This is a genomic window from Enterobacter cloacae complex sp. P2B, from assembly GCF_014895985.1.
Classification (GTDB): Bacteria; Pseudomonadota; Gammaproteobacteria; order Enterobacterales; family Enterobacteriaceae; genus Enterobacter; species Enterobacter bugandensis.
In genome coordinates this window covers 1-112,063 of sequence record NZ_JADBQQ010000008.1, presented here as the reverse complement: position 1 = coordinate 112,063, position 112,063 = coordinate 1, and the positions used below count along the sequence as shown (strand labels likewise).

The following is a 112,063-nucleotide window of genomic DNA, read 5'->3' as shown; positions in this document are numbered from 1 at the left end:
ATTATCTACTCAATAAATAATGCTTAATAAAAACATAAATACTTATTATGGTTAATGCCTGGCTGAGAAAGCGGCAGTAAAACGAATTTTTCTGTCTGACGATAACGCTGTTGTCGTTTTTAGTGTTTTCTCCCTCTCCCTGTGGGAGAGGGCCGGGGTGAGGGCACCAGACCGCAGAGGACCCAATCACTCCCCAAGCGTCGCCACCATCACCGCCTTAATCGTATGCATCCGGTTTTCAGCCTGATCGAACACGATGCTCGCCGCCGACTCAAACACCTCGTCCGTCACCTCCATCCCGCCGTGCAGGTCGAACTCCTTCGCCATCTGCTTGCCGAGCGTGGTCTGGTCGTCATGGAACGCGGGCAGACAGTGCAGGAACTTCACGTTCGGATTGCCGGTCAGCGCCATCATTTGCGCGTTCACCTGATACCCTCGCAGCAGCGCAATCCGCTCCGCCCACTTCTCTTTGGCTTCGCCCATCGACACCCAGACGTCGGTATAGATAAAGTCCGCGCCCTTCACGCCCGCCGCCACGTCTTCCGTCAGGGTGATTTTGCCGCCGTGCTTCTCCGCCAGCGCGCTGCACTCCGCCACCAGGCTCTCTTCCGGCCAGCAGGCTTTCGGGGCCACCAGGCGCAGATCCAACCCGGTCAGCGCCGCCGCTTCCAGCATCGAGTTGCCCATGTTGTTGCGCGCGTCGCCCGCGTAGACCAGCGTCATCTCGTTAAACGCCTTGCCCGGCAGGTGCTCCTGCATGGTTAGCAGGTCCGCCAGCAGCTGGGTCGGGTGGAACTCGTTGGTCAGCCCGTTCCACACCGGCACGCCCGCATACTGCGCCAGCGTTTCGACGACTTCCTGGCCGTGACCGCGATACTGAATGCCGTCGTACATCCGCCCGAGAACGCGCGCGGTGTCCTTAATTGATTCTTTATGCCCAATCTGGCTGCCGCTCGGCCCTAAATAGGTGACGCGTGCGCCCTGGTCAAATGCGGCAACTTCGAAAGAGCAACGTGTACGGGTCGAGTCTTTTTCGAAGATGAGCGCGATGTTCTTACCGGTAAGCTTCTGTACTTCCTTGCCATTTTTCTTATCGGCCTTGAGCTGTGCGGCAAGGGTCAGCAGAGAAGTGAACTGTGCAGGGGTAAAGTCGAGCAATTTCAGAAAGTGTTTCTTGTACAGATCAGACATTTTATCCTCACATGGCGAGCGCCACTTATTGAATTAAAATTCACTTTATATGTGTAATTATTCATTTGCAACCCCGTTTCACAAATCTTTCCAACAAAGGTGGAGGCAAACCCATCCGTGTGTGAAAATAGAAGTATCTGCCGCACTTTAAAGAGGATTGAGCCATGGCAAACCCGGAATTACTGGAAGAGCAACGCGAAGAGACGCGTCTGATTATTGAAGAGCTGTTGGAAGACGGTAGCGATCCGGACGCGCTGTACACCATCGAACACCATTTCTCTGCGGACGACTTTGAAGCGCTGGAAAAAATGGCCGTGGAAGCCTTCAAGCTGGGTTACGAAGTGACCGAGCCGGAAGAGCTGGAAGTGGAAGAGGGCGACACCGTCATCTGCTGCGACATCCTGAGCGAAGGCGCGCTGAAGGCGGAGCTGATCGACGCGCAGGTAGAACAGCTGATGAACCTGGCCGAGAAGTTTGAAGTGGAATACGACGGCTGGGGAACCTACTTCGAAGATCCGAACGGTGAAGACGGCGAAGAAGGCGACGACGAAGATTACGTCGACGAAGACGACGACGGCGTGCGTCACTAAGTGATTCAGGCGGTGGCGCGCGTCACCGCTTTTTTCAAGGCAGAACCATGGATTACCCGCAGATACTCGCCCCCGTACTCAACTTCCTCCAGTGCCCGACCCCGCAAGCATGGATAGATAAAGCCCGCGACCCGGCGAACCTGCCGCTGCTGCTCACCGACCACATGGTGTGCGAGCTCAAGGCCGCCCAGACCGCGCTATTACTCGTGCGCAAATACGTCGCCGACGAAAGCGGTGCCGACGCGCTGCTCGAATGGCTCAAACCCTACGAACAGTTCACCTTTCGCGACGGTCCGGAGCCGGACTTCATCGCCCTCCACAGGCAGATTGGCAAAAGCGTAATGCCCAAAACCGACGACCCCTGGGGCCAGGCGCTCATCGACAGCATGGTGCTGCTGATCAAAGAGGAGCTGCACCACTTCTGGCAGGTGCGCGAGGCGATGCTGGCCCGCGACATTCCGTACGTTAAAATCACCGCCAGCCGCTACGCCAAAGGGATGCTGAAGGAAGTGCGCACTCACGAACCGCTGACGCTGATCGACAAGCTCATCTGCGGCGCCTACATCGAAGCCCGCTCCTGCGAACGCTTCGCCGCGCTGGCCCCGTTCCTCGACGATGATTTGCAGAAGTTCTATCTCTCGCTGCTGCGCTCGGAAGCGCGCCACTACCAGGACTACCTGACGCTGGCCCAGCAGGTAAGCAACGACGATATCTCACCGCGCATACAGCTTTTTGGCGAAATTGAAGCCACACTTATCTCGACACCGGACCACGAGTTTCGCTTCCACAGCGGCGTGCCGGTGTAAACCGGCATAACGCAAGGATAAGGATGCGAGATGAAAAAAACGTGGATCAGTACGGTCATTGTTGTTGTCGCGGCTGCCGCCGTGGCGTTCTGGGTCTTCTTCGACAGGCAGCGCGCTCCGGAAGCGCAAATTGATACCGCTCTTAACGCGATGCCCGCCTGGCAGGTGATCAAGGAGCAGGAGCCTGTGCTGCATCAGCGCATCCTCGACCAGATGGCCGCCCTGCAAAAGGCCGGCGAGCCGGAGCAGCACATTATCGACACCATCCAGCCGCAGATCCTGCATTTGCAGATGACGCGCCTGCAAAATGCCCCGGATGCCAACGTGGTGAACTACATGACCATCAACATGGAGCAGACCGCCGCCATCCAGAAGGTGAGCGACGACGCCTGTTTCCGCTTCCTCTACCCGATGGTGAAGGGCGGCGTGAACCCGATGCGCATGCTGGATAAAGACCTGATGACGCGGCGCATGCAGGCCGATGCCGACATGATGCGCGCGGCCTACGGCAAAAATCGCCACACCGTGACGCAGGCCGAACGCGAGGCGGCTGTCGAGGATGTGCGACCGATTATGAAGGAACTCGCTGATAAGTACGGCGAGGACATCCAGCTGTTGCAGATGCCGGAGAAGGCGGCGGGCAAAGAGAAGCTCTCCTGCGATATGGTGCAGGAGATGTGGGCGAAGGTGCTGGCGCTGCCGGAGCAGAAGGCGGCAGGGGTGATTCGGCTGGCGGTGTCTGAGCTGGAGTGACAAAGGGCGCTGGTTTTTTGGGCACTTAGCGCGGGTTTAGCGCGTCGTCGCTTGCATGGCGGCGCGCGACGGGTATAATCCACAACGTTTCCGCATCCCCTTCAGTGCCGAAGTGGCGAAATCGGTAGACGCAGTTGATTCAAAATCAACCGTAGAAATACGTGCCGGTTCGAGTCCGGCCTTCGGCACCATCGGAACATCAACAGACGTCAACGGACGTCTTTTTTTGTGCCTGAAATCCGCGCCAAACAAGGCTTTCCGCGATTTTCCTTTCAACAGAAGTCAATCTGAGTCAACCCACATCAAGTCGCTTGTGAGTATAGAACCGAGTATATATGCTGGTTCGATAATAATTGTATACTCACAGCGGCACATGGAAGGAGAACTTTTATGGCTCTGACAGATATCAAAGTGCGTTCTGCAAAATCGCAGGAAAAGGAGTACACCCTTGTCGATGGGGATGGCATGTTTTTGCTGATTCACCCTAACGGCTCAAAATACTGGCGGTTCCGTTTTCGCTTTGATGGTAAGCAGCACCTGATGGCGTTTGGTGTTTATCCTGAAACGTCATTAGCTGATGCTCGTCAAAAGAGGGAAGAGGCCAGAAGGCTTGTTGCTGCTGGAATCGATCCTCGCGAGCATAAGCGTGCTGTAAAAGAGGAGCAGGCAAAGGAGGCCATTACCTTTGAGTCTGTTGCCAGAGAGTGGCATGCAACTAACAAGAAATGGTCAGAGGAACACAGTCGACGGGTGCTGAAGAGCCTAGAAGATAATCTGTTTCTAGCTATTGGTAAGAGTAGCATTGAAGAGTTGAAGACTCGTGACCTGCTTGCACCTATTAAAGTTGTAGAGGCAACTGGTCGCTTTGAAGTCGCTTCTCGCCTTCAGCAGCGAACCACAGCAATCATGCGCTATGCGGTGCAAAGTGGCTTGATTGATTACAATCCAGCCCAGGAAATGGCGGGCGCAGTAGCTTCAAGTAATCGTGTCCATCGCCCTGCACTTGAATTGAAACGCCTACCTGAACTACTCCACCGAATTGACGTTTACACGGGACGACCTATGACTCGTCTGGCCGTTGAGCTCACTTTGTTAATCTTCATTCGTTCCAGTGAATTACGCTTTGCGCGTTGGTCTGAAATCGATTTTGAAACGGCAATGTGGACGATACCGGCTGAGCGAGAAGCTATTGAAGGAGTGAAGCATTCACAGCGAGGCTCCAAAATGCGTACACCTCATTTGGTGCCCTTATCTCGGCAGGCACTGGACATCCTTAGACAGGTCCATAAGTTCAGTGGTAATCGTGATTTTGTTTTCGTTGGAGATCACAACCCTCGTAAACCGATGAGTGAAAATACGGTGAACAAGGCGCTGCGTGTCATGGGTTATGACACAAAGGTCGATGTTTGTGGACATGGTTTCAGGACTATGGCATGTAGCTCGTTGATTGAATCGGGGTTGTGGTCCAGGGATGCGGTAGAGCGGCAGATGAGCCATATGGAACGTAGCTCAGTTCGTGCGGCTTACATTCATAAGGCTGAGCATTTGGATGAGCGTAGGTTGATGCTGCAGTGGTGGGCTGATTATCTGGATGCGAATAGAGAGAAGGGAGTTAGTCCGTTTGATTTTGCAAAGCAAAGAGTAAGATAAATCCTTTTGAGTATTATAACTCATTGAAAATACGAAACTTTAAAGCGTTATTTGGCGCTTGAGATGGATAGTTTTCTGTGTAATTTTGAAAAATTACACAGAAAAGAATTGACAGCAACACAACCTCGTTGTTTAATGGCCTCAGTTTCAGATTAGGTAATTTTTAAAAATTACCTATTTGAACGTGAGTGGGTGAGTTCTTGGCGGAACACCCACAAATCTAAAATATGAAAGCGAGGGTTGAAACATGGTGACAATTAAACAATGGGCCGAGATTGAGGCCAATTACGATGATACTTTACTTTTGGGGAATGGTGCAAGTATCGCAGTTAATAGCGATTTTGCCTATCGTAGCTTATGTCAGAAGTTGACCGAGCTCAGTTCAGATGGGCAACTGACAGCCTTGTTCGAACTATTTGATACGCAAGATTTTGAGTTGATTCTGCATCGTCTGTGGATTGCAACTCAAGTAAATCAACAGCTCGGTGTGCCTGAGAATGCAACGACTGAGAGGTATAAGTTACTTAGAAATCTGTTGATTCAATGTGTGAGCCAAAATCATCCTGAGCATCATGAGATATCGGATGTGCTAGTTAAAATTCGTTCTTTTATAGGCAGATTCAAGACGGTTTTATCCCTGAATTATGATCTTATTGTGTACTGGGCATCTTTGCTTGAGGATACAACTACCGGAAAATTAAAGGATTGCTTCATTAACCGTTTGTTTAATGAACAGTTTGACTGGAGTGAATTTAGAGACTTACATTGGAAGGATCGTGTAAGAGGTTACAAGACGATAGGCTTAGTCTTCTACCCACATGGTTCCTTGATTTTGGCCCAAGACTTCAGTGGTCAAGAGTCCAAATTACATACTAATCCTCATGGTGACGGAACTTATCTTCAGCAAATTTCTCAGCAATGGAGCTCTGCAGCAGTTACACCAGTTTTTGTTTCTGAAGGGACAAGTAAGCAAAAACTAAATGCGATTGCTCGTAGTCGTTATCTTGACACTGTTTACCGTGAAGTACTGCCAGAGAAAAAGGAAAGTATCGTGATCTATGGATGGAGTATGGGGGAAAATGACAGCCATATACTTGATGCACTGAAAAAAAGTCGTCCATCAAGGGTGGCGGTATCAGTGTATGGCACTGATACCTCTGGCTGTGATGCAATTGAAGGGAAATTAAAAGCGGTGTTTGGTGAAGGTTTGCTTGTCGAGTTTTTCGACAGTGAAAGCGCCAACTGCTGGTGCCATTAACTAAGCGAAAGGGGGCGTAGCCCCCGATTTTACGAGGATAAAAATGGGAAAAATCGTTTATAGCGACATTGCAAATTTTATCCCCGGAGTAAACCTGTCACGCATAGAGTCGGAAAAATCAGGTAAAGAGTATCGCTTCTATACAGCACAGTTGCATCAGATCGATGACTGGCAACCTGAAGTGATAGTTTCTGATAAAGAACAGGTGGTTAAGAGTACGACGTTACTAAAAGTGACAAGAGAAAATGATGTCATTATTAACTTAGCGAATGCTAAAGCTGTTCTTGTTAAGCAGGAGCATACAGGGCGAATATTGGGCAATAACTTTGTTAAGGTCGAGTTGGATGTTAGCAGAGTTTCTCCATTATTTTGGATTTGGCATTTCAATGAGAGCAAAGCTATAGCCCAACAAAAATCATTTGTTCTGCAGGGGTCAACTGTACCCAAGTTAACTCTGCAAATGGTTCGTCAATTTGAACTCGATTTACCTGGACTAAAAAAGCAACAAGCGATAGGTGAGCTGTATCTTCATCTCAAGATGAAAGATTACTACGAGTACAACTTGATAAAATTAAAACAACAATATTATTTTGCCAAAATAGAAAATTTATCAAAATAATCAATGAGTAAGGTTTATTATGTCTCCCCAGATTGAAGCGCAAAATTTAAGTGAACTGCAAGGCCGCCTGTGGAATATCGCCGATACTCTGCGCGGTAAGATGAATGCCGATGAATTCCGCGACTACTGCTTAGGTTTTATTTTCTATAAATATCTTTCTGAAAAATTCGTTGCTTACGCTAACAAAATTTTGGCGGAAGATGGCATTCAGTACAACGAGCTGACTCCTGAACATCCAGCGTATCAGGACATTGTTGACGCAGTAAAAGAGGATAGTATACCGTCCTTAGGCTACTTTTTGCCGCCAACCGATCTGTTCCACACCATGGCAGAACGTGTGGCTAAAGATCCCAAAGGTGCAGGCACCGGCTTTATTCTGGAAGACCTCGCCACTACCCTACGCAGCATTGAACAAAGCACGTTGGGCACCGACTCCGCGGATGACTTCAGCAACTTGTTTGAAGATCTTGATTTAGGCTCTAGCAAGCTTGGCAGTACAGCAAAAGCGAAAAATGAGCTGATTGGTAAAGTGATTACTGAACTCGACAAGTTGAGCTTTAATCTGAGTGAAGCCAGCTCCGATATTCTGGGCGACGCCTACGAATATCTGATCGGCCAGTTCGCCTCAGGCGCAGGTAAGAAAGCCGGTGAGTTCTATACTCCGCAGCCAGTTTCCACCCTGCTGGCTAAAATCGTCACCACTCACAAGCTCAAGCTGAAAAACGTGTATGACCCAACCTGTGGCTCTGGTTCTTTGTTATTGCGCGTAAAACGCGAAGCCTCGTCGGTGGGTAAAATCTATGGTCAGGAGATGAACCGTACCACATATAACTTGGCGCGTATGAACATGATTCTGCACGGGGTTCATTATGCAGACTTTGAGATCATTCAGGAAGATACGCTGGAGCACCCGCAGCATACGCATCTGAAATTTGACGCCATCGTTGCTAACCCACCGTTCTCCGCTAAGTGGAGTGCCAGCCCGCTGTTTATGAACGATGACCGCTTCGCCCAGTACGGTAAACTGGCACCGTCGAGCAAAGCAGACATGGCGTTTGTACAGCATATGTTCCATCACCTGGAAGATGACGGCACCATGGCGGTGGTTCTACCACATGGCGTGCTGTTCCGGGGAGCCGCCGAAGGTCATATCCGTCGGTTTATGATTGAGAAGCTGAACTGCATTGATGCGGTGATCGGTCTGCCAGCCAATATCTTCTATGGCACCAGCATTCCGACCTGTGTGTTGGTACTGCGCAAGTGTCGCAAGCACAACGACAGTATTCTATTTATCGATGCCAGCAATGACTTTGAAAAGGTGAAAACTCAGAATCGCCTGCTACCGGAACATATCGATAAAATCGCCGATACCTATAACGACTGGAAAACTGTTGAGAAGTACAGTCATATCGCTAACTTGGAAGAGATCCGTGATAACGATTACAACCTCAATATCCCGCGCTATGTTGATACTTTTGAAGCTGAAGAGGAGATTGATCTCAACGCGGTGGCGCAGGAAATTCGAGAGCTAGAAGGGAAAGTGGCGGAGATTGATAAGACTATTGCTGGATTCTGTGAGGAACTAGGGATTGATGTGCCGTTTGCGCTGGTTGCAGGAGGTAAGTGATGGTACCGAAACTTCGTTTCAGCAAATTCTCTAAAGAATGGACTAAAATTCGCTTAGGTGATTATCTACAGAATTACCAAAAAAAGGTGTCTTCTGATACTGACATACCTGTTTATTCTTCTTCTCGACAAGGGTTGAAACCCCAGGCGGAGTATTTTGCTGATCGTGAGCTTCAGAATGATGGTGAGTATGGTGTAGTTCCATTTGGATATATTACTTATCGACACATGAGTGATGATAACACATTCCACTTTAATCTTAATAATAAACTGCCTGAAATAGCTGTAAGTAAAGAATACCCTGTCTTTACAGGAAAAGGTTTAAATAATTACTTTCTTCTTTCGAAATTGAATCATACTGATGAGTTCAAACTATTTGCTATTCAACAAAAAGCAGGAGGTACTAGAACTAGACTTTATTTTAAAAACTTATGTGAGTGGCGTGCTACATTTCCTGAGCTCGAAGAGCAAATCCAAATTTCCGATTTTCTCTCTTCTGTTGACGAAAGAATTAAGTTACTGAGCAAGCAGTACGACCTGCTGTGCAGGTACAAAAAAGGCATGATGCAGAAGATTTTTAGTCAGGAAGTGCGGTTTAAGGATAACCATGGAAGGACTTTTCCAAAATGGACTATGAGGAAATTCTCCGACTTCTTCACTATTGGATCTAGTAAACGAGTTTTACAGGATGATTGGGTAAATGAAGGAGTTCCATTTTATAGAACAAGAGAACTCGTAAGCTTATCTAAGAAAGAAAAGTTTAAAAGTGAAATATTCATAACCGAAGATAATTATACTTACTTAAAAGATAAGTATGGGGTTCCTGCTGTCGGTGATTTTCTAGTTAGTGGGGTTGGAACATTAGGCATAATTCATCAAGTTAGAAATGATAACCCATTCTATTTTAAAGATGGAAATGTCTTATGGTTCAAGAAAAATAATGAAATAAATTCGGATTTTTTCTACCATGTGTTTAATAGCCCAAAAGTTCTCACACAGATCGTTAATCATGCTGCAATTACAACGGTTGGGACTTATACCATTGAGAATGCGAAGAAAACAAAATTTATGTATCCTTCCTTGGAAGAGCAAACAAAAATTGCCAACTTCCTCTCTTCTCTCGACGATAAAATTGCCGTCAAAAAAGCAGAGCTGGACAAGCTAAAAACCTGGAAGCAGGGCCTGCTCCAGCAAATGTTTATATAATAATCATCCGGTCCGACCAACTCCGGGACTGCAAAATAAAAAAAGGCACTACACACTGATGGCAACGCAAAGCGAATACGAGTTAGAAGCGCAACTGGTGGAACAACTGGTTGGCATGCACTACGAACGGGTAAATGTCACCGATGAAACCAGTATGAAAGCCAACCTGCGAAAGCAGATTGAAATCCATAACCGACTGGAATCTGCCCCACTAACGGACAGCGAATTTAACCGTATTTTCTTGCACCTGACAAAAGGTAATGAAGTCATCGATCGCGCCAAAATTCTGCGCGATCGCTACCAGTTATTGCGTGATGACGGCACCGAGAAGTGGCTCAGCTTTATCAATAAAGAGGAGTGGTGCCAGAACGAATTTCAGGTGACGAGCCAGGTGAAGCAGTTCAACGCAGAGCAAAACACGCGTAAAACCCGCTTCGACGTCACACTGCTGATCAACGGCCTGCCGCTGGTGCAGATCGAGCTGAAGCGTCGCGGCCTGGGGCTGAAAGAGGCCTTTAACCAGATCGATCGTTACCATCGGGATGCCTTCTGGGTCGGCAGCGGCCTGTTCCAGTATGTGCAGATCTTTATTATCAGCAACGGCGTGGATACTAAATATTACGCCAACAATCGTGCCAACCATTTCGAACAGACCTTCTTCTGGACCGATGAAAAGAATAACCCGCTAAAAGCGTTGGAGAAATTCACAGACGCATTTTTGAAAGTGTGCCACATCGCCAAAATGATCACCCACTACACGGTGCTAAACGAAACCCGTAAGTGCCTGATGGTGATGCGTCCCTATCAGTTTTACGCCTGTGAGGCGATGATCCGTCATGTGAAGGAAAATCTCCACAAGCAGGGACGGCCGGAGAACGGCTATATCTGGCATACCACTGGCTCCGGTAAAACGCTGACCTCGTTTAAAGCCAGCCAGGTGATCATGGAGATGCCGGAAGTGGATCGGGTTATTTTTGTGGTCGATCGCCGAGATCTGGATTATCAGACGGCGAAAGAGTTCAACGGCTTTGCGAAAGACAGCGTGGACACCACCAACAACACCGGTACGCTGATAAAACATCTCAAGCAAAGCAGCACCAAACTGACCCTGACCACCATTCAGAAGCTGAATAACGCCATCACCCATGAAGGGTATAAAGCGCAGCTCGCACACCTGCGCAAAGAGCGCATTGTATTTATCTTTGATGAATGCCACCGCAGTCAGTTCGGTGATACACATAAAGCGATCGTGAATTTCTTCGAGAATGCCCAGCTGTTTGGTTTTACCGGGACGCCAATCTTTGCCGATAACGTCAATATCACCAATGGGGTCAAACAGACCACCGAGCTGTTGTTCGATAAATGCCTGCATAAATACGTGATTGTCGACGCCATCCGCGATGAAAACGTTCTGCGCTTTGCCGTGGAATATGTCGGCACTTACAAACGCAAAGAGAGCAGCAATGAGATCGATATCGATGTGGAAGATATCGACACCAAAGAGGTGATGGAAAGCGACATCCGGTTGGGCAAAATCACCGACTATATCCTTGCCCATCATAACGCCAAGACTCGCAATCGCGAGTTCACCGCGATGTTCTGCGTCGGGTCAGTCGATATGCTGATCACCTACTACAAACTCTTTAAAGAAAAGCAGGCCGTACTGCAGGCGGCGGATGCCAACTACAAGCCATTAAAAATTGCCACCATCTTCACTTATGCCGCCAATGAAGCGGACAAAGGTGATAAAGAGGCGGTAAACGGTCTGCTGGATGAAGAGGATATTAGCCTGCCGCAGGGCTCGAAAGTTGATACCTCGAGTCGCGATCATCTGGATAGTTTTATCAAGGATTATAACGAGCTGTATGGCACCAGCTACTCAGCCAATGATTCAAAGAGCTTCTACGACTACTACAAAAATATTGCTCAGCGTACCAAAGAGAAAGGCATCGATATTCTTCTGGTGGTGAATATGTTCCTCACCGGCTTCGACAGCCCGGCGCTAAACACACTGTACGTTGATAAAAACCTGCGTTTTCACGGCCTAGTGCAGGCGTTTTCCCGCACTAACCGCATTCTCAACGAGAAGAAAAGCCACGGGAATATCGTCTGCTTCCGTAATCTGAAGAAAGCCACCGACGATGCGATTGCCCTGTTCTCGAACAAAGATGCCTCTTCTACGGTGCTGGTGAAACCCTTTGATGAGTACTTCGGGGATTATCAGGACGCTGTCGATCGCTTGTTAACGCTGACGCCAACGGTGGAAAGCGTGGACGATTTACCGGATGAAGAAGCACAACTGGCGTTTGTAACGGCGTTCCGTGATGTAATGCGTTTGAAAAATATCCTCGAAAGCTTTGCCGATTTTGACGATGCGGCGAAACCGCTCTCGGACCAGACGCTGGCCGATTTCACCAGTAAATACCTCGATATCCACGACAAGGTGAAAAAGCATTCCAGCAAAGAGAAAGTCTCGATTCTTGAAGACGTGGATTTTGAAGTCTCGCTGATTCATCGCGACGAAATTAACGTCGGCTACATTTTGCGTCTATTGGCTGGCATTCAGGCTATGCCGCCAAAAGAACAGCAGGAGCAGAAGAAAAAGATCATGGATATTGTCGATAGCGACGTCACGCTGCGCAGTAAACGTGAGCTTATCGATAACTTTATTGAAAAAAGCCTGCTGCATGCCTCGCATGACGAAGATATCACTCAGGTGTTTGAAGCCTATGTCGAACAGGAAAAAAGCAAGGCACTGGCTATTCTATGCAGCGAAGAGCGACTCGATTCCATTAAGCTGAATGGCCTACTGGAAAACTACCTCTTTACCGACGTGATGCCGCGAGAGGATGAGGTAGCGGAAACGCTGACCTGGACGCCAAAGATTCTGGAACGCAAAAGCGTGCGAGCTCGGGTCTATGACCGTGTGCGCGATGTGATTGAAACGTTCATCAATGGGATGCGCGGATTTTAATATGCAAGGGCCAACTCACCTATGGCCCTTTAGTTCACGTTTTCTATATAAAAAATCATTGTGTTCATGGCTATGTTCGTCATTGATCTCGGATCAATGAGGGTCATGTTAACTTGATGGAAATCGGACAATTAATCACTGCGTAAGCGTATTGATAACGTGATCCTGCATGAGCTGTGTCATATTACCGAGCATAACCATAGCGAGCGTTTTTACCGGCTGATGGGACAAGCTATGCCGGAGTGGGGAGTAGCAAAAATGCGGTTGGATGAGATGGCAGGGGTGTTATTTTTTGATTTATGATGTTGAGATGAAATTTTATCTTGGTCAGTAAAATCAATGAGGTATATGTTCATCTCCTCACCAGTTGGAAGTACACTCAGTTGCTAAGTAACTTACCAGACTCCAGCTGATTGGTTTGACTCAACCGTCTAATAAAAACCTTAGCAGGAATGTTTATATGGCTGTTCCTACATACGATAAATTTATAGAGCCAGTACTCCGTTTTCTGGCAGGTAAACCTGAGGGCGTACCTGCTCGCGATGCGCATGAAGCTGCGGCAGATGCACTTAATCTTGATGATAATCAGCGAGCAGAAGTGATAGCCAGTGGTCAGTTGGTTTATAAAAACCGGGCAGGCTGGGCACATGACCGTCTGAAGCGAGCTGGATTATCGCAAAGTTTATCCAGAGGAAAATGGTGCTTAACGCCCGACGGGGTTAAATGGGTACAGGCCCATCCCCAGCCACTCGCCGAAGAGGAAGTGAACCACCTGGCCTTTGATTTCATGAATGTGAAGTTAAAACAGCAGCCAGATGCTGTCGATCTTGATCCAAGACCAGCGGCACCGAACCAGGAAGAGCTGGCAAAAAGCAGCCCTGACGATCGTCTTGATCAAGCGTTAAAAGAGCTACGGGATGCTGTTGCTGATGAGTTACTGGAAAACTTGTTGCAGGTATCCCCAGCGCGTTTTGAGGTTATCGTCCTGGATGTTCTTCATCGTCTGGGATATGGCGGACATCGGGATGATCTTCAGCGCGTAGGTGGTACTGGAGATGGTGGTATCGACGGAATTATTTCACTTGATAAATTGGGGCTGGAAAAAGTTTACGTGCAGGCTAAGCGCTGGCAGAACACTGTTGGTCGCCCTGAACTTCAGGCGTTCTATGGTGCGCTGGCCGGACAGAAGGCCAAACGAGGAGTATTTATTACTACTTCCGGCTTTACTTCTCAGGCGCGAGATTTTGCCCATTCCGTTGAGGGAATGGTACTGGTTGATGGTGAACGTTTAGTTCATTTGATGATTGAAAACGAGGTTGGCGTTTCCTCTCGTTTGGTTAAAGTGCCCAAACTGGACATGGATTACTTTGAGTAACGTATTAATCCGAGCCGGAGCGACAGCTCCGGTGATTTGTTCGAAGTGTTTTCTCTCTGAGGGCTGGTTTTTGTGTTTCTGAATTATCAGTGGCATACATTCCGCTGTGTACTGTCTTTTCATCGCAGACAGCTCCCCCGTGAATCCTCAATGCGTTGCTGCATCCAGCTCTCCACTTCGCTTTTAAACCAACGTGAGCTACGTCCCAGCTTGATGGGTTTTGGGAAAACTCCGTCCTGAATAAGTTTATAAAACCACTTGTCGGTCATGCCGGTATATGTAGTGATAAAAGTCATGTCTATAAGCGGGTCTTCAGCACTAAGAATGGGGTTATTGATAGTAGCCATGGAATCTCTCCCTCTGAAAATTAATGATGGGAGGAGTCCGGCGTGGTTGAGTTCTATTGCACGCCAGTACTCCTTCAGAAGATAGGGATTGCCAGTAAAAAAATACCTGAGCGCCTTATCGGCCTCGATAGGCAGGGGCGAATCTTGACGGGAAAATCAGCGTTGGCTGCATCCAAAATTACGTTCGCCATCACCGGTAATTTTGGTATGGTCTTTTGCAAGATATGAAGCCCGTACTAATGCCTCCTGTAGTTGCTCTTTATTCCCGCGGTCAATCCAGTACACAGGGCTTTCCGGAAAGTGTGCCAGCGTTGCATACTCCTGAGTACCCACCCGTAAGGCGCTACACCACGCCTGTTTGATTAAACCTGCTAGTGAAGCCGGATCGTTATAGTTGCCTGCGGAACACCAGACTTCGCGATTAAGCAACAACACCATGTGATAGTGCTTTTTACCGTTGCGTTCTCCATATTCCTTTGCCCAGATATAACGCAGGTCGGTCATGCGTTTTCGGTTGCCCTCGCGGTGTTTACGAAGCAGGTACATTGCAATCTTTACTTTCAGAGAGTCTATGAATCGGGAGATGACAGCAGCATCTGTAGCTGCTGGAACATTGGGTAGTCGTAGATCAACCCTCAGCATTAATACTCGCGGATAAGCCTTAAGGGCGTTCAGTAAGGTGTCGGTAATACGTTGTTGCCAGAAAGGATTAAAGGTTTTGTTCATTGTTGAAATCTCCAGTGGTTTATTTTTTCACATCAATGACTGGAGCTGTAAAAAAATACTCTTAAAAATAATGTGTCAGGTAATTAAAACTGAGATTTGATGTTTCAACCTATCTTGATTAAATCATTTCTGATTACTGAAGGGTTATGAAGATAACCCATAGCTTTAAGCGTAACAGAGAGAAAGGATGTATCAGGTATATATTACCAATCCGACAGTTTGTGCTATGTAAAGTGTGTACATTCGGTGGCCATGCACCATCAACCTGCTCCTGGCTGGTCCTTCAGTCACTCTGGAGTTAACGTTGTATGGGGAAGTTGATTGACTATGCTATTAAAGTGCCATCAGTCCCAGTATTTAAAGGAATTTCGTGCTATGAATGGAACGTTTTTTCCTTGTTTTTTCCTCTATCAGGCATCATTTTTAACATGAAAAATCTTCATTATCACCTTGGCTTAAGTTATCCTAAAAGGAGGCTTGAGAGAAGGAACTTGACATGAGTGATGAGCGTATAAAAAGGATGAGAATCAAATCTGCTCAGGGATTGGCAGGAGATGAACCAATGCTGATAAGGGAATATCTTTCAACCTTTCCATTGTCTATGCTCGGGCGCATATTAATTTCGCTAAATATAACGATAGCAAACTCAAATTTCCCTCAGATAGCCAATAATGCCCCGGCATTAATAGATTTTATTTGTTCGGGTGTTGCTTCTGACAAAATAAAATCTCCTTTTGATAAGATAAATAAACTTGTAAAAGATGTAGAAAGTGACGCTTTCTCCGATGGTTATATTGTATGGCTTAAAAATGATATCGAGGCATGCCACTATTTCTGGTGGAATCTGATGCAGCTCGAATGGAAAGGTGTGTTTAAACTGCTCAGAGCGGATAATATACATCTCTACAGTGATGTGGGGGGTAAGCAGCAAGCTCAATGCGTTTCTGATACATTTTGTCTGCCCAGAGTCGTAGGCGGACATAAAGAACGCTATAAATCCATTTTTACCTTATTAAGTTTGTTTCCATTCAAAAATACTGAAATAAATCTTCTTATTTCACATTTATCCTGTAACTACAAGAGAGATAAAGAGATATGCAGGCGTGAGGTCAATGTCACTTCTTTGATGAAAAGCAAAGAGTCGGTTTCTTTTTCAGTTTGTTACTTAAAGAAAAAAAATATGTCCCTGGCTGATTTAGAACCTCTCACGGAGAGTGATAGTAAATACGCATTAATCACACAGCTTTATCTACTTACAAGAGAAGACAATTTTAAAGAGTTAGTCACCTCGTTGACTAAAGCTTGGTCACAAAAGAAGGTACGTGAAAAAAGAAAAGAGACGGATAAAAAACAGACTGCAGGACTTCTCGGCTTGAGCAAAGAAAGCATCAGGATGCTTAAGGAATTATCAAAAAAACACAGTATGGGCCACTCAGAACTGATGGATCTGGCTATACAGTCTTTGTTCGAACAAATGCAGTAATTCATTATAAAATCAGAAATATATCATCATAATGGATGGCGGCAGCTTCCGATCTCAGTGTGTATGTTTTAGCCGTAGTTGTCACGGGACTATGACACTCAGTGTCGCATTCAACTCCATCCGCGTAAAAAATCACCATTTCAGAAGACATATCCGTGCCACAGCCCCCCTTAAAGTGTGAACTCTCACCACACTGACTGAGGAAGATTAATGGCTGTCTACCGTAACGACCCCGATTTAAACCTGCTGGGCCAGTGCAGCAATGAAGAGCTGCAACTACTGGTTTCTATTCTGACCACTGACCCTCGTGACGGCGACATCCGCTGGACAGAGAGCCTGACCAGCACCCCGGAATACCGTCTGCTGGCACCGGAACACCGCCGCTACTGGCAACTGATCGCGGCTGAACTTCAGCGTTACGGGGCCAATACGCTGGTAAGTTTGATTAGGCTGGGGCAGGGCGTGACCTATCGAGAAATCCTCGGTGATGTTTGCGACAAACTTGATGTGAACTTCAACCTGAAAAGCACCACCGAGACCATTGAGTTGTGCCTGCTGATGAAGGTGCTGGAGAAAAGCCTGGACCAGATGACACCCGAAGAACTGGCTACCTTTTCCCGCAATATGCAACTCGACCTAACCAACCCCACCCCTCAGCTCATTTTGATGGCAGTACAGGCAGCCATACGTACCTCCTCGCTGGCTGCACTGGAGCTTGCCACCGTACTGTCTGCAAGCGTCATTACCTCACTAGGAGGCGTCGCCACTTGGGGCACGGTGGTGGTGGCATCCAGAGCACTGTCCGTTATTGCTGGTCCCGTCGCCATTGCGCTCAGTTCGGCGTGGATGATTTCCGACATTGCGGGTCCGGCTTATCGGGTCACCATACCGGCCTGCATCATAGTAGCCTGGCTCCGGCAGCAACGTCTTTCCCGCTAATCCATTTTTCACTGCCAGCAGATGACTGGTACCAATATTTTCTGCTGGGAGCATATAACATGTCTGAACAGGGACACCGCTATGATCGGTTGGCCAGCCGTCTCGCCATCCTGGTCAGTCGCCTCTTTATGGGCGAATCACTCAGCGTCAGACAATTGGCTCAGGAGTTTGGCGTTTCTGAGCGCACCGTTCAGCGCGACTTGCGTGAGCGTCTGCGTTATCTCGACATCGAATATTCCCGTGGAAGCTTCCGGCTCCTGGACGCCCGGGGTCCCTTTCGCACCAACAGCGACATTCTCCGCTTTGCCCGGATAACCAGCGTGGCGCATTACTTTCCTACTCTGGATCCCAGGCTGCTGTCGGTGTTGCTCGACAGTGGTCAGGATTCCCCTTGCATTATCTGGAATGCCCCGCCACGTCAGGCACCTGCGTTGTTTGGTGGTTTCCAGGCTATCGTTCAGGCCATCATCCGTAATCGCCGTGTTCACTTTCTGCATCAGGGTCATCAGCAGTCTGCAGTGGCCCCTTACCGGCTTATCTGTCTGGACGGGGAGTGGTACTTGGTGGCCGTATCGAAAGATCGCATTCAGGTGTTCACCCTTTCAGCCATCACTGATGTGGTGATGACCCTCAGCGGTTTTGTGCGAAACAGCCATATCACTCGCATTTTTCAGGACCCGAGATTCATTCAGGCTCTGCCGCATTATCAGTATATCTGCGGGCTCATCAGGGAATGAGCCTGCATTCCCGTCCGTCAGGACAATTTGCTTTACTCACAAAAGGATACATTCATGAACAATTCATCTCTCAGCGCGTTGGTGCTGGTCTGTGGCCTGGTTCCGGTCATGGCGCAGGCTTTCGGAAATAAGGACACTTGGTCCAGCGGTTGGGGCCAAGGCGTATCAGAGTTTGTTATCAAGGGGAAAGGTCAATCGCAGTTATATCTGTCCTGTGAGGATTACGGCTCACAGCCAGCCACGGTCATATTTACGGACGCTAACGGGCATGAAGTCAGTATGGATGAGGATGGAAACCTCCAGGTCAGCATTGACGGTGGGGAGTCCATTGATATCAGTGAGTCTGAAAGTCGTGTCGGCAGCAATAACCTGGTACTGGCCTGGACACAGTTGCGTAACGGCAAACAAGTCTTGGTATCCGGCGAAGGTGTTAAGCCAGCTACCTTCACACTAGTTGGGGCGGCGAAGGTGCTGCCCGAGTTTGGCACACACGGCTGTGTGGCAAAGGCATCACTCTGATTTGTAAATGTTTTTACCGTTTATCGCTGGTAATGAATGATGATATTCATGTCCCGGCGATACGTTTCTCTTAAAAGGAATACGCTGTGAAAATCAAACAATGGTTGATATCTGCACTGTTTTTACTGTCTGCTTCGGCGCTGGCCGAGCCAACGTCTCCAATAAAAGTGGAGACCAGTGATTATGTTCATCCTGCCGGAACACGCTACGCCACTGTAGTGGTCACCTCGCTGGATGACAGTGTGAAAGTTGAAAACATTGACGTTAATCGGGGCAACTGCCGCATCGACAACAAAAAGTTTATGTCCTCCGTTAACAAGGAAACCATTCTGCCGATCACTCTGCGCTACGGGCAGTCCGTCAAAGTAAATTTTTACAATGAGTGCGTGGCTTCGGAAGTGGTAGTCACCACCGACAAAGGGGCGTGGCGCTACACCTATAACTGAGTATTCTCTCTGTTTCATCTCCCTCCATAAAAGACGTCACATCACCAACGGACTGCCGTCAGGCAGTCCGGAGCAAACCCTATGATTTTTCTGAAAATGCTGGTGACCGCTTTGGGTCAGGTTCTGACCTGGTACGGCGGTCAGCAAGCCCGACAATTTATTGAAATCCGCTTTCGTCAGGCCGGTCGCGATGACGACAGCATAGATGCAGCCAGAGAAGCAGCCACGCTGCTGGTGACCGCGCTGATAACTGCCCTGATGGCGCAGATATTACGGATCTTGGACAACTTCTGAGCCGCCTTCTGCTGCAACGATCACTGAACCTGCATATCGCCCCTGCCTCCTTACGGAGCAGGGGCTTTTGTTTTTATGCCCCAAAACCTAAGGAAATTATCATGAAATTAGCCAGCCGCTTTGGTGCGGTCAACCTGGTTCGCCGCGACCGTCCTCTAACCCATGATGAACTGGCGCATTACGTACCGAGTGTCTTTAGTGAAGAAAAGCATGAATCACGTAGTGACCGATACACCTACATCCCGACCATAACCATTCTCGATAACCTGCAGCGAGAAGGCTTCCAGCCGTTCTTCGCCTGCCAGACTCGTGTGCGGGATCAGAGCAAGCGTGAACACACTAAACATATGCTGCGCCTGCGCCGCGAAGGCCAAATCACTGGCAAGCAAGTGCCGGAAATTATTCTGCTTAATAGCCATGACGGTTCCAGCTCATACCAGATGCTGCCGGGGCTATTTAGATCGGTTTGCCAAAATGGGCTGATTTGCGGTGAGAGTTTTGGTGAAGTGCGTGTTCCCCATAAGGGTAACGTGGTGGAGAAAGTCATTGAAGGGGCTTACGAGGTACTGGGGATATTTGACCGGGTGGAGGAGAAGCGCAATGCAATGCAGTCGCTTTTGTTACCGCCACTAGCACAACAGGCGATGGCGAAAGCAGCATTAACCTATCGCTTTGGTGAAGAGCATCAGCCGGTGACGGAATCGCAAATCCTATCCCCACGCCGCTGGCAGGATGAAAGTAACGACCTGTGGACCACTTATCAGCGCATTCAGGAAAACCTGATTAAAGGCGGTCTGTCTGGACGAACCACTAAAGGTAAACGCGCCCATACACGCGCTGTTAAAGGTATCGACGGTGATGTAAAGCTCAACCGTGCTCTGTGGGTGATGGCTGAGAATATGCTGCAGCTTGTTTCATGAACCTTTTTATTATCCCTTTCGCTAGGCCTTGCCAATAAACCGGCGAGGCTTTTTGTTTTAAGGAGCAAATATGTCTGTATTCAATTTATCCCCGATATTTCCTGCAAACGAGCAACGCATCATTCGTCGGGCGTTACGACTGCTGGAGAAATATCAGCGTCAACCGAGTGAGTCATTTACTTCCACCAGATTCACTAAAACCTGGCTGCAATTACAGATGGCTCATCAGGAGCGTGAAGTTTTTATGGTGTTGTATCTCGACAATCAGCACTGCCTGCTGAGATGCGAAACACTGTTTACCGGCACACTCAGCCAAACCGAAGTTCATCCCCGCGAAGTGGTTAAATTGGCACTGAAGCACAATGCTGCTGCAGTCATACTGGCTCATAACCATCCGTCAGGTACGACAGAAATCAGTCAGCAGGATAAACACATCACTCAGCTGATAGTGAAAGCGTTAGCACTGGTAGAAGTGCGTGTGTTGGATCATTTGGTTGTTGGGAATGAAGTGGTTTCTTTTGCTGAGCAGGGGTTGCTTTAAACGGAGGTTTTCATGCCATTCACACTATCCCATGAATGGGGGCTACAAAGCGATATCACCCCACGATTTGGCGCAAGATTAGTTCAGGAAGGCAACCGGCTGCATTACCTGGCTGACAGGGCTGGTTTGACGGGAAGCTTTAGCCCAGAGCAGCTACAAGGCCTGGAAAATGCTTTCCCACTGTTTATAGAGCAGTTAGAAAATATGTTGCGCTCCGGTGAGCTAAATCCACAGCAGCAACATCAGATGACCATTCAGCTTACAGGTCTAACTTGTATAGCTGATACCCTTAGTAGCTGGGGCTACGTTTACCTCACTGTTTATCCCGCCCAATAACGTCTTCTCTCTTCTTTTATCAGGACCCAAATTATGCACATTTCAACTGTACCGACCACGGTGCCGGTTTCGTCACGCCTGTCGCCCGTACAGGTCTGGCAGCAACTGTTAACGTATCTGCTGGAACACCATTACGGCCTGACACTTAACGACACGCCATTTCACGACGACGAGGCCATCCAAGAGCATATTGAAGCTGGTATTACGCTTGCTGATGCAGTGAATTTCCTGGTGGAACGCTATGAACTGGTACGCACTGACCGTAAGGGATTCACTTGGCAAGATCAAACACCATTCCTGACCGCCACCGATATTCTCAGAGCCAGGCGAGCTACCGGATTAATAAATACTTGATTTCTTCGAGCCCCATTCCTGATTTTTACATCTGAACTTCCCACCTTTTTTATTCATCGCATAATGCGCCTGCCACTCCCGGCAGGCGTGTTTGCTTTTATGGACAATTAACGATGCAAACAGAACCAGAAGTATTGACGGAACACAATGAGCTCATTCTTTCGACCAGTATCGAACGTGTAGTCACTGGACGCGATTCCGCACTAAAACAGATAGAACAACTCATTGAACAGCTTGATGCCATTTCACGGTTAACCTCAGAAATTGGCGGTGGTACAGCGCAAGACTGGGCGATGAAGCCAGGGCACCGCTACGATAGTTGGCTAACTGAGAAGGCAGATAAAGCGATGCCTGCCGTCACCCGCAATATCGACAGTAGTATCTGGCGCGATTTGATGCTGAAATCCGGCATGATGGCCTTAATGGATGCACAGGCTCGCGACCAGTGGCACAAAAACCTGGAGGAGGGCGATCTTCCTACTATCAGTGAGGCGAACATTCTCAGTACTTTTGAACAGTTACATCTGAACAAAACGGAAGTATTTGAGCGCGGGATCATTAACGTCTTCAAAGGCCTGTCGTGGGATTATAAAACCAATAGCCCCTGCAGCTTTGGTAAGAAGATAATCATTAACAATTTGGTAACTCATAACCGCTGGGGCTTTAGCCTTAACTGGGGTTGGCGGAGGGATCAGTTGGCTGACCTTGAGCGGATGCTGTTTTTACTTGATGGCAAACCAATACCTGACAACCGTGGTGATATATCTATCCGATTGGTGGAACATATTCGGGATAACCCGGCTAAGAATGCTTACGAGGATGAATACTTCAGCATCCGCTACTTTCAGAAGGGAACAGCCCATCTCACATTCAAGCGTTTGGAGCTGATAGAAATGATGAATGACATTATTGCGAAACACTATCCTGGGGTATTAGCTAAGACCAACTGAAGTAGAGAGTTTCAGTTTGTCTCTGCTAAAGAAATTTTCTAAAAATGGGATTACATGCATTTTTTTAACTCATTGGTTTTGAATGATTGCTAACTAAAATTGATTGAGTATACAAGTGAGTATATAGACTAAGGTTTGGTGTTTTTATATTTAATTAATTCAGTTGATTAGTTTGATTTGGCGAGTCCGGCCTTCGCACTCATCCTCTAAACACCTCCCTCCAATGCCACTCCACAAACCCCTCCCTTGGATAATTCCCTTTGACCATCGGCAACGCAATCTGCTTCCCGGCAAAATCCCAGAACAGCCGCCCAACAATCCCGCCCCCATTCACCGCCTCGGAAACCAGCACCCGCATACTCTCATCCAGCCCAATCGATCCCTTATCAAACGCCTTATGATGAATCGCACACAGTGCCAGTCCGTTCTGGATCTCACACGGTCCGCCAAACTGCTTCCACTTGATATGCGCGGCTTCAAGTCCAACAGAGGCGTTATCATGCCGCATGTTAAACCCGCAGATTGCGCACTCATAGTTATAAGCACGCAGCACCTGCTGGCGGAACAGCGGATCGCGAACCTTACGGATCTGCTGAATATCAAAACCCATCTCATCCGCGATCTCTTCCTGAATGCTTTCGGGAAAATGCGCTTCAAGGATCTGCTGCGCCAGCGAGCCTATCAGGTTTTTGTTCTTATTCAGCAGCGCAAAGTGTTCTTCATCAAACCCGCCTGCGACGTTATGTTCCACAAGTTCGCTAACGGGCGGTTGCTTACTGCCAGTGGTCGAACAGAACTCAGTATTCTGAAGATCCCAAAACCCGTCCCCCTTGAGCCGCCAGAAGGGCATATTCGGATAATGCGCCTTCCGCTGTGGGCCAAAGCGTTCTAACAGGCTAAGCAGCTGCTCATGGACCTCGGTTCCATAATCAAACAGTCGCGCATGCCCCTGCTGATAGTTCGCCAGCACGTACAGAAGCAATAAAGGCTTATGCGGCGCACGCTGTTCGCCTTTGCGCCAGATGGTGATATCGGCAATTGCCTGTTCGAGAGTTTTGCTGGAAGCCATCGCGTTACGGAAGAGAGTAAATAATTGCGATGATGCTCGCAAAACCCAGACCAATCAACCCACAATCAGCAAAAACATGAACTTACCGCACAGATCTCTATTTCCTGAATCCCCCTCGCAAATTTTAAATTTACCCCGCACCAAACCGCTGTATTTATATTCAGCCCTGTATAATGAGCACCAGAAATTACGCCGAACGGCAAAGGAAGTATCAAAGAAAATTTAAAGAAGAATTCGCGATATGAAGGTGCTGCAACACCCCCATACCGCTAACCACAAACAACTGAAAAGGAGTTGAAAATGGCTGCGACGAATTTTAAGCCAGAGTTTACTGTTTGCAAAACAGAATCAGACGCTTTCACCGGTATGATTGAAAACCGCGAGCTGGTACGCAAAAACAGCGCCCGCCGTCTTCACGGCAACCCGCCTAATGCGGCGCCCGTCCATCCCCGCGCGGAAACGCCGCAGGACAGTGCCGCCTGCTGCGAACTCTATGCACGCATAGACATGAAATATCTTCTTCTGGGCGGCGAGTGGTTAACCCGTGCTGGCTTTATTAATGGCATGCCGGTAAAAATCCGCGCCATGAAAGACTGCATTGTCATTACGCCCCAGCATACAAGAGAATTATGGGGATGCCTTGAAGGTATGAGCGTGGTGAATATCAATAAACAAAAAGTGGCGCAGTGGCTGAAAACCTTTCCGGGAGCGCTGAATGATACCGGTGATATACCGGCTGTTAAACGTGGAATAGGGAAGGCGATGCCTGAGTAGTTTCTGGCTTCCTACCTAATGTATCCTTGGAGCAATAAAACGATACGGGCATGTTATCCCATGCCCGTAATCTTCAGAAATCACTCGTGCTTTACCTGCTCTTTCACAGCCTTAACCAGCACAGCGTGAAGTTCGCCAACGGTTAAATCGCGTATCACAGGTTCGGGTATGCCACGTACCCAGCGGATAAATCGACAGATGCCAAAAAAGTCTATACCTTCACCTGTAAACAGATACTCATTTTCTGCGAGAGAGAACGTTTTCATATAGCCATCTTCTTCCGTGGCAAGCTGAACGCCAAAAGCTTCTTCGCAGTCTTCCAGTAGGTCTTCGCCATCCATACCGCAAATATGCAAATCGGCCTCAATCCAGGTGTTGCTATCAATAGGTTTACGATGTATCCCAGATGACTCACGTACGACCTCAATAACTTGTGCGAGAGTAGGTTCCATTTACAAAATATCCCGTATTCGTTAGTTTCAATTGGCTTTCCGGAACTTAACAGTCACCCGCTATTAGATAAGGTGTGAAGTAGAGTACTGCTCCAGCAAGCGTGATTATCTATGCTATGGTTTGAAACCGGGTTTACCATTTGCCCTACGCCACTCCTTTACTTCCTGGACTACGCCTTCGGGGCTGTCTTCTCTATCTTTTCGTGGATAGTAAATAAGATCGGAACCATCAGGGTGCTGCGTTAATCGTTTGAATTCGAAGATGTTTTTTATATCTTCAGCTTCAGTGGTATCAGATACATCAAAAATTTTTCTTACAAATTCCAAAAATTGCTCTTCTGTGTAATCTTCAATTTTATCCATTTTTTTCATTTTAGATGAGATCTTTTAGTAGGCCCGATACCTTTATCGGGCAATGCCTCTCACCAATTATCCCTATAATCGAAAGAAACCTGATAGTCATAAATAGTGGGAATTATTTTATGTAAGAAGTGGGGTTGAAGAACAGGTATCCATTCTGCTTCAACATCAAAAAAACCATTATTCACATTGTTCTTAGTTGGAATATGAAGATCTTTGGTCATGATATCCGCAGTATCGCCGAAATCGTTCGAAAATTCTGTACCTTCACCTAGTCCAGTCCTCATATCATACCATTGCAATCTAATCTTTAAACCCATGGTAGCCCTCTTTTTTAAATTATTGATTCTAAAGTTAGGTTAAATTTCCCCTCCAGAAAGCTGAAAGGTTAAATCATCAGAATAAAATGTTTTTCCAAGAAGGCTTTCTAAAAGATGTGCCTGATGCTCATTGATATTATAGACGCCGATACCATGCAAAAAATCTTTTCTATCTTCTGCATTCATTCCCATAATCATACATAGATCATTGAGGTATTGATGAGGTATTTCGATTTCGAAAAGCAAACTTTCATCTGTTTTGCTGTATGCATCAATTGTGTAAACGATCATTATTTTTCTACCTTTCTAGTTGGGTCTGCTGGTTTAGTTTGCTTACCCGTAGTGGGATCAAACTCACCGAGGTGACTGCGTCCTGAACGATCATATACCTCAACTGTACCGTGCTGAGAGTCCCATTCGTAAATTTTACCTTTTGAATCCTTCCAACGGGTACGCAGTTTTCCTCCCCCTTTAACTGGTGTTTTCGCTTGAACCTTCTTAGCATCAGGAAATGCAGATAAAGGAGGATTCCCTTTAGGAGGTGAATGGTATTTGTGATCTGAATTAATATAAACATAAATCGGCGGCACCCCGCCCACCGGCAGAATCAGAATATAATCCGCAAACGTCTTCTCTTCCGGTGTCGGGCTGGTCGTTGCACCAATCCCCGTATCCTCCGGCAGCGGATCAACCACAACCGGGGTCGGTATCCGTACCGGGTTGTGATTGCCCGTATCCCACGGCTTACTCTCTCCGGTGCGGTCCGGTGTCCAGATGAGGGTGATGCCAGGGTCTTCTTCGGTAGTAAAGGTGTACGCCTGGCGTCGGCTATCCCACTCCATCCTGCGAACGCGCACGCTGTCTTTGCCGGGCGGCGTATGCCAGCCTCGCGGTGTTGGGTTGCCGCTGGCGTCGTTCTCCCAGGTGAAGCGAACGCGGGTAGGGGCTTCCCGCATCTGTTCGGCGCGCATCCTGTCGATAAAATCCTGTTCGCCGTCGTTCAGCTTGCCGGGGTACATTCCTATCAGCAGCCCTGCGACAGGGGCACCAAGGCCTCCCGTGGCTATCTCGCCAAATGCAGCGCCGCGCACGGCCCAGGTGCCAGGAGTGATTGTGCTCCCGCCAACCAGAACAAGTTCGCTGGCATCGGCGATCGCGGTCCGTGCAATCCAGGCCCTTTCTTCGTCCGCAACGGCAGCCTGATAGTCCATCTCCTCGTGATGCCCATTCCACCAAAGATAAAGCGCGCTGCGTTGCTTCGGCTTTGGGATCGCCTTACGCTTTGCCGCCTGAGCGTGTTGCGGGGCGTCGTTAGGCATGGCCTGGTAAAATGCCATCTCGGCGAAGTTGGTGTGCGGCTCGCTTCCGGTACCCGCATCGTTACATCCTTCACCACGCAGGCAGGATTTCGCAAAGACCCGATTGCGATCGCGTTCTTCTGTTCGCCGCAGCGCTTCGGCCTCTTGCTCTTTTTGGCGCGCTGCGAGCATGGCCTGATGCTTTTCCTGTGCGATCTGTTCAGGAGAGGGACCGAAGCCGAGCCACTCTCCCGATGGGGCAATCACGCGGTTGGTTCCGTGCGGGCAGCCACAAATAACGACAGAACCATCGACGGCTGAGGCTTGCCCCATCCAGTTAACGCGAGGTTCACCGTCTGCAACAACGCCCTGCTTGCCGCATTTAAGGCATGCAGTGGTTTTATCGCCGACGCGGATAACGCCGCGACCGTGCTCGGTGCAGTTGGGCAAGGTACTACAGCATATTGCGCCGGTGGTCGTTCTGTCGCCGTGCAGCGCCTGTCCGCGGCCGTAGTTCGTTGAACGGTAGCCCATGGCCTATTCTCCGGGCCAGGTTAAGAAATCCTCTTGAGGTGGAATCCCTTCGCGGGTTACCAGATAAGTACTGCCGAGCGGTGTGCTGATAATCTCGTCATCGTTATCAAGCAGGCTACCAACCAGGGCAACGCCGTGTCCTTTCCACGTAAACGCGGTTCCTGATGAGGTCATAATCGTGGCGAGCGTTCCATCCGGATAGGCCACACAGTCTCCTTCGACAATCGGGCTGGTGTAACTACCATCGTCCATGAGCATTGTGGCTTCACGATCGACGGGAAGTACCATGCCGCCCATTCGGGTCTGGCTGCCAGCCGTGGCAATCCGCCAGATGGCGGTGACGGGATGTAGTCGATGAAAGGCTTCCTGTTCGGCAATAATGGCGCGCGCGTCCTCAGGCATGGCGGCCAGTTGTTCATCGGAAAAAGGCGAACGATCTATTTCCGCTTTTAACTCAGCGGTAAATTCATTGGTATAAAGCTGCATGACAATTCCTTGTAGGGGTAGAAGAGTAAATGCAGCAATGCTAGGTTTTAGACTGTATGGCGAATATACATAAAGTGGTTAATAAACCGGGCTAAAATCCGAAATAAATATCCAGATTGATGTCGGTCATGTTCCAAGCAGGGGTTGTAATGGTTCCTGTTAATTAAAAATGTAATACTCTCTGAGTTGCCGATAAATAATATTATGCAGCGCATGTAATATTTGAATGCATACGCTGCATGACGTTATTTCAAAACACCGGCACCCCCAACCCAACCTTCACCTCCCTCAACGTCTCCTGCGTCACCCCCTGCGCCCGCTCCGTCCCGCGCTTCAGCATCGCCATCAGCTCCCCCTTGTCCTGCATATACATCGCCCTCCGCTCCCGCATCGGCGCAATCAGCTCCTGCAAACACGCCTCCAGTTCGTTCTTACATACCCGGTCACCCAGCCCGCCCGCCTGATAGTGCGCCTTCATCGCCGCCACTTTGGCCTTGTCCGGATGAAATGCATCGAGATACGTAAACACCACGTTCCCCTCAATCTGCCCCGGGTCGCTCACCTTCAGGTGGTTCGGGTCGGTGTACATGGCGCTGACCGCACGGTGAATGGTCTCTTCACTGGCCGAAAGGTGCAGCGTGTTGCCCAGCGATTTCGACATCTTGGCGCTGCCGTCGATGCCGGGCAGGCGGCTGGTGTCGCTCAGCATCGCCTTGCAGTGGCGCAGCACCAGAGCGGGCAGCAGGCTGTTCATCTTGTGCACAATCTCGTTGGTCTGCTCAATCATCGGCAGCTGGTCGTCGCCGACGGGCACGCACTCGGCCTTAAATGCGGTGATGTCCGCCGCCTGGCTGATGGGGTAGGCCATAAACCCGACCGGCAGCGAGCGGGCGAAGCCCTTCTGCGCAATCTCGTTTTTCACCGTCGGGTTACGCTCCACGCGGGCGACGGTGACGATGTTCATATACAGCATCGTCAGCTCGGCGAGGGCGGGCAGGGCGGATTGCAGGCAGATGGTGGTCAGGTTCGGGTCGATGCCGGCAGCGAGGTAGTCGGCCAGCACTTCGGGGATGTTGTCACGAATTTTTTGCGGGTTGCTGCCGTTGTCGGTCAGCCCCTGCAGGTCGGCAATCAGCACAAACTGGTTGTGCGTCTGCTGAAGCGCCACGCGCTGGCGCAGCGATCCGACGAAGTGGCCGAGGTGCAGCGGGCCGGTTGGGCGATCGCCGGTGAGGATGGTGGGTGCGTTCATAAAGACTCCTTAACGTTGTAATGCCGAAAGGGGTCTTAGAAAAGTGAAAGCCGCCTTTCGGCGGCTATCTGAAAATGGGGAAAACTACTCCGTGCCGCCTTTAAGAAGGCAGCCACCAGCGGTTTACGGTGAGGACGGCGTGGTTTATGTTCATCTCTTTACCGTACCACGTCCGGCGCGAAAAACAAAAGGGCACGTCATGCTGCAATCACTCAACCACCTGACCCTCGCGGTCAGCGACCTGCAAAAAAGCGTCACCTTCTGGCACGAACTGCTTGGTCTGACGCTGCACGCCCGCTGGAATACCGGGGCCTATCTCACCTGCGGCGATCTGTGGGTCTGCCTGTCGTACGACGAGGCGCGCCAGTACGTGCCGCCGCAGGAGAGCGACTATACCCACTACGCGTTTACCGTGGCGGAAGCGGATTTTGAACCGTTCTCGCAAAGGCTTGAGCAGGCGGGCGTCACCGTCTGGAAGCAGAACAAAAGCGAGGGGGCGTCGTTCTATTTTCTCGACCCGGACGGGCACAAGCTTGAGCTGCACGTAGGCAGCCTCGCCGCGCGGCTGGCGGCGTGTCGCGAGAAGCCCTACTCTGGCATGGTGTTTACCTCAGACGAGGCTTGAGGCGCGCACCTTCAGCCTGCCCGCCAGCGTCACGTGCGTGGCGGCATCTTCCTGATTGCACAGGTACTCCACCGCCAGCCGTCCCAGCTCGCTGTAGGGCAGCTGGATACTGGTCAGCGGCGGGGTGAGCTGCTCGGAAATCTTCTGGTCGTCGTAGCCCGCCAGCAGCATGTCCTGCGGAATGCGCACGCCGTTCACCGCCAGCGCCTGATAGCAACCAATCGCCAGCCAGTCGCTGGCGCAGAAGATGGCGTCCGGGCGCTCGGCCAGTTCCAGCAGGGCCGTGGTGGCGGTAAAGGACTCGCTGAACTGCCAGTTGGTCTGACGCACCAGGCCGTCGTCGCACGCGAGTCCGGCCTGCTGTAGCGCCGCCCGGTAGCCCGCCAGACGCTGGCGGGAGGCTTCCATCCAGCTCTCGCCGGTGATGTGGGCGATGCGCGTGGCCCCGCAGGCGATGAGGTGTTTAGTGACCTGGAAGGCGTTGGCGTAGTCGTCCGGGATAAACGACGGCAGCAGCGGCGAGCCGGGGTCGCGCTGGTTGAGTAGCACCAGCGGGATGCGGGTACAGTCGTGAAACGCCGTCATGTCCACCAGAGTGGTGACCGGAGAGGCGAGAATAATCCCGATGCAGTTGCGCTTCTCCAGCTGGCGGATAATGTTCAGCGCCAGCTCCACGTCGTCGCCGTAGTCGTAGACGGTAAGCAGGGTCTCGTTGCGCCACGCCGCTTCCCGCGCCTGGCTGATGGCGTCGATAAACGGGTCAAAGCTCTGCAGCGAGCTGACCAGCAGGGCGATCTCTTCCTGGTTGCGTGGGGCGTGAACGGCGGGGAGGCGGTCGTAACCGAGCTCGGTGGCGACGCTAATCACCCGATGGCGGGTCTCGTCGCTGAGCTTGATGTTGCGGGACTGGTTAAGCACCAGCGATACCGTTGCCTGCGACACCCCTGCCGCCCGCGCAATATCGTTCATCGTCACTTTTGTTTTTCGCTTCATCCGTCCTCTCCCTTTCGCGACTTCGCATCATACCCTAACCGCACGCTTTAGCGCCGTCGATCACGTTTCTCATTCATCGAAGCGTGAACTTTGTGAGGGGCGTCGCTTTTCTAAACGCCGTGATTTGCGCATTTATCCCGCAACTAATATTTATTAGCTAAACATTATCAGTAAGAGGATGCGTAATGAAAGAGCAGTGGAGCAGGGAGCAGGCAAAGGCGTGGTATGAGCAAAAAGGCTGGCTGTGCGGGTTTAACTATCTGCCGTCGACGGCGGTGAACTGGACCGATATCTGGCAGGCAGAGACCTTCGACGCCGCAACCATTGACCGCGAGCTGGGCTGGGCGGCGGAGGCGGGCTATAACACCCTGCGCATTAATCTGCCGTTTATCGTCTGGGAGCATGACCGCGACGGGCTGATGACGCGAATCGACCGCTTTTTGACGATTGCCGACGGTCACGGGTTCAGCACCATGCTGACCCTGATGGACGACTGCGGCTTCTCCGGGGACGAGCCGTACCTTGGCCCGCAAAAGCCGCCCGTGCCGGGCAAGCACAACAGCCAGGCGGCGGCGAGCCCCGGTCGCGATAAGGTGTGCGATCCCGACTGCTGGGCAGACATTGAACGCTATATCCGCGACGTTGTGCGCCAGTTCCGCGACGACAGGCGCGTGTTGCTTTGGGATCTGTATAACGAGCCGGGCAACCGCGGCATTTTCGCGACCGGCACGCAGGAGGTGCAGTACGACGCGAAGCTGGAGACCTGCGCCCACGCGCTGATGAAGCTGGCGTTCCAGTGGGTGCGTGAAGAAGACCCGACCCAGCCGCTCACCGTCTGCGCGTGGCGCGTCCCGCCGGAAGAGGAGGGCGAGACGTTCTTCCAGCACCCGCTGGACCAGACCGCGCTGGCGCTCTCGGACGTGGTGAGCTTCCACGCCTACACCCACACGGGGCGCATGACGGCGATGATTCAGCAGCTGCAAAAGCTCGGTCGCCCGCTGTTCTGCACCGAATGGCTGGCGCGCCACGTGGGCAGCACGATTGAAGAGCAGCTTCCGCTGATGTACATGGCGAAGGTTGCGCCGTATCAGTGGGGGCTGGTGCGCGGCAAAACCCAGACGTGGCTGCCGTGGCCGGTGGTGATGAAAGAGTCCACGGACTACTGTCGCCTCTGGTTCCACGACGTGTTTGAGGAGAACGGCATTCCGTTCTCACGCGCTGAAATTACGCTGATGCAGAAGCTGCGCAAAATCGCCCCGAATCCGCAGGGCTAATAATAACGACCCGGCGCGCTGTCGCCGGGCAAACAGGTACGCACTATGGCAACGACAATGAAAATACCGTCTCGCGAGTTGTGGTCTTATTTTGGCTATGGTTTAGGTCAGTGTTTTAGCTTTGGTTTAGTGGGTTCGTTTATTAACTATTTTTACACCGACGTGCTGGGGATCTCGGCGCTGGCGGCGAGCACCATCTTCCTGATTGCCCGCGCGTGGGACGCGGTTCACGATCCGCTGTTTGCCAGCATAATGGACACCATTAACAGCCGGTTCGGCAAGTTTCGCCACTTTTTGCTGATTGCGCCTTTGCTGATCACCGGCGTCACGCTGCTGTCGTTCTATAAAATCGAAGCGGACATGACCACCAAAATCCTCTACGCCGGGGTGACGTATATCCTGTGGGGGACGCTGTACGCCATCTCCGATATCCCGTTCTGGTCGATGTCGTCGGTGATGACCAACGACTCCGCCCAGCGCACCCGCGCGGTGACGGCGGCGATGCTCGGGGTGAACGCCGGGATTGCCTGCGCCAATATCTTCTTCCCGAAGCTGGCGGCGTTCTTCGCCCAGTACAGCAACGATAAAGGCTACTTTATGGCGGCGCTGGTGATGATGCTGGTGGGCCTGCCGCTGATGCTTAACGGCTTTATGCAGATCAAAGAGCGGGTGCCGCCGAGCCCGGAAAAGGTGACCATCCGCGACACCTTCCACAACCTGCGCCAGAACAAGCCGCTGTTTATCGTCCTGCTATCGTTCTTTTTCTGCGTGTTCCACAACGTAGCGGGCGGGCTGTATATCTACTTCTTTATCAACAACCTGGGTGACGGCAGCATGCAGATGGCGATTGGCGTGATGGGCATTGTGGCGGCGGTGCTGTGCCTGGTCGCCCCGATGCTGACGCGCCGGATGCAGAAGCGGAAGCTGTTTATGATCCTCTGCGGGCTGGACGTGGCGGTGCGCGTGGTGATGTGGTTTGTCGGCTATCAACAGGTGACGATGCTGTTTATTCTGCTCGGCCTGAGCACGCTGTTCGTGATGATGACCAACATCCTCACCTCGTCGATGATTGCCGACACCATCGAGTACGCGGAGTACCACACTAACAAGCGCTGCGCGGCGATCACCTTCTCCGGGCAGACCTTTACCGGCAAGATGTCGGTGGCGGTGGGCGGCGGGCTTATTGGCGTGTTCCTGACGATGATCGGCTACGTGCCGCAGGCGCAGATCCAGAGCGAAGGCGTACTGTCGGGGCTGTTCTTTGGGATTTGCCTGCTGCCGGCGATTGGGTCGCTGATCCGCATGGGCTTTATGTCGCGCTTTACCTTTACCGAGGAGAAGCATGCGGAGGTTTGTCGGTTGCTGGCGGAGCGCGAGCACGGCGTTGTGCAACGCGGTGAGCCTGGGCAGAAGCATGAGCCTCCGCTTACTGTGAATTGATTAAGTAGCGCCCGCGCTGCGGGCGTTTCTTAAAAGCTACTTGATATCATGAAGCAACTTTAATAAAAGGCTATCACCGTTAGATTTAATTTTCTGAAAATAAACAGGCTCAGCTATAGGCGAATCCCATTGGTGTATCTCATCCTTCTTAAACGGGATACATTTCATAGCGGTGTTTTTTAACCTTTTTATGCGAAGGTCATATTCGTCAAAGTTGTCTGGCGTAGTTTTCAGGCTCAGCGATCTGGCATGATTGATTTGCGTAGGGCAAATAAGCTGAATGTTTCCAAGCGAGAAAATGTTTACGCCGGTGATAAAGAATCTCGAAGGGATATCTTTATAGTAACGTGTGTTCCATGTTAAACCATCAAACATCGCTGGCGGGTGAGTGTGAGTATCTATGTAATATTGATGTGTGCGCCAGTCGCTAATGCCGGAAAGGTTCATGGTCATGTTAATGATCATATTGGGGGTGGGGCGGAAAATCATTGTCAGGACAAGCATGCTGAGAGGAATAATAATTAGTGTATAAGTGATTATTTGCAATAAACTTTTATTTTTCTTTTCGTTTATCAGGATCATTCCTGGGAAAATACCCACAATAATCATCGCGACCGAGAGTGCAAGGAAAATGATAACCTGTAAGAACGTATTACTTCCTTCGCTAAAATCTAGTTGACCCGCGATAAAAATGAGCGGGAAGATTTGTGTAAATGCAGGGGCAATCAATAACAGAGGCAGCCAGTTTCTGACGGCGTTTTTCTGCAAATATTTTACATCACGCGTATCATCAACATCCTTATATGACTGAACGTTGAACATAAGCCAGTAGGATAAGCAATACGATGCGGCCAGTATTATGGCTATCGCTAAGGCAAGAACGATAAAACCATTTATATCAAGAAAAAATTGTAAGCAGAACGCTCCGATAAGCACAACGCACATCACAACGCTATTACCAAAACAGATTGAGGTAAAGCTATGTGTCAAACCTTCGTATTTAACAAACTCTTTCTCATGTGCGGTGTAAATTAAGTAAGCAAGGACAGATGAGATAAAAATGACAAGGCTGAAACCAAGTAGTGAGACAAGGGTAAACCCAAATATTATTCCTACTGCGCTACTCACGCTCAACGCATCATATAAAATATCAAGCCGGTCAATATTCGCAAGATAGAACCATATAACGCTAAATGTACAGGCTGTGACAAATGAAGAGGATGTTAAAATAGCGATGATAAACTTTCGGGTTAGCCGCTTAAGAAACTGGATATTCATCTTATGTAGTCTCCCTTTGAAATGAAGGAATACTAGTCACAAGGGAGAGGGAGTTCTACGCTCAAATTTAGTATGCCGGGAAGTGCATATTCAGGCTGACGCCTGCTGGCGTCAGCCCCGGGACCTTACAGCGACTTCACAAACGCCAGCAGATCTTCGTTGAGCTGATCCTGGTGGGTCAGCGCGAAGCCGTGCGGCGCGTTGTCGTACACCTTCAGCGTGGCGTTTTTGATCATCTCCGCCGCCAGCTTGCCGGTGCTTTCAAACGGCACGATCTGGTCGTTGCTGCCGTGGATCACCAGCGTCGGCACGTCGATTTTCGCCATATCCGGGCGGAAGTCGGTTTCGCCAAACGCGGTCACGCAGTCGATGGTGCCCTTCAGGGATGCCAGCAGGGCGATGTTCAGCGTCTGGGTCAGGGCACCGGCAGAGACGGTCTGCCCGGCGTTGGTGCCGTAGAACGGCGTCGCGAAGTCGCTGATGAACTGGGCGCGATCTTTACGCAGTCCGTCGCGAATGCCGTCGAACACGCTCTGATCCACACCCTGCGGGAAGGAGTCGGATTTACCGAAGATCGGCGTGACCGCGCCCAGCAGCGCCAGACCGGCCACGCGCGAACTGCCGTAGTTGTTGATGTAGCGGGACACGTCGCCGCCGCCCATGGAGAAGCCCACCAGCGTCACGTCCTGGAGGTCCAGGGTGGTGATCAGGTCGTTAATGTCGGACGCAAAGGTATCGTAGTCGTAGCCGTTCCACGGCTGATCCGAGCGGCCAAAGCCGCGACGGTCAAAGGCGATGGCGCGGAAGCCGCGTTCGGCCAGGTAGTTCAGCTGGCTGTCCCACATGTCGCCGTCCAGCGGCCAGCCGTGGCTGAAGAGAACCGGTTTGCCCGCGCCGCAGTCTTTGTAGTAAATCTGCGTGCCGTCTTTTGCCTTAAACGTTGCCATAGTGTGTTCCTGTACAGGTGATGGTTATGGTTATACCGGCGCGACCAGATAGCGAATTGCCGGTGATGTTGTGCCCTGATGAAAAGCCAGAACGCGGCTCTGCAGCAGGAGGTCATTCATGGTGTGGCGTTCCTGCTGGCGCAAATGCTCGATCCAGGAGCCCATCAGGAAGGTCTCGATAAACAGACCGGGGCGCTCAATATCCTCGTACACCGCCCAGCTCATCGCGCCGGCGCGGCGTCGCACCCGGCGCAGCTCGTGTACCGCCTCCAGGAAGGCTTTCGCGTTCTGCGGGTCGATGATGTACTCGTGCGACACCAGCACCGGGCCGCGCTCGTTCGGCAGCTCAATCTCCACGCCGTCCAGCGGCTGGCCGCTCAGGTCGAGGTTTAAATCAGGATCTTTCTCCAGCTTCCAGCGGAACACCGTTGCGCTTGCCAGCACCATCCCCAGCGTGGCGACAACCAGCGAGGTCGGGGTGCCAAACTGCGAGGCGATCTGCCCCCAGATGGCGCTGCCCGTGGTCATCGAACCGAAGAACACCGTCAGGTAGACCGCCAGCGCGCGGGCCTTCACCCAGCGGGCGGCGCTGCGCTGCGCGCCGAGGTTGAGGGTGGAGAGCACCGCAATCCACGCGAAGCCGGTGAAGAACTCAAACAGGTTCAGCAGCCAGACGTGGCGCACGAACGCCAGCGCCAGCATGGTGAGGGCAAAAACCAGGCTCGCGGCCACCATCAGCCGATCGGCGTTTAGCCGCTGGCGCAGGCGCGGCAGCAGGATCGCCCCGGCAATCGCCCCCAGGCCAATGCACGCCAGCATCACGCCGTAGCCCGCCGGGCCCAAGCCCAGCTCGCGGCGCGCCACCAGCGGCAGCAGCGCCCAGCCCGCGCTGCCGAAAACGAAGAAGGCCACGGTGCGCACCAGCACGTTGCGCAGCACCGGCGCGGCGTGCACGTAGCGAATGCCGGAGCGCACCGCGGAGAAGAAGTGTTCCGGCGGCAGGCGCTGCACGGACGGGGCCGGACGCCAGCGCCACAGCACCCACGCCACGCCCACCACGGACAGCGCGTTCAGGGCAAACACCATCCACGGCCCGGCGAGCGAAAGCAGAAAACCGCCCAGCGCGGGACCAATCGCCCGGCTGATGTTCACCCCGAGCGAGTTCAGCGCCACGGCGGCACCCAGCTCCGGCTTGCTCACCAGATCGGGCACCACGGCCTGGAACGGCGGCGAGCTCATCGCCGCGCCCACGCTCAGCAGGAACGTCGCCACCAGCAGAACGGTAGGGGTGACGTGTCCGGTGAAGGAGAGCACCGTCAGCCCGGCGGCGGCGATGAACACCCACAGCTGGGAGAAGAGCAGGTATTTACGCCGGTCAACGATGTCCGCCATTACCCCGGACGGCAGGGCGAAGAGGAACATCGGCAGGCTGCTGGCGGCCTGCACCAGCGCGATATCCAGCGGGTCGGCGCTGAGCGTGAGCATGCTCCAGTTGATGCCGACGTCGCTCATCCATGAGCCGACGTTAGAGACCACCGTGGCGATCCACAGCATGCGGAACACCGGCTGGCTCAGCGGCTGCCAGGGCGAAACCGCCCGCGTGGGCGTCGTCTCAACGTGTGCGTCGCGAACGTCGTTAACCTGGGTCATGCGAACCCCTCCGTCGCCTTACGCTGCAGCCGCCACTGGCCCGGCCCGGTGAGGGCGAGAGTGGTGAAGATAATCAGCAGCAGCCAGCCAAACTGCCCTTCGGCAATCGACCAGTCCGGGTGTACCGCCAGCATCGCCACCAGCAGCACGGCGATAATCGGCAGGCACGCCAGGCGGGTGTAGACGCCCGCAATGATCAACAGCGGGCAGATGACTTCGGCGACGATCGCCGGGATCAGGCTCGCGTAAGGCCCGAAGCCAAACGGATCTTCAATGCGCGTCAGCTCTTCGCTGAAGTGCAGCACCTTCGGCAGGCCGTGCACGTAGAGCAGCAGCAGGCTGCCGGTGAGGCGCAGGAAGAACAGCCCCAGGTCGACCCGAGGAGGCATAGTAGTGTTTTTCATCAGAATGCAAAGCAGCTGCAGCCCAGCGCCCCCCAGAAAGCGTTATCGTCGGACACCGGCATCTCTGACGTGCGGGCGAAATCATGCTGGTGGCTGTGAACCCCGCACGGGCCGCTGCAGTGGTGAGCCACACTCAAGCCGACGCGTGCGGCCTGCGGCGGCGCGCTGCGGTAGTGGCCCGGCACTTTCACCACCGGGGACCACTCGGGCAGAACCGGAATGGCGGGCGGCGCGAGCGGGCCAAAGCTGCCTGCGGCGTAGACGATGTCGCCGTTGACCACCGTCAGGACGGACTCGATGCCCTTGATCTCCTCTTCCGGCACGCGGAAGTAGTCTTTGCTCAGCACTGCCAGGTCGGCGAGCTGGCCAACTTTAATCTGTCCCTTCTGGTTCTGCTCGCTGGAGAACCACGCGCTGCCCTGGGTCCAGAGCATCAGGGCGGTATCGCGGTCCAGACGGGCGCTGTGGTCGTACATCTGCATCCCGCCGACGGTGCGGCCGGAGACCAGCCAGTAGAGCGCGGTCCACGGGTTGTAGCTCGCCACGCGGGTGGCGTCCGTCCCTAAGCCCACCGGTACGCCGGTCTCGAGCATTTTTGCCACCGGCGGCGTGTGGCGGGTAGCTTCGATGCCATAGCGCTCGGCAAAGTACTCCCCCTGGAAGGCCATGCGGTGCTGGACGGCAATGCCGCCGCCCAGCGCTTTGATGCGATCGATATTCGCCTGGGTAACGGTTTCCGCATGGTCGAAGAACCAGTGCAGGCCGTTGAACGGAATGTCGCGGTTCACCTTCTCGAACACGTCCAGCATGCGGCTGATGGATTCGTTGTAGGTGGCGTGCAGGCGGAACGGCCAGCGGTGCTCCACCAGATGGCGCACCACGCGCTCCAGCTCGTCCTCCATGCCCGGCGCGAGGTCCGGGCGCGGCTCGAGGAAGTCTTCAAAATCGGCGGCGGAGAAGACCAGCATCTCGCCCGCGCCGTTGTGGCGGAAGAAGTCGCTGCCCTGGCCCGGCGTGAGCATGTCGGTCCATTTTTCAAAGTCTTCCAGCTCGTGGCCCGGACGCTGGGTAAACAGGTTGTAAGCGATGCGGATGGTCATCTGCTTTTTCTCGTGCAGCTCGGCAATCACCTCGTAATCTTCCGGGTAGTTCTGGAAGCCGCCGCCCGCGTCGATGGCGCTGGTCAGCCCCAGACGGTTCAGCTCGCGCATGAACTGGCGCGTGGAGTTGACCTGCTGCTCCAGCGGCAGCTTCGGCCCTTTCGCCAGCGTGGCGTAGAGGATCATGGCGTTCGGACGGGCAATCAGCATTCCGGTCGGGTTGCCGTTGGCGTCGCGCTGGATCTCGCCGCCCGGCGGGTTCGGCGTCTCTTTGGTGTAGCCGACCACCTTCAGCGCGGCGCGGTTGAGCAGGGCGCGGTCGTACAGGTGCAGGATGAAGACCGGGGTGTCCGGCGCGGCGTCGTTGATCTCGTCCAGCGTCGGCATGCGGCGCTCGGCAAACTGGAACTCGCTCCAGCCGCCCACCACGCGCACCCACTGGGGCGACGGCGTGCGCAGGGCCTGCTCTTTCAGCATCCGCAGGGCATCAGCCAGGGACGGTACGCCTTCCCAGCGCAGCTCGAGGTTGTAGTTCAGCCCGCCGCGAATGAGGTGCAGGTGCGAGTCGTTCAGGCCGGGGATCGCGGTGTGGCCTTTCAAATCCACCACCTTAGTGCCGTCGCAGTGGTGCTGCATCACCTCGGCGACGGTACCCACTTCCAGAAATTTTCCATCGCGCACGGCAACGGCTTCCGCGACAGGATTCTCGCGATCGACGGTGTGAAACTGGCCGTTAACCAGAATAAGATCGGCTTTACCGAGGGTAACCATAACTGCTCCTGACTGAGAGGGGGAATGGTCAGGATTATGGGAACCGGTTTCGGCAAAGATCCAGTTATACAATAGGATAGGTATACCAAAGTATAACTATACCTAAGGTTAACTATACGAAGAGATAATTACGCGCGGCGACGGAAAACCGCAGGATGAGGGTGACTTTATCGTCGCGGCGCTCGCGGCGATTTCTACCCTTAACCACTGGAAAATGCTATGACCTCTTCAAAGCTCGAAGTGTTAACCCCTGCGAACTGTCAGATCATCTTTATCGATCACCAGCCACAGATGGCGTTTGGCGTGCAGTCTATTGACCGCCAGGTGCTGAAAAACAACACCGTGGCGTTGGCAAAAGCGGCCAAAGTGTTCAACATCCCGACCATCATCACCACCGTAGAGACCGAAAGCTTCTCCGGTAACACCTATCCGGAGCTGCTGGACGTGTTCCCGGGCCAGGACATTCTGGAGCGTACCTCCATGAACTCCTGGGACGACCAGAAAGTGCGTGACGCGCTGAAGGCCAACGGCAAGAAGAAGGTGGTGGTTGCCGGCCTGTGGACCGAAGTGTGCAACAACAGCTTTGCCCTGTGCGCGATGCTGGAAGGCGACTACGAAATTTATATGGTGGCGGACGCGTCCGGCGGCACCTCCAAAGAAGCCCACGACTTCGCGATGCAGCGCATGATCCAGGCAGGCGTGATCCCGGTGACCTGGCAGCAGGTGATGCTGGAGTGGCAGCGCGACTGGGCGCGTAAAGAGACCTACACCGCGGTGATGGATATCGTGCGCGAACACTCCGGCGCGTACGGCATGGGCGTGGATTACGCCTACACCATGGTGCACAAAGCACCGTCTCGCCAGAAGAGCGAGCACCGCACCTTAGCGCCGGTCCCGGCTCGCTAAGTTCCGCTGGCGGGCTGGTCCCTCATCCGGCTCGCCGCTGCCTCTTTCTCTGGAGTTCACAATGAGTACTGGGCTGATATCCCTTGCCGCAGGCGTGTTGATTGGCCTGATGTATGCCGTGCTGAAGGTGCGCTCCCCCGCGCCGCCCGCGCTGGCGCTGATTGGCCTGCTGGGGATGCTGGCGGGTGAACAGGCGACGCGCCATCTGTTATCCCGCGACGGCGCGCCGCCTCCTCAGGTAACGGTTCCGCAGGTGAAATCGCAGACGGGAGCGACGTCATGAGAGCATGGATAATTTCGCTGGTGTGCGGCGTGGTTGCTGGGGTAATTTACGCCCTGCTCGACGTTCATTCCCCGGCACCGCCGGTTGTCGCCCTGCTTGGCCTGTTTGGCATGCTGGTGGGTGAACAGCTCATCCCGGTGGGACGGCGTTTACTGAGTCGCGAACCGTTTACCCTCGCCTGGTTTCGTCACGAATGCGTGCCGAAAATCAGCGGCACGGCGCCCCCCGCGCCCGCGAAGGACGATCGCGACGTTTAATGATTTTTTTGAGGAAAGACAGCATGACGCTGCCGTGGCGCATTGCCATCATTGATGACGAACGTTCCGTCCGCAGCGGGCTGAGTAATCTCCTGGAGTCGGAAGGGTATGCCGCCGATACGTTTGATTCGGCAGAGGTGTTTCTGAGCCATCCGCTCGCCCTGTCCGGCGCGGCGCTGGTGATCGCCGATATCAAGCTGCGGGGCATGAGCGGCCTGGAGCTGTTTGACAAGCTGCGGCTGCTGGCCGTCCCCCCGCCGCCCGTGATCTTTATCTCCGGTCATGCTGATGAAAATATGCAGCGGTACGCTCTTAGCCTGGGCGCCGCTGCATTTTTGCGTAAACCCATTAACATCGATATTCTGCTGGATCATATACAGCGGGAGCTGGCCCGCCGACGATAAGGATCGCGGATGAACGAACACGAGCAGCCTGCATTCTGGCCCGCCCAGGGGAATCTTCACCAGGGGCGGGTTTTTGTCCTTAAAGAGGATGTGATTTTTACCGTGCTGGCGCAGGAGGGCGGTATCGCCTGGATGCACGCGCGCCATCCCCATTCCGGCGGCTCGTTCATCATTGCCACCGCGGTGAGCGACGAAGAGGAAGAGCGGGCCACGCGGCTGCTAAAAAATGAATTTGCGCTGCGTGACGTGCTGCAGGACAGCTGGGCCATCCGTGCCGTAGCCTCCACCCAGTACCGGGGACGTTTCGCGCTGGTGTATGCGCCGTTTGCGTTTGAGCTGCTGGCGCGGCGCGCGGGCAGGGCGATCTCGGGGATCTCGCGCTTTATTGAGATGGCGATCCAGATCTGCGTTCCCCTGCGCCAGATGCACCTGCAAAACCTGATCCACGGCGATATCAAGCCCGGCGCGATTTTTGTTCATCACGATGCCACCTGCCGTCTGGGCAGCTTTGGCCTCTCCTGTAGCCTCTCCGGGGCCTTCTCCCAGACCCGGCTTGCCGTTTCAGGCGGTACGCCCGCGTATATGTCGCCGGAGCACACCACCCGCACCCGGCGTCCCGTTGACGGCCGCAGCGATCTCTACAGCCTCGGCATGGTGCTGTATGAACTCCTGACCGGACGCCTGCCGTTTGAGTTGGGGGAGGACGATCAAACCAACTGGGCGCACTACCATATTGCCTCGGAGCCGCTGGCCCCGGACGTGATTCGCCCGGACGTGCCGGGAATGCTGTCGACCATCATCCTCAAGCTGCTGGAGAAGCACCCCGATAACCGCTACCAGACGGTCGACGGGCTGATTGCCGACCTCCGCCGCTGCCAGGCGACGCTGACCTGCGAGGGCGAGATCGTCGCCTTTACGCCCGGCCAGCAGGACCGCACTCCCGCGATCCATCTGGCGGACTCCCTGTTCGCGACGCATCCGCAGGCGAATGACGTCATTGCCGCGTTTGAGCGGGTGGGCCAGAATCTGGTGCCGGAGCTGGTGACGATCGGCGGGCCGTCGGGGATTGGCAAATCGTCCATCATCGCGACGGCGCTCAAAACGCTGCAGCAGCGTCAGGTTTTGCTGGCGGTGGGGAAAGTCGATCAGTTCTCGCCGTCTTTGCCCTACGGCGTATTAAGCTCCGCGTTCCGCACCCTGACGCTGCACCTGCTGGGGCTGCCCGCGGAAGATGTAGCGAAGTGGAAAATCCGCCTGTCGCGCGCCCTGGAGGGGTACGAAGCGCTGGCCGTCAGCCTGGTGCCCGAGCTGGGGCTGCTCCTTGAGAGCAAGCCGCGCTACTCGGCGGATACCTTTTCCATTGATGCCCGGGCGCGCTTCAGCCATATGGTGCTGGCGCTGGTAAAAACCTTTGCTTCTCAGGGCTGCCCGCTGGTGCTGGTGCTCGACGATCTCCAGTGGAGTGACGCGGCCAGCCTGCATACGCTGAAACATCTGCTGGTGACCTGCGGCGCTATCCCGCTGCTGCTGGTGGTCGCCCACCGCGATATCGGTTCGTTGTCTGAACCGACGCTGCAACAGCAGCTGGCGAGCCTGCCGGAGGCGGCGCAAAACGCGACTGAAATTGTCCCGCAGGCGCTGTCCGTGAAGGCGGTGGCGCGCTGGCTGGCGACGATATTTCGTGCCCGCAGCGCGGCGACGACCGACCTCGCCACGCTGATCCACGAGAAAACCGGGGGCAACCCGCTCTTTGTGCACGAGTTTTTCCGCCGCATCGTGGATGACGGGCTGGTGGTGCACAACAAATATCAGGATAAGTGGCACTACGATCTGCAGGCGATCCGCGCCCGGCACTACACCGAAAACGTCGTTACCCTGGTGCTGGAGCAGCTCGAAGAGCTGCCCGACGAGACGCGCCGCCTGCTGGGCAGCCTCGCCTGCCTCGGCGGCACGGGCGAGATGGAGATGATCTGCCGGGTGGTCAGCATGTCGATGGCGGAAATGCGCTATGCGCTGCATCCGGCGGTGATGGCCCAGCTCATTGTGCTGACGGAAAAAGAGTACGCCTTCACCCACGACCGGGTGCAGGAGGCGGCCTTTGCGATGCTGGATCAGCATGAGAAAAGCCATCTTCACCTGACCACCGCCAGCCTGCTGGCCGATGCCGCGCGTCAGGCCGCGGGGAACGAACTGCTGTTTCGCGCCGTTCACCACGTCACGGCTGCGCTGGACTGCATCCAGCCCGCGCCGCAGCGCCAGATGTTCCGCGAGCTGAGCCTGCTGGCCGCACGACGGGCAAAGCGTTCGGGGGATTATCCATCGGCGCTCAGCTATATCCAGACCGCCAGAGCGCTGGGCAACGCCGGAACGGTGTCAGACTTTATGCTTGATATCGAAGAGGCGGGCTGCGAGTTTGCTCTGGGGCACCTGGAGCGCACCCGCGAGCTGTGTGACGCCATCCTCGGCTGCCCCGGCGGGCTGACCGAAAAGGCGCTGGCGGCCAACCTGCTGGTGGAAGTGTACATTCGCCAGTCGGACAGCCGTCTGGCGCTGGAGGCGGCGCTCTGCTGGCTGGGGATTTTTGGTATTCAGATTGGCCGCCACCCGGAAGACGCCGACTGCGACGAGGCCTGGGAACGCTTCTGCAACCGCACGGCCGACGCGCCGCAAAACCTTTTTGCCCAGCTGTCGCGAATGGATAACCCGGAAACCGAAGCGGTGATGAACCTGCTCTACAGCGCCAGCATTTGCGCCAGTTTCATCTGCCCGCGCCTGCATTTTTTGCTGCTCTGCCGCATGATGCACCTCACCCTCGACCACGGCATCACTGGCGCCTCCACCACGGCGATGGCCTGGTTTGGCGTGCTGATTGGCCAGCGCTACGCCGAGTACCGCCTCGGGTTCCAGTACGGCACCCTGGCCCGCGAGCTGGTGAACCGCCACGGCTACGACGCGTTCGAAGCCAAAACCCTGCTGCCCCTCGACCAGCTCAGCGTCTGGACCCAGCCGCTGTCATTCACCATCGAGTGCGCAAAAGCCTGCTTCACCGCCGCCGTTACCCACGGCGATATGACGGTGGCCTGCTTTGCGGCCTGCCATCAGGTCATTAACTTCCTCTCACGGGGCGATCACCTGGACGGGGTATTGACCAGCATCGATCGCGGCCTGGCGTTTGTACGTAAAACCCACTTCCAGGACGTAGAGACCATATTGATGCTCCAGCGCACCTTCGTGGAGTTTTTGCGCACGCCGACGATCGGCACCTGGACCGCGTCGCAGGCGCTGCCCGAGGCGCTGCTTCCCGCGTCGCCGGAGCAGGCCCCGGAGCAGACCTCCACCATGCTGTTCTGGTACTGGCTCTACCGTGGCATGGCGCACTTTACCTGCGGCGAGTATACCGACGCGCAGGCGGATCTTGAGATGGCGGGCTGGTACGCGTGGTCTGCGCCGGGGCACATCCATCTGCTGGATTACCATCTCTACAGCGCGCTGGCGCTCTCACGTCAGCTGACGCCGGAGACGTTTTCGGCGAATCACCGCCGCAGCATTCACGCACACTACGACAAAATCGCCCTCTGGGCGCGCATTAATCCCGGCACGTTCGCGGATAAAGAGGCGCTGATCTACGCCGAAATTGTCCGTCTGGACGGGATGAACAGCATTGCGCTTGAGCAGTATGAGAAGGCGGTCCGGCTCTCCCGCGAGGGTGGCTTTAACCCGATTAACGCCCTGGCCCACGAGCTGGCGGGCCGCTTTGCGCTGGCCTGCGGCTACCCGACCGCATCAGACGCGCACTTCCGCGGCTCGATTGCCGCCTGGGGCCGCGCGGGCGCGCAGGCCAAGGTGCGCCAGCTGGAGCAGGATTTCCCGCACCTGCTGGCCTCCGGGCAGGCCAGCGCCTACGACACGGTGGCGTTTGCCCAGAACGAGACGATCCGCGATCTGCAGAGCGTGATCAAGGCTTCCCGCGCGCTGTCGGAAGAGATCAATCTTGAGCGCCTGATTGAAAACCTGATGACCATCCTGCTCGAACGCGCCGGGGCGCAGCGCGGCCTGCTGCTTCGCGTGAGCGATAACCTGATCCCGGAGATCGAGGCCAGCGCCTGGACCAGCACCGACGGCGTGCGGGTGCGGATCCTGAAAGACGTGCCGATGGCGACCGACATGCCGCTGTCGGTGCTGGCTGCGGTGATCCGCACCGGGCAGGAGATCCGCACCGGCAAGCCGGAGGAGTTTCATCCCTTCAGCCAGGACCCTTATCTGGTGACCTCGGGGGCGGCGGTGATGTGCGTCCCGATGTTCAAACAGGCGCGGCTGGTGGGCGTGCTCTACCTGGAAAACCGCCTGATGCCGGAGGTCTTCACCGCCGAGCAATCGCGCGTGGTCAGCCTGCTGGGCGCGCAGGCAGCGGTATCCCTGGAAACGGCGCGGCTCTACGCCGAGCTGCTGGCGGAGAACATTCAGCGCCGCCGGGTGGAAAAAGAGCTGCGCGCCAGCCAGACCTCGCTGATGCTGGGCGAGCAGATCAGCCACACCGGCAGCTGGCGCTGGGAGCTGGAGCAGGATCTGATGTTTGTCTCGGAAGAGTACGCCCGCATTCTCGGCCTGCCCGACCAGCAAAAGATGATCTCCATGGCGGAGTTTTTAACCTTCGTCCACGAGGACGATTACGCCCGCATCAGCGCCATCGTCACCCAGAGCGTGCGCGACGGGCTCTCCATGCGTGCGGAGTTTCGTATTAAGCGCACCGACGGCTCAACGCGCTACATCCTCGGAATTGGCGATCCGGTGGGGGTGGGCAGCGAGGTGAACGAGTACTACGGCATCATTACGGATATCACCAGCCAGCGCGCCGCGGAGGATGCCATGCGGGTGGCGCAGGCGGATCTGGCGCGCGTTTCCCGCGCCACCACCGTCGGGCAGCTGACCTCCTCAATCGCCCACGAGATCAACCAGCCGCTGATGTCCATCGTCTCGAATGCCGGGGCGAGCCTGCGCTGGCTCAGCCGCGAGCCCGCCCGCCTGGATAAAGTGCGCGAAGGGCTGGAGGAGATCGCCGCGGAAGGCGCGCGTGCGGGGGAGATCATTCGCAGCATCCAGTCCCTGACGCGCAAGCAGGATCCCACCTTCTCGCGCATCGATATGCACTACCTGATCCACCATATCATCACGCTTTCGCGCAGCGAGCTGGAGCAGAGACACATTAGCGTTGATTATCTGTTGAACGCCAGCGACAGCTTTATCACCGGGGACAGCGTGCAGATCCAGCAGGTGCTGCTGAATCTGGTGATGAATGCGGTAGAAGCGATGGCCGAGGTGAGGGATCGCGCCACCACCATCATCCTCAGCACCGCCAACGCGGAAGGGAAAGTGATCGTTGAGATCGCCGATACCGGGAGCGGCATTGAGCCCGAACGGCTGGAGCAGATTTTTGACTCGTTCTACTCCACCAAGCCGCAGGGGATGGGGATGGGGCTGACCATCAGCGCCAGTATCATCGAGCGCCACTGCGGAAAGCTGAGCGCGCGCCGCCGGGAGCCGCACGGCACGGTGTTTACCTTCGCGCTGCCGCTGGCCGCGCAGGAAGGGTAAACGTTACTCCGCAGGCTGGCTTTTGGTCAGGCGCTCAACGGCCCTGACCAGCTCGGCCACGGAGCGCACCTGCATTTTCTCCATCACGCGGCGGCGGTGCACCTTCACCGTGATCTCGCTGACGCCCAGCTCGGCGGCAATCTGCTTGTTGAGCTTGCCGGTGATGGCAAGCTCAAGCACCTCGTGCTCGCGCGGCGTGAGGGACAAATGGCGCTGCTTCAGGGCGTAGTGCTCTTTATTGCGCACGGCGTTGTTTTCCGCCAGCTGCAGCGCGGACGCAATGGCGTCGATAAGCGCGGCGGATTCAACGGGCTTGGTGAGAAATTCGTACGCGCCGCCTTTGATGGCGCGCACCGACATCGGGATAGTGCCGTGGCCGGTGAGAAAAATAATCGGGATCTCGCGCCCGCTGTCTTTGAGCGCGTCCGCCACCTCGAAGCCAGAGATGGCGGGCATCTGCATGTCGAGGATCACGCACGACGGCAGATCCTCAAACCGGTGTTGAAGAAACGTTTCTGCTGATGAAAAGCCGATGGCATTTAAGTCTGCCGATTCCAGCAGCCCGATTACGGACTGCCTGACCGCGTCATCGTCATCAACCACATACACAATGTGTTCCATTCACCGCCCCGGTGCTGATTTAAATGTCGAGGATGCAAACAGTCTCAACGGTGGCGTAAGAGACTGTTTATGCTGACTTTCATCTTAACACATTAAATATCATTATCATTTAACAATATGATAACCATATGAAGTATAGCGAGCCGGGGCGGGGGCGGTGAAGGAATGAAACGCTGTTTTTATGCACCGACAAGCTCAATGCGGTTGCCGTCCGGGTCCGCGATTACCGCTTCATAAAAGCCGTCCCCGGTCATGCGCGGGGCGCTGAGCAGCGTGCCGTTTGCCTGCGCCCGCTCGGCCATGCTGTCCACCTTTGCCTTGCTGCCGACGTTAATGGCGATATGCGCCCAGCCGATAAACTCCGGGTGCGACGGGGCGTCGGGCAGGTCCGGCAGCGTCATCAGCTCGAGGGTCGGCCCGCCATCCAGGGTAATAAAATGGGATTCAAACCCCGGACGGTTTTTGCTGACGTATCGTTCGTTACTGCGGCCATTAAACACCGTTTCCCAGAACTGAACCTGGGCCTCAAGACTGCGGGTCCAGAGTGCGACATGTGCAATATTCATAAGATCCCTCGTTATTTGTCTGTGAGGACTTTCACCGATAAAACAGGCTACACTCTGGTTTTGAGCGCGACAAGCTGAGGAAACAACAATGCACTACACACTGAAAGAAAGCGACAAGGACAAAGCGGAAGGGTCAAGCGGCGCGGGCGCTCTGCAGCAAAAACTGCTGGAGTCTCGTTCGATTGTCATCTCCGGCGAGATCAACCAGGAGCTGGCGCAGAAGGTCATTACCCAGATGATCCTGCTGCAAAGCGTCAGCAACGATCCGATCAAGCTGTACATCAACAGCCAGGGCGGCCACGTGGAAGCGGGTGACACCATTCACGACTTCATCAAGTTCATCCGCCCGGAAGTGCACGTCATCGGCACCGGCTGGGTGGCGAGCGCCGGGATCACCATCTTCCTGGCAGCGAAAAAAGAGCACCGCTACTCGCTGCCGAATACCCGCTTTATGATCCACCAGCCGCTGGGCGGCGTGCGCGGTCAGGCGACGGATATTGAGATCGAAGCGCGCGAGATCATCCGCATGCTGGATCGCGTCAACAAGCTGATCGCTGATGCCACCGGCCAGCCGCTGGAAAAAGTGAAAAAAGACACCGACCGCAACTACTGGATGTCTCCGGCAGAAGCGCTGGACTACGGCATCGTGGGCAAACTGATTACCCATTACGACGAGCTGAACCTGGATTAAGTTTTACCGCCGTGTACATGTCGGGTAGCGGCTTCGCCTTACCCGACCTACGCGCGCTCGTTTGACCCATGACAAGTTCCCCCTCTGCCTTCTTGCCTATAATCGCGCCTGTTTCCCCTCTCACTGGTGCTACCCATGGCGTATCAATTGAACCTGAACTGGCCGGAATTTCTTGAGAAATACTGGCAAAAACAACCCGTAGTGCTGAAAAATGCCTTCCCGAAATTTGTCGACCCGATTACCCCGGACGAGCTGGCAGGCCTGGCGATGGAGCCGGAAGTCGATAGCCGTCTGGTGAGCCACGCTAACGGCAAATGGCAGGCCAGCAATGGTCCGTTTGAGCACTTTGACGGTCTGGGCGAAACCGGCTGGTCGCTGCTGGCGCAGGCGGTGAACCACTGGCATATGCCCGCCGCAGAGCTGGTGCGTCCGTTCCGCGTCCTGCCGGACTGGCGTCTGGACGATCTGATGATCTCCTTCTCCGTGCCGGGCGGCGGCGTGGGTCCGCATATCGATCAGTACGACGTGTTTATCATTCAGGGGATGGGCAGCCGCCGCTGGCGCGTGGGCGACAAGCTGCCGATGCGTCAGTTCTGCCCGCATCCGGCGCTGCTGCACGTGGATCCGTTTGAGCCGATCATCGACGAAGATCTTGAGCCGGGCGATATCCTCTATATTCCGCCTGGATTCCCGCATGACGGCTTCACCCATGAAACCGCGCTGAACTACTCCGTCGGCTTCCGCGGGCCGAACGGCCGCGATCTGATCAGCAGCTTTGCCGACTACGCGCTGGAAAACGATCTGGGCGGCGAGCACTACAGCGATCCGGATCTGACCTGCCGCGAGCACCCGGGCCGCGTGGAGCAGTACGAGCTCGATCGTATCCGTCAGATGATGATCGACATGATTAGCAAGCCGGACGATTTCACGAAATGGTTTGGCAGCTTCGTCTCCACGCCGCGCCACGAGCTGGATATCGCCGCCGCCGAGCCGCCGTATTCGGCAGACGAGGTGCTGGACGCGCTGCAGGGCGGCGAAACGCTGTCGCGCCTGAGCGGCCTGCGCGTGCTGAACGTTAACGGCAGCTTCTTCATCAACAGTGAACAGCTGGAGACGGTAGACGCGAAGGGCGCGGATGCGCTGTGCCGCTACACCGAGCTCGGCCAGGCCGAGCTGGGCGATGCGCTGAAAAACCCGGCGTTTGTTGACGAACTCACCGAGCTGATTAACCAGGGCTACTGGTACTTCGACGAGTAACAGGGGGCGGCGTTTAGTCAGCCTAAACGCCGCTACGTTCAAACCAGCATATTACACGCCTTCCAGTAGTTCAAAAGCCGCTCGTCGTCGCGTTCTTTCTCCGCTTTGATTTTCATCGCCTGGGCGAGATTCTCTCGCGATACCTCATGGCCTTTTTGCACGATGTCCAGGACCGCTTCACCAAGAGCCAGCGAAATTTCTGCCCGATTATTGTTGCGAATCGTCATAAATACCTCCTCGTTGGTTGCGATAATTTAATTATGATCGGGAAATAATCAGTCGGAAATAATTCATCTCATTCTTATTTTTTTTTCATTTCGGCTTTAAATAGACATCATATTCCATTCTGTCAATGATGTTTCAAAATGCTAATAAGCCTTTTAAGCCTGAATTTATGCGCTACAGTTATTTTTCGTGCAACAGGCAAATAACCGAAACAGGAGAATGATTATGGTAGATAAAAGCGCAATTAAGGATCACACTCAGGTTGTCGCCAGCTGCGGAACGCACGTCGGGGTTGTGGACCATTTAGACGGCGAGCGTATCAAGCTTGCTAAGAGTGACCCTGAATCAGGCGGCAAGCACCACTTTATTCCTCTCGGCTGGGTCGATAAGGTCGAAGATAATAAAGTTATCCTGACCAAAAACCATAAAGAGGTTTTTGCTGAGTGGCAGGAAGCATAAATATATTTCTCGTAAAGGAATATATATCTTCGCTCCGGCTTAGTCCGGAGCGTAATAGTGTCTGCGCCCGGTGATTGCTGATATGGCAAAGGGATGGTACTGTTTTTCCTGTCCTTTTCCCGATGCAGGCCCCGAATTATGCTCCAGAGTGAAAATAGATCAGCGAAACGCATATTTTTTGTTGAGGATTTTCAGGTATTCGGCGAGCGCTACGGCATCGACTACCGTTTCCCGCTGTTAAAAGGGGAGCAGATCAGCGGCAGCCCGGTGTTGCAGGGGAATGTGGAAGAGATGACGCTCTCGTCCGGCATTTCGCTGACTCACTCCGATGTGCATGTATTACAACCCTACGAAACCACATCTCGCCACAGCAGCCCGCTCTATATGCTGGTAGTCCTGGAAGGGTGCGTTACGATCGCGCTCAATGGCATCGACTATCACGTTCGTCCCGGCATGGCGTTCAGCGCCCGTCTGAGTGAGGAACAGGTGATGAGCGCGCGTCACGACGCCGACAGCTCGCTGAAAACGCTCTCGTTTGGCGTGTACCCGCATGAAGCCGGGCGTGAAGCCCTGCTTGAGTCGCTGCTGCTGGAATGGCAAAACCTGAATACACCCACGTTTGTCTGGCACGTTCCCGAGTTTGTTATGTCAGGCATTCAGCATGCGCAGCAGCAGAGGGGAAGCGTGCTCGCGCGTAAGCTATTGCTGGAGGGGCTGATGTACCAGCTGCTCGGCCACGGCCTGAACCAGCGCCAGCAGCCCTGCCCGAGCCGCCCTGAGCATGCGCGCCTGGAACGCGTACGGAGCATACTGGAACAGTCTCCTGAACGGGATCATACACTCGCGCAGCTGGCAGCCCTGGCTGCAATGAGCCCAAGCAGCCTGCGCAGCAAGTTCCGTCAGCGCTACGGCTGCACCCTCTTCGATTATCTTCGCGACTGTCGCCTTGCGCTGGCGCGCCGCTATCTGCTGGAAGGCCACAGCGTGCAGCAGGCGGCCTGGATGTGCGGGTATCAGCATGCCACTAACTTCGCCACCGCGTTTCGTCGTCATTACGGGATTTCACCGGGCGACGTGCGCAAACTCCGCTAACGTAATTTCGCCCATCGCGCGAACGTATCCCGTGCGGTTTAGCATCGCGCATACGTAACCTGGCGGCGCGCATAGCCGTTTGCACTCTCAAAAAGGTAATAATTCTTATTAACAATAAGAAATATCTCTGGAGAGGGTTATGTTTGCTAAATCGCGTCTGGCACTGCTGGTGGGATGGGTTACCGGTAGCGTCGCTTTTCCTTTACTGGCGCAGGATGCGCAAAAAACTGACACCGTGGTGGTGACCTCGCAGATGCAGTCTGCGGCCACCAAGCTTGAAACGCCGGATATTGAAACTCCGCAGTCGGTCTCTATCGTCACGCGCGAGCAGTTCGAAGAGCAGGGCGCAACCAGCGTGCGTCAGGCCGTGAGCTACACGCCGGGGGTCTACAGCAACCAGATTGGGGCGTCTAACCGCTTTGACTACATGGTGCTGCGCGGCTTCTCTGACGGCAGCCTCGACAACGTCTACCTGGACGGCCTGAAGATGATGGGCGACACCAACTCCCACAGCTCGCTGGTGGTTGATCCGTGGTTCCTGGACAGTATCGAAGTCGTGCGCGGTCCGGCCTCCGTGCTCTATGGCCGTTCATCGCCGGGCGGGATTGTGGCGCTTACCTCCCGTAAGCCGTCGTTCGATCCGGGCGGGGAGATCAAGCTCTTCGCCGGGAACAATAGCCAGCGTGGGGCGATGTTCGACGTCACCGGCCCGGTTGATGATAATGACCGCGTGGCGGTGCGCCTCAGCGGGATGACCCGCTATGCCGATTCCCAGTTCGATCCGCTGAAGGAAGAGCGTTACGCGCTGATGCCGAGCCTGACCTGGCGTATCACCGATAACACCCGTCTGGATCTGATGGCCTACCTGCACCGCGATCCGGAAGGCGGCAGCCACTCCGGCCTGCCGTATGAGGGCACGGTTGTGCCGCACAGCGGGAAGAAAATCTCCAACACGTTCTTTGAAGGTGAAGACGATTACGACAAGTACGATCGTCGGGAAAACATGGTCGGCTATAACCTTGAGCACCTGTTTGACAGCGGCTGGTCCGTGCGCCAGAAGCTGCGCTACCTGCACACCAAAGTGGAGCTGAACCAGGTGTATGCCGCAGGCTGGCTGAATGACACCGAGCTGAACCGCGGCTATTCCGGCTCTGACGAGAAGATGAACGCCATCACCCTGGATAACCAGGTCGACGGCAGCTTCGACACCGGGGCGGTGAACCACCGCGTGCTGATCGGCATGGACTACCAGGACCGCACCAACAACGTGACCGGCTACTATGGCGGCTTCCCGCCGATTGACGCCTTCCACCCGGTTTACGGTGCGAAGCCGGACTACATCACCCAGTACAGCAGGGAAAAGCATAAGCTTCGCCAGACCGGTTACTACCTACAGGATCAGATGTCCGTTGACCGCTGGCGCCTGACGCTTGGCGGGCGTTACGACCAGGTGAGCGTGTCGAACGTCGACAACTTCAACCACACCCGCAGCGATCTGGATAAAAACAACTTCAGCAGCCGCGCGGCGCTGCTGTATCTGTTTGATAACGGCGTTGCGCCGTACGTCAGCTACTCCACCGCCTTTACGCCGACCAGCTTTGCCGACGAGCAGGGCAATATCCTGGATCCGATGAAGGGCAAGCAGTGGGAAGCGGGCGTGAAGTATGAGCCAGAAGGGATGAACAGCCAGTTCAGCGCCTCGGTGTTCCGCATCAACCAGAAGAACATTGCCACCAAAGAGGAGCCGACCGATCCGTACCGTTCCATCGGTGAAATCGAATCCGAAGGCGTTGAGCTGGAGGCGATTGGTCAGCTGACCGACAGCCTGCGCATGCAGGCGGCGTACACCTACACGGATATTCGCTATAAGAAGAGCAGCCCGGAAGAGGAGGGCAAGCGCGCCGTCTATGCCCCGCGTAACATGGCCAGCGCCTGGCTGAGCTACGACGTCAAAACCGGCCCGCTGGACGGCCTGACCGTCGGCTCCGGGGTGCGCTATGTCAACGGGATCGTCAGCGATCGCCAGAACACCCATACGCTTCCGTCGTACACGCTGGTGGACATGGTCGTGGGATATGACCTGTCAAAAGTGGGGCTCACGGGCGTGAGCGCACAGCTGAACGTCAATAACCTGACGGACAAAAGCTACGTCGCGGCGTGTAACTCGCTCTCTTACTGCTACTTCGGCGCAGAACGCAGCATTGTGGGCAGCGTTTCGTGGAAGTTCTGAGTCGTTGATTTTGCCGGGTGGCGGCTTCGCCTTACCCGGCCACTTTATTCCGTAGCGCCACCGGCGCTAAAAACGTACTACTCCTCCATCGCAATCACAATCGCCTCGCCCATCTTCTTCAACGCCTCGCGATGCTTATCCGTCGGCGGCAGCGCCACGTTGATCCGCAGGCAGTTGCGGTACTTCCCGGAGGCGGAAAACAGCGACCCGGCCGCCGCCTGGATCTTCAGGCGGCACAGCTGCTTGCTGACGCACACCATATCCACCTTCTCTGGCAGCTCAACCCACAGCAGGAAGCTCCCCTGCGGGCGCGTGACGCAAATCTCCGCCGGAAAATACTGCCGCACCCAGCAGGTGTAGGTTTCCATATTCTGCTGATAAATCTGGCGCATACGGCGCACGTGGCGATGGTAATGGCCGTCGCGAATAAACGCCGCCACCGCCATCTGGGTGCCCGGCACGTTAAACCCGCCCGCGGCGTATTTCATGTGCATCACCCGGTCGTAATAGCGCCCCGGCACAATCCAGCCGACGCGCAGGCCCGGCGCCACGGTTTTGGTAAACGAGCTGCAGAGGATCACGCGGCCATCGATGTCCATCGAGTGAATGGTGCGCGGGCGCGGGTACTCCGCCGCTAGCTCACCGTAGATATCATCCTCCACAATCACGATATCGTGCCGCTGGGCGAGGGCTAAAACCTGTTTTTTCCGCGCTTCCGGCATGATAAACCCGAGCGGGTTATTGCAGTTGGGCACCAGGATCACCGCCTTGATCGGCCACTGCTCCATTGCCAGCTCTAACGCCTCAATGCTGATCCCGGTTTCAGAGTCGGTGGGAATTTCAATCGCCTTGATGTCAAACCCGCGCAGCATCTGCATGGTGCCGTGAAAAGATGGCGACTCCACCGCCACGATGTCCCCCGGTTTGCACACCGAGAGCAGGGCGATCGACAGCGCGCCGTGGCAGCCGTTGGTGATCACAATGTCGCTTGCCGAGACGGTAGAGCCGCCGTCCAGCATCAGGCGGGCGATCTGCTCGCGCAGCTCAAGGCGGCCGTCGAGCACGTCATAGCTCAGCATCTCGCTTGGGTTATGCTGCGCAAGGCGGCTCATCTCGCGCCACAGGGGCTTCAGGCTCGGCTGGTTAATGTCCGGCGAACCGCCGCCAAAGGAGATCATCTCTTTGTCGGCGCGGGCGTCCAGCAGCATCATCACCTCATCCCACTGGGTGACGTCCACCGGGCGCTGCACCGGGCGCGTCATCGCCGGGACGGGCGGCTGGGCTTTGCGTTTCGAGACAAAATAGCCGGAGCGCGGCTGGGGGGTGATCAGCTGAAGGTTTTCGAGGATCTGGTAGGCCTGCTGTATGGTGCTGATGCTCACGCCGTGCTCCTGGCTCAGGGCGCGCACCGACGGCAGACGCTCGCCGCTGCGATACAGCCCTTGTTCAATGCGTTCTGCCAGAAGGTTGGCGAGGTGTTGATAGCGTGTCATGCTGTATCCTTTATTTTCACCATACAGATTATTAAACCAGTACAGATTGCCGCAAAAACCGGCATGCAGATACCGTTTTAGCGGATCTGTATGTTAAACAAAAGTTGTTTTTGCATCTGTATTGCGCAGGTCGATTTCCAGGATGATAACCCCACTGGCACAGTGAGGAGAGCATTATGGAATTCTACGAGAATCGTTCAAAACGTCCGTTTATTGTGTTTGTCTGGATCGCAAAAACGCTGCGTAACTGGTACCGCATCAACCGCACCCGCCGCATCCTGAGCCAGATGAGCGACGAGCAGCTCAAGGACGTTGGGTTATCCCGCAATGATATTTAAACCGTGGCCGGGTAAGGCGCAGCCGCCACCCGGCGTTTTTCAGCTCAACAGCGCGAGCGTCTGCCGCTTCGGCCTTTCCAGCAGCTCCAGCGCCTCCTGAAACGACCGCACGTTGTTATAGCCCATCACCAGCCCGTAGCGTTTGCCCGACCCGCGATACCACTCCGAGAGCGCATTGACCTGCAGCTGCTGTTCCTGCCAGCAGCGAGCCACTTCCCGGTCGCAGCTCCCTTTGGCGAGAAACGCCACGATATGCATCCCGCCGTCGTTTTGCTCGGTGAAAAACAGATCGCCATACACCTCGCGCAGGGCGGCAATCATCCAGTCGCGGCGGGTCTGATACAGCGCGCGCATCTTCTTGAGATGGCGGAAAAAATGCCCTTCGTTGAGAAACGCGGTGAGGATCTTCTGCGTCAGCACCGGCTGGCCGCTGGTGGTGATATCCGCGCAGTCGGTAAAGGCTCCGACGGTGCTGGCGGGCATCACCACGTAGCCCATGCGCAGCGACGGCATGATGGTTTTACTGAAGGTGCCCATAAAGATCACCCGGTCGTGCTGGTCGAGGCTTTTCAGCGACGGCAGCACCTTGCGGGTGTAGTGAAACTCCCCGTCGTAATCGTCTTCGATGATCCACGCCTCGTTCTGGTTGGCCCAGTCGAGCAATTGCTGCTTGCGCGGCAGGGAGAGCGTCACCGCCAGCGGGCTCTGGTGCGAGGGGGTGACGATGGCAAAACGCGCGTCACGATGGTGACGAAGCAGGTAGTCCGTATCAATGCCGCAGCGATCGACCGGCACCGTGTGCAGGCGCGGCACGATCCGCTTCAGCAGCTGCTGGCCCATAAAGTAGCCCGGATCTTCAAACACCACCTTGTCGCTGCGGCTGGCGAGGGTGTCGAGGATCAGCCGCAGGCTGCCGCTGTAGCCGCTGGTGATCAGCACCTGTTCGGCGGTGCAGGACAAGCCGCGTGAGATATTGAGATAGCTGGCGATGGCCTGGCGCAGCGGATACCAGCCCAGGACGGGCGGGTTGAGCATCTCCTCCTGACGCATGGCGCGCGTCGCCTGGCCCGCCAGCAGCAGCCATTTTTTATACGGGAAGCTGTCGAGGGCGGGGATGCCAGGGCGCAGAAATCCGGCCCGCTCGCGCTGGCTGATAAGCGAGGCCGGAAGCGTGCCGGTAGGCTGTTCCGCAGGGGCATTGTTATCCGGCAGCAGTAAATCCGGGTTGACCCGCGTGCCGCGCGCGCCCTGGCTCACCAGATACCCTTCACCCGTCAGAATGGCGTACGCCGTTTCGACGGTTTTGCGCGCCACCTTCAGCTCTTCCGCCAGCACGCGGATGGCAGGCACCTTATCGCCCGGCTTCAGCACGCCGCGCGTGATGTTGTCGCGATAGCGGGAATAAATGTCGTGATAGCCCGGCTTCATGTCCTACCTCATTTCACGCTTTTTGTATCTTTTTACTATGTCATGAACGGCGTAGATTTGCCTCATCGCACGGCACATGCCGCACAAAAAGAGGAAAGACAATGAGCACTCGCGTTAACCACCATAAAGTTACACCTGCCCTCGCCAACGCGCTGTCTGCCCTGAGCATGGAGGTGGCAAAAACCTCCATCGACCCGGCGCTGAAGCACCTGATCGACATTCGCGTGTCGCAGCTGAATGGCTGTACGTTCTGCCTGGATATGCACTCTAAAGAGGCCAAAATCGCCGGGGAACGCGAGCTGCGCCTGTACCATCTGGCGGCCTGGCGCGAGTCCCCGCTGTTCAGCGCCCGCGAGAAAGCGGCGCTGGCCTTCACCGAAGCGCTGACCCAGATTGGCGTTCACGGGGTGAGCGACGCGCTGTACCGCAGCGTGGCGGAGCACTTCTCGGACGTGGAGATTTCAGAGCTGAACTTCGCCATCGTGGCGATCAACGCCTGGAACCGTCTGGGGATCACCTCCCGCATGGCGCCCGGCTCGCTGGACGCGGCTTACGGGCTGAATAAGGCTAACCTGGAATAATCCCGCGCTCGCGGATCATCGCCACCAGCGCCCGCAGTCCCGGCGGAACGTGGCGATGGCCGGGGTAATACAGGCGCAGCCCGGCAAAGGGCTGCGCCCAGTCGTTTAAAACGCTCACCAGCTCTCCACGCTCAAGCTCTTCCCGGATATACAGTTCCGGCAAAAATCCTACCCCTAATCCCGCCTTTACGGCGCGGATCGAGGCGAAAAGATCGGATGTCGCAAAGCGCGGCGGTATGGCAAGGGCGTACGTTTCCCCCCGACGCGCCAGCTCCCAGCGGTAGATCCCGCCGTGGGCCATGCGCATGCCGATCCCCTGATGTGAAAGCAGATCGTCCGGCGTCAGCGGAGTACCGTGACGGGCAAAATAGTCCGGCGTGGCGGTCACCAGCTGGCGGATCTCCCCGGTCAGCGGCACGGCTATCATGTCCTGCGGCACGGACTCCTCAAGGCGGATCCCCGCGTCATAGCCTTCCGCGACGATGTCGATCATGCGCGCTTCGCTGACGGTTTCCACGCGCATCTTCGGGTAGCGGATCATAAAGTCGATCAGCAGCTGGTCCAGAAACAGGGTGCCGATATGGTTCGGCACGTTCAGACGCAGCGTGCCGGCGGGTTCCCCGGTGTCGCTGTGGATCTCCTCGCTGGCGAGGCGGATCTCCTGCAGCGCCGGTCCAACGCGCGCCACGTAGCGCTGTCCGGCGTCGGTGAGCGCCACGCTGCGGGTAGTGCGGTTAAAGAGGCGGGTATCCAGGCGGCTCTCCAGCCCGGCGATGGCGTTACTGACCGCCGTGGCGGACATGCCGAGCTCCTGCGCCGCGCCGCGAAAGCTGCCGCGCCGCACCACCGCCATAACCACTTCCAGCTCTGTCAGACCTGAACGATGCATAGATTATCCTGAAAATCGAAACAACCCTTGCAGCATAGCGTGGATTATCGCAACGGAGAAGCCGTGCCAGACTGTGCCCACACAGCCTGAGGAGGTTTATATGCACACTATCGAACAGATCTTTATTAACGGCGAATTTGTTACCCCGCACGGCACCGAACGGTTTGATTTATACAACCCGGCGACGGCGCAGGTCATCGGGCAGGTACGCCTGGCGGATGAGGTTGACGCAGCGCGCGCCGTTGCGGCGGCAAAAGCGGCGTTCCCCGCGTGGTCGCAGACGACAAAGCAGGAGCGCATTGCCGCGCTAAAACGTATGCACGCCGCCGTGGCCGCTCGTCACGACGATCTGCTGGAAGCTGTCATCGAAGAGTACGGCGCGCCCGCCTCGCGCTCGGCGTGGATGGCCAGCTATCCGGCGGAGGTGATTGCTCAGGCGATTGAGGCGCTGGAGGCGTTTGAATTCGTCACCCCCGCGGGCGCAGCCACGGTGCAGATGACGCCGCTTGGCGTGGCCGGGCTGATTACGCCGTGGAACAGCGACGCAGGATTTATCTGCGGCAAGCTGGCGGCAGCGCTGGCCGCGGGCTGTACGGCGGTGATTAAGCCGAGCGAAATGAGCGCCCTGCAAACGCAGATTGTCACCGAAGCGCTGCGCGATGCGGCTCTGCCGCCGGGCGTGTTTAACATCGTCACCGGGCGCGGCGAGATGGTCGGTGACACAATCAGCCGCCATCCGGACGTGGCAAAAATCTCGTTTACCGGTTCGACGCATACCGGCAAGGCGATCCTGCGCAACGCGGCGGAAAGCTTTAAGCGTGTGACGCTGGAGTTAGGCGGGAAATCGCCGACGATCCTGCTGGATGACGTGGATCTGGCGCAGGCGATCCCGCTTGTCATTCAGGCCGGGTTTATGAACAGCGGGCAGGCGTGCGTGGCCGGAACGCGCATTCTGGTGCCTTACTCGCGTAAGGCGGAGATCGAAACCGCGCTGGCGCAGGCCGTGGCGGCGGTGAACTCCGGCGACCCGCGCGATAAATCAACGGACGTCGGCCCGATGGTCAGCGCAAAGCAGTGGAAGCGGGTGCAGGGCTATATCCGCAAAGGTGTCGAAGAGGGGGCGCGCCTGCTGGCGGGCGGCGAGGGGCGGCCGGAAGGCACGCAGGACGGCTGGTTTGTGCGCCCGACGCTGTTTGCCGACGTGAACAACCAAATGACGATTGCCCGCGACGAGATTTTTGGCCCGGTGCTGTGCGTAATTCCCTATCGTGACGAGGCGGAGGCGATTGCCATTGCCAACGACACGGACTACGGCCTGAGCGCGGTGGTGCTGGGCGGTACGGACCGCGCGCGCCGCGTGGCGCAGCAGATTGTTTCCGGTCGCGTGCTGGTGAACACTCTGGCCCATGAACCGAAAGCGCCGTTTGGCGGGTTTAAGCACTCCGGCGTGGGGCGCGAGATGGGCGAGTGGGGGATCCGCGCGTTTATGGAGCCGAGGTCGGTTCTGGGCTAAAGCTTCGCTCTTTACCGAAGCATTGTGCTTTTCCATCCTGCATTCTCTCCTCAACATCACAGCGGAGAGACCATCATGATCGCAGTCCTTTTCGAAGCCAAAGCTGCGCCTGCCCATCAGGCGCGCTACCTCCAACTTGCCGCAGAGCTTAAGCCTTTGCTGGCCGACATCGACGGCTTTATCGATATCGAACGGTTCCAGAGCCTGACGACCGACGGCAAAATACTTTCCCTTTCCTGGTGGCGGGATGAAGAGGCCGTCCGCCGCTGGAAGCAGAACGTCTTCCATCAGGCGGCGCAGGCCGAAGGGCGGGAGTCAATTTTCTCTTTCTACCGTATTCGCGTGGCGCAGCTGGTGCGGGAGTACAGTTCCGAAACGGGAGGGCGCGCGGATGTATGACGTTCACGTGATTTTCCGCGACGGGCCCGGCGAGCTGGCGCGCTTTGGACAGCTGTTGGGGCGCAACGGCGTAGGGCTTGAGGGTGGCGGCGTATTCGGTACCGATGCCCATTTCCTGGTGGAGGACGGGGAAAAAGCCCGCCGCGTGCTAGTGGAGGCCGGGTTTACCGTGCAGGCGGTGCGAAAGCCGGTGATCAGAAAACTCAGGCAGTCGCGTCCCGGCGAGCTGGGTGAAATTGCGGCGGCGCTGGCGGCACGCGGCGTGTCTGTTCTTACCCAGTACAGCGACCATGCGAATCACCTTATTCTGCTGACGGATGATGATAAGCTGGCCGCAGAGATCACCGAACCCTGGGCAGCACATGTTAAAGACAAGCTTACCGACTGATAACGGCGCGGCGCTGGAGCTGGCCATTGCGGCGGTGGCGGCGGCAATGGCCGATCCGTCGCGCGTGAAGATGCTGTGCGCGCTGATGGACGGGCGGGCGTGGACCGCCACTGAACTGAGCACCGCGGCAGACGTCGCCCCCTCGACCGCCAGCGGGCATCTCGCCCGGCTGGTGGAGGGAAAGTTGATTACCTGTCTGTCTCAGGGGCGGCACCGCTACTATCGTCTGGCGGGGCACGACGTGGCGGAGCTGGTCGAACAGATGATGGGGCTCTCCTGGAGCCGCATTGCGCCGCCGGAAACCACCGCGCCGAAGGCCATGCGGGAGGCGCGGACCTGCTACGATCATCTGGCGGGCGCGGTGGCGGTAAAGATCTACGATTTCATGCAGGCGGAAGGCTGGCTGGAGGCAGACGGTTCAGCGCTCACGCTGTATGGCCGGGAGCAGTTTCTGAAACTCGGCGTGTCGTTAAGCGCTCATCCGCGCCGTAAGGCCTGCTGCGCCTGTCTGGACTGGAGCGAGCGGCGGTTTCACCTCGGAGGCGAAGCTGGCGCGGCGCTGCTTATTCATCTGGAAAGCAAAGGGTGGATCCAGCGGGTGGCGGGGTACAGGGAGGTGTTGGTGACGGCTTTGGGAAAAAGTGCCGTCAGGAGGCATTTTAGCCGCTAAACTCCACTGCGGGCTGGTGCCCTCACCCCGACCCTCTCCCACGGGGAGAGGGAGACATCGTTTTCGCAATTCCTGCTCTTTCGTCTCGCGTTTCTTGATACTTATCCTGATAACTATTATCTTGGCCGCGTGTGACGAGAGGTTTCCCCATGAGTGAAGAAGAACTGTTCTGCCGCAGGCCGATGGGCATGCGGATGGCAATGATCGTGCGCCAGTGGCGTGCGGTGATCGATGATGCCATTCTCGATACCGGCTTAACCCAGTCGAGCTGGACGGTGATGATGCAGCTTCATCAGCTCGGGGATAACGTCTCAATGAGTGAGCTGGCGGAGGTGCAGGGTATTGAACTGCCGCCGCTGATGCGCACCCTGACACAGCTGGAAAAACAGGGTTACCTGCTGCGCACCACATCGCCTTATGACAAGCGCATCCGGCTTCTGACGCTGACGCCTGAGGGAAAAGCCATATTAAAAAGGCTCACTCAGGTGATTGAGACCTATCAGGCTCGCGTATCGCAACACATCGCGCCGGAGCATATCGAGATTTTCAGCGCCACGTTAAATCAAATCGCCTGCAATTTGCGGACAATCCGCGAAGAAGACAACAAGACCGAAAAATAATGACCCCTGAACAAAAGTTTGCCCGCTGGGTAAGGGTGAGTATTGCCTCTTTCCTGCTGATGTTTATCTATTTTGTCGTCGCGGATATCTGGATCCCGCTGACGCCGGACTCCACCGTCATGCGCGTGGTGACGCCGGTTTCTCCGCGCGTCTCCGGCTACGTGGCGGCGGTACATGTCCACAACAACAGCCAGGTGAAGAAAGGCGATCTGCTGTTTGAGCTCGACGACACGCCGTTTCGCAATAAAGTGGAAGCGGCGCAAATCGCGCTGGAGCAGGCGCGTCTCTCTAACGAACAGCTGGACGCGCAGATCGCCGCCGCGCAGGCCAGCCTGAAAACCGCGGTGCTGACCGCGCGTAACGACAAGGTGACCTTCGAACGCTATCAGAAGCTGAGCACGTTACAGAACGTCTCGCAGGCGGATCTGGATAAGGTCCGCACCGCCTGGCAGAGCAGTGAGCAGTCCGTCAGCACGATTCAGGCCAACATCCGGAACCTGCGCATCCAGCGCGGCGAGCGCGAAGAACACCGCAACGTGACGCTGCAAAAATACCGCAACGCGCTGGATGAAGCAGAGCTGAACCTCGGCTGGACAAAGGTCTACGCCCTGGCGGACGGCACGGTCAGTAACCTGCAGTTAAGCCCCGGTTTTTACGCCTCATCCGGCTCCGCCGCGCTGGCGCTGGTAAACAACCAGACCGATATCGTGGCCGATTTCCGCGAGAAGAGCCTGCGCCATACCCGTCAGGGCACCGATGCCGCCGTAGTGTTTGACGCCTTCCCGGGGCAGGTGTTCCGCGCCCACGTGGCCAGCAGCGACGCGGGGATCCTCGCAGGCCAGGAGGCGGTTAACGGCCAGCTCTCCCAGCCGGAGACCTCTAACCGCTGGGTACGAGACGCCCAGCGCATGCGCATTCACGTCACGCTGGACGAGCCGCTGCCGAAGCCGCTGCCAACCGGCGCGCGGGCGACCGTGCAGCTCTACAACAGCGAAGGGCCGTTTGCGCGCTTCTTCTCCGGAATGCAGATCCACCTGGTGAGCCTGCTTCACTATGTCTATTAATACGCTGGCGCGGGTCTTTACCCCGCACGGCAACATCGTCTACACGGCAAACGACTTTCGCCAGACCCTGCGCATCGTTTTTGCCGGGATGATTGCCCTGAGCATATCGAGCTTCTACAACACCAGCTACGGCGTGTTTTTCGTGGTCTATCCGATCATGCTGCTGTCGCTGGTGCCGGTGTTTAACCGCCACGTGGCGAAGCAGTTTATCTTCAGCGCATCGCTGAACTGCGTCGAAATGGTGATTATCATCGGCTATCTTTCCCAATGGCCGGTCATCATGACGCTGGTGGTATTTGCTCTTTACGTGATGCGTTTTCGTTTTATGAGCAAAGGGCCGCTGTTCCTGTTCGGCTCGATGGGCGTTGTGTGCCAGAGCGTAATGCTCAACTTTATGAGCTACCCCACCACCAACTGGCACACGCTGCTGTTTTCCAACATTGAAGCGAGCGTGATGGCGGTGTGCCTGAGCGCGCTGATGAACTACCTGCTGCCGGACGTGGAGCCCCGCAAGCCGCCGCCGCTTATTGAGAAAGACGACGCCCGCGTGCGCCACGAGTCGCTGCTCTCCGGCAGCGTCGCGACGATGATTTTCGTGGTGTTTCAGATTAGCGACTTAAGCGATTCGCTCTCGGCGCTGATGGCAGGAATTCTGATCCTGTTCCCTATGCACTATCGCGGCGCGGTGATGAGCTCCATCTGGCGCGTGGTCGGGGTAGTGCTGGGCTGCCTCTACATTCTGGTGGTGCAGCTTATCCTCTACGATCACAGCAGCCATATGCTGCTGATGATGCCGCTGATTGGCCTCGGCCTGGCGTTTGGCGCGCGGCTGCACGTGATGGAGAAAGTGGGCGCGGGCGTGGGGTTTTCCAGCATCACGACCATCGGCATTATGTTCGGGCAGAACATGCACCCGGACAGCGACCTGGTGTTCAGCGATCTCTATCGCATCACCTCCGTGACCTTTTCGCTGGTGGCGACGCTGACGATGGTCTTTCTGGTGCATTTGATCCTGAACCGTTTCGCCACCACGCGCTACGTCATTCAGGGCTGATAGCGTTTGCCGCCGCTGAAGCTCCAGTCCTCAGCGGCCGTAAACTGGATAACGACCATCACGTCTCCACCTTCAATGCCCATCTTCTCATTCAGTTGCGCAGCCAGCTGGCGGTAGAGGGCAGATTTCTGTTCAATGCTCCTCGGCTTACCAGCAACGATATTAAACAGTATCGCCCCCTCCGTTCTGCCCGTGCTGAGATAGTGCCGATCAATGTATCGATCCCCGGCCGCGAAGCATTCAAAAAAATGGAACCTGTCCTGTGCGGGAACGGCGAAGGTTTCCGTCAGCGCCTGGTGCAGAATGTCCGAGATCTGCTTTTGCTGCATCTCGTTATAGCGGTCACCCGTCATGATACGAACAAACGGCATTATTGTTTCTCCTCTGCAAGGCTGCTCAGCGCGCTGACGGCGGCCGGCCAGCCTGCGTAAAACGCCAGATGGGTAAACGCTTCGGCTATTTCGTCGTCCGTCACGCCGTTTTGCCGGGCGAAGCCGATATGCCAGGGAAGCTGCGCGGTGCGCCCCAGGGCTGCCAGCGCGGCAAGCGTGATCAGACTGCGATCCCGCGGGGCTAACTGCGGACGCTGCCAGATATCGCCAAAAAGTACCTGCTGGCTCAGTTCCGCCAGCTTAGGGGAAACCTGCGCAAGCGTGTCGCGATTCAGTGTTGTGCTCATTTTTATTCCTCCTGTCGTCTGGAAATCACTCTCGCAGGCTGCCACCATAAATAAAATCGCAATGTTCAGGACTGAATGTCCTGAAAATGAGGATGATATGGATAAACGCTTTTCAGCATTAGACCTGGACGCGCTGCGCAGCTTTGTGGAGGGGATCCAGTCCGCCAGTTTTGCCGAGGCGGCGGACAGACTGTGTCGGTCCACCTCTGCGGTCAGTGCCCAGTTAAAAAAGCTGGAGCAGCAGTGTGGCGTGGCTCTGACCGTTAAGCAGGGGCGTACGCTGGCACTGACCCGAGAGGGTGAAATTCTGCTGAGCTACGCCCGACGCATGCTGGTATTAAATGATGAAGCGCTCCGGGCTATCAGAGGTGAGTTGCTTCAGGGCGAGGTGCGGCTGGGTATGCAGGAGGACTTTGGCGAGTCCGTGATGCCGAAGGTCCTCGGCGATTTTCACAGACAACACCCTGAGCTTCGCATGACGGCACGTGTCGATCGCAACCCGCCGCTGCTGCGCGGCGTGGCGGCGAATGAACTCGATCTGGCGCTGGTCTGGCAGGAAGGTCGAGAAGGCGACTACGTGCGAAGCGAACCGCTGGCATGGATTTGCCGGTCCCGCGAGGACATTGAGGTCCTTCTGCAACGAGGTGAGCCGCTGCCGCTGGTGATGTTTGACGCGCCCTGCCTCCTGCGAAGCCGGGCCATCGCGGCACTGGATGCCGCAGGTATTCCCTGGCGTATCGCTTATACCAGCTATAGCCTGAGCGGGCTATGGGCGGGAGTTAGTGCGGGGCTGGGTATTACGCTCCGCACGCGTATTGGTCTGCCCGAGACGTTACGGATCGACAGCCACCTGCTGCCAGATGCAGGAGAGCTGGGTATCGCCCTGCATCAGGGGAGCGCCTCCCCCAATGCAGCTATTACCAGCATGAAGGCGCTGATCCTCAGGACGCTGAATGGATAAGCGTTGGGACTTGCGAGAGTAAGAACAGGATTAGGCCTATCGTCCCGCCCACCAGCGTGCCGTTGACGCGGATGAACTGCAGGTCTTTGCCGATGTTCAGCTCAATCTGGCGGGACATGTCTTTGGCGTCCCAGCTTTTGACCGTGTCGCTGATGTGGCGGGTCAGGAACGCGGCGAAATCCGGCGCGACGCGGTGCGCGGCCTGCTCCAGATGCTCGTTCAGCGACGCGCGCAGGCTGGCGTCGTTTGTTAGCGTTTCGCCAAACCACAGTCCGGCGTTGGCGATGCGCTGCTTCACGCGCGAATCCTCGCTCTGCATATCCGCCTTCAGCCACTGGCGCAGGTCAGCCCACATCTCGCCCAGATAGCGGTTAAACGCCTCATCGTTCTTCAGGTAGTGCTTGATGTTGTCGGCTTTCGCCGCCATTTCCGGATCGTTTTTCAGGTTGTCGATAAGCTTCAGCGTGGCGCGGTCGAACGCCTGACGGATCTGGTGCGTGCGGTCGTGGCTGATATCGTCCAGCAGCGTGTTCACCGCGTTCGACACCATCTCCGCGCTTTGATCGCCCAGCCACTCCGTGGGGAGCACCATCGCCTTGCGCGGATGCTCGGTTTTGAGCCAGTGGACAATCTGATCGGCAATAAACTCCCGCGTGCTTTCCCGCTGAATCAGGGTAATCAGCCGGTTGATGATGGCGTCCAGCAGTACCTGATGGCGGTTATTTTTGGTCATGCTCTCCAGCATGACGGCGCTGGTTTCGGTGAAATCGACCTTGTCGATAGCTTTATGCACCGCGCGTTTGAGCAGGCGCTGAATACGTCCGTCATCGGTCAGCTCGAGAAAACCGCTCATCACCTGCATCAGATGCAGCCCGACGCGCTGGGCGTTGCCGGGCTTGCTGAACCAGGCGCCAATCATCTGCGCTGGCTCATAACGGCGGATAAGCGCCACAAGTGACTGAGTATCAAGAAACTTCTCCTGCACGAACTGGCCGAGATTGTCGCCGATTCGGTCCTTATTGCGCGGGATAATCGCCGTATGGCGCGAAATAAACGGAATGGGAACCCGGCGGAACAGCGCGACGACGGCAAACCAGTCCGCCAGCGCGCCGACCATCGCCGCCTCGGCAATGGCTTTGACGCCGCGCACCCAGAAGGTCTGCGGCAGGAAGAGGGTGGTGACAAAGGCCGCGGCGGCAATCAGCAGCAGCGACAGCGCCAGCAGCTTGGCGCGTTTGAGTTCAGCGATTTTTTCCATGGGTTAAGGATAGAGGGAAGCGGGGGAAAAGTGCAAAAATCGCCACAGCACCCACCCGCCAAACCCCATCAGCACCCCGCCCGCCGTGCGCTCAATCCACCACAGCGAACGGCTGAGCTTCTGTTGCACCGCCGATAGCCCCATCATCGACACCAGCGCCAGATCCCACGCCAGCACCACCATCACCATCCAGACGCCGCAGGTCGCCTGCTGAAGCAGCGTGACGTCCGGCCCGAGTAACGCCGTCATCAGCGCCAGGTAGAACAGCGCATTTTTTGGATTTAACAGCGCCGATCCCAGCCCCAGCAGGATCTGCTTCATCAGAGAAGGGCACCGCTGTCGGGTTTCTGCAAGCGTCAGCGCCTGCGGTTGGCTGCGCACCAGATGCGAGCCGATCCACAGCAGGTACAGCGCCCCACATACCTCGATAAGCGTAAACAGCCACGTAAACTGGCGCAGCGCGTTCCAGCCGATAATCACCAGAACAATATAGAGCGCGTTACCCGCGGCGATGCCGACGCACAGCCCGGCGCTGCCGCGCAGCCGATAGCGCGCCGCGTAGCCCACAAGCAGGAAAAAATCCGGACCCGGGCTCAACAGCGCAACAAAATGCGCCAGCGCCAGAGCGAGAAAAGCGGAAGGGAAGAACAGTTCCATAGCGACCTCAGTTAACCATCTGAGGACAGGCTACGGCGCTGCAGAACCTATTTATTGTCTGATATTGATCGGCCCGTGGCGTACTGGCGCGGCGTGGCGGCGGTATAGCTGACGAAGGTCTTATGAAAATGGCTCTGGTCGGCAAAGCCGCTCTGGTAGCTGACGTCGGCGATGTCGTCCCCGGCACGTAGCCGCGCTTTGGCGAACTCCACGCGGGAGATGTTGAGGAAGCTGCCCGGCGTCAGGCCGGTGTCCTGCCGGAAGGTACGGATCAGCGTCTCCTTGCGCAGCGAGAAGTGTTGGGCAAGTTCGTCAAGCGAAGGCGGTGCGGCCAGGTCGGCAAGAAACGCCTGCCGCACCTGCTGGCTGGTGGGCCGAAGCGCGTCTGCGTTATCCGCGCAGCGGGGAAGGGCAGAAAGCAGCGCCTCCACGGACGCTGGAGACATTGTCTTAACGACGTCCAGGTAACGGGCAAACAGGGCAGGGTTACGAATCACCTGTAGCGCCAGAGGAAGATCGGTGTCGATATAGAGCATATGGTAGCTGCGCGGCTGCCCGTCGACGGGGTTGCAGCTGTGCGGCACATAAGCCGGGATCGCAATGAGGTCCCCGGGATGAAGAATGTACTCTTGGTCATGACACACGCAGCAGGTCTGGCCCTCAACAATCGCGCCGATGGAGAGTTGAGGGTGACAGTGGCGTTTGTACGCCTGCGTGCTTTGCCAGGTGCTGCGCAGCTCAAGGCCCCTGGCGCGGTGAAAAGTCTGGCGAACGTATCGGGTATCGGTCATGGAAACTCCTTCTGGACGTTTTTTATACCACGTCAGCGAACCGTCCGGCACTGCTTAACTCAGAACCTTCCGGATATACCCAACTTTACGTCCACAGCCAGTCATGTTGACTACCCTTAATACCCTAAGCGGTAAAACATGGAGATTCGATATGGCTTATCAGACAGTAAATCCTGCCACTAACCAGCTCATCAAAGAATACCCCTCACATACCGACGCGGATATCGAAGCGGCGCTCAAGGCGGCCGATGCGCTTTACCATTCGGAATGGGCGAAAGGCGACATCAGCCAGCGCCTGCCGGTGCTGCATAAGCTTGCCGACCTGATCGACGAGCGCGTGGAGGATCTGGCCAAAATCGCTAGCCAGGAGATGGGTAAGCTCATCGAACAGAGCCGCGGCGAGGTGAAGCTTTGCGCGCAGATCGCCCGCTACTACGCCGACAACGCGAAGCAGTTCCTCGCCCCGGTGAAGTACGACTCTGAACTTGGGGAAGCATGGGTGGAGCATCACCCTATCGGCGTACTGATGGCCGTCGAGCCGTGGAACTTCCCGTACTACCAGCTGATGCGCGTCCTGGCACCAAACCTGGCGGCGGGTAACCCCGTTATCGCCAAGCATGCCAGCATCGTGCCGCACTGCGCCGAGACCTTTGCGCATCTGGTGCGCGAGGCGGGTGCGCCGGAAGGGGCGTGGACGAACCTGTTTATCTCGTCCGAACAGGTGGCGAATATCATCGCAGACGATCGCGTGCAGGGCGCAGCGCTAACCGGCTCCGAAAAGGCGGGCAGCGTGGTGGCCGCGCAGGCGGCGAAGCACATTAAGAAATCGACCCTCGAACTGGGCGGTAACGACGTCTTCGTGGTGCTGGACGACGCGGACCTGGATAAAGCGGTTAAGATTGGCGTGAATGCGCGGCTCAACAACGCAGGGCAGGTTTGTACCGCGGCGAAGCGCTTTATCCTGCACGAGAAAATTGCCGACGCGTTCCTCAGCAAATTTACCGAGGCGTTTAAGCAGGTGAAGATTGGCGATCCGCTGGACGAGAGCACCACGCTGGGGCCGCTCTCTTCCAAAGATGCGCTGGAAACGCTGACCAAACAGGTTAACGAGGCGGTGAAAAACGGTGCCACGCTGCACTATGGCGGCAAGCCGGTGCAGCGCGACGGGAGCTTCTTCGAACCGACGATCCTGACGAATATATCGCGTGAGAACCCGGCGTACTTCGAAGAGTTCTTCGGCCCGGTTGCGCAGATGTACGTGGTGAAAAACGACGACGAAGCGGTCGCGCTGGCGAACGACTCCCACTACGGCCTGGGCGGGGCGGTGTTCAGCCAGGACATCGAGCGCGCGAAGAAAATGGCGTCGCGGATCGAGACCGGGATGGTGTACATCAACTGGCTCACCGATACCGCGCCGGAGCTGCCGTTCGGCGGCGTGAAGCGTTCCGGCTACGGACGCGAGCTGTCGGATCTGGGGATCAAAGAGTTTGTGAACCAGAAGCTGGTGGTGGTGCGTAAGTAAGAGGTAATAAAAAAACCTGCCGGTTGGCAGGTTTTTTCAGTTGATTACTGTACTTCGATCTTGTCCCAGCCGCTTTTGAACATGCAGCTGTCGACTAACGTATCCCGGCGATATTCATTCGCGTCTTCAACCGTGTAGCTCGTGGAAATATCCTTTTTCTTGTTCTTTTTGTCCGTTTTTTCCGAGCTCGAACCGGTCACCACGTTATCCGGAGGCAGATCGATCAGGGCCTGCGCTTCGCATTCCGTGAGCTTTTTATTCATCTCAGCGTCGCTCACGCCCGGTTTTACCCATTTGTACTGGACGCAGCCGGTGAGCATCAGCGTGAGGCTCAGAACGCAAAGCGCGGTAATGCGGTGTTTCATCAGAAGCTAACTCCACCGCCGACATATGCGCCATCAATCAGGGTGTGGTTTGGACGACCATCTTTACCGTCAACGCTCACGTGGCGGTAGCCCACTTTCAGCGTAACCGGTTTGATTGGGGTCCAGCTTACGCCGCCGTTAGCTTCAACGTAGTTTTTCACGCTGTTGTTCAGGCCTTCTGGTGCCGCATAGCCTTCGCCATAGACGTGGATGCTGTCGGTCAGCGCAACGTTTACGCCGCCGCCAATCGGGAAGGCCACGCCGTTATCGCCTTTTTTCGGGCCGATGTAGATGGCTTTTGCGCCTGCATTCAGCATCACCGGGCCCACTTCCAGGTTGTAGCCTGCGCCCACGCCACCGGTCTGGGTACCGTCGTCGGTGTTTTTCAGCCAGTTACTTTCGAGATAAACACCGGATGAGGATTTGCCCATTTCCAGGTTGAGGTTGGTAAAGTTTTTACCCTGCTCAATGCTGCCGCCCATTGCCAGTGCGGAACCCGAGATGGCGGTCAGTGCAGAAAGAAGAAGAATGTTAAGTTTTTTCATGTTTCGTGCCTCATCATCAAATTAATCTGGGGGCACCTTAACAAGCGATGTTTATGACTGCAAATGTGATGCAAATCGACTTTTCATGCTGTAATTGTTAATTCTTTTATCTTTATTTGTAACGCTTAAGTTGGGTTGTCGGCGTGTCAACGCGCAAATTTCAGGTGTTGAGGAACAGTTTAATTTTTTGACTAAACGAAATCTGAACGAGGCAGGGATAGTGATTTGATATGCATTAATTGCGCTTCTAATAATTTCCAATTCCATTTCTAAAATCACATAAAAAAACAAATTTTTACATTTTTATGGTCATTATTCGTTCAGATGTCCGGCCACGTTTCCTTTCCATGTCATTTTTCTGACACGTTTGTTCATTACGTTGTGGGCTTCACTTTCCGGATGCTAACAATATGAAAAGAAAAATCATTCCTGTGCTTATCGGCTGTACGCTCTCTTTCTCTGGCCTGGCGGCGCAGCCCACGGCTGAGCGCTATGTTGTCAGCTTCCCTGACGGCTCACACGTGAAATACAGCGGCGCGTTTGCCGGTGCGTTTCCGAATGGACTCCCGGTAGGGATTGGCTCCGGCCTGCTGTTTACGGGCAAGCAGGGCGATGCTCTGACCTTCGCGACCGTGACCGATCGCGGTCCTAACGCCGATGCGCCCAAAATGGGTAAAAACGAAGCCAAAATTTTTGTCACACCGGATTTCGCGCCGCTGCTGATGACAATTCGCGTTCAGAACGGCAAAGCGGAGGCAACGGATGCCCGCCCGCTGCATGATTATAAAGGCGAGATTAACGGCCTGCCGCTGCAAAGCGGCGTGATTGGAGCCACCAATGAGGTGGCGTTCAGCGATACCCTCAAAATTCTGAAGGGTGACAACCGCGGGCTGGACACGGAAGGCATCACCCCGGACGGCAAGGGCGGTTTCTGGCTGTGCGACGAGTATGGCCCGTTCCTGATTAACGTCGACAGCAAAGGAAAAATTCTGGCGATCCACGGGCCGCAGGCGGCGGAAGGGGAAAAATCCATCGCGGGCGGTCTGCCAAACGTTATCAAATGGCGCCAGCCGAACCGGGGCTTTGAAGGCCTGACCCGGATGCCGGACGGGCGGATTATCGCCGCCGTGCAAAGCACGCTGGATATCGACGGTAAGAGTAAAAAGCAGGCGCTGTTTACGCGTCTGGTCAGCTTCGACCCGGCGACCGGGAAAACGGCGATGTACGGCTACCCCATCGACAGCGCGGCCTACAGCAAAAACAGCGACGCTAAAATCGGCGACATCGTGGCGCTGGACGACCAGCACATCCTGCTGATTGAACAGGGTGAGGATAAAAATGACGCGATGCGTAACCTTATCTACAAGGTGGATCTCAGCAAGGCGAGCGACCTGACCGCTTTCGACAAGCCGGGCGAGTACCCGGAGTTTGATGATGAGAAAACCCTGGCGCAGCGCGGCATTACCCTTGCTGCAAAAACGCAGGTCGTCGATCTGCGCGCGCTGGGCTGGAAACAGGAGAAGGCCGAAGGGCTGGCGCTGATCGACGGCAAACGGATTGCGGTGGCGAACGATAACGACTTTGGCGTGAAGGTGGCGATGCAGCATCCGGTCGAGGGCAAAAAGCTCAAGGACTATCGGGTTAACGAGGAAGGCAAGCTGACGCTGGATGATAAACCGGTGGAAACCACGCTCAGCGTGAAGCCGCTGAAGAAGCCGGAGTCAGAGAGCGAGCTGTGGATTGTGACGCTGCCGGAGGCGTTGAAATAATTTTACCCCTCATCCTAACCCTCTCCCCAAAGGGGAGAGGGGAAGCAAGGCGGTTATTTCTTCAGACCCGCAAACGCTGCCCGAATCTCCTCCTCCGGCAGCTGGATACCAATAAACACCATCACGCTATACGGCGCTTCATCGCCCCACGGGCGGTCCCAGTCGGCGCTGTACAGGCGCTGTACGCCCTGAAACAGCAGGCGGTTCGGCTCGCCGTCGATCCACAGCATGCCTTTGTAGCGCAGCAGCTTGTCGGCAAACGAAAGCAGCAGGTTTTCCATTACCCGCGAGACCTCGCTGATGTCCACCGGATAGTCCAGCTCCACCACAATCGACGCCACATCGTTTTGCTTGTCTCCCATAAAGTGGAAGCGCGGTTTCGTGGTGACGTTCTCCTCCAGCATAAAGCCGTTGGTGTTAAACAGCTGGGATAGATCGATATCGCCATGCGTCACCGTATAAATCGGCGCGCGCGAGTTGATGCGCGTCAGGCGCTCGCGGAGTTTTTCGCTGTCGCCTGCCACGTCGGTTTTGGTCAGCAGAATGCGGTCGGCGTAGCCCACCTGAGACTGGGCAATGGTGAACTGGTTCATCTGCTCGTCGGCGTGGACCGCGTCTACCAGCGCGATGACGCCGTCCAGCAGGTAGCGCTGGCACAGAATGTCATGGGAGAAGAAGGTCTGGATAATCGGGCCCGGGTCCGCCATGCCGGTGCACTCGATCACCAGACGGTCAAAGTCGATGTCGCCGCGATCGCGGCTGTCGAGCAGGTCCAGCAGGGCGTCTTCCAGCTCGTTAGAGCGGGTGCAGCAGATGCAGCCGTTGGTCAGGGTTTTGATTTGCGTGGCGCGGTCTCCGATTAATTGATCGTCAACGGAGACTTCGCCAAATTCGTTTTCGATGACGGCGATTTTGAAGCCGTGCTGCTCGTTCAGGATGTGGCGCAGCAGGGTGGTTTTACCGGCGCCGAGGAAACCGGTCAGCAGGGTAACGGCAATCGGGGTCATGGTCTCTCCTTTAGCAGCAGCGGACGCCGCCTTCTCCACTTCCGCCGTAGCGCGCTTCCTGACGCTCGCGGAAGAATTCGGTGTAGGTCATGTACGGCTTATCCGGATGGTTGGTCTTCATATGCTCAACGTAGTTGTCATAGTCCGGAATGCCAATCAGCATCTTCGCCGCCTGACCGAGGTATTTTTTTGCTTCGCCTAAGTTACCAAACATAGTCCATCCTGATAAGAACAAAGCCCCGCCGGAGCGGGGCTGAATACAACCAGATTAATGGTGTGAAGAGGTCTTCACGCCGCCTTCCGGCACCGGCACGTACGGGGTCTCTTTATCCGTACGGCCTTCGGTGTTGCGCACTTTCATCCAGGTTTTGATGCCGTAGAAGATAATGCTATACACCACCACCAGGAACAGAATGCTCAGACCCGCGTTGGTGTAGTTGTTCACCACGATATGGTTCATGTTGGCAATCTGCTGTGCGGTCAGATCCGCGCCGCCTGCGGCAATCTTCTCTTTGTACTGGTTAGCCATGAAGAAGAAGCCTTCCAGCTGTGGGTTGGTGCTGAACAACTTCAGGCCCAGCGCCCAGGTGGTGCAGAGCAGCAGCCACAGCGCAGGAACCACGGTCACCCAGATGTATTTGGTGCGCTTCATCTTCACGAGGACGACGGTACCGAGCACCAGGGCAACGGCTGCCAGCATCTGGTTAGAGATACCGAACAGTGGCCACAGGCTCTTCACGCCGCCGAGCGGGTCGACAACGCCCTGGTACAGCAGGTAGCCCCACAGGCCTACGCACCCGGCAGTACCCAGAACACCCGCTACCAGAGAGTCGGTTTTCTTCAGGAACGGCACGAAGTTGCCCAGCAGATCCTGCAGCATGAAGCGGCCCGCACGGGTACCGGCATCCAGCGCGGTGAGGATGAACAGCGCTTCGAACAGAATACCGAAGTGGTACCAGAAGCCCATGTCCGCCCACGGCAGCACTTTGTGGAACACGTGTGCGATACCCACGGCCAGCGTCGGCGCGCCACCTGCGCGGTTGAGCACGGACGGTTCGCCAATGTCCTTCGCGGTCTGCATGATCTGCTCAGGCGAGATCACGAAGCCCCAGGAGCTGACGGTCGCCGCCGCGTGTGCGCTGGCCTCTTTCAGCTGCGCCATGATCAGCGCGGTATTTTCCCCGCCCATCTCATGCAGGTTTGGCATGGTGATGCCCAGACCCGCCGGCGGGGTGTTCATCGCGAAGTACAGGCCTGGCTCGATAATCGACGCCGCAACCAGCGCCATGATCGCCACGAAGGACTCCATCAGCATCGCGCCGTAACCGATAAAGCGCGCGTCGATTTCGTTAGCCATCAGCTTCGGCGTGGTGCCGGAGGCGATCAGCGCGTGGAAGCCAGACACGGCGCCGCAGGCGATGGTAATAAACAGGAACGGGAACAGGGCGCCTTTCCACAGCGGACCGGTGCCGTCAATGTACTGAGTCACCGCCGGCATTTTCAGCTCAGGGTTGATGATGACAATCCCGATCGCCAGCCCGACGATGACACCGATTTTCAGGAAGGTCGCCAGGTAGTCGCGCGGAGCCAGAATCAGCCACACCGGCAGCAGGGCGGAAACGAACGCGTAACCGATCAGCGCGAAGGTGATGGTGGTGTCTTTAAAGGTCAGCGCCGGGCCCCAGTACGGGTCGTGCGCAATCACGCCGCCGAAGTAGATGGAGGCGACCAGCAGTACGATACCAATGACCGACACTTCACCCACGCGCCCAGGACGCAGGAAGCGCATATAGATGCCCATGAACAGCGCAATCGGTACGGTAGAACAGACGGTGAAGACGCCCCACGGACTTTCGGCCAGCGCTTTCACCACGATCAGCGCCAGCACCGCGAGGATGATGATCATGATCAGGAAGCAGCCGAAGAGGGCGATAGTGCCCGGCACGCGGCCCATCTCTTCTTTGATCATCTCGCCCAGCGACGAACCGTTACGGCGCGAGGAGATAAACAGCACCATAAAGTCCTGCACCGCTCCCGCCAGCACCACGCCCGCCAGCAGCCAGAGCGTACCCGGCAGGTAGCCCATCTGGGCGGCCAGCACCGGGCCGACCAGCGGGCCCGCGCCTGCAATGGCGGCAAAGTGGTGACCAAATAGCACGTAGCGGTTGGTTGGCACGTAGTTCAGACCGTCATTGTTAATGACCGCCGGGGTGGCGCGCGTCGGGTCGAGCTTCATGACCTTCTGCGCGATGTACAAGCTGTAGTAGCGATAGGCCACAAGGTAGACGGAAACCGACGCGACCACGATCCACAGGGCGCTGACGTGTTCGCCCCGGCGCAATGCGACAACCGCCAGACAGAAAGCGCCGAGGATCCCGAGTAAGGCCCAGGGCACGTGCTTAAGTAGTTTTTTAGTATCCATAGTAAGACCTGGTTTTTTATGTAAAGAAAAAAGGGTCAGGGTTCGTTGTGAGGAGGTATTGATTAATGCTGGAGCGATCGTGCCAGATCCGCGCGCGCGTAAAGGACGGTAAATGAGTGAGTGGTTGAAAGTGACGGGTGAGCGGTCAAAGGACGCGGCGAGTGGTTCAGGCTCGCCGCTGGTCGGGAAAATTATGTGATTGAGATCACGTGGTTTTCCGGGCTGCGCTCCATCGACAGGTAGCTTTCCAGCGTCTTGATGAGCTTCTCCTTCAGCCAGCTCGGCTCCAGGATCTGAATATTCGGCAGCCAGTAGAACAGCAGCGGCAGGATCTGGTTTTCGTGTGCCGCCTGGCAGCGCAGCGTGACGCCGCCGCGCCGCTCCTCCAGCAGCTCCTGTTCCGGCAGGAGATCGCGGCGCAGGAAGTAATGTGAAATATTATCCTTAATGAATATTTTCACGGTGAAAGTAGTTTCGGACACCCACGGGTCGAGGCTTTTTTCCAGCAGTTCCCGAACATTTTCATCAGGAGTAAAAAAGGTTTTTTGAACATCAAACCAGCTAATCTGGCTTAATGAAAAGGATTTCAACCGGCTATTTTCGGTAGCTTGTAAATACCATATATTTTTTTTGTTAATGAGTTTATAGGGATTAATCAGACGGGTTTTACCCTTATATACGATCTGACAGACATTATGGTTCTTAATCGATTTCTCGATTTTCGCTAAATGGCGGCGGATATCACGCTGCACCGTGTGCTCTGCGTCATTACCGAGGATAAGAATATGGTTTTCGTCGACGCGCGCCTCCAGCTTTTGCCAGAAGTCCGTATTTCTTTCAGGGAAAAAATTATCGGCATTCAGGAAGTTAGCCAGAGCATGATGTAATCCCTGCCCGCCGGGAGATTGGGCGGAATGGATCAGTCGATATAGCCCGTTACCGGTATGTTCAACAATGGGCGAGAGCGCATTTAAATCCCGGTAGACGGTACGCTCGGTAATTTTAAATTTCTCCATTAGCGCACTGCGGTTTACTACGCCGTGTAAATGTAGCTCAAGGAGAATATCGACCAGACGTTCAGCCGAGCGGCTCCGCGTCGTTTTAGCCATAAGGTCTTCCTGTATATTGGGTATGCGCTGAACAATGCAAAAGCACTGACCGGAGATGTCAGTATTCAGGCACAGAAAATTTCTCTTATGGATATATAACGGCGTGATTTAGCGGAAACCTTAGGAATTTTTGTAGAAAGCGGCGCTGGCCCGAAAAAAGGCCAGCGCGAGGGGGATCACACGACGGCTTCCATCTCCATCATCACCGGGTGGAAACGGCGCTTAAAGTAGATCAGGCCGTGTCCCGCGTCACTCAGGATGATGTTTTTCACTTCGACAAGATAAACCAGATGCGTGCCGATGGTTTGCACCTGGGTAATCTCGCCTTCCAGGCTCGCCAGCGCGCCTTTCAGCACCGGCTGCCCCAGCGGGCCTTTCTGCCAGCAGGAGAGGGCAAAGCGCTCCTCCATTGCCATCCCGGTCATCCCGGCGAAGTGGCGGGCCATGATCTCCTGCTCGTGGTTCAGCACGTTGACGCACAGCCTGCCGTTGCCCTGAAAGACCGGGTTCATGGCGCTGTTGGCGTTAATGCAGACCATGACCGACGGCGGGGTATCCGTCACCGAGCAGACGGCGGTGGCGGTAATGCCGCAGCGTCCGGCGTCTCCCTCTGTGGTGACCACATTGACCGCCGCCGACAGGCTGCTCATTGCGTCGCGAAAACGCAGGCGTTGTTCATCTGAATGCATTGTAACCTCCCGCTGCGCTATTTCAGCAGCTTGTCGAGCATGTTGATATCGCTGTTGTTGTGCAGGTGCGGCACGGTCCAGCCGTGCTGGTCGTACTCGGACATGCAGCGGTCGACCATTGCCATCATCTTGTCCATATTTCCGGAGCTTTGCGCCTGACGCAGGCATTGCAGGCGGATCTCATCCTGGCTGCCGGAGTAGTTGATTTCGTACAACTCGTGACGCCCCCCAAACTCGCTGCCGATGGCGTCCCACATCAGTTTCAAAATCTTGATGCGTTCGACGTGATCCATTCCGTTGGAGCCGCGCACGTACTTCGCCAGATACTGGTCGATCTGCGGGTTGTTCAGGTCCCGCGCGCTGGACGGCAGATAAATCAGCCCGGAGGTCACGTTACGTTCGATGATGTTCTTGATCTTCGCGTAGGCCATCGGGGCCATCACGCGGTAGGTTTGCAGCGCCGCGTGGTCCGGCAGGTACGCGCCGTTCACCCACGGCGTCGCTTCTGAGCACATGGAGTCGCTCAGCGCCCAGAACATATTGCGCCAGGCCACCACTTCGCCGAGATCTGCCTGCACGCCGCGGAACTCCAGGGTACCGGTGCACTCCAGGGATTTCTTCAGCAGGGCGGTGATGAAGTCGAGCTTCACCGCCAGACGCACGCAGGCCTGAAGCGGGTACATGCGGGCGAAGCCGCCCTCCATCGTCCAGCGACGGCAGCGGTCGAAATCGCGGTAGATCAGCACGTTTTCCCACGGGATCAGTACGTTATCCATCACCAGGATCGCGTCGTTCTCGTCGAAGCGGCTGGAGAGCGGGTAGTCGTACGGGGAGCCGGTTGCGCCTGCCACCATCTCGTACGAGGCGCGGGAGATCAGCTTCACCCCTTCGGCGTCCATCGGCGCGACGAACATCAGCGCGAAGTCCGGGTTTTCGCCCATCACCTGCGCGGAGCCAAAACCGATCATGTTGTAGTGGGTCAACGCCGAGTTGGTTGCGACGACTTTCGCACCGCTGACGATAATCCCGGCATCGGTCTCTTTCTCCAGCTTGATGTAGACGTCCTTCACCTCGTCCGCCGGCTTGTGGCGGTCGATCGGCGGGTTGACGATGGCGTGGTTAAAGTACAGGCCGGTTTCCTGAATGCGGGTGTACCAGCTGCGGGCGTTCTGCTCGAACTGGCCGTAAAAGGCTGGGTTCGCGCCGAGGGCGCAGCCGAACGCCGCTTTGTAGTCCGGCGTGCGGCCCATCCAGCCGTAGCTCAGGCGCGACCACTCGGCGATGGCATCGCGCTGCTGGCGCAGGTCGTCGGCGCTTTTCGCCACGCGGAAGAATTTGTGGGTGTAGCCGCCGCTGCCGGTGTCGGTGCCCCAGCACAGCGTGTCCTGCATGTCCGGCTTGTGCAGCGCATCGTACATCTGGGCGATAGACGCCGCCGCATTGCGAAACGCCGGGTGGGTGGTGACGTCCTTAACGCGCTCGCCGTAGATATAAATCTCACGACCGTCCTGCAGACTTTTTAAATACTCTTCGCCGGTTAACGGACGTTTGGCATCAGCGCGGAATTCTTCAGGCTTCATAGGGACCTCGTATCGGAAGATGGTTGTTAAATTTATGTTTTGTTTTTGTTGTTTAATTGAAGCGTGAGAGGGGCGGAACGTGAAGGGACGATTGGGACAACGGCGGGTACTTTTCGGGCGGGATTGGGATTTGTGATCTGTGCGGGTTTTTGGCGGGTGGCGCTGCGCTTACCCGCCCTACGAACCGTGATGCGTTCAGGAAACCGGTACTTTCTGCGCCCGATACGCGCTGGGCGAGCAGCCCGTCAGGCGATTGAAAAACCGGGCGAAATAGGCCGGATCCTTAAATCCCAGCTGCCAGGCAATCTCGCTGACCGCGCTGTCGGAAAACAGCAGCAGGCGCCTGGCCTCGCGCAGCTGCCGGTCGAAGATCAGCCGTTTCGGCGAGCGGTTGGCGAAGCGGCGGCAGATGTCCGTCAGGCGGGATTCGGTCAGGTGCAACTCGCTGGCGTATTCCGGTACCGTCCAGTGCTGGTGATAGTGGGTGTCGATCAGCTGGGTAAAGCGCTGGAACAGCTTCAGCTCGCCGCGCATCCCGCTGGCCGCGTGGTCGTCGAGCTTCGCGTTGCGCAGCAGCAGGGTAAATACCGCCTGCGCCAGCAGGACCAGCGTATGCTCACGGCCCGGCAGCTGCGCCGTGGATTCCCGGGCGATGAGCTGCCAGTAGTGCTTCAGCGCCGTCAGCTCGTCCGGCTTGTCGGCAAGCGACAGGCAGATCCCCGGCAGGCCAAACGCTTCCCGCGTGCCGGGGTAGAGCACTTCTAATAGCGGCCAGATGAGATCCTCGCGCACCGTCAGCACGTGCCCGTCGCTGTCGGATTCGGTGATAAACGCGTGCGGCACCGACGGCGGCGTCAGCACAAATAGCGGCGCCTGCACCGAATAGCGGTGGTCGTCGAGCTGGAGTTCAATCTGTCCGGTATCGAGAAAGTGCATCTGAAAGTACTGGTCGTGACGATGCGCCTGCATGTCGCGGCCAAAAAAGGCCGCCATGCGGGCGAACGACTGATAGTGCACGTCGTCGGTGCCCAGACTTTCGTCGTACTCCTTGCTGATATCAATGTTGGCGATAGGGCTCTGGCACATGATCGTTCCTCTGTTGAACCCGCTGCGTCATCGGGATGCGCGTCAGCACCAGCGCGCCGACCACCAGCAGACCCGCCACAAACCACAGCCCGGAGCTGAAGCTGCCGGTCGCGTCGCGCAGGATCCCAATCAGCAGCGGGCTGACTGCGGATCCGACGTTACCGATGGCGTTGATCACCGCCAGCGCCACCGCGCGTGACTGCAGGCTAATAACCTGGTCCGGCGTGGTCCAGAATATCGCCATGGCGGTAAACGATCCGGTTGAGGCCATGATGATGCCAAGCAGCTGGATCAGGCTGTGATCGGTCACGGAGGCCAGCATCCATCCCGCCGCGGCAAACAGGTACGGCAGGATGGTGTGCTTTTTTCGCTCTTTCAGCCTGTCGGAGCGGCGACTCCACCAGATCATCCCGAGGATGGTACAAAACTGCGGGATCGCCGCCAGCAGGCCAATCACGATATTGCTGCTGCCGGTGTTGAAGCTTTGCAGGATCTGCGGCGTCCAGATGTTGATCGCGCTCAGCGTATTGGTCAGACAGAAGTAGGCCAGCGTGTAGAGCAGCACGGCGGGCGTAAGCACCTCGCGCAGCGTCGAGCGCGGCGTGACGGATTGGGCGATGGCGACCTCCTGCTCGCGCGCGATCATCGTTTTCAGCGCCTGCTTTTCGTCCTCATCCAGCCAGGTGGCCTGATCCGGCGTGTCGTTGAGGTAAAACCAGGTCACCACGCCGAGCACCACCGACGGCAACCCCTCCAGCAGAAACAGCCACTGCCAGCCCTTCAGGTTCCACAGCCCGTCCATCGCCAGAATATACCCGGAGAGGATCGAGCCAAGCATCATGGTCACCGGCATGGCGATCATAAACAGCGCGTTGGCGCGGGCGCGGTGATAGGCCGGGAACCACCAGGTGAGATAGACCAAAATCCCTGGCAGGAAACCGGCTTCCGCAATGCCTACCAGCATGCGCAGGACGTAAAGCGTTTCGGGGCTGGTAGCGAACATGGTGCAGGTGGAGGCGATGCCCCACACCACCATGATCCCGGCGATCCAGCGGCGCGCGCCGACCTTCGCCAGCATGATATTGCTGGGGATCCCGCACAGCACGTAGGTGACGTAAAACAGCGTCGCGGCCAGGCCAAACATGGTCGACGTGAGGCCCAGATCTTTGCCCATCGTCAGCCCGGCAAAGCCGATGTTGATGCGATCGAGAAACGAGAAAACAAACAGGATAAAGAGAAACACGATCAAACGACGGAACAGCTTATTTATTGCGCGATGTTCTACATCTTTATTATGCAGGGTTGAGGTCGTCATGTTGCGCTCCACATCGTACGTTTAGTAGACGGATTTATTGTTATCGACTGCTGTGGTGACGTCGGTAAAGCGGGCCGCCAGCGCTTCGGCGCTGCGGGCGAGCAGGGTGGTATCCACACCGACCGCCACAAACAATGCGCCGAGGCCGAGATAGCGTTTCGCCAGCTGTTCATTCGCCATCAGGATGCCGGGCGCTTTGCCCGCCGCACGGATCTGCGCGATCGCCTGCTCAATGGCGGCCTGCACCTCCGGATGCTGCGGGTTACCGGCAAAGCCCATGTCGGCGCTCAGATCTGCCGGGCCGATAAACACGCCGTCCACCCCTTCCACGTCCAGGATCTGCGGCAGGTTTTTCAGCGCCTCGCGGGTTTCGATCTGCACCAGCACGCACATGGCGTCGTTAGCCTGATGCAGGTAATCCGGGATGCGGTTCCAGCGCGACGCGCGCGCCAGGGCGCTGCCGACGCCGCGAATGCCCGCAGGCGGGTAGCGGGTGGCGCTTACCGCCAGCCGCGCCTCGTCAGCGTTTTGCACCATCGGCACCAGCAGGGTTTGCGCCCCCACGTCCAGCAGCTGCTTGATCTGCACCGGGTCGTTCCACGACGGGCGCACCACCGGCTGGCTGGGATAAGGGGCGATGGCCTGGAGCTGAGTCAGGACGGTTTGCACGCTGTTCGGCGCGTGCTCGCCGTCGATCAGCAGCCAGTCAAAACCGGCCCCGGCCAGCAGCTCTGCGCTGTAGCTGCTGGTCAGCCCCAGCCATAAACCGATTTGCGGGCGGCCCGCCTTCAGCGCCGCTTTGAATGCGTTTTGCATGGTCGCCTCCTTATACAAAGCGACAGCTGATGGAGCCCATGTTGCCGTAGTCAACATGGAAGGTGTCGCCTCTGCTGGCGGCAACCGGACGGGTAAACGAGCCGCCGAGGATGATCTGTCCGGGCTCAAGCTGCACGTCGTACGGCGCGAGCTTGTTCGCCAGCCACGCCACGCCGTTCGCCGGGTGGTTAAGCACGCCTGCGGCGACGCCGGTCTCTTCGATCACGCCGTTGCGGTAGAGCAGGGCGGAGATCCAGCGCAGATCCAGCGCGTCGGGCTTAATCGGACGACCGCCGAGGATCACCCCGGCGTTGGCGGCGTTGTCGGAGATGGTGTCGAACACCTTGCGCGGGCGCTGGGTCTCCGGATCAACGTTGTGGCAGCGGGCGTCGATCAGCTCCAGGGCGGGAATGACGTAATCCGTGGCGTTGTAGACGTCGAAGATCGTGCAGTTCGGGCCGCGCAGCGGTTTTGCCAGCACGAAGGCCAGCTCCACTTCGATACGCGGGACGATAAAGCGATCGACGGGAATGTCGCTGCCGTCGAGGAAGAACATGTCGTCCAGCAGCGCGCCGTAGTCCGGCTCGCTAATCTGCGAGCTGGCCTGCATCGCTTTCGAGGTGAGGCCAATCTTGTGGCCTTTCAGCACGCGGCCTTCGGCAATTTTCAGGCTCACCCATTCGCGCTGTACGGCGTAGGCGTCTTCGATGGTGATCTCCGGGTACTCCAGCGAGATCGCGCGGATCTGCTCCCGGGACTGTTCCGCCTGATGCAGGCGGTGGGCGATCAGGGTATGGGTGTGTTTGTCGAGCATGGCGATATCCTGTTTTTGCCGGGTGGCGCGTAGCGATCCCGGCCTACGTTCGGGGCTGTTGTAGGCCCGGTAAGCGCAGCGCCACCGGGCGAGCAGACGGCTACTTAAACAACGCGTGCACGTTGTTTTGTTTGTAATTGAGCGTCGGATCGAGTTCTTCCATGGCGAACGACAGCGCCAGATAGCGCTCCGCCATCAGCGCCGCGAAGTGGGTTTTGATCAGCGCAAACAGCATCTCCCCCACGGCTTCCCGGTTCTCCAGGCTGCGCCCGGCGCCGATCTTCAGCGTCATATGCACAAAGGCGTAATCATGCTTACCGTCCGCCATCTGCCAGGTGTCCAGCCAGTGGGCGCGGCTGCGGATGCCGCCGAGCGGGAAGATCCCCGTGGCGGCCAGCGCCTCGTTCACTTTGGCGAACAGCCCCGGCAGGTCGGCCTGCGCGCGGATGTTGTCGGTACATTCAGCAATAAAGTGCGGCATAACAACTCCTTACGCGGGCAGCGGGAAAACGGCGTTGACCTGGCCGGTGCCGGAGCTGGCGAACAGCTCGGTGAGGAACTCCACCTTGCCGTCGTATTTATCCCAGCCCAGCATCCCCAGCAGCATCACCGTGTCGTGCATGTTCCCTTCGCCGTAGCAGTAGTCGGCGTACTCCGGCAGCATGCTGCAAAACTCTTTAAACTGGCCTTCGCGCCACAGCTTGACCACCCGCTCGTCCATCTGACGGTCGAACTCGCGGGTGTAGCTGTTCATCCCTTCATCCGCGCGCTGGTCGTCGATAAAGCGGTGCGACAGCGAGCCGCTGGCGAGCACCGCCACGGTGCCGTCGTACTTTTCGATGGCGCTGACGATGGCCTCGCCCAGCCTGCGGCTGTCGGCAAAGTCGTGAACCGTGCAGAACGCGGAGATGGAGATCACTTTGAAGTGCTTATCCGCGTTCATGTAGCGCATCGGCACCAGCGTGCCGTACTCCAGCTTGAGGCTCGGGATGTTGTGCGCCTTGGCGCGCACGCCGAGCTTCACCGCTTCGTCGGCGATCAGCTGCCCGAGCTCCGGGTTGCCGTCGTAGTCGTACGTCATGTCGCGGATAAAGTGCGGCAGCTCGTTGCTGGTGTAGACGCCTGAAAAATGATCCGCACAGTTGATGTGGTACGCGCTGTTCACCAGCCAGTGGGTGTCGAACACGATGATGGTGTCCACGCCCAGTTCACGGCAGCGCTTGCCGATCTCTTTATGCCCGGCGATGGCGGACTGGCGGCAGCCGTGGTTTTTCCCCGGCAGCTCGGAAAGATACATCGACGGCACGTGGGTGATTTTTGCCGCTAACGCTAGCTTGCCCATTGTCAGATCCCCCATTTTGGAATCGGATGGTCGCCCATGGAGATGCAGACGTTCTTCATCTCAGCGAACACTTCAAAGCTGTACTCGCCGCCCTCGCGGCCGGTGCCGGAGGCCTTCACGCCGCCAAACGGCTGGCGCAGGTCGCGCACGTTCTGGGTGTTGACGAACACCATGCCCGCTTCAATGCTGCGCGCCAGACGGAGCACCTTGCTGACGTCCTGGGTCCAGATGTATGACGCCAGGCCGTACTCCACGTCGTTCGCCAGGCGCAGGCCTTCCGCCTCGTCCTTAAACGGCAGCAGGCAGGCCACCGGCCCGAAGATCTCCTCCTGCGCCACGCGCATGCGGTTGTCGACGTCCGCCAGCACCGTCGGGCGCAGGAAGTTGCCGCCTTTCAGGTGTACAGGCAGATCGACCGGTTTGTCCGGGCCGCCCGCCAGCAGGGTGGCGCCTTCCTCGATGCCGAGGCGGATATAGCCGGAGACTTTCTCCCAGTGCTGCTGGCTGATGAGCGCGCCAATCTGGGTGTTCGGATCGGTCGGATCGCCCACGCGAAGGCGATTGGCGCGTTCGGCGAAGCGCTTGACGAACTCCGGGTAGATGCTCTGCTGGATGAAGATGCGCGAGCCCGCGGTGCAGCGCTCGCCGTTGATGGAGAAGATGGTGAACAGCGCGGCGTCCAGCGCGCGCTCGATATCCGCATCTTCAAAAATCAGCACCGGGGATTTGCCGCCCAGCTCCATGGAATATTTCTTCAGCCCGGCGTTTTTCATGATGTTGCGCCCGGTGGCGGTGCCGCCGGTGAAGGAGACGGCGCGCACGTCGTGGTGGCGCACCAGCGCGTCGCCTGCCGTCGCCCCGTAGCCCTGCACCACGTTCAACACGCCCGCCGGAATGCCCGCCTCCAGCGCCAGCTCGCCCAGACGGTCGGCGGTCAGCGGCGAGAGTTCAGACATCTTCAGCACCGCGGTGTTGCCCAGCGCCAGGCACGGCGCGACCTTCCAGGTGGCGGTCATAAACGGCACGTTCCACGGCGACACCAGCGCGCAGACGCCCACCGGCTGCACCAGGGTGTAGTTGAGCATTTTGTCGTCGACCGGGTAGGTTTTGCCGTTCATCTGCTGGCACACTTCGGCGAAGAACTCGAAGTTGTGCGAGGCGCGCGGGATGAGCACATTTTTGGTCTGGTGGATCGGCAGGCCGGTGTCGGCGGTTTCCATGGCGGCGATCTCGGGCACGTTCTGGTCGATCAGATCCCCCAGGCGACGCATCAGGCGCGCGCGCTCCTTCATCGGCATGTTGGCCCATTTCGGGAACGCCTCTTTAGCGGCGGCAACGGCCTGATGAATTTCCGCTTCACCGCCGGAGGCGACTTCCGCTAATACCTCGCCGGAGGCCGGGTTAGTGGTATGGAAGTACTCGCTTCCGGCGACGTTTTTACCGTTGATCCAGTGGTTAATCTTTTTCATTTTGCAGTCTCCTCGCTGACAATCCGGTTCACCAGGCGGCCCACGCCTTCCACTTCCACCACCACTTCATCGCCCGGCACCACGTCGGACAGCCCCTTCGGCGTGCCGGTGGCGATCATGTCGCCCGGCTGTAGGGTCATAAAATCGCTCAGATACGCAATCAGGTAAGGAATGCTGAAAATGAGATCGGCGGTGGTACCTTCCTGACGCAGTTCGCCGTTGACGAAGGTGCGCAGGGTTAAGTTATGCGGATCAGGAATGGCTTCTTTCGGCACGATGTTCGGGCTGATGGGGGTTAATCCGTCGCGGCTTTTGACCCGCAGGTTCGGGCGGTAGTAATTTTCCAGGTAGTCGCGGATGGCGTAGTCGTTGCAGACCGTGTAGCCCGCGACATACTCCATCGCCTCGGCTTCGCTCACCTTACGCGCGGTTTTACCGATAACCACCACCAGCTCCGCCTCGTAGTGCATGTATTCGATATTGTTCGGGCGCACCGAGGTCTGGTTGTCGCCATTGAAGGTGTTCGGCGCTTTGATAAACACCAGCGGCTCGGTGGGCGGCTTGAAGTCCAGCTCGCTGGCATGATCGGCGTAGTTAAGACCGAGGGCGAACAGCGTGGCGTGTTCAGGCGTGCGGTGGGAAAGGGCAACGTCGCGCTCGTTCACCACCGGGTTTTCCAGCGGCGGGAAACCTTCCGCCAGAATCCGCACGCGATCGCCCGGGCGGATCTCCACGCGGCTTTGCGGTGTGCCGAGCAGGATCGCATCGCCGGGCTTGAGGGTGGCGAATTCGCTCAGGGCGCTCAGCAGTTCGGCGGCGCTGCTTTGCAGATCGGCGGTGTTCCAGTGGTCCGCTTCGCGGCCGTTGATCTCGGTGATGATGGTCAGGTTGTCGACGTTATCAACGGCGGCCAGCTCGCCAAGCGGGCAAAAGCCGTCCCGGCATTTGGCCTTAATGGCCGGACGGTAGAAGCTCTCTTCCGGCAGGCTCACCTCGTTGGCCAGCGCGTACCCGGCGATGTAGGCTGCGGCGTCCTCTACGCGCACCCTGCTGGCGGTTTTACCCACAACCAGCGCCACCGTCGCGCCGCTTAACACCGTTTCCCCCTGCGGGAAAGGAATGGGCTCGCCCGCGCGAATCACCGTGTTGTGCGGTTTGATAAACCACACCGGCGTTTTTGGCGGCGTGTTGTAAGGGGCTTTTTCAAACGCCTCAGCCCAGGCTTCTTGCTGACTCTGGTGGTTCAGCGCGACGGCAAATACGGTACCTTTCATTCACCTACTCCTCACCCCGACGGTCCGGGTTATGATTTCATTAATATGTTAATGATCTGTTTTTATGCTTTTGCTGTTTATTTCGCAATCAGAAGTGAAGAATTTGTGATATGAATAACAATAAATTTACATTATAGATTTTAATCCTATGTAAATCAGTTGATTAATAAAAACGAACGGTTTCTGTTAGACTTTCTGGCAGGAAACGTGTTGTTTATAAAAACATCTTTTATGAATCGTTTACTTGTTAATGATGTTAAGGGGAGAGGCTATGCATGATTCATTAACCATCGCGCTTTTGCAGGCGCGGGAAGCGGCGATGTCGTACTTCCGTCCGATTGTGAAGCGGCATAACCTCACCGAGCAGCAGTGGCGCATCGTGCGCGTGCTGGCTGAACATCCGTCGATGGATTTTCACGATCTGGCGTTTCGCACCTGTATTCTGCGCCCGAGCCTGACCGGCATTCTGACGCGCATGGAGCGCGACGGCCTGGTGCTGCGCTTAAAGCCGGTGAACGACCAGCGCAAGCTGTACGTGTCGCTGACCAAAGAGGGAAATGCGCTGTACGAGCACGCCCAGGCGCAGGTGGAAGAGGCGTATCAGCAGATTGAGGCGGAATACACCCCGGAGAAGATGAAGCAGCTGACGGCGCTGCTGGAAGAGTTTATTGAACTCGGGAACCGGCATAACGCAGCGCGGGAAGAAGAGTAAAAACCACAAATTCCAGGATGATTTTCGTAAAGTTTTCCCTTTCCAGGCCGAAAATTCTGTATCTGTCTGAGGAAAGAGAAAACATGTTAAACCGTATCAAGATTGTCACCAGCTTAATGCTGGTTTTAGCGATATTTGGCCTTTTACAACTCACATCCGGTGGTCTTTTCTTTAATGCTCTGAAGAATGACAAAGAGAATTTCACCGTCCTGCAAACCATTCGTCAGCAACAATCCACCCTTAACGGGAGCTGGGTTGCGCTGCTGCAAACCCGTAATACCCTGAACCGCGCGGGCATCCGCTACATGATGGATCAGAACAATATCGGCAGCGGCGCGACCGTTAACGATCTGATGCAGATTGCGTCTGCCTCGCTGAAACAGGCGGAAAAAAACTGGGCTGACTATGAAGCCCTGCCGCGCGACCCGCGTCAGAGCGACGCCGCTGCGCTGGAAATTAAACGTAACTACGATATCTACCACGGTGCGCTGGCTGAGCTAATTCAGCTGCTGGGGGCGGGCAAAATCAACGCCTTCTTCGACCAGCCGACCCAGAGCTACCAGGATGGATTCGAGAAGCAGTACGTGAGCTACCTGCAGCAGAACGACAAGCTGTACCAGATGGCGGTTGAAGACAGCAACAGCTCTTACACTCAGGCTATCTGGGTGCTGATCAGCGTGCTGGTTGCCGTGCTGGTGGTGATCGTGGCCGTCTGGCTGGGTATCAAGCAGGCGCTGATCTCTCCGCTGACGCGTCTCATTGACAATATCCGCCACATCGCCAGCGGCGACCTGGTGAAGCGCATCGACGTGGAAGGCTCTAACGAGATGGGCGAACTGGCCGACTCGCTGCGTCATATGCAGGGCGAACTGGTGCGTACCGTGGGCGACGTGCGTAACGGCGCGAACGCTATCTATAGCGGCGCGAGCGAAATCGCGATGGGCAATAACGACCTCTCTTCCCGTACTGAACAGCAGGCCGCTTCCCTGGAAGAGACCGCTGCCAGCATGGAGCAGCTGACGGCGACCGTTAAGCAGAACGCCGAGAACGCCCGTCAGGCGAGCCACCTGGCGCTAAGCGCGTCTGAAACCGCGCAGAAGGGCGGCAAGGTGGTGGACAACGTGGTGCAAACCATGCGTGACATCGCGGGCAGTTCGCAGAAAATTGCCGATATCATCAGCGTGATCGACGGCATTGCCTTCCAGACCAACATCCTGGCGCTGAACGCGGCGGTAGAAGCGGCGCGTGCGGGCGAACAGGGCCGTGGATTTGCGGTGGTGGCAGGGGAAGTGCGTAACCTGGCCCAGCGCAGCGCTCAGGCAGCACGTGAGATCAAGAGCCTGATTGAAGACTCCGTGGGACGCGTGGAAGTGGGTTCAACGCTGGTGGAAAGCGCCGGTGAAACCATGGGTGAGATCGTGAACGCGGTGACCCGCGTGACCGATATCATGGGCGAGATTGCCTCTGCGTCCGACGAGCAGAGCCGCGGTATCGACCAGGTGGGCCTGGCGGTGGCAGAGATGGATCGCGTGACCCAGCAGAACGCCTCGCTGGTAGAAGAGTCAGCCGCAGCGGCGGCGGCGCTGGAAGAGCAGGCGAGCCGTCTGACGCAGGCCGTGGCAGTGTTCCGCATTCAGCAGGAGCAGATGAAGGCGCGTGAATTCGCTTCGGCGAAAGCCGTTGCCGCACCGGTAATGACGCGTAAAACCGCGACTGCCGATGCAGGTGATAACTGGGAAACGTTCTAACGCCGTGCGTTGTGCCGGGTGGCGGCTGCGCCTTACCCGGCCCACTGTTCAGGGTTTTGTAGGCCCGGTAAGCGCAGCGCCACCGGGCGATATTACAGAGGCAGGCGCATGGCGCAGCGGGAGTCATACGCTAAACCGTGCGCCGTCTCTTCTTCGCGTTTTTCACGCAATTCAGGCGTCAGCCTCGTCATCATTTCAAACCCCAGCCGCGCATAGAAGGGCGCATTCCACGGTACGTCCCGGAACGTCGTCAGCGTCAGCGCGGTCAGCCCCCTTTTACGGGCGCAATCTGCCACGCAGGCGATGAGCTGTCTGCCAATCCCTTTTCCCTGCCAGTCCAGATCAACCGAGAGTTCGACAATAAACAGTGATGACGGATGGGCTTCGGCAAGGACAAACCCAACGGGCTGGTCGTTTGCCAGCGCCAGCCAGCTGAGCCCGCGTTCGGCATAGTCGAGGTGTTGCTCAGCGGGAATGACCTCGCCGTCGGCAAGCCAGGCGAGTTCCGGGATGTCGCGGAATCGCCCGGCAGCCGCGCGTTCAATGGCGGACAGGGCGGCAACGTCGCTGAGGGTGGTGGGGCGAATGCGAATAGTCATGGCGGCAAGTATAGCCTGACCCGTCGACATTATTCCGAGCAGATCAGCACCGGCGAATAAAAATTGCTGATCACCAGCGCGTCTTCCGGCGTGCGCTCTATCGTCAGAAGCCTTTTATTGCCCAGCGTCAGGCCGGCAACGTATTTTTCAAAGACCCCGGGCGGCATCGCGTCATGGCTAAAACGCTCCACTTTTTGAATGACGATCTCATACAGTTCGTCCTCCACGTGACGCCATTTAAACATCTCCTGGCGGGAAACCTCCCAGCTGCGCGGGGCATTCACCACGTTGCCGTTAACCGTGATGTACCCCGTTTTGTCGGGGTGAAAGCGCATAATGACCTCACCGTCAAAGGTGAAATTGTGGCTGTCGCGCTCGTCGGTAAACGTCAGGTTTCCGTCGCAGGCTACCGACAGCGGAGGCGTGTGAAAATACCACGCCAGCGCTGTGCCCAGCAGCAGCAGGTTGAGGATCAGGATTAGCCAAACTTTTTTCTGTCTCATATCACCACTCGTAATAGTAAAGCGTACGACAGGCGCTGGCTTTACCCCGCGTGAGGGAGCATTGGGAGAGCACCAGCCGCCCTTCGTGGCCGTAGAAAAGCGTTCTCTGAATGTGCATGTAGAAAATCGAATTTTTCAGACACGGAAGGTGACCGTCCTTTTGAAGCGTTTGCGCGAGCGTAATCGCCTTCCCGTGAAACACGTCCGCCAGCGGCGTAAAGGTGTAAACCGGACAGGTGCCGATATGCGTCAGCAGATGGATCTCCCGCTGCGGGGCGTCTGGCTTGATGAGCACGATCCAGATGCTTAGCGCAACGAAGACCAGCGTGAGCGCGCCGCAGAACAGCCATTCCGGGCGAACGCGCCATGCAGGTTTCACCGTTTTGGCGATCGGGGGGGCCTCCTCCAGCGGAGTGACGGTGACGTCTGCGCTGAGCATAAAGCCCGTTTTCGGTACGGTAACGATAAACAGCGCGTCGGGAAGCAGGGTCGCCAGCATCTTGCGCAGAATGCTGATGTACTGATTTAAGGAGTTGTTAGACCCCTGGAGCCCTCGCCGATCCCAGACTTCCTGGAGAAAGGTTTCCCGTTCGACCACGTTCCCGTGATGCTGAACCAGCAGCCTCATGATGGTATTGGCCGTGCAGGTGAGGAGCTGCGCATCCTCATCCGGCGCATTGATAAGAGAAACAGAGCCGTCCTCGTCGTTATAGACGATGGCGTCAGCAAGCAGGTATTTCATAAGTTGTTGTAATAAAAACAGAGATAATGAATGAAAAAAGGCTTACGCCCTCAAGGCTGCATTGCTGGCTATTTTAACGCCACTGTTACCGATAACATTGATCCAGACAGGTTTTTGGGTGATTTAATAAGTCAGCGTGATAATCACGTCATCAATAAACTCCCCGGTACCGGTTAGCGGCTGTGCCGGGACCTCGCCGTAAACGGTGTAGTTCTGGGTGCCGCCTGCAGGGTTGGTGACCTGCAGCGCATCGCCGCTGCTTTGATCTCCCCAGCGTTGCGTGGCCGCCTCATCCTGCCAGAGACCGTAGCGCAGGCAATGACCCTCGCTGTTGCAGAGCTGCCGCTGGTTACCGCTGGCATGGTTGCCTTTTCCCATGGCAAGGGTGAACGCGGTTCCGGCCGGACAGCGCGTGGTGAGGGTGGCGGAGGATCGCGTCGGGCTCAGGGTAGCGGTGCTGGTCAGCGTGCCGAAGTTAAGCGGCGTCACGCGCTCGATGTAGCACCCCTGGCTGATTTCGGCCTGAGCGCTGGTGCCGCCCTGCACCTGCTGCCCCTCTGCGGAACCGTCCGAGCAGTTTTGCAGCGCGTCCTGGCGCAGGGCGCTGTGCCAGGCGATGCGCAGATTCATGTTGTAGTTGTAATAGTGGTAGGCCGGAAGCTGGCTTTGCCCTGGCGGAATGGTAGCGATAAGCGGAAAGGTACCGCTTACGTTGGCATTGCTTTCCGCGGCGAGGGTCTGCTGAATCAGGTTCCCGTTGCTGGCAGGCCCCAGCTCCTGAGAGCGCGCTGCGCCGTTAAGCAGGCGGAAGAGAAGGGTGTACTGTTTTCCCTCCTGATCCCCCGGCGAGATCATCTCAAAGGGCGGGGCGTCTACGCTGCTCAGGCAGACGTTAATATATTCCGTCCTGCCCTCGTTGTCGGCCTGGCAGCTAAATTTGACCTCGGTGTTGACGGAGGTGGTATTGCCCGCCACAACGTTGCCAAAGTTAATGGCGGGCATGGAGGTTATCCAGCAGGCTGCCGCCATCGCCTTCACGGACAGGACGAGCAGCAATAATAACGGCGCTCTTAATGACACAGTTGTTCTCCGATATTCTGTATAGATGACGCGGTACGGGGCGCCGGAAGCGTGACCCGGCACTCTCCCTCACCGGTCTTCACCACCAGTTCGCCCGGCAGGGGCGGATCTTCAAGCCAGATAAAGCCGTCGCGTCCTACGATGGTGGCACCCTGCGGCGTTGACACGATGCTGCCCAGCGGGAGCGGCCTGCGGCGGCTGTCGACCAGCCGGGCCTGAACCGTGACGGCGTGATGGACGTTAAACTCGACTTTCACCGCGCTGCTGTTGCCCGGTCTGGCATGCATGTCGGTAACAGGGGCGATCACATCGGCGGGCAGATCGAGCGGGTTAATGCTGACTTTGCTGTTGTGGTAGCGCGGCAGGTCGGTCAGCAGGAGATAACCGTCTTCATCCGTTTCACCGGCCGGGCGGTTTTCCAGCATTACCGGTACGTGCCCAATGCCGTGGGTGGACACCAGCGCCATGCCCTGCTGGATGTAGCGCAGCGGGTACAGGCTGCCGTCCAGCAGCGTCAGGCTGCCTTCGGCGGAGGCGTACTGGTTGCCCTGGTTGGCACCTTGCTGCAGCCCAACGTGCCATTCGCCCGCTCGGCCCAGGTAGCCGACGTCCGCATATCTTTCACGTCGTTCGCCGAAGCCCTGGCCCAGCTCCCATGACCAGCCGCCGGCCTCATCGTCCGGCTGGTGGCGGTAATCCATGCGCGGCGTATCCCGGCTGACCTGAGCGGAGAGCGTGTCCTCGCGACCCAATGGGACGGAAAGCAGTAGCTGAACGTGGCTCGACGCGTCCGTAAACGAGCGGGTGTAGCTCAGCGTGGTGGAGATGTGTGCCGGCAGCGATACCGACCAGGAGGCGTTGAGGTAACGCTCTGTGCTGCCCTGAATGTTCTGCTGTACCCAGCCCGCGCCCACGGTACCGAAGTGGGGGATGGACTGGCTTACCCAAACGCTGTCGCTGCGTCTGACGGGCGCGGCACCGCTCATGCGGGCGTTGTCGGCGAAATCCGCCTCGGTACGGACGGTGCTGGCAGAAATGCTCGTTCCTCTGCCGTTCCACTGCCAGCCAAGGCCCCACTGAACGCCCTGCCCATAAGGGCTGTCGCTCACGGCAACGTGCTGGCTGACCACCCCCAAGGCGGGAGAGACCAGCCAGTCGGTGCCCATACCCACGTTGCGCAGCCTGCGCTGCTGTTCCGTATGCAGCGCCAGCGTCAGGCTATTATTCACCCCATAGCCCCAGCCCGCGTCCAGCAGCGGCGAGGCGGCATAGTCGTCGGAGCGCAGGGAGTAGTTTTCGCGCATCCAGCCGATGTCCAGCGAACCGCTGCTGAACCCTTCCGCCAGCATGCCCGGCGCGCCGTAGAGATCGAGCTGTACGGTGCGACGCTGGCCGTTGATATCGGTAATGACCACCTCCGCCTGTCCGCTTCCGGTGAAGGAGGGCAGGGTATCCAGTAGAAAGTCTCCCGGCGTGACGCGCTGGCTGCTCTGCTTAAGGCCGTCGATATACAAATCGACCGTGGAAGGCAGCACGGCCGTGTCGCTGTAGCGGCTGCGCGGTTCGGTATTGAGCTGGGGATTGAGCTCAAAGTTACGTGCCCAGTGCAGCCCGCCAAAGCGTACCTGTCGGCTCCAGCCGGTGCCGGTGGTGACGCTGTCGCCCAGCGCCAGCGTGGTCAGCGAGTCGGTGTTGTCCCACTGCCAGCGGGTTTCGAGACGCGTATGGGTCGGTCGACCGGCGCTGTTTTCCTCCCCGACATGGCTTGAAAAACTGCTGCTGAACGTTCCGGGTAGCCCACCGGACGCGGTCAGAATGGTCTGGGCGTTAAGCTGGCGCTTCCCTTGCACGTCGCTGGCGTAGAGCGCATATCCGAGCGTATAGGCGTTGACGGGCTGCGCATCAGGATAGCGGTACATCGGCGTGGGCCTTGAGACGGTCAGATGCTGCTGGCCCTCGAGCGCGTCTGCCTCTGCGGTAATCGACACCTGCTGGGACAGCACGTCGAGATTGACGTTCAGGCCCGGCAGGGAGGTCAGCTCAACCCACTCTGCGCGATCGTCCGGGGCGTGAAGCCCCAGCTTTTTCATGTCGCTGCGGCTTATCCATAGCGCATTATCCACCACCCGGCAGGCCCATAGCTCGCCTCGCGGGGCGTGGTTCACGGTAATGGCCAGCCATTGCACGGTGTCGGCGGGCTCAGTCCGGGCTGACAGCATGAGCGGTAGCCAAAACAGGAGCGCGAGAAGCGAGCGGGCGCAGGGGTATCTGGCTGTCATGATGGTCATCATTAAGATAGACGCGCAGCGAGCTGAGCGCGTGACGTGTGGGCTGCTTGAGCGATAAAAGGGCGGTTTGTCCCGGGAGCACATAGCCCGCCAGGCCTTTAATCGACCCGACAACCTTCCCATCGGCCGTCAGGGCCTCAAGGTGGCTCAGGCGGATGTGGCGGTTTCCGGCGTTAAAGCAGCGGAGAGTGGCCGGTATGTCTGCCTGCTCACAGCTCAGGGCATCGTGGCTGACGGGCGCGCTCTGGCTCCCGGCAATAAACACCGGAATCGAGTAGCGCAGCAGGAAGTGTACCGCGGAGGGGTTGGCGGCACGGGACGCGGCGTCCGGCAGTTCGTCAATAACCAGCCGGTAACTTTGCTCCTGCGCACGGATGCCGGGCTGCATGACGATAATGCGCACCAGTTGCTGCTGGCCCGGCGCCAGTGAAGTCATCGCCGGGCTGGTGACCACCTCCCCGGTGGACACCAGCACATCTTTACCGTTTTTTTGCGTCCATTCGTATACCCGAATCTGCGCATTGATGGCCGCTTTCCCACTGTTTGTGAGATAGACCGCCGCTGCCCGCTGGTCGCTCTGCAGATCGAGTGTTACCGGGGCCACCTGAAGCGTGGCGGCCAGCGCGTAGCGCGACAGCAGCGCCAGCATCATGAGCCACAGAATGAAGCAGGGAAGGTAGCGACGCACGATCAGTACTCCAGTTTTAACGTGATATCGTCGCTGTAGTTCCCTGCCTGGGCGGTTGTCAGCGCCCCGGCGTCAATGACGCCATACAGCGTTTCTTCCTGTTCCGCACCGTTGCCGGTATCGTCCAGACCAGTCGTCTCGTTGATTTGCTTCTGTTTGCCTTCGTCAGCAAAGAGTTTCCACGCAATCTTCTGCGCCCCGGTTTCGCCGTTTTCCGGCTTCAGCCAGAAGGTGCCGCTTTCGCCGTCGGGGCTGGTGGCGGTGAGGGTGAACGGCGTGCCGTTGGTACAGACGATATCGACCTGCGTTTTGGCCAGGATTTCGCTCGACTCATCGGAGCCGTGACGCGAGAAGTTGAGGTCGTTGGCTTTGAGGGTGCACGACTTCACGACCTCAAGTGATACATGCATCGTCGCGCTTGCGGTACTGTCTGCGGCGATCGCAGCAGCAGGAAGCAGGAGAGCGGAACAACATACAGCGGTGGGAATAATTTTCATGATCTTATTTCCTGACGTGAGTAACAGTGCAATTACAAAGCGAATGACTGAGCGTCCAGCAGGCAGCGTTTTTGATGGCATTCTGCCAGGGTATGGCAGCAAAAGGTGGGGCAAGGCCATAAGCAGGCGTTGCCGCGCAGAACGATGACCCGATCGCCAGCATTCAAAATGAAAGGGGTCATTTTCTCCCCCACAGATAGCCCTGGCCGTAATCGGCCGCGCTCGCGCAGGCCAGCGCGAAATCACCCGCGGTTTCGATGCCTTCGATCAGCACCTTGCTGGCGACGCGCTTGCACTCGCGGGTGAGATGCAGAAACTTCGCCTGCTCGGTCCGTCCGTTCCAGAAGGTATGTTTGTCAATTTTGATGCCGCAGAAGCGGATCTGGCTGGTCAGCAGGTCGGGAAGTAGGTCTTCGCAGACATCGTCTGCCCACACTTCTATCCCCCACTGATGGAGCGTCGCGATGCATTTCCTCAGCGCCTGGCTTTGCGTAACGTCGAGTTGGACCATCGTATGGAGATCGGTGATCTCGATAGCAAGTTTCTCCGGGCACGAGGTTTCTTCTTTTAGCCTGTCGAGGAAGTCCGTTTCCAGCAGTAAATCCGATGCTGCATTGAGGTAATACTTGTCGCCATCCTTGCAAAACATGGCGTGACGAAGCTGCGCAAAGAAGTGCGCTTTACGCTGCGCCGCCGACAGCGAGCCAAAGTAATCTTCAAGATTGACGTTGGGCTTTGCCGTGGACAATACCTCCCAGGCAATCACATTTTCAGTGCGCAGTGCCCGGATGGATTCGAACTTATAGCCGGTTAGCATGATAAACGTGCGTAACGCTCCGTGGTGATTTAAGGAGCTTGGAATTTTACGGATATGGATTTTGGCGGGATATTTATAGATTAAAATGGCTGATATAAAGTGTTTTAATCTAATTTATAAGAATATTATAGGATTATTTATTTTCATAAGCGCCCGGCAGAACGCCGGGCGCGACGCGTCTTAACCCGCTTTGCTGACGATTTTGATTTCGACCATGCCGATCCCGAGCTGGCGCGGTGAATGGCCGAGAATATTTCCTTCATTGGTGGACTGCGGGTCCGGCGGTACGATCACCAGGGTATTGCTGCGCGAAGGATTCTCAAAGTGCAGCGTGTGCGTGCTCACGTCGTTTCCAAGCGTTAACGTCTGCTCCCGATCTCCCACGCGAACGGGGACGGGCTTGTTGGCATTGGGTCCATAAGCCCTGGCCGTAATCACCAGATCAAATTGTTGCGGCAGCGGATGGGTGTACTCGATTTTCACCTCGTTGCCCAGCTGCGCGTTTGACCAGCGTCCCCACGACTCCGGACGGGAGATGCCGCTAAACTGCTTCACCTCTTCGGGCGCGCCGGCCACGTTAAAGATAAAGCTGTCCGCTTTATAGCGGATGTCGTTGTCGACGATTTTCAGCATGTCGATGTTTTGCTGATAGCGAGCCGTATCAATCACCGTATCTTTAAAGGCGGTTTTGCCTTTCCACTGGGCTTTGTCGACATGCTGCACGGTTTGCTCCCCGCCAAGCTGGCCCTGAGAGACGCACCAGTCCGTAGAGAGCGCCAGCGGCTGCGACCAGAGCTGACCCATTTTGTAACACCGGTCAATCCAGACGAAGTTATCGCGAGGGGCGAAATCGGCCAGCTGGAAGCGCAGCGGCGCGGAATACTCGCTTTCCGGCAGCGGTTCGACGCGACTATCCGACACGCGCACCAGCAGCGGCAGGCGGAAATTGCTGCCGGAGAAGGCAACGGTGTTTTTATCCCGATCGACGGTGAAGTCTTTCATCTCTTTCGGGAAATTCCACAGGCGGATGATGTCGGGCTTCCAGGCGAGAATTTTTTCCTTCATGTTGAGGAACACTTCCGACAGGGATTGCCCCGACAGCGTGCTGCGCCCGAGGCCAATAAAGTTGTCGCCCCCCAGAATGTCCAGCACGGTTGCGCCGTTATCCATGGAGTTGCGTTTGGTGGCGATTAACTCCTGCTGCGGCTGGTCGCCGCGCAGCACGAAGAACAGGTTGCTGCGATCCTGCTTGCTGAGCTGGTCCCACGCGCTGTTTTTCATTGCCAGATGGTCAGACGATACGACGATGACGGTGTTTTTAAACCACGGCGAGGCTTTGATTTTCTCGACCAGCGCGGCGATGTGCTCCTGGCTACAGGTCACGGCGCTGAAAGACTTGTTGTTTTTGCCGTCCACGTCATAGCTTTTTCGCTTACAGGTGCGCGAGACGAACCCGTCCGGATGGTGCGTATCTACCGTCAGCGCAAAGAGAGAAAAACGCTTCCCGGCGCGGGAAAGTTCCTCGAATTTCTTCCAGGTTTCGTCCAGCACCGTATCGTCATAGAAGCCCCAGTCGTTGCGGTAGGTGGGATCGGCAACCGTCGTTTTTAACTCTTCTGAGCCATACAGGTGGTCAAAACCGTGGGATTTCAGGAACACATCTTTTCCGGCAAAGCGCAGGTTTGCTCCCTGCATAAAGTAGTTTTCATAGCCGGAGTTTTTCAGGATATCGCCCAGGCAAATATTCTGCGGGAAGAACGTCGACATCGAGGCGGAGGCGTTGCCTTCAAAAGGTGCGAACAGCGGGATACCGCACTGGGAGGCCACCATCCCGGCGATAGTGTAATCCGTGCCGGGTAACTGCATGGTGTGGCTGAAATCGAGACCTTCGTTTTTCAGCGCGCCCAGTTCCGGCGTGAGGTTCGGAAACGCATCGTTATCAAAGTAGGTGCGCTCCAGGCTTTCACCGTAGATGTAGACCAGGTTGAGCTTCGGGTTGGCGATCGTTTTCGACGGCTCTTTATAGTAGGCCACGAAGTCCGGATCGCCGTCGCGCGACTGGGATTTTACAAGCTCGGTGATCTGATGAAACGCGGGGCTGGCGTCGACGGAGGCCAGCGCCAGGAAAAGCGCCAGCAGGCTGTAGCCATGATGGTGAGGAAGATGGCGACGGCGGCGCAGCACCCAGGCGAGCGCGCCGAAAATCGTCACCAGCGCCACGATCAGTCCCAGCCCCGGAAGGATGTATTTACCTACTCCCGCGCCCGTCAGGCTGTTCGTCAGGGTGTAGAGCACAGCATCGTTAATGCCGTCGCCGGTGAAGTAATCGCTGGCGTATAAGGTAATGTTTAAAACGATAAAAATGCCGAGCACCACCAGCGTGGCGATAAACCACCAGGTGTTACGGCCGGCTTTCCAGGCATAAACGCCGACGGAAGCCAGAAAAAGGATAAGAGAGATGAATTCTGACAACAGCATATCCTCATGACGCCAGGTGCTTCGCTGGCTAACTGTTTATTTTTGGTAAGACAATGTAATGGCGATGTCGTTTAGCTGCAATTTTAGTGTCACGAAAGTGTGCTGTTGTTAGGATTTGGTTTATAAAATCGTTTTTATGAGGATGGTCGCATCCTGACAAACGGACGCTGAGACGATGGCAGGTAGGAAAAACGCTCGTTTAACGCCGCGATGCAAGCCTATCGCATTAAACGCGGCGTGTTGTGGCAGAAAATGGGGCGGATCAGGAGATGAAATTAACGCCTTGTTTCAGCACCAGATCGCAGGCTTTGGTTTTCACCTGTTTTGCCAGGGCGGAGTTGCCAAGGGTGCTTAGGTTAAGCTGTTGGCCGTTTTGCGCGTTAAGCAGGCCCTGAATGCCGTCCATATAGCTGGTATCCGCTTTTTGCTCCTGCGTGTCGAGACCCAGTTTACCCAGCACCTGGTTTTTCACGTTTTGCGCGTCGGTCACCGAGGCCAGCTTTTGCTTAGCGCAATATTCCAGAATCCCCGCCGCGTTGTTCATCGTGCCCGCGCTCAGGCTCTGGGAACTGTTGCTCAGGAGGCTGGTGAGAGAAGAGGCCGAGAGCCCGCCCTGGGCGCTGCTGCTCTCTTTGGTCAGCTCATTCGCGGCGCTTGACAGGGACTCCTGCCACGAAGCCGCTTGTGCTGCGCCGGTAATCAGCAGCGCGCCTAAAAAGGTGCTGATAAGAATCTGTTTTTTCATAATGGCTTTCTCAAAAAGGTCCGTTTTGGGCCGGAAGGGGTTCCAGTATATACCTGCGCCCTGCTGGCGATTCCTGGAACTGTCTTAATACTCTTTGCCGGTGACGCGGCTGCGGTAACTGTCCCAGTCGAAAATGACATACAGACTATTACCCAGCTTCATGCGGTCCATGACGCGTTCGCCCAGTAAGCGGGTCATCTCGTCAATGTTGTGGTTCGTCAGCATCCCGGTGGGACGTTTGGACGAAGAGCGGCGATCGACTATCTGGTTAATGATGACCTTTTCATAACGGGATTCCGTCTGAACGCCAATCTCGTCGATGACCAGTAGATCGACATTGCTCAGATCGTTAAGAAGCTGCTCTTCGCTGGTTTCACGGTTACTGAAGGTGTCTTTCATGGCGGACATGATATCGGCCACGGTGATGATGAGGACCGATTTACCGCGCAGAAGCAGTTCGTTGCAGATGGCGGCCGCGAGGTGGTTTTTACCTGTGCCGGGCTTGCCGCTAAAAATGAAGCTGGCGATATTGCCGTCAAATTCATCCACGTACTGACGCGCGGCGGCAAGCGCGTTCATCTGCCCGCTGGTCTCAATTTTATAGTTATCAAACGAGCAGTTCTGATGCAGGGGACGAATACCGGAGCGGTTAAAGGTGCGCTGCATTTTCATCGCACGGTTTTCGCGGGCGAGCGCGGCGGCACGAATTTTACCTTGCTCCTTTTGCCACGCCAGCAGCTCTTCACCCGTGGTGAAGGCGGGCTTCACGTTGGCTGGCATCATCTTTTGCAGACGTTTCATCAGGTCGCCGACGTTCTTCATTTCGCACCTCGGAATCCACTCGGGATCTGTTTATCCGGTTCTGAAAACGTGTTGATATCGCGCTTAGGCTGGCCATTGTTACTGGCGCGGATAATTTGAAGATGACGCGCGAGCTTTTGCTGCCACTGAATGTGGGTGAACACTTTGCCTTCCGCCTGCCACCAGGCGATAAACGCGGCGAGCTCTTCCGCGGTGGCTGGCTGAGTTAACGCAATGCCCCACAATGCTGCCTGCCGCTGAAAATCTGCGTCAGGCTGCCAGCCCGCGTACAGGACAAATTTGCCCATCGGAACGGTTAGCGGGGTATTAACCGGTTCTTCAAAAAACTGGTTATCCAGCGTGACGTCGCTTGCCGGACGTGACATCTGCGCTTCGATCTCCAGAAGCTGCGCCAGACGTTCCGGCGTGATTGCGTAAAACGCCGGCGCGTTGTCGGCAAAAACCGCAACCGTGCCGCCTTCGGCGTGGATCAACACACCGCGTGGGTCGCGCATAAAGGCATCAATGCCAGCAATGCTGGTGGTCAGAATTCTGGAGGACATAACGCTTACTCAACTGATTACTACGGGCGTGATATGGGCTTATGGTAGCACAGAGAGGGGAGGGGATGGAGGGGATTTCCCCGGTGGCGCTGCGCTTACCGGGGCTACAGTCGTAGGCCTGAAAAGCGCAGCGCCATCAGGCAGTTATCACGCGATGATATTCAGGGTCACGTCGATGTTGCCGCGGGTCGCGTTAGAGTACGGGCAAACGATATGCGCCGCATCGACCAGCTTTTTGGCTTCCGCAGGATCCATCCCTTCAACGTGGATATTCAGTTTTGCTTCGATACCAAAACCGGTCGGCAGCGGGCCGATACCCACTTCGCCTTCAATAAACGCCTCTTTTGGCAGGGTAAATTTGTCGCGAGCCGCCACAAACTTCATCGCGCCCAGGAAGCAGGCAGAGTAACCCGCAGCAAACAGCTGCTCAGGGTTCGTGACTTCTCCACCCATACCGCCCATCTCTTTGGGCACGCCCAGTTTAACGTCCAGAACGCCATCGGAAGAGGTCGCGCGGCCGTCACGGCCCCCGGTTGCTTTTGCTTTGGCGGTATAAACAACTTTTTCTAAAGACATGGCAGGTTCCTCATTTTGCTTTAATGTGTGCTATTAAATAGCGTGCGATATATATGGTTAAATAATAACGCGTAAAGTATAGCCTTACGCGCGTTGAATCTGTTGTCGCAAAAGTTCCAGCTGCTGCTTGAGCGCCAGCATGGTGTCGGTATCACACTGTGCGGCGCACCCCACCGCGTGTGGGATACCCAGTGCCTGCTGCTGAAGTTCACGTCCGGCTTCAGTCAGCGTGACGGCGACCTGACGCTCATCTTTACGCGAGCGGTGGCGGTTGATTAGCCCTGCGCTTTCCAGACGCTTCAGAAGCGGCGTCAGCGTTGCGGAGTCAAGGAACAGCCGTTCACCGATGTCCGACACCGTCACGTCATCCTGCTCCCACAGCACGAGCATCACCAGATATTGCGGGTAAGTCAGGTTTAGCGGCGCCAGCAGTTGCCGATACAGCTTATTAAGCGCCAGATTTGCCGAATAGAGGGCAAAACAGAGCTGGTTATCCAGCAGGAGCGCAGCGGTCGTGTCGTTCGTTTTTGCGTTCATGAAATGAATATAGATTGTGCGCGATTTAATTGCAAGCAATTTTAGGGGCAAGTATAACGCAGCGCCACCTGAACGGCCATTTTACGGTAGTGCTGGCGCTGGGCCTGCTCGTCTGCACCTTCTTCAAACAGCAGGGTGAAGGTGTAGCTGTTGGCAACGTAGTGAAAGCTGAAGCTGCTGATCAGACGGTGAAGGTCGCGGGCATCAACCGTCTGGCTGAAAAGCTGTTTTTCTTTGCCCCGGCGCAGGATGCCTTCAAGCAGGTCGAGCGCGCTGCGGTTGACCTGACGCAGATAGTTTGACTGCTGCATAAAACGGCCGCGCTGCATGTTTTCCATGCAGATAATGCGGATGTAATCCGGGTGGTCGGCATGATAGTCAAAGGTGGCTTCAACCAGATGGACCAGCGCTTCGACGGGAGGCATATCCGCCAGGCTAAGCGCCTTTTCACTACCACGAATTTGGGTGTAAACGTACTCCAGGACGAGCAGGTAGAGATTTTCTTTGTTTTTAAAATGGTAAACGACCATGCGTTTGGTGGTACCTGCTTTCTCCGCGATCTGCTCCATGCGGGCGCCGTTCAGTCCAAATTCGGCAAACAGCGCGATAGCGCTCTGAAAAATTTTCTCTTTCAGGCTCGATTCTTCACTGTGATCGGGGTGTTCGCTGCCAGAGTTAGCCACATCCTTTCCTTATTTTTACCAAACGGACCAGAAAGATTATCTCCACGGCAGCGAAATAACACAAATATCAAACGCGCGGGCGTTTGCGGTAGAGCCATAGCCCGGGTATCGACAGCCCGATAGAGAGCGCACCGACGATGGAGGACGCCTTAAGAAAGTTGCTAAGGAGAAGGATCATCTGCGGCTCGGTGTAGCCAAAATGGCTGATTTTCACCGCGGAAATCATCGCCGTATAGGCAGATATGCCGGGGAACATCGGGATAACGGCGGCGACGGTGAACACTTTCGGGTGCGCCAGATACCAGCGCGACCACTGAATACCGATGCTGCCGACCAGCATAGAGGCGATAAACGTCGACCATTCGATGTTAAAGCCCGCCGTCATCATCACCATTCGCGAGCCGTGGCCAATTGCGCCCAGCAGCGCACACCACGGCAGAGCGCGTTGCGGAACGTTAAATACCATCGCAAAGCCGACGGCAGGAATGGCCGCCAGGGCCATGTCCTGTGCCAGCGCCAGCAGAAAATCTATCACGCCCATCCTCGTAACCCCCATAGCGTCATCGCCATCACCACGCCGATGCAGGTCGCCAGCGTCAGCAGGCTGGCGATAGCCCAGCGTGCCAGCCCGGTATTGATGTGCCCTTTAAACATGTCGGCAACGGCGTTAATCAGCGGGAAGCCCGGCACCAGCAGAAGCACGCTGGCGGCCATCGCAATCGTCGGGGTAGCGGCAAACTGCGGCAGGCGCAGCAGCAGGCCAGACACCGTAGTGGCAACAAACGCGGTAATGCAGAAGTTAATTTGCGGGTGCAGCTGCCGGTGCGTCAGCAGCTGGCGCACGTACATGGCGATGCTGCTGGCGAAAAAGGTGACGATCGCGCCGTCCCAGCCACCTTTATTGAGCTTACAAAAACAGGCGCATGACAGCCCCACCATGAGCACGACCAGCCAGCGTGGATAACGTAATGGCTTGATTTGGTTAAAACGTTTTTCAATCTCCTTGAGATCGAGAAGCTTATGCTCAGCCAGGATGACGATGTGCTGGACCTCGGTTACAACGTGCATATTAATGCCGCGGTCGTGGTTTTTACGGGTGGACGTAAGACACTGCCCGTCTTTAATGGTGGTCAGCACAATGGCGTTGGACGAGATAGCGCTCTCAACGCTGTCCATCCCCAGCGCCAGCCCCAGCCGGGTTGAAAGCTCCTCGACCAGCGCGCTTTCCGCGCCGTGCTGGAGCAGAAAAAGACCGCACTGAATACAGAGCCGCGTGATAGAACGCTGCGTTGACCGATCTGCCTGCATGTATTATCCCGAAGATAAGGTGAATAGTTGCCGGTTGGCCCGTAATGCCTACTTTTAGCACAAAGTGCAGTGGCTCTTGCTGTGGGTCAGATCAAGGTTTATGCAAACAGTTCCCCCCCTCGTCACGACGACTTACAGGATTAATTTATTAATACGCTGAATTATTAATTTGAAATAATAAAATATTTGTATTTAGAAATTCTAATTTTATTTTGTTGTTATTTTAATGTCTGCACAATTAAATTGATTTGCGCTTTGTGAGATATTAGCGCTGTTTTAGGCATTTCCTAAACTAAGAACATATCTCATCTTCTGCTTGTATTAATCTTTTTATACTCAGGGAAGAAAATATTTATACCTTGGTGCGTTTTACATGACGCACCGAAGGAAAATGGACACGGAGGGTCTATGTTGTCGTTGCCTGGTAAGCATGGCGTTGTCATTAGCCGGATACCCGTCATGCAGAATGGGTTAGGGGACGTGATGGCACGTCATTTCCCCGATTTTGAATTGACCTACTGCCGCTCACTGCAGGAGTTAACCCTGCTTCAGTTGCGCCGCGCAGATGTGATTATCGCCGACGTTTCAGGCGAATACAGGAACCCACGGGGTACGCTCGAAGAGTATTACCGCTTACTGAACCAGTACCGGGAAATCCACTGGATCTTTTTGGTCTCCCGGCCGTTTTACCCTATTGCCGTTGAGCTGCTTATGCGGCCGGAAAGCACGCTGCTTTCTGATATGGAACCTATCGAAGGTGTCGTTAACGCTATCCGGGCAGGGAGTGAACGCGCAGAACGGATAAGCCAGACGTTATTAACCCCAGAACCTGAGGAAAGTGAGGATGACGACGAACACTTTATTGCGCTCACGCACTCAGAACGTAAGGTGCTTCGCCTGTTAGGCAAAGGGTGGGGGATTAACCAAATCGCTACGTTGCTTAAAAAGAGCAATAAGACGATCAGTGCGCAGAAAAACAGTGCGATGCGAAGGCTCTCATTGCGGAGTAATGCCGATATGTACGCCTGGATCAACAGTACACAGGGAATGAGAGAGCTGAGTTTAATGTCAGCCTATGGAGAGTTCGAGGAATGGAAAAAACCGATTCAACAAGACATATCGCCATCATCGAAAATTGCTCGATGAGTGCGGTCGGGCTGCAGCATCTTTTTACGCAGCCTGAACTCAGCCAATATCAACTGCACCTGTTTAATGATTTTGATGGCTTTAAGAAAGCACTGCAACACGTGAATTTTTTCTCGCTGATCTATTCGCTTTCCGATGCGCGAGAAGAACGACGTAACTGCCTGGCGCATCTGCGGGATCTCGCGTTTACGCATAGCCTTATTCAGCGCATTATCCTGGTCTCGGATGAGATGGAGGCGAGGTTGATTAGCCATCTTTCGCCTTCACGTCTTCACGGTGTGGTCAGTAAATCGGTGACCCTTGAACACCTGCTGAAGGAGTTAGTGGTATTGTTGAGCGAAACGCTGCGCATTAATGACAATATGCTTAACCACTGGTACTGCAGTCAGAACCGGATGTTAAGCCCAACGGAAAGAGCAATTTTACGTTATATGTCATGCGGATATTCCATTCCCGAAATCGCGGCGCAGCTTGAACGCAATATCAAGACTATTCGCGCGCATAAGTTTAATGCGATGGTGAAGCTAGGGGTGAATTCTGACGTAGGATTGCTTGATGCAGCGGATATTCTTACCCATCTTCCGGTTAGAGAACCGAGAACTGTGGGGCTAAGCAAACCGACATTTTTGTAACCTGTACCTTTTGCGCGCCAGATATGCCCTGGCGCGTCATTCAGATGCACACATCAACCCACTTTGCTGAAGTCAGCTCTGCCATTCTGTCCGGAGAAATACGTACGGCACTATGGATAGCGCCAGCGGCGGGGAGCACTTCAGCGTATTGTTTTAAAGAGATATCGCAGTAAACCGCAAGTGGGTTTTCAAGCCCAAACGGGCAGACGCCACCAACGGGATGACCCGTCACGGTAACCACTTCATCACTGCTGAGCATGCGTGCTTTCGCGCCAAACGTGTCTTTCAGTTTTTTGTTATCCAGACGCGCATCACCCTTCGCCACCACCAGAATCACCTCATTTTTAACCTTCAACGATAGGGTTTTGGCGATTTGTCCCGGCTCTACACGGTGGGCGGCAGCAGCCAGCGCAACGGTAGCCGTACTCTGGCTAAGTTCTATTACCTCTATTTCCGGCGCGTTGTCGGCAAAAAACTGCTGTACGGACTGCAAACTCATTGTTTCCTCCTGACAAATATCCTGCGTAATCTGTCATAAGAATTTATGCTCTGTAAATATCTCTTAAGTAACAAATATCCAGGATGGCTGATTTCTGGATCCTCTTCACAATCACAGAAACCGGTTACAGTAACCGGTTGCAGAGCGTGATGCGTAGATTAATACTGAGTATGTAACGTCCCCTGTATCCAATAATAAGAGCCAATTATGAAACCATTTCGTCTGAGCAGTACCGCTGGTACGCAAGCCAGCAAGGTTGTGAAGCTGATTTATGGAACAACGTGCGGCGCGAGCGCGCCTGTAATAAACGTCTGACAGGAGATCAACCATGTCTGCCAACCATGCTGCGTTTAATCTGATATTCCGTTTCGTTGAAAATTACGTGAGCCCGATCGCCGGGCGGATCTCGTCCCAGCGTCATGTCATGGCTATTCGTGATGGGTTCATCTCCGCGATGCCGTTCATGATTGTGGGTTCATTTTTATTAGTGTTTGCTTACCCACCGTTTTCGCCTGATACCACCTGGGGTTTCGCGCGCGCCTGGCTGGATATGGCGAAGCAGTTTGAAGGCCAGATCCTGACGCCGTTTGATATGACGATGGGCATTATGTCCATTTATATCTGCGCGGCCATCGCCTATAACCTTGGCAAACATTATGTCAAAACGCACCAGCTGGATCCGTTCATGTGCGCCATGCTGTCGCTGATGGCTTTTCTGCTGGTTGCCGCCCCGAAAACCAAAGGCACGCTTCCCGTCGACAGCCTGGGTGGAACGGGTATTTTTACCGCCATCCTGGTGGCGATTTACTGCGTTGAAATGATGCGTTTCCTGAAGGCGCATAACATCGGTATTCGTCTGCCGGACCAGGTGCCGCCGATGATCAAAAACTCCTTTGATCTGCTGATCCCGGTGCTGGTGGTGGTGTTAACGCTTTATCCGCTGAGCCTGGTGATTCAGTCTCAGTTTGACATGCTGATCCCGCAGGCAATTATGTCCATCTTCAAACCTCTGGTTTCCGCGGCGGATTCACTGCCCGCGATCCTGCTGGCGGTGTTGATTGGCCACCTGCTGTGGTTCGCCGGGATCCACGGGGCGGCTATTGTTTCCGGGATGCTGCAGATGTTCTGGCTGACTAACCTCGGAGCGAACCAGACCGCGCTGGCTGCCGGCCATCCTCTGCCACATATTTTTATGGAAGCCTTCTGGACGTTCTTCATCGTGATTGGCGGGTCGGGTGCGACGATGGGTCTGGTGATTTGCTATCTGCGCAGCCGTTCAGCGCATTTACGCTCTATTGGCCGATTGAGCGTGGTGCCCAGCTTCTTCAACATCAACGAACCCGTTATCTTCGGTACGCCGATTGTAATGAACCCGGTGTTCTTTATTCCGTTCCTGCTAGCCCCGATGGTTAACGCCGTGCTGGCCTGGGCGGCGATGACGTTTGATCTGATTGGTCGTGTTATTTCAGTGGTTCCCTGGACGGCACCGGCACCGATAGGCGCAGCATGGGCCCTGGGCTGGGATTTCCGCGCGGCTATCCTGGTTGTGGTTCTGGCCTGCGTGTCGGCAATCATCTACTACCCGTTCTTCAAGGTGTACGAGAAGCAGCTGCTGGAGCAGGAAGCGGAAGAAGCACAGCGTAATGGGGAAGAGGACAATCAGCAGGTGGCTTAAAGACGTTGTGCAGGTGGTGGCTGCGCCTTACCCGGCCTACGAGTCGAGGTTTTTGTAGGCCCGGTAAGCGAAGCGTCACCGGGCAATTCACTGCACTACTTCAGCGTGCAATCCCCGCACTGCTTAACGTCCGGCAGGCGATAGCGCTGGCAGCAGGTACGGCGTACCAGAAGCCCGTCACGGAGCACAACGGTACGGAATAACGGATTATCGCGACCATCGGAAAGCTGTTTGGCAAAGAAGCAGGACTGGCGCAGGGCCTCCACTTTCTCATCGCCAAGCAGCGGCTTCATTTCTGTTAAATACCAGTGAATTAAATACCCGGTATTACTCCAGATAAGCTTCCCGTTGATCTCGCCCGTTGCTTCAAGTGCCTCTACCACTGGGATCAGGGCCTGGATGACAAGCTGTTCCAGACGTTCCTGAGCAGAGAACTGCTCTGCGCCGCGATCTTCGTGCAGATCAATCCAGAAGCAGGCTGCTCGGCCGGTTTCGTGGAACTCGACGTGAAAATGATCCGGGGAGAGCGCCAGCATGCTCTTTTGGGTTAATACCGCCAGCATGAGCGGGGGAACCATCAGCCCGATATACCACTGTGCCCACAGGGAAAGCAGAGGTTTATTTTCCCGCGTTAGGGTCGGCTGATTGCGAAAGATATGGTCGGAATAGGTTGCAAGCAGCGACTGCAGCGTAGAGGGCTGCTGCCACTCAGCGAGCGTCATGGCGTGATGCGGGGGCGCTTCATCAAGCCTGATAAAGTCCAGCAGGTGGGCGCGCGTCTTAGCAATCTTGTCCCGTATGGCATCCGCAAGCGACGCATTCCCGCTGGTGAGGGGCGCTCGCCAGAGGAGTGGTTCAACGATGTGTGCGGTATGCGTAGCCATAGTTGAGATAGAAATCTAAATGATAATGATTGCCAATCCTAACTATTGCTCATACCAATGGCAAGACTTTTGTCCTGATTAACCGAAGACGCGCTTAAGCGGTTTGTAGCTCTTCACTCAGCAGAATGTTATTGCGACCTAAATGCTTTGCTTCATAGAGGGCTCTGTCCGCTCTCTCCAGAGCGCTTTCCACGTCCTCGTTTTCGAAAATGGCAATACCGATGCTGATGGTGACATTGGTGGCGACGCTTTCGTTGAACAGATGGGGGATTTTCAAATCATAGACTTTCTGACGGATCCGCTCTGCCGTATGGCGGGCGTGTTCAAGTGAAATATTCGTCAGCAGCACCATGAACTCTTCCCCACCGAAACGCGCCACAATATCGCGCGATCGGACGGCATCACGAATTGCCGCAGAGACGCGCTTCAGCGCCTGGTCACCCATCATATGGCCATAATGGTCGTTATAGGCTTTGAAGTGGTCGATATCCATCAAAAGAACAAAATGTTCGCCGTTTTCTACCGCCGGCAGGTTCTCCAGACGGCTCTGCAGGCCGCGACGATTATAGAGCCCGGTTAGCGGGTCCATCATACTGAGATCGGTCAGAGTTTCCCGTTCTTCCAGCAGGCGAGAGAGCAGCTCCTGGGCGAAGCGATCGTTGCGCCGTTGCAAAATGTTATGAATAGCAATAGCCACCACAGGAAGAGCGAAAGAATAGGACATTCTTAGCCATATACCCTGGTCACTTAACCACAGGCAGACAATAAAGGCGGGGAGCGAGTGCAGCGTAAATGCTTTGATATTACTGGCGAAGGCCAGCGTTCCGATAAAAAGCACCGTGAGTAAAGCTATTATCAAATACATCGCCTGGTCATGGGTAATTAGCGAAAATTTCGAATCTATTTGCCAGGCCCACAAAATACCAAAGATTGCTGAAACGGCAGGAATATTTATCTTCCGCGCGCGCTTTTTCCAGTGCCAGACGAACAGGCCAGTACTGATCGCGAAAATAGCAATCAGAGGGGCAGAAAACACGCGTACAGAATAGAGCGGGTTTGTTACCGAGAACACGGCTGACGTTGCGTTCAGAAATAAAAATAAACGTAACGATAATTGATATTTTCTTTGAACCAAAGACCGCCAGGATTGTGATGTCATAGTCGTGCGTTTTTATTAAAACTTAATTAAAACAGATGAATAGGTGTGGTTTCGCACTTAATTATGCAAAAAACTCAAAGCGTAATTATAAGAAAAAGTTTATGTGTAGTTAACAGGTGAGCAATTTATCACCTTAGGAAATTTCTGTCATTCTACATAAGGAGAAAGGGCGATTTTTTTTGCTTCACCGCGCTGACAAATGATAATTTTTATCATATGATATTGTTTATCATTATCGTTATGAAAGGGCGATGTATGTTGAACAGGGCGCTGGGAAGTGCATGGGGAGTATTGCTGCCGGGCGTAATCCTTGGCGGTTTGATGTTTGCCGATCTCTCCATCGAAAGCTGGAAGGCCATCATTGTGTCAGGGCTGCTTATGACGTCAGGCATGATCTGGCATAAGCACCTACGCCATTATGTGTTACTGCCATCATGCGTCGCATTAGTCAGCGCAATTCTGGTGATAATGATGAGCTTGAAATAACAGGGAAAATAAGAGGTATTACAGAAGGGAGATAAGATAATTGGTGCGAGGGGGGGGACT

General features: G+C 55.9%; 117 protein-coding genes, 1 tRNA gene and 2 pseudogenes. 55 read left to right on the top strand and 65 right to left on the bottom strand.

Annotation, left to right across the window (positions count from 1 at the left end; all coding sequences use genetic code 11):
* Positions 1-186: 186 nt before the first annotated feature.
* Positions 187-1,191 (bottom strand): ornithine carbamoyltransferase, encoded by a 1,005-nt coding sequence (argF, locus tag IM313_RS08695; protein WP_023299201.1) that lies wholly within the window; start codon positions 1,189-1,191, stop codon positions 187-189.
* Positions 1,161-1,256 carry a hypothetical protein gene (locus tag IM313_RS22545; protein ID WP_217202290.1) on the bottom strand — a complete coding sequence of 32 codons (96 nt, stop codon included), beginning with the start codon at positions 1,254-1,256 and terminating at the stop codon, positions 1,161-1,163. Before IM313_RS22545 ends, argF begins: the two co-directional genes overlap by 31 nt.
* 99 nt (positions 1,257-1,355) lie before the next feature.
* On the opposite strand from IM313_RS22545, the gene rraB reads away from it, so the two are divergent.
* From rraB to IM313_RS08635, 12 genes and pseudogenes are all read left to right on the top strand, one after another.
* Complete coding sequence (gene rraB / locus IM313_RS08690; RefSeq protein WP_017694625.1) at positions 1,356-1,781, top strand: ribonuclease E inhibitor RraB; 426 nt, start codon at positions 1,356-1,358, stop codon at positions 1,779-1,781.
* 47 nt (positions 1,782-1,828) lie between these two features.
* Entirely contained in the window at positions 1,829-2,587 is a 759-nt protein-coding gene (gene miaE, locus IM313_RS08685; protein WP_192971531.1) for a tRNA isopentenyl-2-thiomethyl-A-37 hydroxylase MiaE, read from the top strand.
* A 30-nt stretch (positions 2,588-2,617) separates the two neighbouring features.
* The gene (locus IM313_RS08680) at positions 2,618-3,340 is read left to right on the top strand and encodes a topoisomerase II (protein ID WP_192971532.1); all 723 of its coding nucleotides are present in this window, start codon (positions 2,618-2,620) and stop codon (positions 3,338-3,340) included.
* 106 nt (positions 3,341-3,446) lie between these two features.
* A tRNA-Leu gene (locus IM313_RS08675) sits at positions 3,447-3,531 on the top strand.
* A 199-nt stretch (positions 3,532-3,730) separates the two neighbouring features.
* Positions 3,731-4,990, top strand: a complete 1,260-nt coding sequence (locus IM313_RS08670) for an integrase arm-type DNA-binding domain-containing protein (RefSeq protein WP_192971533.1) — start codon at positions 3,731-3,733, stop codon at positions 4,988-4,990.
* A 247-nt stretch (positions 4,991-5,237) separates the two neighbouring features.
* The gene (locus IM313_RS08665) at positions 5,238-6,248 is read left to right on the top strand and encodes a DUF4917 family protein (protein ID WP_192971534.1); all 1,011 of its coding nucleotides are present in this window, start codon (positions 5,238-5,240) and stop codon (positions 6,246-6,248) included.
* 43 nt (positions 6,249-6,291) lie between these two features.
* The gene (locus IM313_RS08660; RefSeq protein WP_192971535.1) at positions 6,292-6,867 is read left to right on the top strand and encodes a restriction endonuclease subunit S; all 576 of its coding nucleotides are present in this window, start codon (positions 6,292-6,294) and stop codon (positions 6,865-6,867) included.
* A 19-nt stretch (positions 6,868-6,886) separates the two neighbouring features.
* A complete protein-coding gene (locus IM313_RS08655; protein WP_192971536.1) occupies positions 6,887-8,494 on the top strand; it encodes a type I restriction-modification system subunit M in 1,608 nt (535 codons plus the stop codon).
* Positions 8,494-9,699, top strand: a complete 1,206-nt coding sequence (locus IM313_RS08650) for a restriction endonuclease subunit S (protein WP_192971537.1) — start codon at positions 8,494-8,496, stop codon at positions 9,697-9,699. Before IM313_RS08655 ends, IM313_RS08650 begins: the two co-directional genes overlap by 1 nt.
* Before the next feature lie 58 nt (positions 9,700-9,757).
* The gene (locus tag IM313_RS08645) at positions 9,758-12,673 is read left to right on the top strand and encodes a type I restriction endonuclease subunit R (RefSeq protein WP_192971538.1); all 2,916 of its coding nucleotides are present in this window, start codon (positions 9,758-9,760) and stop codon (positions 12,671-12,673) included.
* A gap of 150 nt (positions 12,674-12,823) precedes the next feature.
* Positions 12,824-12,976 (top strand): annotated as a pseudogene (locus tag IM313_RS08640) (M48 family metallopeptidase); the annotation flags it as partial.
* Between the two features lie 157 nt (positions 12,977-13,133).
* Positions 13,134-14,048: a restriction endonuclease gene (locus IM313_RS08635; protein WP_192971539.1), complete on the top strand. Its 915-nt coding sequence runs from the start codon at positions 13,134-13,136 to the stop codon at positions 14,046-14,048.
* A gap of 119 nt (positions 14,049-14,167) precedes the next feature.
* Here the strand turns inward: IM313_RS08635 and IM313_RS08630 are convergent, their stop codons facing one another.
* On the bottom strand, positions 14,168-14,395 hold the full coding sequence (locus IM313_RS08630) for an AlpA family transcriptional regulator (protein WP_102085844.1): 228 nt from the start codon (positions 14,393-14,395) through the stop codon (positions 14,168-14,170).
* A gap of 156 nt (positions 14,396-14,551) precedes the next feature.
* Positions 14,552-15,121, bottom strand: coding sequence for an inovirus Gp2 family protein (locus IM313_RS08625; RefSeq protein WP_049141559.1), 570 nt, complete (start codon positions 15,119-15,121; stop codon positions 14,552-14,554).
* Between the two features lie 496 nt (positions 15,122-15,617).
* On the opposite strand from IM313_RS08625, the gene IM313_RS08620 reads away from it, so the two are divergent.
* The 11 genes from IM313_RS08620 to IM313_RS08570 all read left to right on the top strand — a co-directional run bounded on the left by IM313_RS08620 (position 15,618) and on the right by IM313_RS08570 (position 22,640).
* Positions 15,618-16,604 carry a hypothetical protein gene (locus IM313_RS08620; RefSeq protein WP_192971540.1) on the top strand — a complete coding sequence of 329 codons (987 nt, stop codon included), beginning with the start codon at positions 15,618-15,620 and terminating at the stop codon, positions 16,602-16,604.
* A gap of 210 nt (positions 16,605-16,814) precedes the next feature.
* Positions 16,815-17,543 (top strand): DUF3944 domain-containing protein, encoded by a 729-nt coding sequence (locus IM313_RS08615; protein WP_049141561.1) that lies wholly within the window; start codon positions 16,815-16,817, stop codon positions 17,541-17,543.
* Between the two features lie 59 nt (positions 17,544-17,602).
* On the top strand, positions 17,603-18,280 hold the full coding sequence (locus IM313_RS08610; protein ID WP_192971541.1) for a YafY family protein: 678 nt from the start codon (positions 17,603-17,605) through the stop codon (positions 18,278-18,280).
* Positions 18,281-18,334: 54 nt separating this feature from the next.
* Complete coding sequence (locus tag IM313_RS08605) at positions 18,335-18,799, top strand: hypothetical protein (RefSeq protein WP_192971542.1); 465 nt, start codon at positions 18,335-18,337, stop codon at positions 18,797-18,799.
* A gap of 86 nt (positions 18,800-18,885) precedes the next feature.
* Positions 18,886-19,245, top strand: coding sequence for a hypothetical protein (locus IM313_RS08600; RefSeq protein WP_131010927.1), 360 nt, complete (start codon positions 18,886-18,888; stop codon positions 19,243-19,245).
* Positions 19,246-19,326: 81 nt separating this feature from the next.
* Positions 19,327-19,539 (top strand): hypothetical protein, encoded by a 213-nt coding sequence (locus IM313_RS08595; protein WP_049141565.1) that lies wholly within the window; start codon positions 19,327-19,329, stop codon positions 19,537-19,539.
* A gap of 98 nt (positions 19,540-19,637) precedes the next feature.
* Complete coding sequence (locus IM313_RS08590; RefSeq protein ID WP_192971632.1) at positions 19,638-20,459, top strand: DUF932 domain-containing protein; 822 nt, start codon at positions 19,638-19,640, stop codon at positions 20,457-20,459.
* 70 nt (positions 20,460-20,529) lie between these two features.
* Positions 20,530-21,000 (top strand): DNA repair protein RadC, encoded by a 471-nt coding sequence (radC, locus tag IM313_RS08585; RefSeq protein WP_192971543.1) that lies wholly within the window; start codon positions 20,530-20,532, stop codon positions 20,998-21,000.
* A gap of 12 nt (positions 21,001-21,012) precedes the next feature.
* Complete coding sequence (locus tag IM313_RS08580; protein ID WP_192971544.1) at positions 21,013-21,336, top strand: type IV toxin-antitoxin system YeeU family antitoxin; 324 nt, start codon at positions 21,013-21,015, stop codon at positions 21,334-21,336.
* Positions 21,337-21,369: 33 nt separating this feature from the next.
* Positions 21,370-21,690, top strand: coding sequence for a TA system toxin CbtA family protein (locus IM313_RS08575; RefSeq protein WP_139964576.1), 321 nt, complete (start codon positions 21,370-21,372; stop codon positions 21,688-21,690).
* Between the two features lie 113 nt (positions 21,691-21,803).
* On the top strand, positions 21,804-22,640 hold the full coding sequence (locus IM313_RS08570; RefSeq protein WP_139964574.1) for a DUF4942 domain-containing protein: 837 nt from the start codon (positions 21,804-21,806) through the stop codon (positions 22,638-22,640).
* Positions 22,641-22,839: 199 nt separating this feature from the next.
* Here the strand turns inward: IM313_RS08570 and IM313_RS08565 are convergent, their stop codons facing one another.
* On the bottom strand, positions 22,840-23,709 hold the full coding sequence (locus tag IM313_RS08565; protein ID WP_192971545.1) for a phosphorothioated DNA-binding restriction endonuclease: 870 nt from the start codon (positions 23,707-23,709) through the stop codon (positions 22,840-22,842).
* A 300-nt stretch (positions 23,710-24,009) separates the two neighbouring features.
* Here IM313_RS08565 and IM313_RS08560 point away from each other — a divergent pair, with 300 nt between their 5' ends.
* Positions 24,010-24,483 (top strand): SymE family type I addiction module toxin, encoded by a 474-nt coding sequence (locus IM313_RS08560; RefSeq protein ID WP_192971633.1) that lies wholly within the window; start codon positions 24,010-24,012, stop codon positions 24,481-24,483.
* A gap of 80 nt (positions 24,484-24,563) precedes the next feature.
* Here the strand turns inward: IM313_RS08560 and IM313_RS08555 are convergent, their stop codons facing one another.
* From IM313_RS08555 to trpS, 7 genes are all read right to left on the bottom strand, one after another.
* Entirely contained in the window at positions 24,564-24,935 is a 372-nt protein-coding gene (locus tag IM313_RS08555) for a hypothetical protein (protein ID WP_192971546.1), read from the bottom strand.
* 114 nt (positions 24,936-25,049) lie between these two features.
* Positions 25,050-25,307 carry a bacteriocin immunity protein gene (locus IM313_RS08550; RefSeq protein WP_370528524.1) on the bottom strand — a complete coding sequence of 86 codons (258 nt, stop codon included), beginning with the start codon at positions 25,305-25,307 and terminating at the stop codon, positions 25,050-25,052.
* A 50-nt stretch (positions 25,308-25,357) separates the two neighbouring features.
* Positions 25,358-25,615: a colicin E3-like toxin immunity protein gene (locus IM313_RS08545; RefSeq protein ID WP_192971548.1), complete on the bottom strand. Its 258-nt coding sequence runs from the start codon at positions 25,613-25,615 to the stop codon at positions 25,358-25,360.
* Positions 25,616-25,654: 39 nt separating this feature from the next.
* On the bottom strand, positions 25,655-25,906 hold the full coding sequence (locus IM313_RS08540) for a hypothetical protein (RefSeq protein WP_192971549.1): 252 nt from the start codon (positions 25,904-25,906) through the stop codon (positions 25,655-25,657).
* The gene (locus IM313_RS08535) at positions 25,906-27,447 is read right to left on the bottom strand and encodes a colicin E3/pyocin S6 family cytotoxin (protein ID WP_192971550.1); all 1,542 of its coding nucleotides are present in this window, start codon (positions 27,445-27,447) and stop codon (positions 25,906-25,908) included. The genes IM313_RS08540 and IM313_RS08535 overlap by 1 nt, the downstream gene beginning before the upstream one ends.
* 3 nt (positions 27,448-27,450) lie before the next feature.
* A complete protein-coding gene (locus tag IM313_RS08530) occupies positions 27,451-27,933 on the bottom strand; it encodes a hypothetical protein (protein ID WP_088204628.1) in 483 nt (160 codons plus the stop codon).
* 250 nt (positions 27,934-28,183) lie between these two features.
* Complete coding sequence (gene trpS / locus IM313_RS08525) at positions 28,184-29,185, bottom strand: tryptophan--tRNA ligase (protein WP_192971551.1); 1,002 nt, start codon at positions 29,183-29,185, stop codon at positions 28,184-28,186.
* Between the two features lie 199 nt (positions 29,186-29,384).
* On the opposite strand from trpS, the gene fosA reads away from it, so the two are divergent.
* Complete coding sequence (gene fosA / locus IM313_RS08520) at positions 29,385-29,810, top strand: FosA/FosA2 family fosfomycin resistance glutathione transferase (RefSeq protein WP_192971552.1); 426 nt, start codon at positions 29,385-29,387, stop codon at positions 29,808-29,810.
* Here fosA and IM313_RS08515 read toward each other — a convergent pair.
* Complete coding sequence (locus IM313_RS08515) at positions 29,796-30,803, bottom strand: LacI family DNA-binding transcriptional regulator (RefSeq protein ID WP_048999280.1); 1,008 nt, start codon at positions 30,801-30,803, stop codon at positions 29,796-29,798. The two genes, fosA and IM313_RS08515, sit on opposite strands and share 15 nt — an antisense overlap.
* Before the next feature lie 185 nt (positions 30,804-30,988).
* On the opposite strand from IM313_RS08515, the gene IM313_RS08510 reads away from it, so the two are divergent.
* Together IM313_RS08510 and IM313_RS08505 are read left to right on the top strand one after the other, a co-directional pair.
* Positions 30,989-32,077: a cellulase family glycosylhydrolase gene (locus IM313_RS08510; protein ID WP_192971553.1), complete on the top strand. Its 1,089-nt coding sequence runs from the start codon at positions 30,989-30,991 to the stop codon at positions 32,075-32,077.
* A 45-nt stretch (positions 32,078-32,122) separates the two neighbouring features.
* Positions 32,123-33,517: an MFS transporter gene (locus tag IM313_RS08505; RefSeq protein WP_226837458.1), complete on the top strand. Its 1,395-nt coding sequence runs from the start codon at positions 32,123-32,125 to the stop codon at positions 33,515-33,517.
* Between the two features lie 36 nt (positions 33,518-33,553).
* On the opposite strand, the gene IM313_RS22540 is transcribed toward IM313_RS08505, so the two are convergent.
* The 5 genes from IM313_RS22540 to IM313_RS08480 all read right to left on the bottom strand — a co-directional run bounded on the left by IM313_RS22540 (position 33,554) and on the right by IM313_RS08480 (position 39,667).
* Positions 33,554-34,795, bottom strand: a complete 1,242-nt coding sequence (locus IM313_RS22540; protein WP_048999283.1) for a hypothetical protein — start codon at positions 34,793-34,795, stop codon at positions 33,554-33,556.
* Between the two features lie 125 nt (positions 34,796-34,920).
* Entirely contained in the window at positions 34,921-35,742 is an 822-nt protein-coding gene (locus IM313_RS08495) for an alpha/beta fold hydrolase (RefSeq protein WP_048999284.1), read from the bottom strand.
* 30 nt (positions 35,743-35,772) lie between these two features.
* Positions 35,773-37,392, bottom strand: a complete 1,620-nt coding sequence (locus IM313_RS08490; RefSeq protein WP_192971554.1) for an MFS transporter — start codon at positions 37,390-37,392, stop codon at positions 35,773-35,775.
* On the bottom strand, positions 37,389-37,796 hold the full coding sequence (locus tag IM313_RS08485; RefSeq protein WP_049138623.1) for a DoxX family protein: 408 nt from the start codon (positions 37,794-37,796) through the stop codon (positions 37,389-37,391). The genes IM313_RS08490 and IM313_RS08485 overlap by 4 nt, the downstream gene beginning before the upstream one ends.
* Positions 37,796-39,667 carry an amidohydrolase gene (locus tag IM313_RS08480; RefSeq protein WP_126300262.1) on the bottom strand — a complete coding sequence of 624 codons (1,872 nt, stop codon included), beginning with the start codon at positions 39,665-39,667 and terminating at the stop codon, positions 37,796-37,798. Before IM313_RS08480 ends, IM313_RS08485 begins: the two co-directional genes overlap by 1 nt.
* A gap of 219 nt (positions 39,668-39,886) precedes the next feature.
* Here IM313_RS08480 and IM313_RS08475 point away from each other — a divergent pair, with 219 nt between their 5' ends.
* The 5 genes from IM313_RS08475 (at position 39,887) to IM313_RS08455 (ending at position 47,109) form a co-directional block, all read left to right on the top strand.
* On the top strand, positions 39,887-40,573 hold the full coding sequence (locus IM313_RS08475; protein WP_023331928.1) for a hydrolase: 687 nt from the start codon (positions 39,887-39,889) through the stop codon (positions 40,571-40,573).
* A gap of 61 nt (positions 40,574-40,634) precedes the next feature.
* Positions 40,635-40,856, top strand: coding sequence for a DUF1427 family protein (locus tag IM313_RS08470; protein ID WP_028015362.1), 222 nt, complete (start codon positions 40,635-40,637; stop codon positions 40,854-40,856).
* Positions 40,853-41,113, top strand: coding sequence for a XapX domain-containing protein (locus IM313_RS08465; RefSeq protein WP_028015363.1), 261 nt, complete (start codon positions 40,853-40,855; stop codon positions 41,111-41,113). The genes IM313_RS08470 and IM313_RS08465 overlap by 4 nt, the downstream gene beginning before the upstream one ends.
* 23 nt (positions 41,114-41,136) lie before the next feature.
* The gene (locus tag IM313_RS08460; RefSeq protein WP_028015364.1) at positions 41,137-41,517 is read left to right on the top strand and encodes a response regulator transcription factor; all 381 of its coding nucleotides are present in this window, start codon (positions 41,137-41,139) and stop codon (positions 41,515-41,517) included.
* 9 nt (positions 41,518-41,526) lie between these two features.
* Complete coding sequence (locus IM313_RS08455; RefSeq protein ID WP_192971555.1) at positions 41,527-47,109, top strand: ATP-binding sensor histidine kinase; 5,583 nt, start codon at positions 41,527-41,529, stop codon at positions 47,107-47,109.
* A gap of 3 nt (positions 47,110-47,112) precedes the next feature.
* On the opposite strand, the gene IM313_RS08450 is transcribed toward IM313_RS08455, so the two are convergent.
* Together IM313_RS08450 and IM313_RS08445 are read right to left on the bottom strand one after the other, a co-directional pair.
* Positions 47,113-47,730, bottom strand: a complete 618-nt coding sequence (locus IM313_RS08450; RefSeq protein ID WP_063942937.1) for a response regulator transcription factor — start codon at positions 47,728-47,730, stop codon at positions 47,113-47,115.
* Between the two features lie 179 nt (positions 47,731-47,909).
* A complete protein-coding gene (locus tag IM313_RS08445; protein WP_192971556.1) occupies positions 47,910-48,296 on the bottom strand; it encodes a VOC family protein in 387 nt (128 codons plus the stop codon).
* A gap of 85 nt (positions 48,297-48,381) precedes the next feature.
* On the opposite strand from IM313_RS08445, the pseudogene IM313_RS08440 reads away from it, so the two are divergent.
* Both IM313_RS08440 and IM313_RS08435 read left to right on the top strand, forming a co-directional pair.
* Positions 48,382-48,987, top strand: a pseudogene (locus IM313_RS08440) (ATP-dependent Clp protease proteolytic subunit); the annotation flags it as partial.
* 135 nt (positions 48,988-49,122) lie between these two features.
* A complete protein-coding gene (locus tag IM313_RS08435; protein ID WP_192971557.1) occupies positions 49,123-50,244 on the top strand; it encodes a cupin domain-containing protein in 1,122 nt (373 codons plus the stop codon).
* 38 nt (positions 50,245-50,282) lie between these two features.
* On the opposite strand, the gene IM313_RS08430 is transcribed toward IM313_RS08435, so the two are convergent.
* Positions 50,283-50,471, bottom strand: coding sequence for a hypothetical protein (locus IM313_RS08430; protein ID WP_047363975.1), 189 nt, complete (start codon positions 50,469-50,471; stop codon positions 50,283-50,285).
* A 223-nt stretch (positions 50,472-50,694) separates the two neighbouring features.
* Between IM313_RS08430 and IM313_RS08425 the strand changes: the two genes are divergently transcribed.
* The 3 genes from IM313_RS08425 (at position 50,695) to foxA (ending at position 54,250) form a co-directional block, all read left to right on the top strand.
* Entirely contained in the window at positions 50,695-50,928 is a 234-nt protein-coding gene (locus IM313_RS08425) for a DUF2171 domain-containing protein (protein WP_028015371.1), read from the top strand.
* A gap of 138 nt (positions 50,929-51,066) precedes the next feature.
* Positions 51,067-52,020, top strand: a complete 954-nt coding sequence (locus IM313_RS08420; RefSeq protein WP_048999290.1) for an AraC family transcriptional regulator — start codon at positions 51,067-51,069, stop codon at positions 52,018-52,020.
* Positions 52,021-52,141: 121 nt separating this feature from the next.
* The gene (foxA, locus tag IM313_RS08415; protein WP_126296415.1) at positions 52,142-54,250 is read left to right on the top strand and encodes a ferrioxamine B receptor FoxA; all 2,109 of its coding nucleotides are present in this window, start codon (positions 52,142-52,144) and stop codon (positions 54,248-54,250) included.
* A 77-nt stretch (positions 54,251-54,327) separates the two neighbouring features.
* Here the strand turns inward: foxA and IM313_RS08410 are convergent, their stop codons facing one another.
* Entirely contained in the window at positions 54,328-55,743 is a 1,416-nt protein-coding gene (locus IM313_RS08410) for a PLP-dependent aminotransferase family protein (RefSeq protein WP_041911335.1), read from the bottom strand.
* 176 nt (positions 55,744-55,919) lie between these two features.
* Here IM313_RS08410 and IM313_RS08405 point away from each other — a divergent pair, with 176 nt between their 5' ends.
* Positions 55,920-56,081, top strand: a complete 162-nt coding sequence (locus IM313_RS08405; RefSeq protein ID WP_063154866.1) for a DUF1127 domain-containing protein — start codon at positions 55,920-55,922, stop codon at positions 56,079-56,081.
* 39 nt (positions 56,082-56,120) lie between these two features.
* Here IM313_RS08405 and IM313_RS08400 read toward each other — a convergent pair whose 3' ends face one another.
* Positions 56,121-57,509: a PLP-dependent aminotransferase family protein gene (locus tag IM313_RS08400; protein ID WP_192971558.1), complete on the bottom strand. Its 1,389-nt coding sequence runs from the start codon at positions 57,507-57,509 to the stop codon at positions 56,121-56,123.
* Between the two features lie 101 nt (positions 57,510-57,610).
* Here IM313_RS08400 and IM313_RS08395 point away from each other — a divergent pair, with 101 nt between their 5' ends.
* Complete coding sequence (locus tag IM313_RS08395; RefSeq protein WP_014882392.1) at positions 57,611-58,090, top strand: carboxymuconolactone decarboxylase family protein; 480 nt, start codon at positions 57,611-57,613, stop codon at positions 58,088-58,090.
* On the opposite strand, the gene IM313_RS08390 is transcribed toward IM313_RS08395, so the two are convergent.
* Positions 58,077-58,979, bottom strand: coding sequence for a LysR family transcriptional regulator (locus tag IM313_RS08390; RefSeq protein ID WP_192971559.1), 903 nt, complete (start codon positions 58,977-58,979; stop codon positions 58,077-58,079). The genes IM313_RS08395 and IM313_RS08390 overlap by 14 nt on opposite strands.
* Before the next feature lie 100 nt (positions 58,980-59,079).
* On the opposite strand from IM313_RS08390, the gene IM313_RS08385 reads away from it, so the two are divergent.
* The 7 genes from IM313_RS08385 to IM313_RS08355 all read left to right on the top strand — a co-directional run bounded on the left by IM313_RS08385 (position 59,080) and on the right by IM313_RS08355 (position 64,687).
* The gene (locus IM313_RS08385; RefSeq protein ID WP_192971560.1) at positions 59,080-60,492 is read left to right on the top strand and encodes an aldehyde dehydrogenase family protein; all 1,413 of its coding nucleotides are present in this window, start codon (positions 59,080-59,082) and stop codon (positions 60,490-60,492) included.
* Between the two features lie 75 nt (positions 60,493-60,567).
* A complete protein-coding gene (locus IM313_RS08380; RefSeq protein WP_028015378.1) occupies positions 60,568-60,891 on the top strand; it encodes an antibiotic biosynthesis monooxygenase in 324 nt (107 codons plus the stop codon).
* Entirely contained in the window at positions 60,884-61,279 is a 396-nt protein-coding gene (locus tag IM313_RS08375) for an amino acid-binding protein (RefSeq protein WP_192971561.1), read from the top strand. The genes IM313_RS08380 and IM313_RS08375 overlap by 8 nt, the downstream gene beginning before the upstream one ends.
* Entirely contained in the window at positions 61,254-61,949 is a 696-nt protein-coding gene (locus tag IM313_RS08370; RefSeq protein WP_192971562.1) for a helix-turn-helix transcriptional regulator, read from the top strand. Before IM313_RS08375 ends, IM313_RS08370 begins: the two co-directional genes overlap by 26 nt.
* 149 nt (positions 61,950-62,098) lie before the next feature.
* The gene (locus tag IM313_RS08365) at positions 62,099-62,569 is read left to right on the top strand and encodes a MarR family winged helix-turn-helix transcriptional regulator (RefSeq protein ID WP_047367261.1); all 471 of its coding nucleotides are present in this window, start codon (positions 62,099-62,101) and stop codon (positions 62,567-62,569) included.
* On the top strand, positions 62,566-63,633 hold the full coding sequence (locus IM313_RS08360) for an HlyD family secretion protein (protein WP_127334643.1): 1,068 nt from the start codon (positions 62,566-62,568) through the stop codon (positions 63,631-63,633). Before IM313_RS08365 ends, IM313_RS08360 begins: the two co-directional genes overlap by 4 nt.
* A complete protein-coding gene (locus IM313_RS08355) occupies positions 63,623-64,687 on the top strand; it encodes a DUF2955 domain-containing protein (RefSeq protein WP_192971563.1) in 1,065 nt (354 codons plus the stop codon). Before IM313_RS08360 ends, IM313_RS08355 begins: the two co-directional genes overlap by 11 nt.
* On the opposite strand, the gene IM313_RS08350 is transcribed toward IM313_RS08355, so the two are convergent.
* Entirely contained in the window at positions 64,678-65,058 is a 381-nt protein-coding gene (locus IM313_RS08350) for a tautomerase family protein (protein ID WP_192971564.1), read from the bottom strand. The genes IM313_RS08355 and IM313_RS08350 overlap by 10 nt on opposite strands.
* Positions 65,058-65,366, bottom strand: coding sequence for a carboxymuconolactone decarboxylase family protein (locus IM313_RS08345; protein ID WP_028015385.1), 309 nt, complete (start codon positions 65,364-65,366; stop codon positions 65,058-65,060). The genes IM313_RS08350 and IM313_RS08345 overlap by 1 nt, the downstream gene beginning before the upstream one ends.
* 97 nt (positions 65,367-65,463) lie before the next feature.
* Here IM313_RS08345 and IM313_RS08340 point away from each other — a divergent pair, with 97 nt between their 5' ends.
* Positions 65,464-66,327: a LysR substrate-binding domain-containing protein gene (locus tag IM313_RS08340; RefSeq protein WP_100171023.1), complete on the top strand. Its 864-nt coding sequence runs from the start codon at positions 65,464-65,466 to the stop codon at positions 66,325-66,327.
* On the opposite strand, the gene IM313_RS08335 is transcribed toward IM313_RS08340, so the two are convergent.
* Genes IM313_RS08335 through IM313_RS08325 form a run of 3 tightly spaced genes read right to left on the bottom strand, consistent with a single transcriptional unit; the run spans position 66,308 to position 69,033 of the window.
* Positions 66,308-67,585 (bottom strand): DUF445 domain-containing protein, encoded by a 1,278-nt coding sequence (locus IM313_RS08335; protein ID WP_192971565.1) that lies wholly within the window; start codon positions 67,583-67,585, stop codon positions 66,308-66,310. The two genes, IM313_RS08340 and IM313_RS08335, sit on opposite strands and share 20 nt — an antisense overlap.
* Positions 67,586-67,588: 3 nt before the next feature.
* Positions 67,589-68,242: a LysE family translocator gene (locus tag IM313_RS08330; protein ID WP_192971566.1), complete on the bottom strand. Its 654-nt coding sequence runs from the start codon at positions 68,240-68,242 to the stop codon at positions 67,589-67,591.
* Between the two features lie 47 nt (positions 68,243-68,289).
* Positions 68,290-69,033 (bottom strand): AraC family transcriptional regulator, encoded by a 744-nt coding sequence (locus tag IM313_RS08325; RefSeq protein WP_192971567.1) that lies wholly within the window; start codon positions 69,031-69,033, stop codon positions 68,290-68,292.
* 151 nt (positions 69,034-69,184) lie between these two features.
* Here IM313_RS08325 and IM313_RS08320 point away from each other — a divergent pair, with 151 nt between their 5' ends.
* Positions 69,185-70,555: an NAD-dependent succinate-semialdehyde dehydrogenase gene (locus tag IM313_RS08320; RefSeq protein ID WP_192971568.1), complete on the top strand. Its 1,371-nt coding sequence runs from the start codon at positions 69,185-69,187 to the stop codon at positions 70,553-70,555.
* Positions 70,556-70,599: 44 nt separating this feature from the next.
* On the opposite strand, the gene IM313_RS08315 is transcribed toward IM313_RS08320, so the two are convergent.
* Together IM313_RS08315 and IM313_RS08310 are read right to left on the bottom strand one after the other, a co-directional pair.
* Positions 70,600-70,920: a hypothetical protein gene (locus IM313_RS08315; RefSeq protein WP_028015390.1), complete on the bottom strand. Its 321-nt coding sequence runs from the start codon at positions 70,918-70,920 to the stop codon at positions 70,600-70,602.
* A complete protein-coding gene (locus IM313_RS08310) occupies positions 70,920-71,465 on the bottom strand; it encodes a YfaZ family outer membrane protein (RefSeq protein WP_028015391.1) in 546 nt (181 codons plus the stop codon). The genes IM313_RS08315 and IM313_RS08310 overlap by 1 nt, the downstream gene beginning before the upstream one ends.
* Positions 71,466-71,875: 410 nt before the next feature.
* Between IM313_RS08310 and IM313_RS08305 the strand changes: the two genes are divergently transcribed.
* Positions 71,876-73,234 carry an esterase-like activity of phytase family protein gene (locus tag IM313_RS08305; protein WP_192971569.1) on the top strand — a complete coding sequence of 453 codons (1,359 nt, stop codon included), beginning with the start codon at positions 71,876-71,878 and terminating at the stop codon, positions 73,232-73,234.
* Positions 73,235-73,287: 53 nt separating this feature from the next.
* On the opposite strand, the gene yjiA is transcribed toward IM313_RS08305, so the two are convergent.
* From yjiA to hpaG, 14 genes are all read right to left on the bottom strand, one after another.
* Entirely contained in the window at positions 73,288-74,241 is a 954-nt protein-coding gene (gene yjiA, locus IM313_RS08300; protein ID WP_192971570.1) for a GTPase, read from the bottom strand.
* Positions 74,242-74,251: 10 nt separating this feature from the next.
* Entirely contained in the window at positions 74,252-74,455 is a 204-nt protein-coding gene (locus IM313_RS08295; protein ID WP_003856610.1) for a YbdD/YjiX family protein, read from the bottom strand.
* Positions 74,456-74,509: 54 nt separating this feature from the next.
* Positions 74,510-76,663, bottom strand: coding sequence for a carbon starvation CstA family protein (locus IM313_RS08290; RefSeq protein ID WP_192971571.1), 2,154 nt, complete (start codon positions 76,661-76,663; stop codon positions 74,510-74,512).
* Between the two features lie 191 nt (positions 76,664-76,854).
* Positions 76,855-77,772 (bottom strand): YafY family protein, encoded by a 918-nt coding sequence (locus tag IM313_RS08285; protein WP_048957191.1) that lies wholly within the window; start codon positions 77,770-77,772, stop codon positions 76,855-76,857.
* 176 nt (positions 77,773-77,948) lie between these two features.
* On the bottom strand, positions 77,949-78,461 hold the full coding sequence (locus tag IM313_RS08280) for a 4-hydroxyphenylacetate 3-monooxygenase reductase subunit (protein ID WP_041911318.1): 513 nt from the start codon (positions 78,459-78,461) through the stop codon (positions 77,949-77,951).
* 17 nt (positions 78,462-78,478) lie between these two features.
* The gene (gene hpaB / locus IM313_RS08275; protein ID WP_045259532.1) at positions 78,479-80,041 is read right to left on the bottom strand and encodes a 4-hydroxyphenylacetate 3-monooxygenase, oxygenase component; all 1,563 of its coding nucleotides are present in this window, start codon (positions 80,039-80,041) and stop codon (positions 78,479-78,481) included.
* A gap of 195 nt (positions 80,042-80,236) precedes the next feature.
* Positions 80,237-81,127: a 4-hydroxyphenylacetate catabolism regulatory protein HpaA gene (hpaA, locus tag IM313_RS08270; protein ID WP_028015398.1), complete on the bottom strand. Its 891-nt coding sequence runs from the start codon at positions 81,125-81,127 to the stop codon at positions 80,237-80,239.
* Complete coding sequence (gene hpaX, locus IM313_RS08265) at positions 81,099-82,442, bottom strand: 4-hydroxyphenylacetate permease (protein WP_045259531.1); 1,344 nt, start codon at positions 82,440-82,442, stop codon at positions 81,099-81,101. The genes hpaA and hpaX overlap by 29 nt, the downstream gene beginning before the upstream one ends.
* A 21-nt stretch (positions 82,443-82,463) precedes the next feature.
* On the bottom strand, positions 82,464-83,258 hold the full coding sequence (gene hpaI, locus IM313_RS08260; RefSeq protein ID WP_045259530.1) for a 4-hydroxy-2-oxoheptanedioate aldolase: 795 nt from the start codon (positions 83,256-83,258) through the stop codon (positions 82,464-82,466).
* 10 nt (positions 83,259-83,268) lie between these two features.
* Entirely contained in the window at positions 83,269-84,072 is an 804-nt protein-coding gene (gene hpaH / locus IM313_RS08255) for a 2-oxo-hept-4-ene-1,7-dioate hydratase (RefSeq protein WP_028015401.1), read from the bottom strand.
* Positions 84,073-84,172: 100 nt separating this feature from the next.
* Positions 84,173-84,553, bottom strand: a complete 381-nt coding sequence (locus IM313_RS08250) for a 5-carboxymethyl-2-hydroxymuconate Delta-isomerase (RefSeq protein WP_028015402.1) — start codon at positions 84,551-84,553, stop codon at positions 84,173-84,175.
* A gap of 9 nt (positions 84,554-84,562) precedes the next feature.
* Positions 84,563-85,414 carry a 3,4-dihydroxyphenylacetate 2,3-dioxygenase gene (gene hpaD, locus IM313_RS08245; protein WP_192971572.1) on the bottom strand — a complete coding sequence of 284 codons (852 nt, stop codon included), beginning with the start codon at positions 85,412-85,414 and terminating at the stop codon, positions 84,563-84,565.
* A gap of 2 nt (positions 85,415-85,416) precedes the next feature.
* Positions 85,417-86,883: a 5-carboxymethyl-2-hydroxymuconate semialdehyde dehydrogenase gene (gene hpaE, locus IM313_RS08240; RefSeq protein WP_192971573.1), complete on the bottom strand. Its 1,467-nt coding sequence runs from the start codon at positions 86,881-86,883 to the stop codon at positions 85,417-85,419.
* On the bottom strand, positions 86,880-88,157 hold the full coding sequence (gene hpaG / locus IM313_RS08235) for a 4-hydroxyphenylacetate degradation bifunctional isomerase/decarboxylase (protein WP_048999310.1): 1,278 nt from the start codon (positions 88,155-88,157) through the stop codon (positions 86,880-86,882). Before hpaG ends, hpaE begins: the two co-directional genes overlap by 4 nt.
* 271 nt (positions 88,158-88,428) lie before the next feature.
* On the opposite strand from hpaG, the gene hpaR reads away from it, so the two are divergent.
* Positions 88,429-88,869, top strand: a complete 441-nt coding sequence (hpaR, locus tag IM313_RS08230; protein WP_023334396.1) for a homoprotocatechuate degradation operon regulator HpaR — start codon at positions 88,429-88,431, stop codon at positions 88,867-88,869.
* Between the two features lie 83 nt (positions 88,870-88,952).
* Positions 88,953-90,617, top strand: a complete 1,665-nt coding sequence (gene tsr / locus IM313_RS08225; protein ID WP_045259638.1) for a methyl-accepting chemotaxis protein — start codon at positions 88,953-88,955, stop codon at positions 90,615-90,617.
* 92 nt (positions 90,618-90,709) lie between these two features.
* Here tsr and IM313_RS08220 read toward each other — a convergent pair whose 3' ends face one another.
* From IM313_RS08220 to IM313_RS08140, 17 genes are all read right to left on the bottom strand, one after another.
* Entirely contained in the window at positions 90,710-91,216 is a 507-nt protein-coding gene (locus IM313_RS08220) for a GNAT family N-acetyltransferase (RefSeq protein WP_059357837.1), read from the bottom strand.
* Between the two features lie 29 nt (positions 91,217-91,245).
* Positions 91,246-91,719 (bottom strand): hypothetical protein, encoded by a 474-nt coding sequence (locus tag IM313_RS08215; RefSeq protein ID WP_028015408.1) that lies wholly within the window; start codon positions 91,717-91,719, stop codon positions 91,246-91,248.
* Between the two features lies 1 nt (position 91,720).
* On the bottom strand, positions 91,721-92,461 hold the full coding sequence (locus IM313_RS08210; RefSeq protein ID WP_192971574.1) for a winged helix-turn-helix domain-containing protein: 741 nt from the start codon (positions 92,459-92,461) through the stop codon (positions 91,721-91,723).
* A gap of 123 nt (positions 92,462-92,584) precedes the next feature.
* A complete protein-coding gene (locus tag IM313_RS08205; protein ID WP_192971575.1) occupies positions 92,585-93,541 on the bottom strand; it encodes a spore coat U domain-containing protein in 957 nt (318 codons plus the stop codon).
* Entirely contained in the window at positions 93,532-95,820 is a 2,289-nt protein-coding gene (locus tag IM313_RS08200) for a fimbria/pilus outer membrane usher protein (protein WP_226837460.1), read from the bottom strand. The genes IM313_RS08205 and IM313_RS08200 overlap by 10 nt, the downstream gene beginning before the upstream one ends.
* Positions 95,741-96,517 carry a molecular chaperone gene (locus IM313_RS08195; protein WP_192971576.1) on the bottom strand — a complete coding sequence of 259 codons (777 nt, stop codon included), beginning with the start codon at positions 96,515-96,517 and terminating at the stop codon, positions 95,741-95,743. The genes IM313_RS08200 and IM313_RS08195 overlap by 80 nt, the downstream gene beginning before the upstream one ends.
* A gap of 2 nt (positions 96,518-96,519) precedes the next feature.
* Complete coding sequence (locus tag IM313_RS08190; RefSeq protein WP_028015413.1) at positions 96,520-97,014, bottom strand: spore coat protein U domain-containing protein; 495 nt, start codon at positions 97,012-97,014, stop codon at positions 96,520-96,522.
* A 178-nt stretch (positions 97,015-97,192) separates the two neighbouring features.
* Positions 97,193-97,831: an EAL domain-containing protein gene (locus tag IM313_RS08185; RefSeq protein WP_048999315.1), complete on the bottom strand. Its 639-nt coding sequence runs from the start codon at positions 97,829-97,831 to the stop codon at positions 97,193-97,195.
* Between the two features lie 180 nt (positions 97,832-98,011).
* Positions 98,012-100,303, bottom strand: a complete 2,292-nt coding sequence (gene opgB, locus IM313_RS08180) for a phosphatidylglycerol--membrane-oligosaccharide glycerophosphotransferase (protein WP_192971577.1) — start codon at positions 100,301-100,303, stop codon at positions 98,012-98,014.
* 268 nt (positions 100,304-100,571) lie between these two features.
* Positions 100,572-101,054 carry a DUF2501 domain-containing protein gene (locus IM313_RS08175; RefSeq protein WP_028015416.1) on the bottom strand — a complete coding sequence of 161 codons (483 nt, stop codon included), beginning with the start codon at positions 101,052-101,054 and terminating at the stop codon, positions 100,572-100,574.
* 84 nt (positions 101,055-101,138) lie between these two features.
* Complete coding sequence (dnaC, locus tag IM313_RS08170; RefSeq protein ID WP_028015417.1) at positions 101,139-101,876, bottom strand: DNA replication protein DnaC; 738 nt, start codon at positions 101,874-101,876, stop codon at positions 101,139-101,141.
* A complete protein-coding gene (dnaT, locus tag IM313_RS08165) occupies positions 101,873-102,418 on the bottom strand; it encodes a primosomal protein DnaT (protein WP_192971578.1) in 546 nt (181 codons plus the stop codon). Before dnaT ends, dnaC begins: the two co-directional genes overlap by 4 nt.
* 147 nt (positions 102,419-102,565) lie before the next feature.
* On the bottom strand, positions 102,566-102,994 hold the full coding sequence (locus IM313_RS08160) for an organic hydroperoxide resistance protein (RefSeq protein WP_013095463.1): 429 nt from the start codon (positions 102,992-102,994) through the stop codon (positions 102,566-102,568).
* An 84-nt stretch (positions 102,995-103,078) separates the two neighbouring features.
* Positions 103,079-103,531, bottom strand: a complete 453-nt coding sequence (locus IM313_RS08155) for a MarR family winged helix-turn-helix transcriptional regulator (RefSeq protein ID WP_028015419.1) — start codon at positions 103,529-103,531, stop codon at positions 103,079-103,081.
* A 41-nt stretch (positions 103,532-103,572) separates the two neighbouring features.
* Entirely contained in the window at positions 103,573-104,214 is a 642-nt protein-coding gene (locus IM313_RS08150; RefSeq protein ID WP_048999317.1) for a TetR family transcriptional regulator, read from the bottom strand.
* A 67-nt stretch (positions 104,215-104,281) separates the two neighbouring features.
* Positions 104,282-104,755 (bottom strand): threonine/serine exporter, encoded by a 474-nt coding sequence (locus tag IM313_RS08145; protein WP_041911301.1) that lies wholly within the window; start codon positions 104,753-104,755, stop codon positions 104,282-104,284.
* Positions 104,746-105,522, bottom strand: a complete 777-nt coding sequence (locus IM313_RS08140) for a threonine/serine exporter ThrE family protein (protein ID WP_192971579.1) — start codon at positions 105,520-105,522, stop codon at positions 104,746-104,748. The genes IM313_RS08145 and IM313_RS08140 overlap by 10 nt, the downstream gene beginning before the upstream one ends.
* A 408-nt stretch (positions 105,523-105,930) precedes the next feature.
* Here IM313_RS08140 and IM313_RS08135 point away from each other — a divergent pair, with 408 nt between their 5' ends.
* Together IM313_RS08135 and bglJ are read left to right on the top strand one after the other, a co-directional pair.
* Positions 105,931-106,668 carry a LuxR C-terminal-related transcriptional regulator gene (locus IM313_RS08135; protein ID WP_041911300.1) on the top strand — a complete coding sequence of 246 codons (738 nt, stop codon included), beginning with the start codon at positions 105,931-105,933 and terminating at the stop codon, positions 106,666-106,668.
* Positions 106,665-107,300 carry a DNA-binding transcriptional activator BglJ gene (bglJ, locus tag IM313_RS08130; RefSeq protein WP_136343988.1) on the top strand — a complete coding sequence of 212 codons (636 nt, stop codon included), beginning with the start codon at positions 106,665-106,667 and terminating at the stop codon, positions 107,298-107,300. The genes IM313_RS08135 and bglJ overlap by 4 nt, the downstream gene beginning before the upstream one ends.
* A 40-nt stretch (positions 107,301-107,340) precedes the next feature.
* Here the strand turns inward: bglJ and IM313_RS08125 are convergent, their stop codons facing one another.
* The gene (locus IM313_RS08125) at positions 107,341-107,799 is read right to left on the bottom strand and encodes a YbaK/EbsC family protein (protein ID WP_023331967.1); all 459 of its coding nucleotides are present in this window, start codon (positions 107,797-107,799) and stop codon (positions 107,341-107,343) included.
* Between the two features lie 328 nt (positions 107,800-108,127).
* On the opposite strand from IM313_RS08125, the gene IM313_RS08120 reads away from it, so the two are divergent.
* Positions 108,128-109,474: a PTS sugar transporter subunit IIC gene (locus IM313_RS08120; protein WP_028015425.1), complete on the top strand. Its 1,347-nt coding sequence runs from the start codon at positions 108,128-108,130 to the stop codon at positions 109,472-109,474.
* A 95-nt stretch (positions 109,475-109,569) separates the two neighbouring features.
* Here the strand turns inward: IM313_RS08120 and fhuF are convergent, their stop codons facing one another.
* The gene (gene fhuF / locus IM313_RS08115; protein ID WP_192971580.1) at positions 109,570-110,358 is read right to left on the bottom strand and encodes a siderophore-iron reductase FhuF; all 789 of its coding nucleotides are present in this window, start codon (positions 110,356-110,358) and stop codon (positions 109,570-109,572) included.
* 94 nt (positions 110,359-110,452) lie between these two features.
* Positions 110,453-111,517 (bottom strand): GGDEF domain-containing protein, encoded by a 1,065-nt coding sequence (locus tag IM313_RS08110; RefSeq protein WP_192971581.1) that lies wholly within the window; start codon positions 111,515-111,517, stop codon positions 110,453-110,455.
* A gap of 216 nt (positions 111,518-111,733) precedes the next feature.
* On the opposite strand from IM313_RS08110, the gene IM313_RS08105 reads away from it, so the two are divergent.
* Positions 111,734-112,003: a DUF1435 domain-containing protein gene (locus IM313_RS08105; RefSeq protein ID WP_032644970.1), complete on the top strand. Its 270-nt coding sequence runs from the start codon at positions 111,734-111,736 to the stop codon at positions 112,001-112,003.
* Positions 112,004-112,063: the final 60 nt, after the last annotated feature.

Bases quoted from the DNA above. Each gene is read 5' to 3' on its own strand.
- IM313_RS08460 (WP_028015364.1), top strand. From the start codon at position 41,137: ATGACGCTGCCGTGGCGCATTGCCATCATTGATGACGAACGTTCCGTC.
- IM313_RS08395 (WP_014882392.1), top strand. From the start codon at position 57,611: ATGAGCACTCGCGTTAACCACCATAAAGTTACACCTGCCCTCGCCAAC.
- IM313_RS08305 (WP_192971569.1), top strand. From the start codon at position 71,876: ATGAAAAGAAAAATCATTCCTGTGCTTATCGGCTGTACGCTCTCTTTC.
- IM313_RS08160 (WP_013095463.1), bottom strand. From the start codon at position 102,994: ATGTCTTTAGAAAAAGTTGTTTATACCGCCAAAGCAAAAGCAACCGGG.
- bglJ (WP_136343988.1), top strand. From the start codon at position 106,665: ATGAGTGCGGTCGGGCTGCAGCATCTTTTTACGCAGCCTGAACTCAGC.
- IM313_RS08650 (WP_192971537.1), top strand. From the start codon at position 8,494: ATGGTACCGAAACTTCGTTTCAGCAAATTCTCTAAAGAATGGACTAAA.
- IM313_RS08620 (WP_192971540.1), top strand. From the start codon at position 15,618: ATGAGTGATGAGCGTATAAAAAGGATGAGAATCAAATCTGCTCAGGGA.
- hpaI (WP_045259530.1), bottom strand. From the start codon at position 83,258: ATGCAAAACGCATTCAAAGCGGCGCTGAAGGCGGGCCGCCCGCAAATC.
- trpS (WP_192971551.1), bottom strand. From the start codon at position 29,185: ATGAACGCACCCACCATCCTCACCGGCGATCGCCCAACCGGCCCGCTG.
- IM313_RS08655 (WP_192971536.1), top strand. From the start codon at position 6,887: ATGTCTCCCCAGATTGAAGCGCAAAATTTAAGTGAACTGCAAGGCCGC.
- IM313_RS08435 (WP_192971557.1), top strand. From the start codon at position 49,123: ATGGCGTATCAATTGAACCTGAACTGGCCGGAATTTCTTGAGAAATAC.
- miaE (WP_192971531.1), top strand. From the start codon at position 1,829: ATGGATTACCCGCAGATACTCGCCCCCGTACTCAACTTCCTCCAGTGC.
- IM313_RS08320 (WP_192971568.1), top strand. From the start codon at position 69,185: ATGGCTTATCAGACAGTAAATCCTGCCACTAACCAGCTCATCAAAGAA.
- IM313_RS08455 (WP_192971555.1), top strand. From the start codon at position 41,527: ATGAACGAACACGAGCAGCCTGCATTCTGGCCCGCCCAGGGGAATCTT.
- IM313_RS08530 (WP_088204628.1), bottom strand. From the start codon at position 27,933: ATGCAGCTTTATACCAATGAATTTACCGCTGAGTTAAAAGCGGAAATA.
- IM313_RS08215 (WP_028015408.1), bottom strand. From the start codon at position 91,719: ATGAGACAGAAAAAAGTTTGGCTAATCCTGATCCTCAACCTGCTGCTG.
- IM313_RS08605 (WP_192971542.1), top strand. From the start codon at position 18,335: ATGAACAATTCATCTCTCAGCGCGTTGGTGCTGGTCTGTGGCCTGGTT.
- IM313_RS08450 (WP_063942937.1), bottom strand. From the start codon at position 47,730: ATGGAACACATTGTGTATGTGGTTGATGACGATGACGCGGTCAGGCAG.
- IM313_RS08335 (WP_192971565.1), bottom strand. From the start codon at position 67,585: ATGGAAAAAATCGCTGAACTCAAACGCGCCAAGCTGCTGGCGCTGTCG.
- IM313_RS08290 (WP_192971571.1), bottom strand. From the start codon at position 76,663: ATGGATACTAAAAAACTACTTAAGCACGTGCCCTGGGCCTTACTCGGG.
- IM313_RS08595 (WP_049141565.1), top strand. From the start codon at position 19,327: ATGATTTTTCTGAAAATGCTGGTGACCGCTTTGGGTCAGGTTCTGACC.
- IM313_RS08280 (WP_041911318.1), bottom strand. From the start codon at position 78,461: ATGCATTCAGATGAACAACGCCTGCGTTTTCGCGACGCAATGAGCAGC.
- IM313_RS08630 (WP_102085844.1), bottom strand. From the start codon at position 14,395: ATGGCTACTATCAATAACCCCATTCTTAGTGCTGAAGACCCGCTTATA.
- IM313_RS08680 (WP_192971532.1), top strand. From the start codon at position 2,618: ATGAAAAAAACGTGGATCAGTACGGTCATTGTTGTTGTCGCGGCTGCC.
- IM313_RS22540 (WP_048999283.1), bottom strand. From the start codon at position 34,795: ATGAATATCCAGTTTCTTAAGCGGCTAACCCGAAAGTTTATCATCGCT.
- IM313_RS08340 (WP_100171023.1), top strand. From the start codon at position 65,464: ATGGATAAACGCTTTTCAGCATTAGACCTGGACGCGCTGCGCAGCTTT.
- IM313_RS08505 (WP_226837458.1), top strand. From the start codon at position 32,123: ATGGCAACGACAATGAAAATACCGTCTCGCGAGTTGTGGTCTTATTTT.
- IM313_RS08515 (WP_048999280.1), bottom strand. From the start codon at position 30,803: ATGAAGCGAAAAACAAAAGTGACGATGAACGATATTGCGCGGGCGGCA.
- IM313_RS08510 (WP_192971553.1), top strand. From the start codon at position 30,989: ATGAAAGAGCAGTGGAGCAGGGAGCAGGCAAAGGCGTGGTATGAGCAA.
- IM313_RS08410 (WP_041911335.1), bottom strand. From the start codon at position 55,743: ATGACACGCTATCAACACCTCGCCAACCTTCTGGCAGAACGCATTGAA.
- IM313_RS08175 (WP_028015416.1), bottom strand. From the start codon at position 101,054: ATGAAAAAACAGATTCTTATCAGCACCTTTTTAGGCGCGCTGCTGATT.
- IM313_RS08325 (WP_192971567.1), bottom strand. From the start codon at position 69,033: ATGACCGATACCCGATACGTTCGCCAGACTTTTCACCGCGCCAGGGGC.
- IM313_RS08375 (WP_192971561.1), top strand. From the start codon at position 60,884: ATGTATGACGTTCACGTGATTTTCCGCGACGGGCCCGGCGAGCTGGCG.
- IM313_RS08330 (WP_192971566.1), bottom strand. From the start codon at position 68,242: ATGGAACTGTTCTTCCCTTCCGCTTTTCTCGCTCTGGCGCTGGCGCAT.
- IM313_RS08190 (WP_028015413.1), bottom strand. From the start codon at position 97,014: ATGAAAATTATTCCCACCGCTGTATGTTGTTCCGCTCTCCTGCTTCCT.
- fhuF (WP_192971580.1), bottom strand. From the start codon at position 110,358: ATGGCTACGCATACCGCACACATCGTTGAACCACTCCTCTGGCGAGCG.
- hpaE (WP_192971573.1), bottom strand. From the start codon at position 86,883: ATGAAAAAGATTAACCACTGGATCAACGGTAAAAACGTCGCCGGAAGC.
- yjiA (WP_192971570.1), bottom strand. From the start codon at position 74,241: ATGACCCCGATTGCCGTTACCCTGCTGACCGGTTTCCTCGGCGCCGGT.
- IM313_RS08200 (WP_226837460.1), bottom strand. From the start codon at position 95,820: ATGACAGCCAGATACCCCTGCGCCCGCTCGCTTCTCGCGCTCCTGTTT.
- IM313_RS08565 (WP_192971545.1), bottom strand. From the start codon at position 23,709: ATGGCTTCCAGCAAAACTCTCGAACAGGCAATTGCCGATATCACCATC.
- IM313_RS08370 (WP_192971562.1), top strand. From the start codon at position 61,254: ATGTTAAAGACAAGCTTACCGACTGATAACGGCGCGGCGCTGGAGCTG.
- hpaG (WP_048999310.1), bottom strand. From the start codon at position 88,157: ATGAAAGGTACCGTATTTGCCGTCGCGCTGAACCACCAGAGTCAGCAA.
- IM313_RS08295 (WP_003856610.1), bottom strand. From the start codon at position 74,455: ATGTTTGGTAACTTAGGCGAAGCAAAAAAATACCTCGGTCAGGCGGCG.
- radC (WP_192971543.1), top strand. From the start codon at position 20,530: ATGTCTGTATTCAATTTATCCCCGATATTTCCTGCAAACGAGCAACGC.
- IM313_RS08350 (WP_192971564.1), bottom strand. From the start codon at position 65,058: ATGCCGTTTGTTCGTATCATGACGGGTGACCGCTATAACGAGATGCAG.
- IM313_RS08425 (WP_028015371.1), top strand. From the start codon at position 50,695: ATGGTAGATAAAAGCGCAATTAAGGATCACACTCAGGTTGTCGCCAGC.
- hpaH (WP_028015401.1), bottom strand. From the start codon at position 84,072: ATGCTCGACAAACACACCCATACCCTGATCGCCCACCGCCTGCATCAG.
- IM313_RS08345 (WP_028015385.1), bottom strand. From the start codon at position 65,366: ATGAGCACAACACTGAATCGCGACACGCTTGCGCAGGTTTCCCCTAAG.
- IM313_RS08310 (WP_028015391.1), bottom strand. From the start codon at position 71,465: ATGAAAAAACTTAACATTCTTCTTCTTTCTGCACTGACCGCCATCTCG.
- IM313_RS08250 (WP_028015402.1), bottom strand. From the start codon at position 84,553: ATGCCGCACTTTATTGCTGAATGTACCGACAACATCCGCGCGCAGGCC.
- hpaX (WP_045259531.1), bottom strand. From the start codon at position 82,442: ATGACGACCTCAACCCTGCATAATAAAGATGTAGAACATCGCGCAATA.
- tsr (WP_045259638.1), top strand. From the start codon at position 88,953: ATGTTAAACCGTATCAAGATTGTCACCAGCTTAATGCTGGTTTTAGCG.
- IM313_RS08465 (WP_028015363.1), top strand. From the start codon at position 40,853: ATGAGAGCATGGATAATTTCGCTGGTGTGCGGCGTGGTTGCTGGGGTA.
- IM313_RS08390 (WP_192971559.1), bottom strand. From the start codon at position 58,979: ATGCATCGTTCAGGTCTGACAGAGCTGGAAGTGGTTATGGCGGTGGTG.
- IM313_RS08550 (WP_370528524.1), bottom strand. From the start codon at position 25,307: ATGAAAAAAATGGATAAAATTGAAGATTACACAGAAGAGCAATTTTTG.
- IM313_RS08380 (WP_028015378.1), top strand. From the start codon at position 60,568: ATGATCGCAGTCCTTTTCGAAGCCAAAGCTGCGCCTGCCCATCAGGCG.
- dnaC (WP_028015417.1), bottom strand. From the start codon at position 101,876: ATGAAGAACGTCGGCGACCTGATGAAACGTCTGCAAAAGATGATGCCA.
- IM313_RS08625 (WP_049141559.1), bottom strand. From the start codon at position 15,121: ATGAACAAAACCTTTAATCCTTTCTGGCAACAACGTATTACCGACACC.
- IM313_RS08140 (WP_192971579.1), bottom strand. From the start codon at position 105,522: ATGCAGGCAGATCGGTCAACGCAGCGTTCTATCACGCGGCTCTGTATT.
- IM313_RS08220 (WP_059357837.1), bottom strand. From the start codon at position 91,216: ATGACTATTCGCATTCGCCCCACCACCCTCAGCGACGTTGCCGCCCTG.
- IM313_RS08575 (WP_139964576.1), top strand. From the start codon at position 21,370: ATGCACATTTCAACTGTACCGACCACGGTGCCGGTTTCGTCACGCCTG.
- IM313_RS08105 (WP_032644970.1), top strand. From the start codon at position 111,734: ATGATATTGTTTATCATTATCGTTATGAAAGGGCGATGTATGTTGAAC.
- IM313_RS08660 (WP_192971535.1), top strand. From the start codon at position 6,292: ATGGGAAAAATCGTTTATAGCGACATTGCAAATTTTATCCCCGGAGTA.
- IM313_RS08535 (WP_192971550.1), bottom strand. From the start codon at position 27,447: ATGGGCTACCGTTCAACGAACTACGGCCGCGGACAGGCGCTGCACGGC.
- IM313_RS08155 (WP_028015419.1), bottom strand. From the start codon at position 103,531: ATGAACGCAAAAACGAACGACACGACCGCTGCGCTCCTGCTGGATAAC.
- argF (WP_023299201.1), bottom strand. From the start codon at position 1,191: ATGTCTGATCTGTACAAGAAACACTTTCTGAAATTGCTCGACTTTACC.
- IM313_RS08540 (WP_192971549.1), bottom strand. From the start codon at position 25,906: ATGATCGTTTACACAATTGATGCATACAGCAAAACAGATGAAAGTTTG.
- IM313_RS08420 (WP_048999290.1), top strand. From the start codon at position 51,067: ATGCTCCAGAGTGAAAATAGATCAGCGAAACGCATATTTTTTGTTGAG.
- rraB (WP_017694625.1), top strand. From the start codon at position 1,356: ATGGCAAACCCGGAATTACTGGAAGAGCAACGCGAAGAGACGCGTCTG.
- IM313_RS08555 (WP_192971546.1), bottom strand. From the start codon at position 24,935: ATGGAACCTACTCTCGCACAAGTTATTGAGGTCGTACGTGAGTCATCT.
- IM313_RS08670 (WP_192971533.1), top strand. From the start codon at position 3,731: ATGGCTCTGACAGATATCAAAGTGCGTTCTGCAAAATCGCAGGAAAAG.
- IM313_RS08635 (WP_192971539.1), top strand. From the start codon at position 13,134: ATGGCTGTTCCTACATACGATAAATTTATAGAGCCAGTACTCCGTTTT.
- IM313_RS08490 (WP_192971554.1), bottom strand. From the start codon at position 37,392: ATGACCCAGGTTAACGACGTTCGCGACGCACACGTTGAGACGACGCCC.
- IM313_RS08110 (WP_192971581.1), bottom strand. From the start codon at position 111,517: ATGACATCACAATCCTGGCGGTCTTTGGTTCAAAGAAAATATCAATTA.
- IM313_RS08470 (WP_028015362.1), top strand. From the start codon at position 40,635: ATGAGTACTGGGCTGATATCCCTTGCCGCAGGCGTGTTGATTGGCCTG.
- IM313_RS08210 (WP_192971574.1), bottom strand. From the start codon at position 92,461: ATGAAATACCTGCTTGCTGACGCCATCGTCTATAACGACGAGGACGGC.
- IM313_RS08610 (WP_192971541.1), top strand. From the start codon at position 17,603: ATGTCTGAACAGGGACACCGCTATGATCGGTTGGCCAGCCGTCTCGCC.
- IM313_RS08125 (WP_023331967.1), bottom strand. From the start codon at position 107,799: ATGAGTTTGCAGTCCGTACAGCAGTTTTTTGCCGACAACGCGCCGGAA.
- IM313_RS08560 (WP_192971633.1), top strand. From the start codon at position 24,010: ATGGCTGCGACGAATTTTAAGCCAGAGTTTACTGTTTGCAAAACAGAA.
- IM313_RS08135 (WP_041911300.1), top strand. From the start codon at position 105,931: ATGTTGTCGTTGCCTGGTAAGCATGGCGTTGTCATTAGCCGGATACCC.
- IM313_RS08480 (WP_126300262.1), bottom strand. From the start codon at position 39,667: ATGGTTACCCTCGGTAAAGCCGATCTTATTCTGGTTAACGGCCAGTTT.
- IM313_RS08485 (WP_049138623.1), bottom strand. From the start codon at position 37,796: ATGAAAAACACTACTATGCCTCCTCGGGTCGACCTGGGGCTGTTCTTC.
- IM313_RS08365 (WP_047367261.1), top strand. From the start codon at position 62,099: ATGAGTGAAGAAGAACTGTTCTGCCGCAGGCCGATGGGCATGCGGATG.
- IM313_RS08645 (WP_192971538.1), top strand. From the start codon at position 9,758: ATGGCAACGCAAAGCGAATACGAGTTAGAAGCGCAACTGGTGGAACAA.
- hpaB (WP_045259532.1), bottom strand. From the start codon at position 80,041: ATGAAGCCTGAAGAATTCCGCGCTGATGCCAAACGTCCGTTAACCGGC.
- IM313_RS08315 (WP_028015390.1), bottom strand. From the start codon at position 70,920: ATGAAACACCGCATTACCGCGCTTTGCGTTCTGAGCCTCACGCTGATG.
- IM313_RS08185 (WP_048999315.1), bottom strand. From the start codon at position 97,831: ATGCTAACCGGCTATAAGTTCGAATCCATCCGGGCACTGCGCACTGAA.
- IM313_RS08445 (WP_192971556.1), bottom strand. From the start codon at position 48,296: ATGAATATTGCACATGTCGCACTCTGGACCCGCAGTCTTGAGGCCCAG.
- fosA (WP_192971552.1), top strand. From the start codon at position 29,385: ATGCTGCAATCACTCAACCACCTGACCCTCGCGGTCAGCGACCTGCAA.
- IM313_RS08405 (WP_063154866.1), top strand. From the start codon at position 55,920: ATGGAATTCTACGAGAATCGTTCAAAACGTCCGTTTATTGTGTTTGTC.
- IM313_RS08495 (WP_048999284.1), bottom strand. From the start codon at position 35,742: ATGGCAACGTTTAAGGCAAAAGACGGCACGCAGATTTACTACAAAGAC.
- hpaD (WP_192971572.1), bottom strand. From the start codon at position 85,414: ATGGGCAAGCTAGCGTTAGCGGCAAAAATCACCCACGTGCCGTCGATG.
- IM313_RS08400 (WP_192971558.1), bottom strand. From the start codon at position 57,509: ATGAAGCCGGGCTATCACGACATTTATTCCCGCTATCGCGACAACATC.
- IM313_RS22545 (WP_217202290.1), bottom strand. From the start codon at position 1,256: ATGAATAATTACACATATAAAGTGAATTTTAATTCAATAAGTGGCGCT.
- IM313_RS08385 (WP_192971560.1), top strand. From the start codon at position 59,080: ATGCACACTATCGAACAGATCTTTATTAACGGCGAATTTGTTACCCCG.
- IM313_RS08145 (WP_041911301.1), bottom strand. From the start codon at position 104,755: ATGGGCGTGATAGATTTTCTGCTGGCGCTGGCACAGGACATGGCCCTG.
- hpaR (WP_023334396.1), top strand. From the start codon at position 88,429: ATGCATGATTCATTAACCATCGCGCTTTTGCAGGCGCGGGAAGCGGCG.
- IM313_RS08615 (WP_049141561.1), top strand. From the start codon at position 16,815: ATGGCTGTCTACCGTAACGACCCCGATTTAAACCTGCTGGGCCAGTGC.
- hpaA (WP_028015398.1), bottom strand. From the start codon at position 81,127: ATGTGCCAGAGCCCTATCGCCAACATTGATATCAGCAAGGAGTACGAC.
- IM313_RS08545 (WP_192971548.1), bottom strand. From the start codon at position 25,615: ATGGGTTTAAAGATTAGATTGCAATGGTATGATATGAGGACTGGACTA.
- IM313_RS08665 (WP_192971534.1), top strand. From the start codon at position 5,238: ATGGTGACAATTAAACAATGGGCCGAGATTGAGGCCAATTACGATGAT.
- IM313_RS08120 (WP_028015425.1), top strand. From the start codon at position 108,128: ATGTCTGCCAACCATGCTGCGTTTAATCTGATATTCCGTTTCGTTGAA.
- dnaT (WP_192971578.1), bottom strand. From the start codon at position 102,418: ATGTCCTCCAGAATTCTGACCACCAGCATTGCTGGCATTGATGCCTTT.
- IM313_RS08475 (WP_023331928.1), top strand. From the start codon at position 39,887: ATGACCTCTTCAAAGCTCGAAGTGTTAACCCCTGCGAACTGTCAGATC.
- IM313_RS08430 (WP_047363975.1), bottom strand. From the start codon at position 50,471: ATGACGATTCGCAACAATAATCGGGCAGAAATTTCGCTGGCTCTTGGT.
- IM313_RS08580 (WP_192971544.1), top strand. From the start codon at position 21,013: ATGCCATTCACACTATCCCATGAATGGGGGCTACAAAGCGATATCACC.
- IM313_RS08355 (WP_192971563.1), top strand. From the start codon at position 63,623: ATGTCTATTAATACGCTGGCGCGGGTCTTTACCCCGCACGGCAACATC.
- IM313_RS08570 (WP_139964574.1), top strand. From the start codon at position 21,804: ATGCAAACAGAACCAGAAGTATTGACGGAACACAATGAGCTCATTCTT.
- IM313_RS08285 (WP_048957191.1), bottom strand. From the start codon at position 77,772: ATGGCTAAAACGACGCGGAGCCGCTCGGCTGAACGTCTGGTCGATATT.